The sequence below is a fragment of the Acinetobacter sp. I-MWF genome, from assembly GCF_025433935.1.
GTDB lineage: Bacteria > Pseudomonadota > Gammaproteobacteria > Pseudomonadales > Moraxellaceae > Acinetobacter > Acinetobacter guillouiae.
Map to the genome: position 1 here is coordinate 3,339,331 of NZ_JAMBAR010000001.1, position 115,343 is coordinate 3,454,673.

At 39.9% G+C, this 115,343-nt stretch carries 92 protein-coding genes (1 of these 92 running past the window's edge); 36 read left to right on the forward strand and 56 right to left on the reverse strand.

The window, feature by feature from the left end:
* Positions 1–281 precede the first annotated feature (281 nt).
* Positions 282–836: a hypothetical protein gene (locus M2R48_RS15385; RefSeq protein ID WP_315972845.1), complete on the reverse strand. Its 555-nt coding sequence runs from the start codon at positions 834–836 to the stop codon at positions 282–284.
* 204 nt (positions 837–1,040) lie between these two features.
* Here M2R48_RS15385 and M2R48_RS15390 point away from each other — a divergent pair, with 204 nt between their 5' ends.
* Positions 1,041–1,511 (forward strand): hypothetical protein, encoded by a 471-nt coding sequence (locus M2R48_RS15390; RefSeq protein ID WP_262086643.1) that lies wholly within the window; start codon positions 1,041–1,043, stop codon positions 1,509–1,511.
* A gap of 184 nt (positions 1,512–1,695) precedes the next feature.
* On the opposite strand, the gene M2R48_RS15395 is transcribed toward M2R48_RS15390, so the two are convergent.
* The 4 genes from M2R48_RS15395 to M2R48_RS15410 all read right to left on the reverse strand — a co-directional run bounded on the left by M2R48_RS15395 (position 1,696) and on the right by M2R48_RS15410 (position 3,812).
* Positions 1,696–2,103, reverse strand: coding sequence for a PIN domain-containing protein (locus M2R48_RS15395; protein WP_262086644.1), 408 nt, complete (start codon positions 2,101–2,103; stop codon positions 1,696–1,698).
* The gene (locus M2R48_RS15400) at positions 2,100–2,351 is read right to left on the reverse strand and encodes a DUF6364 family protein (protein ID WP_262086645.1); all 252 of its coding nucleotides are present in this window, start codon (positions 2,349–2,351) and stop codon (positions 2,100–2,102) included. Before M2R48_RS15400 ends, M2R48_RS15395 begins: the two co-directional genes overlap by 4 nt.
* Positions 2,352–2,504: 153 nt before the next feature.
* On the reverse strand, positions 2,505–2,999 hold the full coding sequence (locus tag M2R48_RS15405; protein WP_262086646.1) for a DinB family protein: 495 nt from the start codon (positions 2,997–2,999) through the stop codon (positions 2,505–2,507).
* Between the two features lie 291 nt (positions 3,000–3,290).
* Complete coding sequence (locus M2R48_RS15410; RefSeq protein WP_105713556.1) at positions 3,291–3,812, reverse strand: hypothetical protein; 522 nt, start codon at positions 3,810–3,812, stop codon at positions 3,291–3,293.
* Positions 3,813–4,194: 382 nt separating this feature from the next.
* Here M2R48_RS15410 and M2R48_RS15415 point away from each other — a divergent pair, with 382 nt between their 5' ends.
* Positions 4,195–5,181: a putative solute-binding protein gene (locus tag M2R48_RS15415; protein WP_262087507.1), complete on the forward strand. Its 987-nt coding sequence runs from the start codon at positions 4,195–4,197 to the stop codon at positions 5,179–5,181.
* 54 nt (positions 5,182–5,235) lie between these two features.
* Here the strand turns inward: M2R48_RS15415 and M2R48_RS15420 are convergent, their stop codons facing one another.
* The 3 genes from M2R48_RS15420 to M2R48_RS15430 all read right to left on the reverse strand — a co-directional run bounded on the left by M2R48_RS15420 (position 5,236) and on the right by M2R48_RS15430 (position 9,741).
* The gene (locus tag M2R48_RS15420; protein WP_262086647.1) at positions 5,236–6,267 is read right to left on the reverse strand and encodes a hypothetical protein; all 1,032 of its coding nucleotides are present in this window, start codon (positions 6,265–6,267) and stop codon (positions 5,236–5,238) included.
* Positions 6,268–6,535: 268 nt separating this feature from the next.
* On the reverse strand, positions 6,536–8,608 hold the full coding sequence (locus tag M2R48_RS15425; protein ID WP_262086648.1) for a M13 family metallopeptidase: 2,073 nt from the start codon (positions 8,606–8,608) through the stop codon (positions 6,536–6,538).
* A 248-nt stretch (positions 8,609–8,856) separates the two neighbouring features.
* Complete coding sequence (locus M2R48_RS15430) at positions 8,857–9,741, reverse strand: LysR family transcriptional regulator (protein ID WP_096734847.1); 885 nt, start codon at positions 9,739–9,741, stop codon at positions 8,857–8,859.
* Positions 9,742–9,905: 164 nt separating this feature from the next.
* Here M2R48_RS15430 and M2R48_RS15435 point away from each other — a divergent pair, with 164 nt between their 5' ends.
* Positions 9,906–10,487: a chromate transporter gene (locus tag M2R48_RS15435; RefSeq protein ID WP_004717445.1), complete on the forward strand. Its 582-nt coding sequence runs from the start codon at positions 9,906–9,908 to the stop codon at positions 10,485–10,487.
* Positions 10,488–10,492: 5 nt separating this feature from the next.
* The gene (locus M2R48_RS15440) at positions 10,493–11,011 is read left to right on the forward strand and encodes a chromate transporter (RefSeq protein ID WP_004823357.1); all 519 of its coding nucleotides are present in this window, start codon (positions 10,493–10,495) and stop codon (positions 11,009–11,011) included.
* Between the two features lie 159 nt (positions 11,012–11,170).
* On the opposite strand, the gene M2R48_RS15445 is transcribed toward M2R48_RS15440, so the two are convergent.
* Positions 11,171–11,644: a hypothetical protein gene (locus M2R48_RS15445; RefSeq protein ID WP_262086649.1), complete on the reverse strand. Its 474-nt coding sequence runs from the start codon at positions 11,642–11,644 to the stop codon at positions 11,171–11,173.
* 149 nt (positions 11,645–11,793) lie between these two features.
* On the opposite strand from M2R48_RS15445, the gene M2R48_RS15450 reads away from it, so the two are divergent.
* From M2R48_RS15450 to M2R48_RS15460, 3 genes are all read left to right on the forward strand, one after another.
* On the forward strand, positions 11,794–12,372 hold the full coding sequence (locus M2R48_RS15450) for a DJ-1/PfpI family protein (RefSeq protein WP_105713549.1): 579 nt from the start codon (positions 11,794–11,796) through the stop codon (positions 12,370–12,372).
* A gap of 196 nt (positions 12,373–12,568) precedes the next feature.
* Positions 12,569–12,757, forward strand: coding sequence for a hypothetical protein (locus tag M2R48_RS15455; RefSeq protein WP_262086650.1), 189 nt, complete (start codon positions 12,569–12,571; stop codon positions 12,755–12,757).
* Between the two features lie 281 nt (positions 12,758–13,038).
* Entirely contained in the window at positions 13,039–15,273 is a 2,235-nt protein-coding gene (locus M2R48_RS15460; RefSeq protein WP_262087508.1) for a TonB-dependent siderophore receptor, read from the forward strand.
* Between the two features lie 97 nt (positions 15,274–15,370).
* Here M2R48_RS15460 and zigA read toward each other — a convergent pair whose 3' ends face one another.
* Together zigA and M2R48_RS15470 are read right to left on the reverse strand one after the other, a co-directional pair.
* Positions 15,371–16,597 (reverse strand): zinc metallochaperone GTPase ZigA, encoded by a 1,227-nt coding sequence (gene zigA, locus M2R48_RS15465; protein ID WP_262086651.1) that lies wholly within the window; start codon positions 16,595–16,597, stop codon positions 15,371–15,373.
* A gap of 305 nt (positions 16,598–16,902) precedes the next feature.
* Positions 16,903–17,661, reverse strand: coding sequence for a D-Ala-D-Ala carboxypeptidase family metallohydrolase (locus tag M2R48_RS15470; RefSeq protein WP_171500316.1), 759 nt, complete (start codon positions 17,659–17,661; stop codon positions 16,903–16,905).
* A gap of 111 nt (positions 17,662–17,772) precedes the next feature.
* Here M2R48_RS15470 and folE2 point away from each other — a divergent pair, with 111 nt between their 5' ends.
* The 4 genes from folE2 to M2R48_RS15490 all read left to right on the forward strand — a co-directional run bounded on the left by folE2 (position 17,773) and on the right by M2R48_RS15490 (position 21,298).
* Positions 17,773–18,675, forward strand: a complete 903-nt coding sequence (folE2, locus tag M2R48_RS15475; RefSeq protein WP_262086652.1) for a GTP cyclohydrolase FolE2 — start codon at positions 17,773–17,775, stop codon at positions 18,673–18,675.
* Positions 18,676–18,726: 51 nt separating this feature from the next.
* Entirely contained in the window at positions 18,727–19,287 is a 561-nt protein-coding gene (locus M2R48_RS15480) for a hypothetical protein (protein WP_004823366.1), read from the forward strand.
* A complete protein-coding gene (locus M2R48_RS15485; protein ID WP_262086653.1) occupies positions 19,277–20,632 on the forward strand; it encodes a dihydroorotase in 1,356 nt (451 codons plus the stop codon). The genes M2R48_RS15480 and M2R48_RS15485 overlap by 11 nt, the downstream gene beginning before the upstream one ends.
* 252 nt (positions 20,633–20,884) lie before the next feature.
* On the forward strand, positions 20,885–21,298 hold the full coding sequence (locus M2R48_RS15490; protein WP_244013640.1) for a MerR family transcriptional regulator: 414 nt from the start codon (positions 20,885–20,887) through the stop codon (positions 21,296–21,298).
* A gap of 248 nt (positions 21,299–21,546) precedes the next feature.
* Here M2R48_RS15490 and M2R48_RS15495 read toward each other — a convergent pair whose 3' ends face one another.
* The 5 genes from M2R48_RS15495 to M2R48_RS15515 all read right to left on the reverse strand — a co-directional run bounded on the left by M2R48_RS15495 (position 21,547) and on the right by M2R48_RS15515 (position 30,640).
* Positions 21,547–22,785 (reverse strand): NADH:flavin oxidoreductase/NADH oxidase family protein, encoded by a 1,239-nt coding sequence (locus M2R48_RS15495; RefSeq protein WP_262086654.1) that lies wholly within the window; start codon positions 22,783–22,785, stop codon positions 21,547–21,549.
* A gap of 211 nt (positions 22,786–22,996) precedes the next feature.
* Positions 22,997–23,827: an alpha/beta fold hydrolase gene (locus M2R48_RS15500; protein WP_262086655.1), complete on the reverse strand. Its 831-nt coding sequence runs from the start codon at positions 23,825–23,827 to the stop codon at positions 22,997–22,999.
* 399 nt (positions 23,828–24,226) lie between these two features.
* A complete protein-coding gene (locus M2R48_RS15505) occupies positions 24,227–25,420 on the reverse strand; it encodes an LLM class flavin-dependent oxidoreductase (RefSeq protein WP_151956364.1) in 1,194 nt (397 codons plus the stop codon).
* 17 nt (positions 25,421–25,437) lie between these two features.
* On the reverse strand, positions 25,438–27,765 hold the full coding sequence (locus M2R48_RS15510) for a TonB-dependent receptor (protein ID WP_410004165.1): 2,328 nt from the start codon (positions 27,763–27,765) through the stop codon (positions 25,438–25,440).
* Positions 27,766–28,027: 262 nt separating this feature from the next.
* A complete protein-coding gene (locus tag M2R48_RS15515; RefSeq protein ID WP_262086656.1) occupies positions 28,028–30,640 on the reverse strand; it encodes a TonB-dependent receptor in 2,613 nt (870 codons plus the stop codon).
* Positions 30,641–30,923: 283 nt separating this feature from the next.
* On the opposite strand from M2R48_RS15515, the gene M2R48_RS15520 reads away from it, so the two are divergent.
* On the forward strand, positions 30,924–32,513 hold the full coding sequence (locus M2R48_RS15520; protein ID WP_151956366.1) for an ABC transporter substrate-binding protein: 1,590 nt from the start codon (positions 30,924–30,926) through the stop codon (positions 32,511–32,513).
* Positions 32,514–32,837: 324 nt separating this feature from the next.
* Here M2R48_RS15520 and M2R48_RS15525 read toward each other — a convergent pair whose 3' ends face one another.
* The 4 genes from M2R48_RS15525 to M2R48_RS15540 all read right to left on the reverse strand — a co-directional run bounded on the left by M2R48_RS15525 (position 32,838) and on the right by M2R48_RS15540 (position 36,162).
* Positions 32,838–33,242 (reverse strand): ExbD/TolR family protein, encoded by a 405-nt coding sequence (locus tag M2R48_RS15525; RefSeq protein WP_004717481.1) that lies wholly within the window; start codon positions 33,240–33,242, stop codon positions 32,838–32,840.
* The gene (locus M2R48_RS15530; RefSeq protein WP_244013656.1) at positions 33,242–33,982 is read right to left on the reverse strand and encodes a MotA/TolQ/ExbB proton channel family protein; all 741 of its coding nucleotides are present in this window, start codon (positions 33,980–33,982) and stop codon (positions 33,242–33,244) included. The genes M2R48_RS15525 and M2R48_RS15530 overlap by 1 nt, the downstream gene beginning before the upstream one ends.
* A 27-nt stretch (positions 33,983–34,009) precedes the next feature.
* Positions 34,010–34,837, reverse strand: a complete 828-nt coding sequence (locus tag M2R48_RS15535; protein WP_262086657.1) for an energy transducer TonB — start codon at positions 34,835–34,837, stop codon at positions 34,010–34,012.
* Positions 34,838–35,028: 191 nt separating this feature from the next.
* Positions 35,029–36,162 (reverse strand): LLM class flavin-dependent oxidoreductase, encoded by a 1,134-nt coding sequence (locus M2R48_RS15540; RefSeq protein WP_151956368.1) that lies wholly within the window; start codon positions 36,160–36,162, stop codon positions 35,029–35,031.
* A 315-nt stretch (positions 36,163–36,477) separates the two neighbouring features.
* Between M2R48_RS15540 and M2R48_RS15545 the strand changes: the two genes are divergently transcribed.
* The 7 genes from M2R48_RS15545 (at position 36,478) to tatC (ending at position 41,444) form a co-directional block, all read left to right on the forward strand.
* A complete protein-coding gene (locus M2R48_RS15545; protein ID WP_056518007.1) occupies positions 36,478–37,551 on the forward strand; it encodes an ABC transporter substrate-binding protein in 1,074 nt (357 codons plus the stop codon).
* Positions 37,552–37,554: 3 nt separating this feature from the next.
* Positions 37,555–38,394 carry an ABC transporter permease gene (locus M2R48_RS15550; RefSeq protein WP_004717490.1) on the forward strand — a complete coding sequence of 280 codons (840 nt, stop codon included), beginning with the start codon at positions 37,555–37,557 and terminating at the stop codon, positions 38,392–38,394.
* Positions 38,394–39,182, forward strand: a complete 789-nt coding sequence (locus tag M2R48_RS15555) for an ABC transporter permease (protein ID WP_262086658.1) — start codon at positions 38,394–38,396, stop codon at positions 39,180–39,182. The genes M2R48_RS15550 and M2R48_RS15555 overlap by 1 nt, the downstream gene beginning before the upstream one ends.
* 30 nt (positions 39,183–39,212) lie before the next feature.
* Positions 39,213–39,968 carry an ABC transporter ATP-binding protein gene (locus M2R48_RS15560; RefSeq protein ID WP_262086659.1) on the forward strand — a complete coding sequence of 252 codons (756 nt, stop codon included), beginning with the start codon at positions 39,213–39,215 and terminating at the stop codon, positions 39,966–39,968.
* Between the two features lie 96 nt (positions 39,969–40,064).
* The gene (locus M2R48_RS15565) at positions 40,065–40,280 is read left to right on the forward strand and encodes a Sec-independent protein translocase subunit TatA (RefSeq protein ID WP_004823388.1); all 216 of its coding nucleotides are present in this window, start codon (positions 40,065–40,067) and stop codon (positions 40,278–40,280) included.
* A 13-nt stretch (positions 40,281–40,293) separates the two neighbouring features.
* Entirely contained in the window at positions 40,294–40,710 is a 417-nt protein-coding gene (gene tatB, locus M2R48_RS15570; RefSeq protein WP_262086660.1) for a Sec-independent protein translocase protein TatB, read from the forward strand.
* Positions 40,707–41,444, forward strand: coding sequence for a twin-arginine translocase subunit TatC (gene tatC, locus M2R48_RS15575; protein WP_262086661.1), 738 nt, complete (start codon positions 40,707–40,709; stop codon positions 41,442–41,444). The genes tatB and tatC overlap by 4 nt, the downstream gene beginning before the upstream one ends.
* Before the next feature lie 42 nt (positions 41,445–41,486).
* Here tatC and M2R48_RS15580 read toward each other — a convergent pair whose 3' ends face one another.
* A complete protein-coding gene (locus M2R48_RS15580; protein ID WP_004717502.1) occupies positions 41,487–42,557 on the reverse strand; it encodes a sigma-54 interaction domain-containing protein in 1,071 nt (356 codons plus the stop codon).
* A gap of 317 nt (positions 42,558–42,874) precedes the next feature.
* On the opposite strand from M2R48_RS15580, the gene M2R48_RS15585 reads away from it, so the two are divergent.
* Positions 42,875–43,966 carry an LLM class flavin-dependent oxidoreductase gene (locus M2R48_RS15585; RefSeq protein WP_004717504.1) on the forward strand — a complete coding sequence of 364 codons (1,092 nt, stop codon included), beginning with the start codon at positions 42,875–42,877 and terminating at the stop codon, positions 43,964–43,966.
* 158 nt (positions 43,967–44,124) lie between these two features.
* On the opposite strand, the gene M2R48_RS15590 is transcribed toward M2R48_RS15585, so the two are convergent.
* From M2R48_RS15590 to M2R48_RS15610, 4 genes are all read right to left on the reverse strand, one after another.
* Positions 44,125–45,336, reverse strand: a complete 1,212-nt coding sequence (locus tag M2R48_RS15590) for a lipase family protein (RefSeq protein ID WP_262087511.1) — start codon at positions 45,334–45,336, stop codon at positions 44,125–44,127.
* A gap of 104 nt (positions 45,337–45,440) precedes the next feature.
* Positions 45,441–47,933, reverse strand: a complete 2,493-nt coding sequence (locus M2R48_RS15595) for a TonB-dependent receptor plug domain-containing protein (RefSeq protein ID WP_262086662.1) — start codon at positions 47,931–47,933, stop codon at positions 45,441–45,443.
* Between the two features lie 165 nt (positions 47,934–48,098).
* Positions 48,099–49,931 carry an ABC transporter ATP-binding protein gene (locus tag M2R48_RS15605; RefSeq protein WP_262086663.1) on the reverse strand — a complete coding sequence of 611 codons (1,833 nt, stop codon included), beginning with the start codon at positions 49,929–49,931 and terminating at the stop codon, positions 48,099–48,101.
* Entirely contained in the window at positions 49,928–51,751 is a 1,824-nt protein-coding gene (locus M2R48_RS15610; protein WP_262086664.1) for an ABC transporter ATP-binding protein, read from the reverse strand. Before M2R48_RS15610 ends, M2R48_RS15605 begins: the two co-directional genes overlap by 4 nt.
* 286 nt (positions 51,752–52,037) lie before the next feature.
* Here M2R48_RS15610 and M2R48_RS15615 point away from each other — a divergent pair, with 286 nt between their 5' ends.
* Positions 52,038–53,093, forward strand: a complete 1,056-nt coding sequence (locus M2R48_RS15615; protein WP_262086665.1) for an ABC transporter substrate-binding protein — start codon at positions 52,038–52,040, stop codon at positions 53,091–53,093.
* A gap of 201 nt (positions 53,094–53,294) precedes the next feature.
* On the opposite strand, the gene M2R48_RS15620 is transcribed toward M2R48_RS15615, so the two are convergent.
* From M2R48_RS15620 to M2R48_RS15690, 15 genes are all read right to left on the reverse strand, one after another.
* The gene (locus tag M2R48_RS15620) at positions 53,295–54,563 is read right to left on the reverse strand and encodes an acyl-CoA dehydrogenase family protein (protein WP_262086666.1); all 1,269 of its coding nucleotides are present in this window, start codon (positions 54,561–54,563) and stop codon (positions 53,295–53,297) included.
* Positions 54,564–54,589: 26 nt separating this feature from the next.
* Entirely contained in the window at positions 54,590–56,407 is a 1,818-nt protein-coding gene (locus M2R48_RS15625) for an ABC transporter ATP-binding protein (RefSeq protein WP_262086667.1), read from the reverse strand.
* A gap of 2 nt (positions 56,408–56,409) precedes the next feature.
* On the reverse strand, positions 56,410–57,258 hold the full coding sequence (locus M2R48_RS15630) for an ABC transporter permease (protein WP_262086668.1): 849 nt from the start codon (positions 57,256–57,258) through the stop codon (positions 56,410–56,412).
* On the reverse strand, positions 57,255–58,406 hold the full coding sequence (locus M2R48_RS15635) for an ABC transporter permease (RefSeq protein WP_262087513.1): 1,152 nt from the start codon (positions 58,404–58,406) through the stop codon (positions 57,255–57,257). The genes M2R48_RS15630 and M2R48_RS15635 overlap by 4 nt, the downstream gene beginning before the upstream one ends.
* A gap of 2 nt (positions 58,407–58,408) precedes the next feature.
* A complete protein-coding gene (locus M2R48_RS15640; RefSeq protein WP_262086669.1) occupies positions 58,409–59,986 on the reverse strand; it encodes an ABC transporter substrate-binding protein in 1,578 nt (525 codons plus the stop codon).
* Positions 59,987–59,998: 12 nt separating this feature from the next.
* On the reverse strand, positions 59,999–61,192 hold the full coding sequence (locus M2R48_RS15645; RefSeq protein WP_004823401.1) for an LLM class flavin-dependent oxidoreductase: 1,194 nt from the start codon (positions 61,190–61,192) through the stop codon (positions 59,999–60,001).
* Positions 61,193–61,225: 33 nt separating this feature from the next.
* Positions 61,226–61,936 (reverse strand): class II aldolase/adducin family protein, encoded by a 711-nt coding sequence (locus M2R48_RS15650; RefSeq protein WP_262086670.1) that lies wholly within the window; start codon positions 61,934–61,936, stop codon positions 61,226–61,228.
* A gap of 15 nt (positions 61,937–61,951) precedes the next feature.
* Positions 61,952–63,010 carry an ABC transporter substrate-binding protein gene (locus tag M2R48_RS15655; RefSeq protein WP_154130563.1) on the reverse strand — a complete coding sequence of 353 codons (1,059 nt, stop codon included), beginning with the start codon at positions 63,008–63,010 and terminating at the stop codon, positions 61,952–61,954.
* A 294-nt stretch (positions 63,011–63,304) separates the two neighbouring features.
* On the reverse strand, positions 63,305–65,533 hold the full coding sequence (locus tag M2R48_RS15660) for a TonB-dependent receptor (protein WP_262086671.1): 2,229 nt from the start codon (positions 65,531–65,533) through the stop codon (positions 63,305–63,307).
* A gap of 143 nt (positions 65,534–65,676) precedes the next feature.
* The gene (locus M2R48_RS15665) at positions 65,677–66,651 is read right to left on the reverse strand and encodes a siderophore ABC transporter substrate-binding protein (protein WP_262086672.1); all 975 of its coding nucleotides are present in this window, start codon (positions 66,649–66,651) and stop codon (positions 65,677–65,679) included.
* 6 nt (positions 66,652–66,657) lie between these two features.
* The gene (locus M2R48_RS15670) at positions 66,658–67,428 is read right to left on the reverse strand and encodes an ABC transporter ATP-binding protein (RefSeq protein ID WP_262086673.1); all 771 of its coding nucleotides are present in this window, start codon (positions 67,426–67,428) and stop codon (positions 66,658–66,660) included.
* Positions 67,425–68,351, reverse strand: coding sequence for an iron chelate uptake ABC transporter family permease subunit (locus M2R48_RS15675; protein WP_262087514.1), 927 nt, complete (start codon positions 68,349–68,351; stop codon positions 67,425–67,427). Before M2R48_RS15675 ends, M2R48_RS15670 begins: the two co-directional genes overlap by 4 nt.
* A gap of 17 nt (positions 68,352–68,368) precedes the next feature.
* Positions 68,369–69,313, reverse strand: coding sequence for an ABC transporter permease (locus M2R48_RS15680; protein ID WP_004717542.1), 945 nt, complete (start codon positions 69,311–69,313; stop codon positions 68,369–68,371).
* A complete protein-coding gene (locus M2R48_RS15685; protein ID WP_262086674.1) occupies positions 69,313–71,082 on the reverse strand; it encodes an ABC transporter ATP-binding protein in 1,770 nt (589 codons plus the stop codon). Before M2R48_RS15685 ends, M2R48_RS15680 begins: the two co-directional genes overlap by 1 nt.
* Complete coding sequence (locus M2R48_RS15690; protein WP_262086675.1) at positions 71,076–72,881, reverse strand: ABC transporter ATP-binding protein; 1,806 nt, start codon at positions 72,879–72,881, stop codon at positions 71,076–71,078. Before M2R48_RS15690 ends, M2R48_RS15685 begins: the two co-directional genes overlap by 7 nt.
* Before the next feature lie 213 nt (positions 72,882–73,094).
* Between M2R48_RS15690 and M2R48_RS15695 the strand changes: the two genes are divergently transcribed.
* Positions 73,095–73,715: a TetR/AcrR family transcriptional regulator gene (locus M2R48_RS15695; RefSeq protein WP_004823413.1), complete on the forward strand. Its 621-nt coding sequence runs from the start codon at positions 73,095–73,097 to the stop codon at positions 73,713–73,715.
* A gap of 167 nt (positions 73,716–73,882) precedes the next feature.
* Here the strand turns inward: M2R48_RS15695 and M2R48_RS15700 are convergent, their stop codons facing one another.
* The 3 genes from M2R48_RS15700 to M2R48_RS15710 form a co-directional block, all read right to left on the reverse strand.
* Complete coding sequence (locus tag M2R48_RS15700) at positions 73,883–75,331, reverse strand: NAD-dependent succinate-semialdehyde dehydrogenase (protein WP_239045124.1); 1,449 nt, start codon at positions 75,329–75,331, stop codon at positions 73,883–73,885.
* A gap of 31 nt (positions 75,332–75,362) precedes the next feature.
* Positions 75,363–76,625, reverse strand: a complete 1,263-nt coding sequence (gabT, locus tag M2R48_RS15705) for a 4-aminobutyrate--2-oxoglutarate transaminase (protein ID WP_239045123.1) — start codon at positions 76,623–76,625, stop codon at positions 75,363–75,365.
* A gap of 279 nt (positions 76,626–76,904) precedes the next feature.
* Entirely contained in the window at positions 76,905–78,230 is a 1,326-nt protein-coding gene (locus M2R48_RS15710; RefSeq protein WP_262086676.1) for a hypothetical protein, read from the reverse strand.
* Positions 78,231–78,532: 302 nt separating this feature from the next.
* Between M2R48_RS15710 and M2R48_RS15715 the strand changes: the two genes are divergently transcribed.
* Together M2R48_RS15715 and M2R48_RS15720 are read left to right on the forward strand one after the other, a co-directional pair.
* Positions 78,533–80,038: a PLP-dependent aminotransferase family protein gene (locus M2R48_RS15715; protein ID WP_262086677.1), complete on the forward strand. Its 1,506-nt coding sequence runs from the start codon at positions 78,533–78,535 to the stop codon at positions 80,036–80,038.
* A 416-nt stretch (positions 80,039–80,454) separates the two neighbouring features.
* Positions 80,455–81,912, forward strand: a complete 1,458-nt coding sequence (locus M2R48_RS15720; RefSeq protein WP_262086678.1) for an amino acid permease — start codon at positions 80,455–80,457, stop codon at positions 81,910–81,912.
* 120 nt (positions 81,913–82,032) lie between these two features.
* Here the strand turns inward: M2R48_RS15720 and M2R48_RS15725 are convergent, their stop codons facing one another.
* Genes M2R48_RS15725 through M2R48_RS15750 form a run of 6 tightly spaced genes read right to left on the reverse strand, consistent with a single transcriptional unit; the run spans position 82,033 to position 88,856 of the window.
* A complete protein-coding gene (locus M2R48_RS15725; RefSeq protein WP_262086679.1) occupies positions 82,033–83,091 on the reverse strand; it encodes a 2,3-butanediol dehydrogenase in 1,059 nt (352 codons plus the stop codon).
* Between the two features lie 22 nt (positions 83,092–83,113).
* On the reverse strand, positions 83,114–83,899 hold the full coding sequence (locus tag M2R48_RS15730) for an acetoin reductase (protein WP_262086680.1): 786 nt from the start codon (positions 83,897–83,899) through the stop codon (positions 83,114–83,116).
* A gap of 11 nt (positions 83,900–83,910) precedes the next feature.
* The gene (lpdA, locus tag M2R48_RS15735) at positions 83,911–85,311 is read right to left on the reverse strand and encodes a dihydrolipoyl dehydrogenase (protein WP_262086681.1); all 1,401 of its coding nucleotides are present in this window, start codon (positions 85,309–85,311) and stop codon (positions 83,911–83,913) included.
* A 10-nt stretch (positions 85,312–85,321) separates the two neighbouring features.
* Positions 85,322–86,857, reverse strand: coding sequence for a 2-oxo acid dehydrogenase subunit E2 (locus M2R48_RS15740; protein WP_262086682.1), 1,536 nt, complete (start codon positions 86,855–86,857; stop codon positions 85,322–85,324).
* Between the two features lies 1 nt (position 86,858).
* On the reverse strand, positions 86,859–87,878 hold the full coding sequence (locus M2R48_RS15745; protein WP_004717558.1) for an alpha-ketoacid dehydrogenase subunit beta: 1,020 nt from the start codon (positions 87,876–87,878) through the stop codon (positions 86,859–86,861).
* A 15-nt stretch (positions 87,879–87,893) separates the two neighbouring features.
* On the reverse strand, positions 87,894–88,856 hold the full coding sequence (locus tag M2R48_RS15750) for a thiamine pyrophosphate-dependent dehydrogenase E1 component subunit alpha (protein WP_004823426.1): 963 nt from the start codon (positions 88,854–88,856) through the stop codon (positions 87,894–87,896).
* 363 nt (positions 88,857–89,219) lie between these two features.
* Between M2R48_RS15750 and lipA the strand changes: the two genes are divergently transcribed.
* From lipA to M2R48_RS15770, 4 genes are all read left to right on the forward strand, one after another.
* Positions 89,220–90,212, forward strand: coding sequence for a lipoyl synthase (gene lipA, locus M2R48_RS15755; RefSeq protein WP_056513092.1), 993 nt, complete (start codon positions 89,220–89,222; stop codon positions 90,210–90,212).
* A 577-nt stretch (positions 90,213–90,789) separates the two neighbouring features.
* Positions 90,790–91,887: a helix-turn-helix domain-containing protein gene (locus M2R48_RS15760; RefSeq protein ID WP_004717563.1), complete on the forward strand. Its 1,098-nt coding sequence runs from the start codon at positions 90,790–90,792 to the stop codon at positions 91,885–91,887.
* An 894-nt stretch (positions 91,888–92,781) separates the two neighbouring features.
* Positions 92,782–93,699 (forward strand): siderophore-interacting protein, encoded by a 918-nt coding sequence (locus M2R48_RS15765; RefSeq protein WP_315972846.1) that lies wholly within the window; start codon positions 92,782–92,784, stop codon positions 93,697–93,699.
* A 518-nt stretch (positions 93,700–94,217) separates the two neighbouring features.
* Positions 94,218–96,386, forward strand: coding sequence for a TonB-dependent siderophore receptor (locus M2R48_RS15770; RefSeq protein ID WP_262086683.1), 2,169 nt, complete (start codon positions 94,218–94,220; stop codon positions 96,384–96,386).
* 322 nt (positions 96,387–96,708) lie between these two features.
* Here the strand turns inward: M2R48_RS15770 and M2R48_RS15775 are convergent, their stop codons facing one another.
* Positions 96,709–98,301 (reverse strand): BCCT family transporter, encoded by a 1,593-nt coding sequence (locus tag M2R48_RS15775; protein ID WP_262086684.1) that lies wholly within the window; start codon positions 98,299–98,301, stop codon positions 96,709–96,711.
* Positions 98,302–98,564: 263 nt separating this feature from the next.
* Between M2R48_RS15775 and betI the strand changes: the two genes are divergently transcribed.
* The 6 genes from betI (at position 98,565) to M2R48_RS15805 (ending at position 105,916) form a co-directional block, all read left to right on the forward strand.
* Positions 98,565–99,188 carry a transcriptional regulator BetI gene (betI, locus tag M2R48_RS15780; protein ID WP_004717575.1) on the forward strand — a complete coding sequence of 208 codons (624 nt, stop codon included), beginning with the start codon at positions 98,565–98,567 and terminating at the stop codon, positions 99,186–99,188.
* Complete coding sequence (gene betB / locus M2R48_RS15785; RefSeq protein WP_004717577.1) at positions 99,181–100,653, forward strand: betaine-aldehyde dehydrogenase; 1,473 nt, start codon at positions 99,181–99,183, stop codon at positions 100,651–100,653. Before betI ends, betB begins: the two co-directional genes overlap by 8 nt.
* A gap of 90 nt (positions 100,654–100,743) precedes the next feature.
* Positions 100,744–102,438 carry a choline dehydrogenase gene (betA, locus tag M2R48_RS15790; protein ID WP_004717579.1) on the forward strand — a complete coding sequence of 565 codons (1,695 nt, stop codon included), beginning with the start codon at positions 100,744–100,746 and terminating at the stop codon, positions 102,436–102,438.
* A 67-nt stretch (positions 102,439–102,505) separates the two neighbouring features.
* A complete protein-coding gene (locus M2R48_RS15795) occupies positions 102,506–103,300 on the forward strand; it encodes a TorF family putative porin (protein ID WP_262086685.1) in 795 nt (264 codons plus the stop codon).
* 627 nt (positions 103,301–103,927) lie between these two features.
* Positions 103,928–104,515 carry a TetR/AcrR family transcriptional regulator gene (locus tag M2R48_RS15800; protein ID WP_004823436.1) on the forward strand — a complete coding sequence of 196 codons (588 nt, stop codon included), beginning with the start codon at positions 103,928–103,930 and terminating at the stop codon, positions 104,513–104,515.
* A gap of 192 nt (positions 104,516–104,707) precedes the next feature.
* Positions 104,708–105,916, forward strand: a complete 1,209-nt coding sequence (locus tag M2R48_RS15805; protein WP_262086686.1) for an MFS transporter — start codon at positions 104,708–104,710, stop codon at positions 105,914–105,916.
* Positions 105,917–106,014: 98 nt separating this feature from the next.
* Here the strand turns inward: M2R48_RS15805 and M2R48_RS15810 are convergent, their stop codons facing one another.
* The 4 genes from M2R48_RS15810 to M2R48_RS15825 all read right to left on the reverse strand — a co-directional run bounded on the left by M2R48_RS15810 (position 106,015) and on the right by M2R48_RS15825 (position 110,251).
* Positions 106,015–106,926, reverse strand: coding sequence for an alpha/beta fold hydrolase (locus M2R48_RS15810; protein ID WP_262086687.1), 912 nt, complete (start codon positions 106,924–106,926; stop codon positions 106,015–106,017).
* The gene (locus tag M2R48_RS15815; protein ID WP_262086688.1) at positions 106,923–107,858 is read right to left on the reverse strand and encodes a metal-dependent hydrolase; all 936 of its coding nucleotides are present in this window, start codon (positions 107,856–107,858) and stop codon (positions 106,923–106,925) included. Before M2R48_RS15815 ends, M2R48_RS15810 begins: the two co-directional genes overlap by 4 nt.
* A gap of 16 nt (positions 107,859–107,874) precedes the next feature.
* Positions 107,875–108,741 (reverse strand): metal-dependent hydrolase, encoded by an 867-nt coding sequence (locus M2R48_RS15820; RefSeq protein ID WP_262086689.1) that lies wholly within the window; start codon positions 108,739–108,741, stop codon positions 107,875–107,877.
* Between the two features lie 361 nt (positions 108,742–109,102).
* Positions 109,103–110,251: a DUF1624 domain-containing protein gene (locus M2R48_RS15825; protein ID WP_262086690.1), complete on the reverse strand. Its 1,149-nt coding sequence runs from the start codon at positions 110,249–110,251 to the stop codon at positions 109,103–109,105.
* A 199-nt stretch (positions 110,252–110,450) separates the two neighbouring features.
* On the opposite strand from M2R48_RS15825, the gene M2R48_RS15830 reads away from it, so the two are divergent.
* On the forward strand, positions 110,451–110,825 hold the full coding sequence (locus tag M2R48_RS15830; protein ID WP_167321156.1) for a hypothetical protein: 375 nt from the start codon (positions 110,451–110,453) through the stop codon (positions 110,823–110,825).
* Positions 110,826–111,064: 239 nt separating this feature from the next.
* Here M2R48_RS15830 and M2R48_RS15835 read toward each other — a convergent pair whose 3' ends face one another.
* A complete protein-coding gene (locus M2R48_RS15835; RefSeq protein ID WP_262087517.1) occupies positions 111,065–113,392 on the reverse strand; it encodes a TonB-dependent receptor in 2,328 nt (775 codons plus the stop codon).
* 146 nt (positions 113,393–113,538) lie between these two features.
* Positions 113,539–115,017, reverse strand: coding sequence for a PLP-dependent aminotransferase family protein (locus tag M2R48_RS15840; protein WP_262086691.1), 1,479 nt, complete (start codon positions 115,015–115,017; stop codon positions 113,539–113,541).
* A gap of 108 nt (positions 115,018–115,125) precedes the next feature.
* On the opposite strand from M2R48_RS15840, the gene M2R48_RS15845 reads away from it, so the two are divergent.
* On the forward strand, positions 115,126–115,343 hold the 5' portion of the coding sequence (locus M2R48_RS15845; protein ID WP_262086692.1) for a GNAT family N-acetyltransferase. The gene runs 238 nt beyond the window's last position; the window shows 218 of its 456 coding nt (coding positions 1–218); its start codon is at positions 115,126–115,128; its stop codon lies off the right edge, out of view.

The following is a 115,343-nucleotide window of genomic DNA, read 5'->3' on the forward strand; positions in this document are numbered from 1 at the left end:
AGCAAGTGGATTCATATTAAGTTTTACAAGACGTCCGTAGCGTTTAACTAATCGGTTATCTAAGTGTGGAATGTTAAATTGGAGAGCATGCTCTCCAATTTAACTTAAATAGATTTAATTGTGTAGATACCTATGCCCAGAGGGAGAGGGAGTGTCATTGCGAATTTTATAATGGTTTAAATTGCATCATGAATAATCCCTCTTGTTTAAAGGATAAGATGCGCTGTTTCATAAGGATTAGGGATTAAAATAATTTTTTCAAAATTATCAAAACAAGAATCTCACAACCCCTTAAGCTGAGCGTCACACCCTGCCCATTCATTCACATTATTCAAATATCGAAGTGGTTTTAACTCAACTCTGTCCCCATTTGGCATGATTTCATTAATTTCCAAAGAGCACTTTATACCGCCAGAATTATCTAATAGCTCATAATTCTTATTTGTCGCAAACTTATAAACAGCATTAACACTGCAACCACGCATTTCTGAACCTGTGTGATAGCTCTTATATGCACTCAACGCTAAAAAACGTTCTGAAGGGATCTTAAACTCAGCAAACTGAATGTCTTTAGGAGGAAAAGACATATTTAACAGTTTAGTTTTATAACGAATTTGTCCACCCAATATATTGATATTTTCAACTTCTGGCGACATCAAAAATTTAGGTTGCATCGAGGTCATACATCCATTTGGATACATCCTTACGCTAAAGTTTTCACCTTGTTGAATACGAAGATGGCTTGTCAAATTTTCAGTTGAATCTTGATATAATTTGTGTCCAACTATTTTTTTCGATTGATTGACAACACCAGCACTACATCCGGCTAAGTTCAATACTAAACACCCAATAACTATATTTTTCATATCTTAAATAAAGCGAATAAAATTAACGTAGATATTAACAAATATAAGATGCTAGACCATAACTATAGAGCCATCTCTAAATTAAATATTTTAAATTTCATATCTTTAATTTACACTTTTCATTCAACTACAAAATCTTGTTTGTATAACGTAATGGTAAAAGAACTTTAAAACATGAAAAATCAACTTATTTTACTAGTAACCACAATCTTTTTAACTTCTATGAGCTATGCCAAATCAAAGCCTGATATTCCCTCTAAAGATTCAAATTTAATTTTTAAAGCAGCAGGTTTTGCAAAAACAAAGCATGGTTGGGAAGGAAAATGCGAAACAGGTGAAATTACTGTATATCGGGATTTAAATAAAGATGGGCTAAATGATGCTGTTATTTCAGACTACAGCAGCATGTGCTACGGCAATACAGGCGTGGGATACCACCTTATTGCACAACAAAAAAATGGGAAATGGAAAACTATTTTTGAAAACGCGGGTATACCGACCTTTCTAAAAAGCACAGGCAAAGATGGTTGGCCTGATATTGAAAATGGAGGTCCAGGTTTATGTTTTGCGGTGTATCGTTGGGATGGTAAAAGTTATGAGCTAAATCGCTATGAGTATCAGGGTAAAGCCTGCTCATTAAACTAAACCAACCTTGCTTTAAGCCAAAGCATTAAAAGAATATTGATTGATCATGCTGATTGAGTTTAAAAAGGAAAATCCGTTTTAGAGCGGGTTTTCTTTGTTTAAAGAATTTATATGTTGAGTTTTTAAAATTTGGCATACATTTAAATCTATTATTTTTCTCATTTTTTTATCTGACAAAATACCCTCAGCCGATAAAAGCACCCGGTAAAACAACACTTATTTCAGCAAATTTATAATCCTGAATATTTCTCGTCACGATTTTGCTACAACCAAAACTCAACGCAGAAAAATATTGAATTGCATCTTCAAAATCAGAAAACTTAGACACCAGCGCTTGAGAAATCCCAACATGATCAACAGGGATAATCACCAAGAATTTTAAAAGTTGTTGAATAAAAAGACGCGCTTTCTCATCACCACCCAACTTACGCAAAATATAATAAATATTGGCAACACTGTTCGAAGAAATGCACCCTGTAAAATATCCTTTCTCACACAACGCTACAACAGTTTGACTTGCTTCAACAAAAGACTGACGGGCTAAAGCCACATCCAAAATTACATCAGAATCAATAAATATTCGCTCGCTCATTTATGTTTTTCCATACGAGCTTCAGAAAGCAATGCTTTATAATCCTGCCCTTGGTCTTGAATGGCAAACATCCCAGTCAAACTTCCAGTAATAGGCGCTTGAACATCACTCGAAATTTCAGTGTGTGCTGAAATACGATCTAAATAAGCTTCAACCAAACTCGAAACACTCTGCTCATGTTCCTGAGCAAAAAGTTTCGCCCGTTCAATTACTTTTTTATTTATAGATAAAGTCAATTTCGCTTGCATAAGATTTCACCTCATACGTATCATTTAATTAATTATACGTATTGGTTAATTTTTAACAATTAAATTTTAACCAAATTAGACAACGATTGATTTCACAATACCTAACTTATTTCTAATATCAGAAAACAAAAATCATCTGCTATTTATAAACTATCAAAGCACTCTACGCTCAGGTTCATTTTGATGAATAAAGACCGTATATGTATCAGCAGGATGAACCACCTGCGCATGATGCAAAGCATGCGCGATATTGCCTCTATGGTATGTTCCATGATTGATAACATGAAAGAGGATCTCTTCTATTGATAGGCTACCCGTTTTTTTATCTATAAATTGAAAATGAATAATTTCTGCAAGTTGATCCAATTGAATATTTTGTACAAATTCAATAAACCATAAATATGATTCAGCAATTCGATGTTTAAGTTCATCTAAGGCGGGTAAAAATTCTGTATTGGTTTGGGTGTGCACCGTTTTTTTGTTTTCTAGCCGAGATCTAAATAACTCTTCGACAATGATCATATGATTAAATTGTTGCTTGGCAAAATTATAATCTTCTAAATATTGCACTTGATCAATTTGATCTATGGCTTTAAATAAACGCTGATCTGACCATTGTTTATATAAAAAGAGTTTTTCAAAATTCATTAAATTGACCTAAAGCTTTCTTTGAATCAAATCATCAAGATAACATGCAATCACTGAAAAAACCCGATCTTTTAAATACCCTCAATCACCAATTTTTTACAGACCAAAACTCAATCTAATTTTAACAATGTCACTTTAAACAAGCTTTCTTGATGCATTCATTCCACTCCCCCAACCCTTTCAATAGTAAGAGGAGCTTCGTTGAAATTTCTATAATGACTTCTATTGAGTCATGAAGATTCCCACTCCTTTAAACAGATAAGAAGTCTTGCTCCGTAAAGGTTAAGTGATTTATGGGCGAATCACACCCAACTTATTCCAAATATCAGGGGTTAAAAAAGTCATCACCAATTTATTTAAGTCTACATATCGCAATACACCCTGTAACTGTTTTTTCACTTCAGGGTTTTTAATAATATCTTCACCTGTCGTACGACCTAATTCTTGGAAACTGTCACCTACTGCTTGCACACCTTCAGCTGCAATCACTGCTTTGGTCTGTGCGGAACACTGCTCTACAATCACCCGTTGCAAAACCTGAGCAAACTTTTGATCGAGTTGTGTTCTTTGTGCATCACTGACATTACTCAATGCTTTTAGATCAGGGTGTGTAGATAGTGCAGCAAAGGTCCACTGTAATACTGTAGTTTTATCTGTTGCTGTGGTTGCTTTTACCAAACAATCGCTAAGTTGATCAACGGTTGGCCCTGCGACAGCAAATTGTGCTGTCCCCATTAATGCCGTCGCCATAAACACAGAACGACCCATATGGGAAAATTTAGAATGCATTGAGGAGAAAATTTGGCGTGACATAAACAAAGTCCAATTCGAAATTAAATCCTTTGTATCACAAGCGCTACCTATTCGCCTGTTATGACTCTGTAAACAACCATTAATGAAAATAATCTCATTCGCTATGCAAAACTGGATTCAATATTATGTTGTATTTAAAATAGATAGCTTTGATACATTAAAACTAAAATACTTACTTAATCTGTCATCTAGCTTAAACTAATAAAGATCTAAAAAGACCAATATCACATGAATCAAATCTCAATCAATAACCCACACTCAAAAACCAACATTTGTTGGATTTATTGACACAAAAAACAATCCTCATGGACATTAGTTCATCAATAGCACATACGTTTTAATAAGATATGCCATAACTGTTTATAGGGAAATATATATGAAAATGGTTCAAGCTCTCACAATAACTACTTTATTCGCACTTTCGATGCCTGCTTTAGCAAAGCAAGTTGTATGTGTTTTTGATCCGGTTGGTAAAGCAGGTGATGCATATGCCCTAGCTAAAGATTACGCACTTGAAGCAAAAAATTGGGGTGCTGATATAGATTTAAGAGCCGTTACTGACGAAAGGCTCGCTGCAGAAGACTTAAAAGTGGGTAAATGTGATGGTGCCATTATCAGTGGTTTACGTGGTCGCCAATTTAATAAATATATTGGCTCCTTAGACGCGATCGGCGCATTAACGGATATGAAAACAGCCATTTCAGCCTATAAATTATTATCTTTACCCCGAGCAGCGGAAAAGATGATCAATGGCCCTTATGAAATTGCAGGATTAGGTACAATTGGCCCAGCATATCTATTTGTAAATGATAAAAATATCAATACATTAGCCAAAGCTGCTGGTAAAAAAATTGGGGTGTTCCGTTATGACGAAGCGCAACCAAAATTGGTTCAACAAGTAGGTGCACAAGCTGTTTCTGTTGATGTCACCAGTGCAGGCGCTAAATTTAATAATCATGAAATTGATATTCTTCCTGCACCTGTTGTTGCATTTAAACCCTTTGAGCTCTATAAGGGCTTAGGAGAAAAAGGCGGCATCGTAAAATTTCCACTGACTCAAATTTCGGCCAATTTTATTATTCGCAAAGACAAATTCCCTCAAGGCTTTGGACAAAAATCTCGAACTTGGGTTGCGAGTCAATTGGGCAGAACATTTAACATCGTAGCCAAATATGAAAAAGAAATTCCTGCAAAATATTGGATGAATATCCCTGCCAATGAACAACTGAACTATATCAAAATGATGCGTGAATCTCGTATTGCACTGACTAAATCAGGTATTTATGATCCACAAATGATGAATTTCCTCAAAAAAGTTCGCTGTAAAGAAAATCCGAGTAGTTTTGAATGTTCATTGAATGATGAATAACGCTTTTCATTTATTCGGGTGTTTCACTCCGTTGAAGTGAAACACCTTATTCCATTATTTAATCTGCTTTAGCATATGTTTGGCAACTGCATGATTTTGATTACTCGCCAAATTCTGCAAAATTCGTTTGGCTCGATCTTGCGGATTAGAAAAGCGCTGACTATAACTTGGCACATTGTTTAAACATCTTGCTACCAATACACCTGATTCAGCATAGACATTAATTCCACTTGTTCCATGCAAGCGCCCATAATTATAAGCACGTTCAGCATTGTTACAGGCATTGATCTGATTTTGCCCACGCCCTAACTCTTTGCGTGCAGAAATATATAATTGCATCTGTTGTGACTGCGGTGTCGTTATTGTTTTTTCAGGCTGAGGCTTTTCTTTCACTTCTTCTGCAACTGCGGCGACTGGCTTTTTTTCTTCCATGACTTTAACAGGGGGAGTTTTTACTACATTGTTAATAGCAACATTTTTTGAATTATTCGTTTTTATATCAGTGCTTTTTGCATCACTGCTTTTTGAATGACTATTTTTAGATTTCTTTTCTTGGACAACTGCCGCCATATTGCTTTTGTTGTTATAGAATTTATTAAGCTCATCCAAAGATAAAACTTTGGTTTGCAAATTTACAACTCGAGTTCCAGTTTGATCAAGTTTACGTTCAGATAAAGGTTCGATGGATACATACCATTGCTGACCATTACTTTCAGTACATTGGTATGCACCGATCCCCTGTTTAACACTGCTATAAGTATTTAATAATTTTTTTGCCCAAATATCTTTAACCGAACTCATTGTGCTTTTTTGCACTTGAGTAAAATGACCACCTTTAGCGCTACAATAACGGCTTAAGTAACTTTTCGGTGTTAAAGACTGCACCTGCTGATCGCTTTGTTTTGATCCCCAATCATAAACATATTCTTTAAATGGGCTATTATTTTCATTAATATTGTGCTTATCAATGAGTTCTTGAGCAGAAGCATATTGTTTAAAAGCGTCTGATGTTGATGTATTCATGGTTGTACAACCCTGCAATACAAAAGCGCCCCCACCCAACAATAAGAATGTTTTTAAATTCACCTGATATTTCTCAATTATATTTATGCATAAAAATATCTTAAAATACTCAAAACAACAAACTTATTATATTGAATTTATTGACTATTTATCGAAATAAAGTGATAAGAAAATCACAGAAAAAATGATTAGAGATAATCAATTAAGTTAAAACTTAAAAAGCTCTATCTAGACATCTATTCCACTGCCATTTATTTATACAACATGTGAAAAAAATATAAAAAAGCCTGCCAAGTCTTGATACAGCTTGGTAGGCTTTTAGGTCAGATTATTACCAAATGGTCACGCGTTTATTGGTAGGCAAATACATTTTATCGCCCTGCTGAATATGAAAAGCATCATAAAATGGCGCTTGATTTAGCAAGGTGGCATTGCCACGAACTTTATCAGGTGAATGCGGATCTCTTTTTAAGAATTCAACTTGCATTGCATCAGTAATTTTAGAACGCCATGCTTGTGCCCAACCAATATAAAAGCGTTGTTCACCTGTTAAATTATCCAACACTGGTGCAGCCTTGCCATTTAAAGACAGTTGATAAGCTTTATAAGCAATCGCCAATCCAGAGTTATCAGCAATATTTTCGCCTAAAGTTAACTCACCATTGACATGATAGCCTTTGATTGGCTCATAAGCGTTGTATTGAGCAACCAATGTATTGGTTTTTTCTTTAAATTTTCGATGGTCTTCTGCCGTCCACCAATTTTTCATATTGCCCAATTCATCAAACTGGCTGCCTTGGTCATCAAAGCCATGACTGATCTCATGACCGATAATTGCCCCAATCGCACCATAGTTCACCGCGTCATCGGCATCCATATCAAAGAAAGGAGGTTGTAAAATTGCTGCTGGAAAGACAATTTCATTTAAAGAAGCGTTGTAATACGCATTGATGGTTTGCGGTGTCATACCCCATTCATCACGATCAACAGGCTTGCCCAATTTATTCAAGGCATATTGATGTTCAAATTCGCGTGAACGGATCACATTTCCAATCAAGTCATTATTTTTGATTTCTAAAGCAGAATAATCACGCCATTTGTTTGGATAACCAATTTTCACCGCAAAACTTGCTAACTTTTTCTGCGCCTGAACTTTCGTGGTTGGGCTCATCCAATCCAGTTTGTCTATGCTTTGAGAATAAGCTTTCATTAAGTTTTGCACCAAGACTTCCATGCGTTGTTTTTTCTCAGCAGAAAAATACTTTTTCACATAAATCTGGCCCAAACTTTCACCTAAAGTTCCCTCAACCAATTGCACGCCACGCTTCCAACGTGGTTTCTGTTCCTTGATTTCTCTGAGCTGTTTGCTATAAAAATCAAAGCTGTTATCGACAAAAGCTTGACTAAGCAATGATGAAAAATCACTAACTAAATGAAATTTAAAATAAGCTTTCCAAACCTCTAGTGAGGTATTGTCAACAATTGGGCTTAACCCTTTGAAGTAACTTGGTTGAATAACTTGTATGGTTTTAATCTTATCGGACAATTCTTGTTTTTCTAGATAAGTTTGCCAATCAATTTTTGGACTAAGTTTGGCTAAGTCTTGTGTTTTATAAATATTATAGAGCTTTGTTACATCACGGTTTTGAACATTACTCCATTGTATCTTGGCGATTTGCGTTTCTAATTTTAAAATCCCTTGCGCATGCTGTGCTGCTTGCTTGTCTCCAGCTAGGCTTAAAGTTTTTTCAATATACTTTAAATATTGCGAACGGATTTTCTTAAATTTGGCATCATTTTTTAAATAATAATCACGATCAGGTAACCCTAAACCACTTTGCCCAAGCATTGCCACCATTTCAGTTGAGTTTTTCATGTCTTGGTCAATACCCACATCAAAAGGGCTGGTTACACCAATACGTGAAAAATGTGCGGCCAATTGCGCAATATCTTTTTTACTTTTCAATGCATCAACATTGGTAATTTCCGCTTGAATCGGCTGAATACCCAATGCTTCAATACTTTTTTCATCCATAAAATTGGCATATAGACTTGCCACTTTTTGCTCTGAACTTCCTTCCACCAATTGTTGTTTTGAAAGCTCATCGACAATATCATGCAATTGTTTTAATGATTCTTCATGCAAAATATCAAAAGTTCCCCAACGTGATTTATCTGCAGGAATTTCGGTATTTTTCAACCATCCTCCATTTACATGTTGATAAAAATCATCATTCCCTTTTACATTTTGATCAAAATATTGATGATCAATCCCCGATTTTTTTTGATCTTTCACAATAGCTGAAGTGGTTTGAGTGATTTGCCCTGTTGTTTCAGCCCATACTGGTGCCGATGACAACATGATTGCAGATGCTAAAACACTTTTTACAAATCCAAGTTTCAAAGCGATATCCTCAATTCTATTTCTAAGGTTTGAATTTAAAACAATAATAGTAATCTTGAGCTCAGGCTTTATGTGTAGCAAAAATGCAATGATTCACTGATTTTATTTTCAAGATAGAATTTCAAAGCATAAATTATTCCAAAATAGCTCAATCTAAACCTAGATCTTTAGTCCCAGTGAGCAACACCAACATCCAAAATATATAAATCCACTTATTTAGCTAGAGCTTTAGCAAGTCAACCTATAAATTAAGCGAGCAAATTTAAAATATGTTTTAAACGGATATTTTCAGCATCCTGCTTATACACTGCATAAATTGGTGCAATACACGGCGTATCCGCTTTAAGCGCTTTGTAAATAATTTGCTTGTTCCAAAAATCTCGAATGGCCTCTGGAACTATCGACAAACCAATCCCTGCTGCAATCAAATTTAAACTCGACGTTAAACGTGGGGCTTCTTGAACAATCTTTGGACTAAATCCAGCCTGATAACAGCTAGCCAAAATATTATCAAACAAGTCTTGTCCTGCTAAACGGCGATACAGTACAAAATCATAAGGTTCTAAATCAAGTAATTGGATGGCATCAGGATGTTCGGCTAAGGGATGATTATTGGGCAGTGCCACAATTAAAGGCTCATCAAGTACATGCAAACTGGTGAGTCCCAAACCAATCGGTGCAGGCTTACGCAAAAAAACGATGTCATTCTTTTCATTGATAATCGAATCAATCAATGAGCTACTGCCATCTTCTTCCAAATGAATAGACACCGCTGAAAATACTTCACGAAAATTACGCAGTAAAGCAGGTAAAAAGGAATGTAAGCCGACTGAGTTGGTAAAACCAATATTGATTTGCCCTTCCAAACCTTTAGAAATATTTTGCACGCGTTTGGGAATAGCCTGTGCATGCGCAAGTATGGTGAGTGCCTCTTGGTATAAGGCCTTACCCGCTTCAGTTGCTTCTACGCCACGCGGTAAACGCTTCAATAAATCTGTGTCTAATTCATCTTCTAAGTTTTTGATAATTCGTGTTAAAGGCGGTTGCTGCATATTCAGACGTACCGCTGCCCGAGAAATATTACTTTCCTCAACCACAGCGACAAATGCATTAAGCTTATGAATATCAATCATCTTTTCGCCTCAATATCGATCTTTTCATTTTTTTCGTGCTAATTCACGTTTAAAGCATACTTTTTAGGTATGAATAACAGCAAAAATAGCATTTTTCTTTATAACTCAACAAGCAGATAATCATATTCAAGCCAAGTACATCACAGCAAATTGAAGAGGTCTAAATGAATACTGAAGCAATCCCAATGGAACAATCCATGACCACACCCAATTGCAAAGCATTATTTTTAGGTTTTATGAAACTTGGCCTCATGGGATTTGGTGGGGTACTCCCTCTCGCACATCGTTTAATTGTAGAAGATCAGAAATGGTTAACATCTGAAAAATTTACCGACTTGTTGGGTGTCTGCCAAATCTTACCCGGTGGAAATATTGTAAATATGGCAGTGGCAATTGGTTATGACTTTGCTGGAGTAAAAGGTGCGATTAGTGCGGTATTTGGTCTTATGCTGGCCCCGACCATTATTGTTATCTCTTTGTACCAGCTATATAGCAGCTTTCAAGATATCCCAATGGTGCAGCACATGATTCAAGGTTTAGCTGCCGCTGCTGCGGGTCTACTGTTTGCTACAGGTTTTAAGATGTTAAAACCAATTATGAAAAGTAAGCTGACCTATTTCACCATTATCTTGACCATTATTTTTATGCTGTTGATTAAATTACCCTTGGCACTGACGCTGTTGATTTTAATCACCGTGAATATGGCAGTTTTAGCATTTAATCAAACTAAAGTGACTCAGGAGTAAATAAGATGTATGTTCTCATTGCACTGACTTTAGTGTTTACTCAACTGTCTTTATTAGCCTTTGGTGGAGGGAATGCGATCTTACCTGAAATGCAACATCAGGTGGTTGTGATTCACCAATGGATGACTGCTGAGCAATTCAGCTCTATGTTTGCAATGGCACAAGCTGCACCAGGCCCAAACATGATGATTGTTCCCTTGGTGGGATGGCATGTCGCAGGGCCAATGGGACTGATCGTGACGTCTTTTGCAAAGTTTGGTCCTTCTTCAATCATCACCATTTACGCACTTAAATTTTGGAATAATTTTAAAAGTCATCCACTTCGGGCGAAATTTGAAAAGGCGTTAAAACCTATTACAGTCGGTTTGGTTTTAGTCAGTGCTTGGATTATTGCCCAAGCCTCTGCTCAAAATATTTTACTGATCGCAATCGTCGCCATCACCATTTGTCTAAGTCTGTTTAAGAATGTTCACCCAGTTTGGTTAATGGTGATTGGTGCTGGTACAGGTGCTTTAATTCTGTAGATATTGATCAAGACCACCTACGCAGGTTCATTCATAAAAATTCAGTCAAGACATCTCCCTCCCTCTAAGCCGTGTATCACACAAAGCAAAGAGGGAGAAAATTTATAATGCATAAGAGATTTAAATCGCGACTGCTCTATATAGCTTGATTTATCTATTTTACTGCTGGTTTTCTAAATCACGTTCTCGGCAAGAAAGCTCATAATATTCTGCTGTTGGTAATGCTTTCAGTTTAAAACCATAATAATTACTGGCATCTGCCTCTACTTTGCTTAATGAACACTGGTTGGTTTTGGCAAATTGAGTCAAGAGTTTCATATCACTCTTTTTAGCTAAAACCGCTCCCCAGCCCTCGCTGACACAACATCCAGCATACTGTGTCATATATTCGTCTGATAGCAGTGCAACCGTTTGTCCCATAAATTGAAGCGGTTTTTTTAATTTATATACATCATTATAGTCATTTCTTGAAATATCCGGTTTTTTATTGATTAGCCCCTGCTTTTGCATCTTTTTAAAGCTTGGAAACTGTGCAGATGCCTCGCCCATTCCTCTATACACTGTTTCTTCTACCGCAGCATGGCTACTCATGGTAGCCGCCGCAATCACTAAACCCAATAGATACTTTTTCATATTTTTCTCATTCATCACTGAATACAATTTTTATTACAGTTAAGTCTGTTAAATTAAGACTAAAGCCGTATAAATTCAACTTAAAACTGCAACTAGAGCATGCTATTTTACATGAAATAAATCATAAAATTTAAACAAAAGGTGTAAAAATGTCTAAACAAATTCTAATGTTAGTGGGTGATTATGTTGAAGATTATGAAACCATGGTTCCTTTTCAGTTCCTCACTGGATTGGGCTATAGCGTTCATGCAGTTTGCCCTGATAAAAAAGCTGGCGATACAATAGCAACAGCGATTCATGATTTTGAAGGTGAGCAAACCTATAGTGAAAAGCGTGGTCACAACTTTGCAATTAACTATGACTTTAACCAAGTCAACAGCGACAACTACGTAGGATTAGTGATTCCGGGTGGCCGTGCACCTGAATATTTACGTATGAATGATCGAGTGATCGAAATTGTTCGCGAGTTTGATGCGATTAAAAAACCAATTGCCGCTGTTTGCCATGGTGCGCAACTGCTTGCTGCAGCCGATGTATTAAAAGGACGCTTATGTTCCGCTTACCCAGCATGTGCCGCAGAAGTTAAACTCGCAGGTGGGCAATATGCAGATATTGCAGTCACTGAAGCAGTCACAGATGGACACCTAGTAACAGCGCCTGCATGGCCAGCGCATCCAGCTTGGTTAGCCCAATTTGTTAAAGCGCTTGGTGCAACGATTACTTTATAAAATTTAAAACTGTCTAAGCTAAGTTTTCCGCTGAGAGAAAACTTAGCCTTATACAACAATGAAGTTTTATAAATGTTTAGGCTACATAAAGCCCCATCAATGTTGCGTTTTTTAACGCTGTATCTCAGCAAAGCGCTTTGCGCTGTGCAATAATTATTTATAGAATTTTATGTTCAAACAATAGGTTAGTATAAAAGTGGAAATCATTGAATTACTCCAACCCGTTACCTTAAATAAAGATAATTTAGAACCAATTACTATTAAAACAGGGACTTTATTAAAGGTACTGATGGTGAATCCATCCTCATATCTTGTTGGTGATGAATCAGGTGTTTCGTTTCTGGTTAATTTCTCAGAAGAAAACCGACAATGGAAAAAGATATAAGCTTTCAATTCGGAATCAGGACAAGGCTCAGTCAATAATTAATCATTGTGATAAATAAAATATAAGCTTCTAATTTTACAGATTATTAGTGTAAATTTATACTCAAATAAAACACCCATATTTCACAACTTAAACTTAAAAATCATATATTTAAATTAAAAAATACAGCTCTATCTTGTATTTACATATCCAATAAAAAGTTTAAAAATTATGTTTTATTTGTATCTTTTTGTATGTTAATTGATAATAATAATGATTCTTATTTACTAATTTCTATTCTTATGGACAATCTACGTAAACAAACGGCATTAAACATTGCAATAAAATCAATTCTTATTTGCAGTGCTATTTCCCATAGTGCTTTTGCACAAGAGCAAAAAAGTAATGACGCGAATACTTCAGTACTCCCAACCATTACAGTTAAAGCAGATGCTCAGGATGAAAAAACTGAGGGAAGCGGGAGTTTTAAAGCAAAATCCTCAAGAAGCTCATCAAAATTAAAATTATCTTTAAAAGAAACACCACAATCTGTAAGCGTCGTCACCCGTGAACAAATTGAACAACGCGGGCTGACCATTCTGGATGATGTTCTTGCCGCAACACCAGGCGTTACTGCCACTAAAAATGACAGTGAACGTTCTAACTACTATTCCCGTGGTTTTCAAATTACCAATAGGCAAATTGATGGTATGCCTGTAGGAGACAATGCTCCCCGCTTTGATAGTTTTTTCTTTGACCGAGTTGAAGTGATCAAAGGTGCTTCTGGCTTAACTGGTTCAACAGGCAGCCCTTCTGCAACCATCAATATGGTGCGTAAGCGTCCTGAAAAAGAGTTTAAGGGCAATGTCAGCTCAACTTATGGCTCATGGGACAATACCCGTGTAGAAGCAGATGTATCCATTCCACTGACTCAAGATGGCAGTATTCGAAGTCGATTCATGGCAGCGTATACCGATAAAGAGTCCTATATGGATCGTTATAAGCTCAAGTCAACAGCCGCAATGGGGATTATCAGTGCAGATTTAACCCCAACAACAACAGCCTCAGTCGGATTTCAATATCAAGACAACGATCCTAAAGGCTCAACGTGGGGAACAGTGCCATATTTCAATGCTGATGGAAGCAAAGCAAATTTTCCGCGAAACTTTAGTTTATCTGCGGACTGGAGTTCAATTGCCAATACCGATAAAACCGTTTTTGCTGATATTGAACATACTTTTGCCAATGACTGGCTGGTTAAAGCAGCGATTGCCCACAGCACCTCGGATAATAGTTGGATGGTGGCTTATGGTGGTAGTGGCTTTCCAGACCCAAACACGGGGAAAGGCTTAAGTCTATGGAGTATGGTCAGCCCTTATGCTGAAAATAAAAAACTCAATATTGATTTGTATGCAACAGGACCATTTCAATTGTTAAATCGCCAACATGATTTAATTATTGGCTATAGTGGTTTTAAAGGTGAAAGTACTGAATTAGATGTGACTCCAAGTATTAATTATCCAGCAGTCATACCAGATTATCGTAATTGGACAGGTAATATTCCAAAGCCCACTTATGAAAAGAATGGGGCTGGAAAGAAAACAACAACTGAACTATATGGTTTATATTCGACTTTGCGGTTAAATTTGGCAGATCCACTTAAACTTATTTTAGGTGCACGTTATAGCTCATATGATTATAAAGTCGATGAGTGGAATCGCAATACTCTCCCTACAAAACCAAGTAGTTTTGACCAACTGATTCCTTATGCAGGGATTTTGTATGACATCAATGACACTTATACCGCTTATACCAGCTATACCAATGTATTTAACCCTTCATCCAAACAAGATCGTTACGGTGACTATTTAGATCCTGAAATGGGAAGCACCACTGAGCTAGGAATTAAAGCGGATCTATTAGATGGTAAGTTATTGACCAGTGCTGCTTTATTTTGGTCAAGTGTTAAAGATCTTGCCGTTGTAGATGCAGAATATCCCGATGACGTACAAAACGGCACTATTCCCAAAGTCAATGGTATGGAAACCGCTTATATGTCATCAGGCAAAGGACTTAAAGTCAATGGTATTGAGTTAGAAGCCATTGGAAAGCTACAGGAAAATTGGAATCTTAGCTTCGGCTATACCTATGTAAATAGCGTGAGTTCTGCAATTTCTAATGCTTTAACAATTACTCCACAAAATCAGTTAAAGTTATTTAGTAGTTATACCCTTCCAGCTAATCTTTGGACAGGTTCAGAAAAACTAACTTTCGGTGGTGGATTGAATTGGCAAAGTGAAATTTCACAAAAATGGGGGCGAGCTCCTGCAAATGCCTATAACGATGGTGTAGTCACACAAAAGGCCTATGTATTGGCCAATGCTTTTGCCAGTTATAAGTTAAGTGATGAACTGACTGCAAGTGTGAATATCAATAACTTATTTGATGAAAAATACTATTTAAATGTAGGTTTCTATAATGGTGTTTATTGGGGGGAACCACGTAATGTGACTTTCACCTTAAGAGCTAAATTTTAATAAAATATAAAGCCAAGCATGAGCGTATAATTAAAAGCGCTCATGCTTGCAAGTATTCTCAGCAATGCTTTGGCTGAATTGAACGAATCATAATGAATTAATGGCTAATGATAGAATCAGTCCACCCACTAAAAGGATTTTCAAACTCTTGCCATTTTTCTGCTCCTAGCGCCATTTCATCATCGTTTAATAAACAAGCATCAAATTGACGAATAAGTTCAGATTGATCCATCTGCATCCCAATCAATACGATTTCTTGTCGTGCATCACCTGTTTGAGCATCCCAGCTTTGTTGAATTGCATCTCGACTTTGTTGATCTGTAGGCCAATGTTCGTCTGGCACTGCTGCCCACCAATATCCAGCAACACCATGGCGTGCCATCGCCCCTGCTTGAGACCAAGATCCAGCAAACTCGGGATTTGAGGCTAACCAAAAAAAGCCTTTGGAACGGATTACGCCTTTCCATTCGGAGTTGATAAAATCAAAAAACCGTTGTGGGTGAAAAGGTCTGCGCGCTCGATAAACAAAATTATTGATTCCATATTGCTCTGTTTCAGGCGTATGCTCACCTCTTAATTCCTTTAACCAACCCGGAGCTTGTGCCGCTTCGTTAAAATCAAATAGCTTGGTATTTAACACCCGATCAAGATTCACCTTGCCAAACGCAGAAACTTCAATTTTTGCTCTTGGGTTTAAAGACTGCAAAATTCCAAATAATTTTTCCTGCTCGTCTTGATCAATCAAATCTGTTTTATTCAATACAATCACGTCACAAAACTCAATTTGATCAATCAGTAGATCAACAACATTTCGCTCATCTTGTTCACCTAATGATTCACCGCGCGCTTGTAAGCTATCCAGCGAACTATAATCTTTTAAAAAGTTATAAGCATCGACCACAGTCACCATTGTATCTAAGCGGGCAAACTCATTGAGAGAAATCCCATTTTCATCTTCAAAGGTAAACGTTTCTGCAACAGGGAGTGGTTCAGAGATCCCTGTAGATTCAATCACCAATTGATCAAAACGCTGATCCTGTGCTAAACGACGCACTTCAACCAGTAGGTCTTCTCTTAAGGTACAGCAGATACAACCATTACTCATTTCAACTAACTTTTCATCCGTTCTTGAAAGCTCAGCACCACCCTCTCGAACTAAAGCGGCATCAATATTGACCTCCGACATATCATTCACAATCACTGCAATTTTTCGGCCTTCACGATTGTTTAAGATATGATTGAGTAAGGTGGTTTTTCCAGCCCCTAGGAATCCAGAAAGCACGGTGACGGGAAGTTTTTGCGGAGTGGCTAAAAGAGTATTCATTGGCATTCTCACTTTATATTTTTGTGTTTTCATATCGAGATCGACATAAAAATACTGACTGAATAACTCCAAACAGATCGCTTTAGAGTTAAATTTTAGCTGTGCTTGCACATACATTTTCAACACTGCAATTTGATGATTCGGTTTGAATCATTCGGTGATGATTACAGCGTTTATCCAGTTGCTATAAATCTAAGCTGAGGATTGAAAAACATCAGGATTTAGATTGTTTAATAGTGGATAAACATGTGTCGTTTGAATTTCTCGTATTAAAAGTTGTCTGATGTCACGGATGAAATTTAACTTCATGGCGATTCACTCACTTTTTTATTGTTTCCAATTAAAGCGTTATTGATACATGGTGATGAGCTATAGCGATGGTCTGCACCCCAAGTACGAAAACCTGCACTATCTATATGAATCTGTCCTGATGCATAGACGCCTAAGCCCATGTGAAGTTCCTCACCAGAATCCAGCCAAAATTGACATAATTTTGCTTTGCGCTCTTGAATCATCAGCTGTTGGTTTAAGTCCGGATTTTCATCACCAATACGAAAATCTAATGCGGCATTAAAAATATGTTTGGAGGAAGCAGCGCCTTTTGCACACTGATTAAGCTTGAAATTTCGATAGACAGAAGTCACGCTAAACTGGGTTAAAATTTTTTCATCCACAAGACGATTTAAAATTTTTAATGTTGGCACAATATTGCCCCACAGCTCTTGTGGCGGAACTTCAAATTCAGATGCATCACATTGTTGCCAATCTCTGGCTGTTTGTAAAAATTCAAAAGTAGGAATATAAGCAGAAATACCTTGTTGCTTTAAAAAGCGCTGATAAGCCTGAACGCTTTCAGCATTTTTCGGTTCACTAAGCCATTTTAAATAGGCAGGCGGCAGATTTTTTTCTTGTTTTAAAATACCTTGCTGCTGAGGAAAGTCTGCTTTTAATGGCACTTGTGGCGACGTTTGCTGAACTGTACGCATAGCATGAATTGTATTTGAGTTGTTTTGACTACATGCAGAAAGGCAGAGTATGAATCCGATCAAATATTTTTTGTTCATCTCAATTTGCAATGATCTCATAGCGTAAATTTAACTCAGATGAGTAGTGTTGATTTAATATCGTTATGTTATAACATAACAATATGTATTTCAACTTAAGCTATTCCCCCTATGAATCTTGTTCTTCCAGATGTTTCGGCTGAATCCTCACTCACAAGAAACTATTACTACCCACTCGATTGGGTCGGTATGGAAAAAATCGCGCTTCCGCTTTATCTCGAAAATAGCCTTTGCCAAAGCCAAGTAAATGCTTATGTCAGTTTGGATGATGTGTTTGCCAAAGGTATTCATATGTCGCGCTTGTATACCCGACTTTTGAAATTGAGCACGATCAAAAATTTAGCGCTACTTGATATTAAAAACGCTTTATTGGATTTCTTAGCCAGCCATAAAGATTTATCAGCACATGCCAAAATCGAAATTCATAGTGAGCTTTATATCGAGCGCCCAGCCTTAGTCAGCCAATTGTCTGGCTGGAAAAGCTATCCTTTTGTGTTGTCCTGTCAGCTTTTAAAAGATGATTTTTATGCTGAATTAAAAATCGAAATTCCCTATTCATCTACTTGTCCTTGTTCCGCAGCACTTGCCAGAAACATCATCCAACAAAGATTTGCATCCGCATTGGAAAATCATGAGATTCAGTTAGACCCACAAGAAATCCTCAGTTGGCTAAATAGCACAGACGCAATTGCAGCAACGCCTCACAGTCAAAGAAGTTTTGCTCAGTTAAATTTCAAATTAGATCAAAACATTCAATATATCCCACTGATTTTATTTATTAATCAGGCTGAGCAAGCCTTGATGACACCCGTACAAACGGCGGTAAAACGTATCGATGAACAAGCCTTTGCTATTGCAAATGGTCAAAACCTGATGTTTTGTGAAGATGCATTAAGACGCTTGTATGCCACATTTATCCATCATCCCAGCATTCTGGGCTTTAACTTTAAAGTGATTCATGCGGAAAGTTTACATGCTCATGACGCAGTTGCTCAGGGCGCTTGGCAATGGTAATGCCTTATCTCAACCACCCTCATTGTTTAACTTATTTAAAATGGTCTAGTCATGCTTAGAAAAAACCCATCTGGTGATCTCCCTGTTATCGATCAATCAGCCTATGTTGACCAAACAGCGATTATTTGTGGAAAAGTCATTGTCCATGCCAATGTATTTATTGGGCCTTATGCTGTGATCAGAGCAGATGAAATCAATGACGCAGGTGATATGGAACCCATCATTATTGGTGCAAATTCCAATATTCAAGATGGAGTGGTGATTCATTCCAAAGCGGGGGCAGCAGTGATCATTGGTGAAAATTCTTCAATCGCGCATCGCTCTATTATTCATGGTCCCTGTGAAATTGGACATCATGTTTTTGTTGGCTTTAACAGTGTGTTATTTAATTGCAAAGTGGGTCATCACAGCGCGATTCGTCACAATGCAGTGGTTGATGGTCGTGATTTACCTGATCATTTTTATGTACCTGCAATGAGTTATATCAATCCCAAAACCGATTTAAAGCAATTTCCACCCATTGATATTTCAATCAGTGAGTTTTCAGAAAGCGTTGTCAGCACCAATATCAAACTGGTTCAAGGCTATAAGGCATTGCACAATGAGTTTTAAAAATCCGCCCAATCTTATTATTCGTAATGCCAATATTGTCAATGAAGGCAAGCAGTATTATTCCGATGTACTGATTCGACATGGACGGATTGAAAAGATTCATCCCAATATTACAGGGGCTTATCATGCGAAAAATATAGACGCTGAAGGTTCGTGGTTAATTCCTGGCATGATTGATGACCAAGTTCATTTTAGAGATCCCGGCGCAGCGCATAAAGGCAATATTGCTTCGGAATCAATGGCAGCAACAATTGGTGGAATCACCAGCTATATGGATATGCCAAACACCAATCCAGCCACCTTAACCCTAGACGCTTTGACCCAGAAAAAGCAGATTGCAAAACAACATAGTCGGGCCAATTATGCTTTCCATTTTGGAGTCAGTGCGCATAATTTAGATATTATTGAACAACTTGATCCTAAATCAATCAGTGGTGTTAAAGTTTTTATGGGTGCTTCTACGGGTGATATGCTCGTCGATGACCCTAAAGTTTTGGAACGTTTATTTGCAAATGTTCCAACGGTTTTATTGACCCATTGCGAGTTTACCCCTGCCATTAAAGCGGAAGAAAATTTCTATTTTCAAAAATATGGGGAAAATATTCCAGCAGAAATTCATGCGCAGATTAGAAATAAACATGTCTGCTTTGATAGCTCAAAATTAGCTGTATCTTTGGCCGAGAAATATGCCACACAGTTGCATGTTTTACATATCACCACCGCGAAAGAACTGTGTTTGTTTAAAAATCTGCCTTTAAATCGAAAACATATCACAGCAGAAGTGTGTATCCATCATCTCAGTTTTGATGATGCTGATTATGCTACTTTGGGCCACTTAATTAAATGTAATCCCGCGATTAAAACCCAGCAAGATAAAGATGCTTTGATTAATGCCCTTGCGAATAGTAATCGCTTGGATATTATTGGTACTGACCACGCCCCACATACTTGGGATGAAAAACACCAGTCATATTTTTATGCCCCTTCTGGTCTGCCTTTAGTACAACATGCGTTACCTGCACTGATGGAGCTGGTTGCAGCAGGTAAACTGAGTATTGAAACACTGGTTCAAAAAACTGCACATCAAGTGGCAGACTTATTTAGGATCAAAGACCGTGGTTTTATTCGAGAAGGTTACTGGGCTGATTTAGTGATCCTTCGAGAAAATCAACAGCACATTGCAGTGAAAGATCAAAAAAACTATATGAAATGCAATTGGACACCATTTATGCATAAAATATTTGCTTATGAGGTCAGCACCACAATTGTTTCTGGGCAACTTGCTTGGCATCAACAACAGCTGTTTTTGAATTGTCAGGGACAACAACTTGAAATTAATCGTTAAAATTGCACGTAACAAATAAATGGCATGAATTTATTGCAAACTATTGATATTTAAATGGATCATTATTTAATTTCAATATAGCTCATCACAACAAATGTTTAATGATTTTGATTCAATGGGAGAATTTCCACCGAAAGGACTCACAATATTCGTTTAAACCTGATTGACCTCAGCTTTAACGTTATTTTTCATCTTGCTTTTACCCGACCATAAGTCTAAAGTTAACTTTAATGTCAAGTGGAAGTCAGTAAAATGAACATTAGCGAGTTATCCAAACAAAGTGGTTTGAGTACCCCAACGATTCGTTATTATGAACAAATTAAACTACTTCCCAAGGCAAAACGTAAATCTAATGGTTATCGTGAATATAGCGACAATGACCTCAAACAATTATTTTTAATTCAGCAAGCGCAACAAGTTGGATTTTCATTGGCTGAAATCAAAGCTTTCCTGCCTTCAAATGTAGGCAAGTGGGATCATAATATTCTGATTGGGCGACTTGAAAGTAAAATCAAAGATATTGAAGATCTAGAACAAAAGTTGTTGATCAGTAAGCAAAACTTACGCAGCATGATCACTGCAATCAATAGTAAGCCTGATGAAATCACCTGTGAAGAAAACGCCAACCGTTTACTGAATCTTTATTATGCCAATGATAAAATTTAAACATCTTTAGCTTATCGCTTAATCCTAAAAGCGATTGAGCTTAAATCTTACTTTAAGCTCATGATTGTGCATAAGTCATTGATAAATTATCTATGATGTTCAAACCTTGGAGTCTACAAAAAGATTGATCAGTATTCTCATCATTACTTTAATGGGTGATCATACCTAAGCATCAAGTAAAGCGTCTTCGAGCCGCAGTACAGTCTGTCGGATCACATCAAATCCAACATCTGAACAACGCACTGTACTTAAGCTGAATGTGAATACTCACGCATACGTTTTTTATACTGACGTGTGCGGCATGTCGTTTCTGTCTGTTGTACTATCAAGGCCCATAAAGGTGAAACCTTAGGATTGGGTGTTTTCCCATGACTAAGCTTCTGTAACTGGAATTTGACTGTTGCCATATTGGCAAGTGAAGCTAAGGTTTTATTTTCCCAGTGAATTGGTTTCAATTCAGGTGCGATATTCTGACCTTGTTTCCATGCATTGGGTAAGTTAGGGTCGATTGCTAAGGCTGTTGCAATCCCCACCATATCGATCCCACTGTCAATGACTTGTTCTGCAACGGGTTTGCGACGAATACCACCAGTCACCATAATCGGCATATGGGCAACCTTGCCAATCTCTTGAGCAAATTCTAAGAAATAAGCTTCACGCGCCAAAGTCCGTCCATCTCTGGCTTGGCCTTGCATAGCTGGTGCTTCATAACTGCCACCTGACAATTCAACCAAATCAACTGACAGATCATTTAACATTTTAACTACTTGCTGCGCATCCTCAGCACTAAAACCACCACGTTGGAAATCGGCAGAATTCAGTTTAACAGCAACTGTAAATGTTGATGACACCACTGCACGTACTGCTTTGACAATCTCAATCAAAATACGTGCACGATTTTCCAATGAACCGCCCCATTGATCTTGACGTTGGTTGCTTAAAGGTGAAAGGAACTGACTGAGTAGATAGCCATGAGCTGCATGAATTTCTACACCGGTAAATCCAGCCTTTTCACCCAAACGTGCGGTATTGGCAAAACGTTGAATCACTTCGTCAATCATGGCTTGAGTCATTTCAATTGGAGTATTAAAACGATCTGACATTTTACCTAAATCTAAAGCCACAGCAGAAGGTGCCCACGTTGGCTGACCTAAATTTGACTGCATTTGGCGACCCGGATGGTTGATCTGCAACCATGCTTGCGCGCCTTGAGAACGTGCGATTTTCGCCCAACGTTTGAAGTGCGCTAAATGCTGTTCATCTTCCAAGACCACCCCACCCGGTCCTGTCATCGCACGACGATCCACCATCACATTACCTGTAATGATTAAACCAACACCACCATCTGCCCATGCTTGATACAAACGCATGAGCTCTTCTGATGGTGCATGATTGAGATCTGCCATATTCTCTTCCATCGCAGCTTTTGCAATACGATTTGGAATCTGAGTACCATTGGGTAAAACTAATTTTTCAAAGACGTTCATTTTTATAGCCTCATAGAGTATGGACTTACTTTAAGATTAAAGCTCACTTTAATGTCAATCCTTTTTTCACATTTAATTTTTATTATTTTAAGAACTATTTTTATTCAAAGACTTACATCATAATAAGAGAATAACGACCTGATACTTTAATAAAAAAATAGAGGCCGCAAGGCCTCTACTTTTATTCTGCTTTAGATCAAACGACAACTGTTCACTCGCGAATAAAAGCCAATAAATCTGGATTAATTACATCGGCATTGACGGTTAACATACCGTGTGAATAACCTTTATAGGTTTTTAATCGGCCATTTTGAACCAGTTTGGCAGAAAGTACCCCTGAGTTTTCATAAGGTACAATTTGATCATCATCCCCATGCATGACTAAAACTGGCACTGAGATTTTTTTCAAATCTTCGGTAAAGTCAGTCTGTGAAAATGCAACAATTCCATCATAATGCGCTTTTGCTCCACCCATCATGCCCTGTCGCCACCAATTCAATACCACAGGTTCTGAAGGTTGAGCATCTGGTCGGTTAAAGCCATAGAATGGCCCCGCAGGTAGATCATGATAAAACTGAGCACGATTTTTAAAAAGCTGATTCTGTAAGTCATCAAAGACTTCTTTGGCTAAGCCTTGCGGATTTTTTTCAGTTTTCAGCATAATTGGAGGTACAGCACTGACCAAGACGGCCTTGGATACATTTTCCTCACCATGACGTGCAATGTAGTGAACAACCTCACCACCACCAGTGGAGTGACCAATATGTACTGCGTTTTTAATGCCCAAGTGTTTGACCACTTCTACAACATCATCGGCATAGTGGTCCATATCATGACCATCCCAGACCTGACTTGAACGTCCATGTCCGCGACGATCATGTGCAACCACACGAAAACCTTCATTTAAAAAGAACAATAACTGAGAATCCCAGTCATCCGAGCTTAATGGCCATCCATGATGAAAAAATAATACTGGGGCATCTTTCGGTCCCCAATCTTTATAAAAAATATCAACACCATCTTTTGTCGTAACATATGCCATGTTAATTTCTCCTGTGTATGATTTACACTTTGAATAACTTATTACTGTTCTCATTTATGTCAGTAAATTACAATGTTTGATACGATTCGTATGGATCGTCATTCTATACTAAGGTTAAAGTTAACTTTAAGGTCAATGCTTTTGGTGATTTTCTGATAGCAGAAATGTAAATCTATAAAAAATAAAAATACGCAAATATCAGGATTTATTATTGAAAGAAAACAGCTTTATTTTTTATATAGGATTGTTGAGGCTTTATGTCGTTACATGATTTAAACCATTACAAGTTTTCTGTTTAAGGCTTCAACGACAACCCACAGTATTTTTATTAAGATAAAAATGGATATAAAAAGCCAAGACTGGTTTAAAAATCTTGGCTTTAACCAGTTACAATGGGAATTAGGCAATACGATATTTTGCCTCTTCAGAAATACGCTGTAATGCCTGACGCTGTTTTTTAAAATAAGGTAAAACATGTTCGCCAAGGCGATAGGCTTCTTCTAAATGTGGATAGCCCGCCAAGAAAAACAGATCAATTCCAATACTGTTATATTCTTGAATCCGCTCGATAATCTGCGAATAACTTCCCACTAAAGCAACACCTGGTGGAATACCAATATAGCCAAAGCCTGACCAAACATTGGGATGAATAAAGAAATCATCGACGTTTTTACTGCCTGCTTTTTCACTATATTCTTTTTCAAAACTCAATACACGTGCCGATCTCAAACCTGCATGTGCAGCAGACGCATGTAAGCGTTGTTTTTCAGCAGCTTCATCCAAATAACGTTGTGCCTCTGCCAACGCTTCTTGTTCACTACGGCGTGCAATCGTATCAATGGATAAGCCGAATTTAATATTATCCCGCCCATATCTCGCAGCACGTTTGCGCACATCAGCAATCAATTCAGCAATTTCACTGGGTTTTTCAGCACGCATTAAATAATAATCAGCATGCTTCGCACCGAACTCACGAGCAGCTTCAGACGATCCTGCCGTACAAATGATCGGTAGTTCAGCTTTATTCAGAGGGTATTTTAAACCACCGCCTTCAGCAGAATAATATTTGCCCTGGTAATGGAATGATTCATTATACCAATACCCTTTCACCACATCTAAAAATTCAGTCGCACGGATATAACGGTCATCGTGCGGAGTAACATCCCCAACTTGGCGCTGAATAACCTCAGAGCCGCCGTTGATAATATTCCAGACCAAACGATTCCCTGTAGCACGCTGATACGTTGCTGCACTTTGTACTGCATTATAAGGACTAAAATGATAAGGCTGGAATGCAGTCACAAAGTTTAAACGCTTGGTTTCTCTTGCCAATAAGGAACACACTGTCCACGGTTCTTCACCTGTAGGTGCATTCACCATCAGCGCACCTGCAAAACCATTGATTTCAGCCGCACGAGCCACTTGGCTAAGATAGTCGATATAGGTAAAGTCATCACCAACTTGGTAATTCGATGTTGCACCAGTATTTTCTACACCTGCGACACGTGACCAATCACCACGATTGCGTGGATCACCTGCTAAGTACTCTGCTTCACCATGCAGTGGTAGACGGGTAAAAAATTCAATTCCCATGATGTTCTCCGTATAACTTAGAATTTAGCAGTCAAAGAAACACCAACTTGACGTGGGTTTCCATAAGTTAAAACATATTGTCCAGCGGGACCATTTGGACGGCCATGTACTTGATATTCTTCATTCAATAGATTTTTAACGTAAGCATTGACTTGGTATTTGTTATTTGCGCTATGGTAGCCAACATTGGCATTCCATAAGGTATATGCTTTTTGGCTTAAGATTGGATCTAACGAATAGTCTTGACGGTTTACGAGGAAAAACTCACGGTCACGGTAGCTGGCATCTGTACCTACAACAACACGAGCACCATCATTGAGATTAAAGGTATATTCTCCACCCAGACCGACGGTGTATTTTGGCGAACGGACTAGACTGTTGCCTGTATTATCTGCATTAACTACATTGGTTACCGGGTTTTTATCGACGAAATCGGTATATTCGCTGTCAAGATAAGCACCAGCAAAACGTAAACGTAGATTTTCAGTCACTGAATAATCTAATTCTAATTCAGCACCTTTAACTTCAGCTTTTGGTCCATTGGCGAGAACCGAGGTCACCCCACCACCTTGTCCCTCTGTTGCAACCAGTAAATTGGTTTGAATATCTTTATAGTCATAATAAAAAATATTAGCATTTGCGATTAAATCTCCGTCCAATAACGTAGATTTTAAACCGAGTTCATAACTATTTAAGTATTCAGGATTCACGTCGGCAAGTTGGGTTAAACTGCTGGATAAACCAGTGTTAAATCCACCTGAGCGGAAACCGCGTGCGAATCTAAAATAAGTATTTAAATTAGGATTAATTTCATATTCTGGGGTGATGTCATAGGTCAACTCATTCCAAGTTTTATTGCGACTTGTTGACCCATTTGCATTTGGGGTTGGGTTATAAACAGCATTGCTATAACCATCTTTTTTCCACCAACTGCCTTTTGTATAGTCTCCCGTTGTGATCTGAGTCAGATTGAGATCAATATCTTTTTCTTCACTGGTCCAACGTAAACCACCTGTCACTTTAAATTTATCTGTAAATTTATAGGTACTGTTACCAAAAAGTGCAAAGCTTTGAGTGGCTTGGTTATAGGTTATATCTCTAAATGCTGGCGTAGATGCAGTTTGAGAAGCAGCGCCATTTGGCAATGTTTTATTGACACGTGCACTGACTCCAGTGGAATCTAAATCCTCATTAAAATAATGAAATCCTGCGATCCAGCTTAAGCGTTTTTCAGCATCAGAAGCGATACGGAACTCTTGGCTATATTGACGCCATTCATTATCACTATAGCTTCGTGCGACATCATAAGGGGTGTAATCACCATCTGAAATCGACTTTTGTGTGGTCTTATCAAAGGCAGTAATCGAAGTAAAGCTATATCCGCTCCCCAAATCTCCAGTTAAGGTTAATGACGCACCATCATGCTGAATCTTATTGTTTTCATCTAAATCTAAATTGGTGTCTCGTCCTTTAGGTCTTTCATAAATACCCCAGTATTTACCCACACTTAAGGAACCATTACTGCCTAAACCATTATAAGTTTGGCTGTGTAGATTGACCAAGGCATCCCATTCATCATTGATTTTGCCTAGCACTTGGAAACGAAAAGATTTTTTATCCACGTTGCCATAATCTTCACCATTGGCAATATTCTTTGCATATCCGTCACGGTCTTCAGAGTAAAAAGCCCCGCGCACCGCAACATTTTCCGAAATTTTGCCGTTTGCAGTACCTTCAAATGTTCGCAGGTTATGATCCCCTAAACCAATGGTTGCATATCCATTGGGTTTATCTGAAAAATTAGGCTTTTTAGAAATATAATTGACTGCACCCGCAGTGGTGTTTTTCCCATAGAGCGTACCTTGTGGACCACGTAAAACTTCTATACGCTCTAAATCAAACAAGTCACCTGCACCTGCAACTGGCGCATTTAAATAAACCCCATCTGCATACACGCCAACAGGAAATACTGTCGATGCAGCCACATCTCCCGTACCTAGACCACGAATATACCAACGTGGACGACTATCCCCATCTGGGTTTTCAGCTGCAGCATTTGGTGTATAGGTTAAAACATCCCCAATAAAAGTAGAGCCTTTCGCAGCCAAGTCCTTACCCGAAACAGCAGTAATTGCAGTTGGAACTTTTTGAATATTTTGCGCCCGATATTGTGCAGTGACGATCACATCACTTAATTTTTTGACATCTTTGGCTTTTTCAACCTGTGCTTGTTGTGCTGGTGTAGTCTCGATCTCTTCATTTGCAATAGCCAGTGTTGAAACACTCGCCGTTACGCCCCACATAGCAGTTAAAATACTCTGCCTAATTTTTGTAACCTTAAACATGCTGACTCCATTTAAATAAATCTATTCTTGTTATTGGCAACTTTTGTGCCATTCCATTTATTTAAATATTTTCAAAGTGTTATATAAAAAATTATAAAAAAAATATTTATTTTTGCTGATAGATAGACATTTTTAATTGTCGTATTGTTGTTATTTCAACATTTTGCTGTTTTTTATTTTTAATGATATCTACTAAGAATAAATTTATAAAAAGCCATACAAAAGTATGGCTAATGTAATCAAAAATAAAAATCTGTTTAATTTAGAATTTATAGCTAAATTGTCCTTGTACCGTCAATGGACGCATTGGCTGTAAAAACTCGCTATTTGCACCAGCTAAACCATTTACGAAATTACGCTCATTGGTCAAATTAAGAATATTTAAGCCCACTGTCCACTGCGGTTGACGATAATAAAGTCCCAAATCTAAATTATAATTATTGGGTACCTTTACGGTCTGACTTAAATTGGTATACCAGTTACTTGTCCACCAGCCCGATAAGTTTAGCCCAAAACCTGACTGGTGCTGATAGTCCACATAAGCACTTGCAGAATATTTAGGAATGCCTGCTGCATCATAACGTCCAGCTTTGCGTTGGTTTAAAGCATTGCTATCGCCCCATACCGTCGCATTGTCTGCATGGAAACCAAAAGGTGAAAAACCAGCCGGAATAATGGAAGAATATTCAGCATTGAGATAGGTTAAGTTTGCCCCGATCGCGATATTTTTTTGTAGCTGCCAACGTAATGATGATTCAAGGCCTTTGATTTCAAAACGCGCCATATTGCCATTGGTATCAGGTGATAAATCGCGCTTCTGTTCAAAACCACTGAGCGTTAACAGAAGTTGATCAGTGATCGGCTCGTATTTCACTCCCACTTCTTTTAATTCACTTTGGCTGTCAAAAGCCAAAGGATTTAGCTGATTTCCAGCGCCCCAAATTAAAAATGGACCAAATACACCCGTATTCAAAGCTGTACTTTTATCATAAGTAAAATATAGGGTACTTTTTTCAGTAGGTTTAATAAAGGTACTGGCTTGATAGCTGAGCAAACTATATTTATTGGAATCTGAGCGGACATCTGTAGGGACTAAAACCAGTGGATTCTCTAATTTTGCTTTTATAGAACTGTGGTTAATTCCCAGATTAATCCCAAAAACATCATTAAAGGTAAAATTTTGCTGTGTAAATACGCTGTAAGTGTCCCAAAAGCCTGTTCCTGTATAAACTGCACCACCTCCATTGGGAGGAAAACCGCCTTTTTCAGCATATAAGCCATGACCCACAGGGTACATTCGAGGTAGATTTAAATAGCCAAAATACTGCGAATACTGTGGAACACCAGCCTGCCCAATCCAGCTTCCAGTCGAACCGCCATGATTGACCAACCCCAATAAATCCCCCGGGTTTTTCTGTGATGGATCATTGGTTAAATCATAAGGATTGATATTAAAACTATTGTTTGCTGCGAGAGAACTAAATTTCTCATGCCGATAAGCGCCACCTGTACTGCTTTTATTGTTGATTTTGACACCCAATAGCTCAAAGTCATGATCGCCTAAAAACTCTAAGCGGTTATCCAATAACTCATGGTCCAAATCGGTAAAGAAACTCCCAACAGAATCACCCAAATCACGACTCTTTTGATATAGCGTACTATTGGCCACAGACCAATTTTCATTGATATCTTTGACCAGTTTAAATTGTGTACTAAAGCGCTTTGCACTGTTTTTATCTTCGCTCCGACCAGAAACATCATCATCTAATTTGACTAAGCCATTGCCTGCGATTGATGGATCATAGACCCAGCCTCGAATTGTACCCGCTTGATCAGCAGTAGAACTTGGCAAAGGAGAAGTCTGTACTGGACCTACAGCAATATATTGATTTTTGTCATTCTTCTGCCGAGTTTGCCAACCAATCACTTTAGAGTGAGCTGCACCAGACTCAAAGACTGGAGACCAAAAGTTTGAACCGTTTTGAATAATCGGGGTCGCTCTGCCTTTATAGTAAAGTCCTTGATCAACGGATTGTTGTGTCGCTCTGTTCCAACCATGCGTCACATTAAAATCTGAATAATCGTCATAACTGATATTCCAGTCAACCCGTAGACTGTCATCTGGACGCCAAGCCAAAGCACCATAAAATGCATTAAAATTATTTTTTACATTGTCATAATAGTCATCTGTTCGTTGTGCTGTTGCACTGACACGAAATGCCAATTCTTTAGAAATAGGTGCAGTATGATCAATACTGACTGAGAAATTAGGCTCCGCACCTTGCCCTGCATAAATTGAACCCACTGATCCCGAAATCGTGGTTTCTGCTTTATTAAAATTCGGTTTTTTGGTGAGATAATTAATATATCCCCCTGAACCTGAGGTTGGTGCAAAAATTACCCCCGTTGGTCCTGCAACAATATCAGCAGCTTCATAGGCATTTAAATTGGTCGGATGTCGGGTACTGTATATTCGTTGGCTATCTTGAAAAACTTCGGAATTTTGCCCACGTATCTGTGGCGCGAAATTGGCATTTTGCCCACCTCCTCTGGTGATACTTGGAGCATACTTAACCAAATCATCTGCACTACGAATAACATCTTCACGAAACTGTTGTTCTGATACTTGTGAAACGACACGTGGGGTATCTAATACAGAACTATCCGTCCCATAAATCGAAGTGACTTTACGCTTGGGGAGAATGGTGGTTTTTTTATTTGCTCCTGTCACCACAACATCAGCTAAGGTAATTACATCACCATCAGAATCCTTGGCTTGCTCTGAGGTTTCTTCAGCAAAAATAGCACATGGAAAAATTGCCCCAAATAGCCCTAGCACAATCACCAGTGGCTTTAATTGAAAGTTCTGTTTCATATCACACTCAGTAAAATAAATTTACACTGCGTTACGCAAAGCCTATGCCAATCTTTAAATAGGCAAAGTTCAAATATAAAACATTGATTTTTATTACTTTTAAATAACCTTCATTGATATACAACTTTTATTCATGTTTATTTTTTCAACAGAAATGCTGAAAAAGCAACAGTGACAAAAAACACAACGCTTATAATTAATTGATAAATATTAGAAAAATATAAAAAAGAATTGGCATTCATTGTGCAATCTCCTCTGGATATGTTCTAACTGAGTATTTTTAATGACACATGAAACCTTGTTACTCTCACGTCGAAAATTTTTAACCCAGAGTCTTACTGCGCTCGGTGGCGTTTCTTTAATCAGTGGTTTATCTGCTTGTGGACAATCTCCACAACCTAGCGCTGACTCCCAAAGTTCACTTTCCAGTACCCCTAAGCATGGTGGAACAATTCGATTAGGGCTGATTGGTGGACAACAATCAGGTAGCCTTGACCCTCACCTTTCAGCATCAGGAAGTGGGATTACCCGTGGCTTTGCGATTTATAATAAGCTCTGGGAATGGGACGAAAACATGCTTCCTCGTCTTGCTTTGGCTGAATTTGCAGAACCTAATCATAATGCCAGCGAATGGACCATACGACTGCGTAAAGGTTTAGAGTTTCATCATGGTAAAACCGTCAGCGCAGATGATGTCATTTTTTCATTGCAACGATTAACAGATCCAAAGCTTGCCTCACCTTTTCGAAATCTTGTGCAATGGATTGATCGTGATCGTATCCAAAAATTAGATCAATATACAGTACGCATTCCTTTTATTAGTTCAATTGCTGGCTTTGTGGCGCTGCCTGAAACTTGGGTCAATTTTGGCGGTATTGTCCCCACTGATTTTGATCCCATTCATAACCCTGTGGGCGCAGGTCCTTATAAAGTCAAAGAATTTATCCCCGGTCAACGGTCAGTCTTTACTCGGTTTGAAAACTATTTTAAAGCAGATCGGCCTTATGCAGATCGTTTTGAAGTCATTGACTTTAAAGATCAAGTTTCTCGACTAAATGCATTATTGGCAGGACAAATTGATCTTGCAAATGCGATTTCACCTGAATACATTAAAATTTTAGAGCAAGCAAAACATATTCAAACGGTTCGTTCTCAAACCAATACCCACAATAGTTTTGACTTTAATACTCAACAGGCACCATTTAATGATCCCAAAGTCCGCCAAGCATTTCGTTTAATCGCCGATCGTCAAGAGCTGATACAACGGGGTTTAAACGGTCAGGGACGCATCGCCAATGATCTATATTCTCCACAGGATCCAGCATTTCTAAATTTGCCACAACGTCAACAAGACATTACGGAAGCCAAGAATTTATTGGCTCAAGCGGGCTTTAAAGATGGCTTAAGCGTTGAACTGATTACCCCCGTTGGCAACGCCCAACCTGCCCTGATATTTGCAGAACAAGCAAAGAAAGCCAATGTCAGTATTCGGGTCAAACAAGTTGATTTAGCTACCTTTAATGGACCTGATCGGAGTAAATGGCAATTCTCCAGTAATGCAACCAACGTGGGTACACCGTATTTATCCACTGCTGTAGTGAATGATGCGCCAATTTCAACAACCAATCGTGTCAACTTTAAAGACCCAGAATATAGTGAGCTGTTTTATAAAGCACTGGCTGAACCCGATTTAGCCAAGCGTAAAGTGTATTTGGCTCAGGCACAAAAAATTCAACATGAACGCGGTGGAATGCTGATTTGGGGTTTTAGCCATAGCATAGATGCTGCATCGAAACAGATCGGAGGATTAGCGGCAGAACACACTATTTTCCCAACGTGGCGTTTTGAGAAATTATGGAACAATCAAGCCTAAAATAAAATTTACAGAGCCTTAAAACCATCAAGCGGCTACTGTAGTCAGCGATCTTCTGACTTTTCAAGGACGAAAAGTCAATTCAGTATAGGGCTCTGATGGTACATCCCGTCTATTGCTGCCCAACACAACGACCTTAATGTTGCTGATCAAAATTGTGAATAACACATTCATTTTGTACACATTCAGTTTATAAAAATCAGGCTTATATAAATCATGCTTATACAAAGTAATAAAATTTGAACGCTGTTTTAATTTTAACTACTCATATTTTTAGGCACTAAAAAAGCTGCCGTAGCAGCTATTTCATTCAGCATCCAAAGACTACTTGGGTACGGTAATCACGGATAATTTTTCTACCCCTACTCGCTCAATACTGGCAAGTAATTTTGCAACTGTCCCATAAGGAATGGTCTCATCGGCATTTAAATTCAAAGCCAATTTAGGGTTACTGTTTTTACGTGACTGGATCTCTTTTTCAAAACTTGCCAAAGTTACTTTATCCTTGTCAAGGAAGATTTCTCCTTGCGGATTAACACTAATGACAACCGCTTTATTCTGATCCGTTGACTGCGTCGGTGCAGCCTTGGGTAAATTTACTTTCACGGTATTGGTTAACAGGGGTGCTGTAACGATAAACACGATGAGTAAAACCAGCATCACATCAACCAATGGCGTAATGTTAATTTCACTCACCACATCATCTTCTTGGGAGGTTGAAACGGCCATTATGCAAACACTCCTTTTTCTTTGACTTCTTTAGTGGATGCATCATGATTGACTACAGTATTTCCAGTGGTATTTTTTGGCTTAGCGACAGGTAACTGAAAGCCCGCTTTTTGATTTAAACTGACAAAATCAGTAGCAAAATCATCTAGGTCTGCACCGATGGTTTTAACTTTACGTATGAAATAGTTGTAAGCCAACACAGCGGGTACCGCCACAGCAATACCAATACCTGTAGCAATCAAGGCCTCACCAATTGGACCAGCAACCACATCCATACTTGCATTACCTGAATGTGCAATGGCCTGTAAAGCATGAATAATCCCAAACACGGTTCCAAATAGTCCAATGAACGGTGCGTTATTACCAATCGAAGCCAATAATGCAGAACCTTTTTCCAATTGACGACGTTCAGTTAAAATTTGCTTACGTAAATGACGCTCTAATAAATCCTGACGACTCCAACTGTTTTGCAAATCTTGATGAGTCTTTTCATCTGCCTCAATCAAGGTTTGAAAACCTGCATTTGCAACACGGGCTGTAGGGCCTTCACCTTGTTGTGATTGAGTCACTGCCTCAGGCAAATTTTTGGCTTTCCAAAATGCTTCAACAAAGACCTTACTTTGCTTGCTGGCTTTTTGTGTCTGTACCACTTTAACCACGATCAACACCCATGTGACGATGGAGAAAGCAACCAATAACCAAATTGTGCCGTCATGGATCAATGAATTTATGTCTGTCATGTAGATATCCTCTTAATTTAAAATAGTTTATTTCGGTAATTGATAATGAATTGGAACATCAACCCAACCTTCAACAGGTGTTTTACCTTTTAAGGCCGGTGAAAATTTCCATTGCTTTACTGTTCTTACAGCCGCACTGTCTAAAAGTTTTTTGCCGCTACTTTGTTTGACCGTTACGCTATCTGGGCTACCGTTTGGCAATACTTTGACCCTTAAAATCACCGAGCCTTCCCAACCACGTTCTAAGGCCTGTTCTGGGTACTCTGCTGCGGGGTTGCTTAGATAACCTGCATAACCCTTGGCTTCTGTCACAGGTAAATTGTCATCAACAGGCTTCACTGGTTCTGCTGTTTTTGGAGCAGGTTCAGTGCTCAGTTTTTTGCTTACAACAGGTTCCTCAGTTTTTTGAACTGTGTCTTGCGCAATGGGTTTTACAATCGGTTTGGCTTGCTCCACAGTTTTTTGAACAGGTTTCGGCTGTTCGATAGGTTTCGCAATCGGTTTTGGTTTTTCGACCACAGGCGGAATTTTGGTTTTTTGCGTCACTGGTGGAATTTTAGGTTCAATGACTTTAGGTGGTTCCACTGGTTTGACAATTTCAATCACCACGGGTTCTGGCTTTGCAATGTCCAAAGCTGGTGTCGGTAATTGTTTTGCGATATACCAAATACCCAAATGTGCTACAGCAACCGCAATGATCGCGATCCACAATTTATTCAATTTTGCTGGAGGTGATTGACTCACATCCAAATGATGTCGTGTAAATGGGTCTGATATGCCAGTTGCAGTTGAAGCAGATGCATATTGCCCAAATAGCAACGCCCGCTGATGGGGATTAAATATTCGTTCACTCATGGCAATTTAAACTAAAAAATAAAATACTGTATTGAAAATTGCACAAGTCATGCCAACAATATAAGCCACTAATTTTTATAAATTTAATTAAAAACACTCTTCGATTTGTCAGCAAAGCTGTTGGTTTTAAGACAGTTCTATGCTGTTGAAACAACAAGATCCCTCTGATATCTCAAAGGGATCTAAACTTATTATTTTAATTTATATCCAACCAAGGGTAAGACTTCTTCAGCAACCCGATATGCTTCTTCCAAATGTGGGTTACTGGCGAGAATAAAATGCCCAACACCAATGTCGATATATTCTTGTAAGCGCTGTGCCACTTGTTCATAGCTCCCCACTAAAATACAGTTTGGCCCACCCCTTACATTTGACATACCAGCCCAAACATTTGGACTGACAAATAAGTCTTCAAAACGATTGCCTTGTGCTAAGGCCTGCTGACGTTTTGCACCAACCGACTCAGTATCTTTACGTTCAAATGCATTGCCATCAACAGCGATGGTTTCATACATCTGTTTAAGTTCTTGAAACGCTTGTTCCTGTGTGGGGCGTGCCAAAATATCAATACGCATACCAAACTTTACCTTATGGTCTGGGGTATTTTGTGCAAGGAAGGATCGCGCCTGTTCAATCACTTTTTTCTGCTGTTCAACAGGTTCCCCCCAGGTTAAGTGGATATCGGCATGCCGACCTGCAACTTGCAGTGCCGCTGGACTTGCTCCCGCTAACCACAAACGAGGAACGTCATATTGATTCATTGGATATTTCAAACCACCTTGTTCAACATGGAAAAACTTTCCATCATAGTCAAAAGGTGCCTGATGCGAATACCCTTTTACAAACTCTAAAAATTCATTGGTTCGCGCATAGCGCTGATCATGTTCAATAAAATCACCATAGGCGCGTTGCTGTGCCCCACCGCCACCTGAGATCACGTTCCATTCAACCCGTCCCTGACTGAGACGCTGCAAACTTGCTGCCATTTGGCTTGCGTATGCAGGATGGATAAACCAAGGTTGAATCGCAATCAATAATCGGAGTCTTTTGGTTTCTCTTGCCAATGCCGATGCCAGCACCCACGGTTCTTCAGTATGTGGAAAAGCAGGAATCAATGCGCCGTGAAAACCCACGATATCTGCGGCTTTTGCTACCTGTTGTACATAATCATAGTAGGCAAACAATTCATCTTGATGTTGAGGTGCCACACGTTGAGGGGATTGTACTGCTGGGCTCAGCTGGTTCCATTCACCTCGTGTATGTAACTGATGTGCTCGACGACCATCCCCATGCACAGGGATTCTCCACAAAAATTCAACAGACATAATACTTCTCAATAATTTAAAGGTTTTACACGCTATCGTGAGTGATACAACTCATGAGCAGAAACCATGCCGTTTTTTATTCAATATTGAATTCATCTATATTGTTGTTTTATCTAAATATTATAAAAACCCAGCTAAACATGGTGTTGAAATTTCAACACTTATCCATCCAATACTGTCGGTTTCACAACATAACCTGTTTGATCCATTCAAATAACACCAATCATAAAAACATAACAAACTGATTTATATAAAATAATTATTTTGGCTTGGTTCTTGCTCTATCCCCTTATATTTCTAGATTTTTATGATGATATGCGTATTTTTTCTGGTCTTTTTTTAAGTTTTAGTCTTTTAGGATTGGTTGCTTGTGGCGTACACAAAACCGAAGATCCAAACCAAAGTAAAACCAGTCAACAACAGCTTCGTATTGCGGTTGTGGCCAATGGAACTTCTGGCGGTCTGGACTTTATTGGTGTACCACAACTTATTGCACAGGACCCCATTTTTCTAAAAGCATTAAAGCAGAAAAATATTGAATTAAAGTGGGAACCTGTAACCACTGCGGCTGTGGCCACCTTAGTCAATGAAAGCTTTATCAACAATAAAATTGATTTTGCTTTTTATGGCAATCTTCCTGCGGTAGTACTCAATGCCACTGGTGTTAGAACACAAATTGTCGTCCCTGGCGGAGTCGGTAATAATGTTTATTTGGTGGTTCCAGCGGATTCACCCATCAAAACCATTGAGGACCTCAAAGGTAAAAAGATTGCCTTACATCGTGGTCGTCCTTGGGAAATTAATTTTGCTCAATTGATACAGAGCAAAGGTTTAAAGCTTAAAGATTTTCAAATCATCAATCTCAATCCACAGGCGGGAGCTGCTGCTTTATCCGCTAAAAGCGTCGATGCATTTTTTACCTTAAGTGATGCGCTCACTTTACAAGATCGCCATCTTGGCAAAATTATTTGGTCATCGCAAAGTCTACCCGCTGACTGGAAAATGCGTGCTGAACTATGGGGACGCAAGACTTATCTGGATCAACATCCAGACACAACCCAACTACTTGCTGATGCGACAGTACGGGCAATGCAGTGGATTTCACAGCATCAAGATGAATTCCAACAAAGCCAAACCAAATTTGGTCAGCCTCTAAGTGTGATTCAACGCGAAAGTCAAAATACCAGCAGTAACTGGCAACAAGATTGGTCACCTGAGTACCAAGTGGATTTTCTTAAACAGCATTATGCAAAAGTCATCGACCATGCTGTAAAAAACCAATTGATTCAAACGCCAATCAAAGCTGAAGAGTTGCTCAATGCTCAGTTTACCAGTCAAGCCATTCAAAATTTACAAACACTTGATATTCAACATAAGCAAGGAAACTAGGTCATGAAAATCCTCGTAAATCCGCTTATCGAAAAAAAAATCGTGGCGATCAAAGCACCATTATGGAGGCGATTGTCTTCTGAGCAGGTCTATCGCTTGCTCTCATTCCTTTCACCCATCTTGGCGTTACTGGTTTGGCAATTGATTAGCTATTTACAGATTTTTCCAACCCAAATTTTAGTGCCACCTATAACGGTATGGCAGACATTTCTTGCCTTGTTGCAAAGTGGTGAACTACAACTGCATTTAAAAGATAGCCTTTCTCGACTGCTGATGGGTTTTTCAATTGCGGCCACCTGTGCGATTTTGTTTGGCATTGCCTATGCATCTCTCACCTCTTTCCGAAATTACACTTATATTTTGTTCAATATCCTTTATCAAATTCCAATCTTTGTGCTTATTCCTATTTTTATTTTGGTTTTTGGAATTGGTGAACTATTTAAAATTTTACTGATTATTAAAGCCTGTTTTTTTCCAATCGCACTCACAACAGCTGATGCTGTTAGAAATATTCCTAAAAAATATATTGAATTGGGCCAGATCTACAAACTAAAAACTCCAGCATGGTTGAGATACATCATCATCCCTTGCATCCTCCCACCATTAATCGGTGGACTGCGGATTGCTCTAGGTCGTGCTTGGTTGATTTTGGTGGCCGTTGAATTACTTGCTGCAGGCACTGGCATTGGTCAAATGATGGAGCTCGGACGACAAATGTTACGTTTAGACGTTGTCATGGTCGGAGTTTTTATTACAGGAATCATTGGTTTTGCTTTAGATAAAACTTTACGTCAGCTCGAACAATATCTTGTATCACCTGCATTGAGTTCAAGGGGGAAATAATGTCACAGCATCCACTGAACTTAAAAAGTGCTTTTGCGCAACCACTGATCTTGATCAAAGGTCTGCTGCTACCGCTCCTTTTACTGGCTTTATGGCAATACAATTCAAGTTTAGGCGCCAGTCATGCCTATGCATTTGTGCCTTTACAGAAGGTGTATTTTGCTTTTATTCAGCTGCTTGAAACAGGTGAATTATGGTTAAACACATGGGGAAGTCTTAAAAAAGCTGGACTGGGGTTTTTACTTGGCTCGACAACAGGGCTACTACTCGGTGCCTTACTTGCCTATTCAAAAATTTTAAATGCCTTGCTTTCACCATTATTTAATAGCATTCGCCAAGTACCCTTACTTGGTTTAACCCCATTGATTGCACTGTGGTTTGGCAATGGTGAGCAGGCAAAAATCTTTATTATTGCGCTTGCTTCTTTTTTCCCGATGGTGATTAACAGCTTTCAAGGGCTAAGTCATTATGACCAGAAATACAGTGAAGTCGCTCGTATTTACAAATTATCTTTTTGGCAGGAATTTAAAAAAATCCGTTTCCCTCAAGCTCTCCCATATATTTTAACGGGGTTGAATTTAGCGGTGCCTTTTACATGGATTACCACAACTGCCAGTGAGCTGTTATTCAATGCTGGTGCAGGCTTAGGCAATTTAATGATGAAAGCTGAAATCAATGCCGAAATGGATATTTTGTTGGTGTGTGCAATCACGGTCACCCTCAGCGGTATTGGCATGACGCTTTGCATTCACTTGATTTCTAAACGACTACTGCAATGGCGTGTTTAACTGAATCACCCATCTCATCAGGATATTGATATGAGCTTTTCCTTACTCTCGATTAAAAAACTCAATAAATCATTTTATCGAGATCAACAAACTTTCACAGTATTAGATGGTATTCATCTCGATATTCAGCAAGGAGAATTTATTTCTATTGTCGGAAGCAGTGGCTGTGGTAAATCGACCTTGTTGCGCTTAATTGCAGGATTAGATAAAGACTATCAAGGTGAGATTTTACTGAATCAAACACCAATACAAGGGACAGATTTAAAACGAGGTTTAATTTTTCAGGAGCACCGTCTATTGCCTTGGCTCAGTGTTTCCGAAAATATTCATTTAGCGCTCGAAGAAACCGACTTAAGCCGTGCCGAAAAAAATGCCCGTGTGGCAGAACATCTTACAATGGTGGGTTTAAAAGGTTTTGAAAATGCTTATCCACATGAGCTATCGGGTGGTATGGCGCAGCGGATAGCGATTGCACGAGGCTTGGTTAATCAGCCTGATATTTTACTTTTAGATGAACCCTTTGGTGCTTTAGATGCAATTACACGTAGCCATCTGCAAACTGAATTACAACGTATTTGGCAAGATCAAAAGATCACCATGATTCTAGTTACACATGATATAGAAGAAGCGGTTTATCTGGGTGATCGTGTGATCGTAATGTCTGCTCGACCAGGAAAAATTAAACAAATCATTCAAGTTCCTTTGACCCATCCAAGACATAAAGACAGCGAATTATTATTTAACTATCGTAATCAAGCACTCAATATGCTGGACCATAGCGCATAATGAAATCGAATATTCATCGATATAAATATTATTTAGAAAATATATTCAAGCATGATATTTATATCAACACGTTTTAAATTATTAAGGAAATATGAAATGGGTTTATCAATTTGGCATATATTATTATTTGCCGTGATCGTTATTTTATTATTTGGTACATCAAAACTTAAAAACTTAGGTAAGGATTTAGGTGGTGCAATTAAAGATTTTAAAGACTCGGTTCATTCTGATGATCAAAAACTGTCTGAAACAAATCAGCCTAAAGAAATCCATCATCTCGATTTAAATAAAGAAAAAAACACTAACCGGTGAGTACTAAATCATTATGTTCAATATCAGTTTTGGTGAACTCTTGGCTTTTGCTGTTATTGCACTGATTATATTGGGACCTGAAAAGCTCCCTCAAACATTAAGGATGGGATTACTTAAATATAGAGCCCTTAAAAATAATCTTAACAAAATCCAGCTAGAGTTAGAAAATGAACTGGAATTGCTTGAACTAAAAAGGATCATGCAAGAAGAGCTGCTCAAAATAAAACAAAACGAAGAGCTGCTCAAACAGCAGCTTGCACAAATGCAACACGAAATCCAAAGTGTACATAGCGCTGTTGCTATAGCACATCAAGCGCCCCCTTATCCCACACATGATTATGTTTATCAAATCTCTGCGCGTGAATTAAAAGTACCCTTTTTAATTTACACAACATCATCCAATATCTTGCGTGAGGATCAAGCTGCATGACCGAACAAATACTCAGTGAAACACTCACTGAAATGAAATATAGCGAACATTTAAAAGAGCTTAGAAAGCGTTTGATCTATAGCATTGCTACAGTCTTAACTATTTTTTTACTATTATTGCCCCTTGCACAACACAATTATCATTTTTTGGCTCAACCCTTAATATCCCGATTGCCTAAAAATTCAACCATGATAGCTACAGATGTGATGAGTACATTTTTAGCGCCCTTTAAACTCAATATTTATTTTGCAATTTTATTGGCGATTCCCTTTATTCTTTATCAATTCTGGCGCTTTATTGCACCTGCTCTATATCAAAGTGAAAGAAAATTTGGCATGGCGCTTGTGCTCTCCAGCATCAGTTTATTTTATCTTGGCATCTTATTTGCCTATTATTTGATTCTGCCTTTGGCGTTAAACTTCTTTGTCTTAGCTTCACCAGATAATGTTTTACCGATGACTGATATCAACAGTTATCTTGATTTCTGTCTCAAGCTTTTTCTGGCTTTTGGTATCGCCTTTCAAATCCCTGTACTCACCTACATTCTTATTTTTATTGGTATTCTTTCTATTCAACAATTGGAACATTACCGTAAACACATCATTGTTTTGTTTTTCTTTATCGCAATGTTTATTACACCTCCTGATATTTTTAGCATGCTTGCACTGGCAGTACCAATGTGGCTTTTGTTTGAACTTGGTTTATGGATCACAAAAATGACCAGCCCAAAATAAAACATCCATGGGTAAAATGGATGTTTCTATTGCACAGCCCAATTAAACAATTTCATTTTTATTTGGTAATAAATTATATCTTGATAACAAATTACGTAAAACATTGCGCGACAGTCCTAACATTTTTGCAGTCTTAACCTGATTATTCCAGCAACTTGAAAAAGCGGTATTGACGATTTTATCTTCAATGATGTGCCATGCTTCACCATCATATTCTTGAAATAAACGCTTGAGTACATCCTCAAACTCTTGAATCAAATCATTATCTGGTAAAACGCTTGAGCCACCCTCCTCTGAAAACCTTAAATGTTCAATATCAATGGTTTTGCCACCACTGATGAGCAGTGCATAATGGATATTATTTTCAAGCTCACGGATATTTCCCGGCCAACTATAGTTGAGCAGCGCATTTCTGGCGCGATCACTGATGTTGGGTTTCGGCGTAATCATCTTTTGCGAATAGGAGTTTAAGAAAAAATCCACCAAAGGCAAAATGTCACCCTTACGCTCTCGCAATGGTAAAATATTTAGCACAACCACATTTAGGCGATAGTATAAATCTAAACGGAATTTATTTTCCGCGACAGCTTTACGCAAATCAACATGTGTACCAGACAAGATGCGTACATTAATCGGGATCGGTTTACGTCCACCGACCCGAACAACTTCCTTTTCTTGCAATACACGTAACAGTTTTACTTGCAAAGACAACGGCAACTCACCCACTTCATCCAAGAACAAAGTTCCGCCGTCGGCTGTTTCAAAAATACCAGGGCGTGTCTTATGCGCACCCGTAAATGCGCCTGCTTCATAACCAAACAATTCAGATTCTGCAAGTGTTTCAACTAAAGCACCACAATTGACAGCAAGAAACGGCTTATTTTGGCGATCACTTTTCAAATGAATTTCACGTGCGATTAATTCTTTACCTGTACCTGATTCACCTTGGATGATCACACTGGCAGAACTTGGTGCAATGGTTTCAACTTGGCTTAATAGCTTACGAGAGTTTTGATCAGAAAATATAATCGCTTTTGCTCTTATTGGCTTAATTGGCACACCATTATCAGGCAAGGTAATTACTTTATAATCATTATCCAAATAGGATTTCATAATTAACCCTTTAAATAGCTGAGGAGGATATTAAAATAGAATAGTACAATTCTATTACAAAGCTGATAAATAATAATTACAGATATTTAATCCTAAATTTATATATTGAATGATTTAATAGGCGTTTTTGCTTATGCATTTATAATCAATATATTTCTATTTTTATGCAATGTTGCTTTTTAAACAATATGTCTATCAATTGATCATATATAAACAGCTTACAATAATATTTTTGAAAAAATTATATATTTTATCTCCCCTCACTATTTGGCATCTATTTTGCTCTTTTATTTAAAATTTACAGCATAGGTTAAATGATGAGCATAGAGTTTGTGGGTATGGTTTTTCCAAATCAATGGTCTGAAACCAAAGGAACCCGAATTGGTCATAAAATTGATCTCGAATATTTACGTTATCATGCTCGTGCACATGAATATGCAGGCTTTGATAAAGTTTTAATCGCCAATGGACCAAGTAGCCCTGATAGTACCCAAATCGCAGCTTATCTGGCACAACAGACTGAACGACTTGGATTTATGATTGCACATCGCCCTGCGCTGATGACGCCTAATCTGGCTGCACGTTCCTTTGCCACACTGGACCATACCACTGGCGGAGGACGCATTCGTTTACATGCCATTACGGGAATTACCGCTGAACCGCAAGAAGGTGATTATATTGTTGATAAAATTCAACGTTATGAACGCACGGGGGAATATCTAGATATCATCCAAAAGCTTTGGAAAAGTGAGCAACCGATTCACTATGAAGGCAAATACTTTAAACTGGAAAATGCTTTCTGCCCTTTAAAACCGGTCAATGGAACTTCTATTCCGATTTCATTCGGTGGTTCTTCGGATATTGCCTACGATATCGCAGTGCGTCATGCAGATCTTTATTCGCTTTGGGGTGAGCCCTTAGCGGGCGTGAAAGAGCAGATAAATAAACTTAAAAAGGCAGCAGAAGCTGCCAATAAACCCCAGCCTCAGGTCAGTTTATCAGTACGTCTTATTATTGGGCCAACAGAACAACTCGCATGGCAACGAGCACAACAAATTTTAGCTGATATTCAGCAAAATCCAACGTTCCAAAATAATGGCTCACTTTCGGGACATAAAATTAAAGGCGTAGGTTCACAACGGTTACTGGCAGCAGCACAACAAGGTGATCGCCATGACCGAGCCTTATGGATGCCAACTGCAAGCGCAGTTGGGGCCTATGGTGATACCACCGCCCTTGTCGGAACGCCTGATACGATTATTGCCGCATTACTTGATTATGTAGATCTGGGCGTCACCACCTTTTTAAATCGTGGTTATGATCCAATTTACGATACTGTGGACTATGGTCGTTATATTATTCCTGCGGTACGAGCTGAGGCGGCCAAGCGAAACAAACAGATTGCCTAAGTCCTCAAGCTAAATAAAAACCGCTCATTTAATCGGATTGAATGAGCGGTTTTTATTGCTTGCTAATTTAAGGTCTTGTCATAACCATGAGCATCATTATGAGGGCTTGTCATAACCATGAGCATCATTATGAGGGATGGTTATTTTCTTCTGATTTTCTATTGTAAATCTGGTTTGCAAATGGACTGAATCTTCTCCCCTGCAATCACCTTTTTGGCAAATGGAATAGAATCTTGTAGGGAAGCATTCACTGTCTCACTATGTCCCAATCCATGATACAAATGCCCTTCAACGACTATACCTGCCTTACATGCATCCGCCACCAACTTCATTTGATTACGTGCATCTGGTGTACGATCATTTGCCCCAGTGCCAATAAATAATGGATGATTGATTTTTAAGGTCGGGTAATAGCCATAATCATTGGATTGTTTTTCCTGTAATTTTTTATAGATCGATGGTGGATTCACCTTATAGGCTTGCGCAGGTGAAAGTCCTGCTGTTTGAATATCTCCCATAAAACTGGTCAAACAGGCATTTCTTGCTTGTTCCACCAAAGGTACTGCTTCAGCGGTAAAAATATCTTCAGTTTTGATTTCAGGAAATAAGCTTTGCGTCACTAGAAAACTATAAATACCATATGCTAAGGATGGACTGACTTCATAAGGATTTAACTTTAACTGATTCTTTTCAGCTGTTGCCTCGGGGTCCTGATAAATCACCCCTGTGCCAATAGATCCTTTAATATTTAACTCTGGTGCATAGGTTGCTGAATAAGCTGAAGCTGAAACAGCCCCTGCCCCACCTTGAGATTGCCCCACAATAACAAAACGATTTGCTAGAGGTAATTTCGTTTTAAGCGCAGCTCGACCGCTGTCTAAAATACTATAAGCAAGCATTGGATTATTGATCAGCAAGTGCGGGCCAGCCACACCAAGTCCTTCATAGTCAGTTGCTACTACAGCGAATCCTTCTTTTAACCATCGGTTTAAATATTGTACATCTCGATAAGATCGTCCATTCCAAGAAGGTGCGCAGGCATCTGCTAGACCAACCGTACCATGTGCCCATAACACAACAGGCCAACCTTCTTTCGGTGGCGTACCTTTAGGAAGATGTACTGTCCCAGAAACCACAATGGGGGTCTTACTATCCCTTCCACTTGTTGAACTATATAAAATACGAATGGCCGTACTATCATTGTCCAAACGGATATAAGGGTTGCTGATGTCCTCTGTCTTTAACAGTTTTCCAGCTTGTTCTGGAATCGCAGCTTTCCATGTATAAAATGCTGAAACACGTCCATCCCCATAACGATCTTCAGGCTGTGGGGCTTGCTGGGCATTTGCCATTCCAGCAGACGTTAGTATGCTTGCGACAAAAACGGATTTAACCACATTAGATATAAAAGTATTTTGCATTTTCATGACCTTGAAACCTATTTAAAAACTGTTTTAAAAATTTATTTTTTAATTTAAAAGTCGTAACTTACACGGCCATATAAATACGTTCCAAAGGCACCTTCTGGCGCATTAAAACTGTATTTGACGATGTTCCCTACAGATGAGTCTTTGGCTTTGTCTGGGTAACTGTTAAATAAATTATTTGCGCCCAGATTGAATTTTAGCCCTTTTACCCACGCATCTGCTTTGTAGCCAAAGTCCAAATCAGCAATCCATTGCGGATCAAAGGTCTGATCCAATGAAGTATTGGTATTATTTAAGGTGGTCCATTTATCATAACGACGGACTGCGGCATTGATACTCCACGCTTGATTTGACCAAAGTGCACCCAATGCTAATTTGGTTTTTGGCGCTGTAGATTCAATTAGGCTTTGGGTATTTCGACCAGCAATACTAGAGACTGGAATTCGCTCACCTTTTGCAGTGATTGAGTCTCGGCTGTCAGTGATTTTATTTTTATGATAAGCCAAGCCTAAATTCAGCTTTAACTTGCCATATTGTTCAAGATCAAGATCATGTTTTAACGCGAACTCCAAACCACGCGTTTGCGTATCTAATAAATTATTAAAAAACGCCACATTGGCAATATTTGCATACGGCGTATTTGCAAAAGCATTATTGATCACGCTGCCAGTAATATTGTCAGAAAGTAAAATACGATTTCGAATATCGATTTGATAAAGGTCTAAAGTTGCAGAGGTATTGATAAATGGTTTGAGTACCAAACCTAAAGAATAATTGGTGGATTTCTCAGGCTTAAGTGAAGTTCCACCAATCAGTAAAGCCGCTTCACTTCCCGCAACTAAAGTCCTTTGCTGTACATCTTGCCAACCTGTCGGAGTTTGCACCGTTTGTACACTATAAGCGGAGTATCCTTGCTGGGCTAATGACGGTGCGCGATAACCTGTATTGACAGATCCACGAAGGGTCAACTGCGGAGAGATATCATATTTGGCAAAGAGTTTGCCGTTGGTTGTCGAGCCAAAGTCTGAATATTTTTCTGTTCGAATGGCAGCACCAACATTTAAATCTTTTACAATATCGGCTTCGAGATCCAAATAAATGCCGTACACATCTCGACTAATTTTGCGTTGGTCTTGATCTGTAATACCCGCGTATATACCTGGGATACCCGTACCTAAAGCCGTACTTGGATTAAAATAGGGTCCACGGGTATAGGCAATCGGGTCGCCTGCATTTTGTTTATATTGTTCCCAACGGTATAGCGCTCCCGTCGAAACAGTCAATGGACTGGCTAAACCATCAATTGCAAAATCACGACTATAGTCCAGTCCTGTATTGAGTTGGGCAAAAATGTTTTCCCCTAAATCATAATGAGAGGGTGAATCTGCACCATAACTTGGGTTAATACCATTGCCTTGTTCAGTGCTGACTTTGTTTTGTCCATAAGTGGCATACAGGTCATATTTCCCTAAAGTCTGGTTGCCTTGTTTAACCCCAAACGTGGTCGCAAAATCATCCACACTGACTAAACTCAAAGGTGAGCGTCCATCAGGATAACGTTGCTTAAAATAACTGGATTGATTCAGTACTGTTTTGGTGGTTGGAGGTTCATAAAAATTTTCCCCGATGGTCTTACGATGCCCATAACTACTAAAACCATACAAGGCAATTTCATCAGTTAAAGGTAAATCTAAATTCGCAGTGATATTGATTTGGTCTTTTTGTTCAGGAGAACCAAATTTCCAAGTTCTAAATGGTGTGTTCTGCTCGGTATATTGGGCTTGGGTTGAACCATCATAAAATGTTCGCGTATCTGGTGCAGTATTACTTGCAGCTTCACGCTTTCCTAAATCTACGGCAACAGTTAAAGCACCATCATTGGGTAATTCAAAGCCTTTCCAAAGATTGATTTTATGCTGTTCACCATCCCCTTGTGTATAGCCTCCAGTTTGATAACTCACGCCACCACCATGATCACGTGATTTCAATATAATGTTAACCACGCCCGCGATCGCGTCAGAACCATATTGAGCTGCGGCACCATCTCGTAAAATCTCTATACGTTCAATGGCACTAATCGGGATTAGGCTTAAATCTGTTACCGCAGCACCTCTCCCCCCAGCATACGCTTGTCGAGTGAAGTAAGCCGCTGTATGGCGACGTTTACCATTGATCAAAATTAAGGTTTGATCTGCAGATAAACCTCGCAATGCAATACTCGGCGGCACCGATGCACCGAAACCACCCGCAGGTGATGTTGGTAAACTCACTGACGGCGATAAGCGTGTTAATGCAGCGGCAAGATCACCTGCCCCTGTTTCTTGTAGTTCTTTGGCTGTCACAATGTCTACTGGAGCAGGAGCCTCTAAAGCACTATTGATAGCTCGCCGAGAACCCGTTACAACAACTGATTGCAATGTCACGACATCCTCTTTTTCTGATACAGGCCTTTGTTCATTTGCCAAAGTGATTGAGGCGGTAAGTGTACTGAACGCAAAAACAGAAGAATGAAGAATGAATTGAGAAAAATATGTACGCATATAAGCTTCCTTAACGATCTGCACCGATATAGCAAAGCCAATGCCAAAATTTTTATTATTGAATATCAAAAACTTGTCATTAAAAATAAAAAATCATTGTTTATATTTAAACAATGATTCGAAAAAATGTTTATAAAACCACAGATTTGCTAGTGGCGCATAAGCTTATACAAGTTGATTGTGTAAATAAGATTGATACAACTGATAGTAAGATTGTTGCTGTTGAATCAGTTGTTCATGAGAACCTTGTTCCACTACAGCCCCATTCTCAATCACCACAATTTTGTCTGCTTCTTGAATGGTACTTAAGCGATGTGCGATCACAATACAGGTTCTATTTTTACATAAGCGTCGAAGGGCATATTGGATTTTCTGTTCCGTATAAATATCAATCGCAGAGGTCGCTTCATCTAAAATTAAAATTTTAGGATCAGCCAAATATGCACGTGCGAGACAAACAAGTTGGCGTTGCCCATGACTTAAATTTTTTCCGAGTGTTCCAACTTCAGTAAAATAACCATGAGGAAGCTGTCCTAGAATATCATCTGCACCAAGTTCTTCAATCGCCTGAATCAGTTGTTGATCTGTAGCTTCGGGTTGAATTAAACGTAAATTGTCTAAAATTGTGCCGCTAAACAAGACATTGTCCTGTAAAACAATACTGACATTTTGTCTTAAACTGTCCAGATGGATATCCTGTATCGGATAACGGTCTAAGAAAATCCCACCCTGCTGAGGCTCATAAAACCGTGTCAGTAACTGAACGATCGTGCTTTTACCATGACCTGTCGGCCCCACGATCGCAACCACCGTTCCAGCGTCGATCTCTAAATCAAAATTTTGTAAAACAGCTTTGGTGGTATAAGCAAAATCTACAGACTGAAAACGAATATGCCCGTTAAGTTGCCCTAATTTCAAAGCATGCTGTGAATCTTGAATGCTAGATTGGGTATCTAAAAGTAGAAATATCCGTTGTGCACACGCTGCACCATTGGCATAACGCTCAAATAAATCGGTCAATTCCTGTAAAGGTGCCAAGAATAAAAACACGTAAAAAATACTTTCGGCAAACTGTCCAATACTGATGACACCTTCACTATAAGCATAACTTCCAATCACAATAAAAACCGCGGTTGCCACTGTCGAAAGCAATCCAGTAAATGGGGCAAACCAGCTGGTCCGCTTACTTCCATAAATAATAGAATCATTAAAATCTTTTAAGAGCTGCTGATAGCGCTGTTGATTGGTTTCACTATAATTTAATTGCTGAATAATTTTGGCGCCATTTACCGTTTCAACCAAATGTGCAGTAAATCGACTGCGTTCTTCGGCAACCCGTCCCCAATGCCGTTGTGATGACTTTTTAAATATTGCAGTCATTGTCAATAAAATCGGCAAAGTAGCAAATAAACACCAGAAAAATGGGGGATAGATATGCCACAAAAGCACAGATGCTAATCCACAACGTAAAATCGCAGAAAGTAGTTCAGGTGGTCCTTGTATCAATACTGGTTCTAAAGTATCGACATCACGATCCGCTCGTGAAATAATTCGGCCCGCTTTAGTTCGATCAAAATAACCAATATTTAAAGCTTGAATATGTTGAAATAATGAACGTCTTAGATCATTAATAACGCTTAAGGCCGCTTTTCCAGACAAGTATTTTGATACACCTGCTAATCCAAAACGACACACCCAGCTGAATGCCAAAATAGCAATTGCCATAAAAAGTACAGGCTGAGACAACACCAGTTTCCCAGCCACTTGCTGAAATCCAGAATCTAAAATGTACTTGACTGCCCATGGGCGTACAAAGATGCTCAGCACTTGTAAGATCTCTACTGAGATCATGGCTAGAATTAAATAACGAATCGGATAAAGCAAAGGAATGAGTTTTTTTAACATTCCGCGATGTAGCGCGGTTTTTGCTAAGTTTTCTTCGATCTGCAGATCAGAGATTTTCGTCAGCGGTCGGAAATTTTTAACCGTGGTATTCATGCTTGAATCTCCTGTTGCGCCTTCTGAAATCCCATCAACTCCCGATAAAATTCGCAATGCTGGAGCAATTCTGTGTGGCTCCCTTGAGCAAGAATTTGTCCCTGATCTAATACGATAATGAGATCTGATAAAGAAATCGTGGTCTGTTTATTTGAATTGATCAGAATGGTTCTTTTGAGCTGATTTTTATTGTCAGCCAAGCCTGATAAACGCTGTAACACCTGTTTTTCTGTAGTGGAATCTAAAGCACTGGTTGAATCATCAAGCGCCAAGATTGGCGAGTTTTTTAAAATTGACCGTGCCAGTGCAATCCGTTGTTTTTGCCCTCCAGATAAGGTGACTCCCTTGTCCCCTATTCGTGTCTCCAGACCAGCATCGAGTCGCTGTAACAGTTCAGATGCTGAAGCCAAATGCAATGCGTCTCGCATCTCCTGTTCAGTCGCATCCTGTTTGGCTATTTTTAAGTTATCCGCCAAAGTTCCTGAGAAAAAGAAATTATCTTGCGGAATAATCTGAACCATATGACGTAAGTTAACCAAACTAAGATCTTTAAGATTGAGCCAACCGCGTTGATCTGAACCAATCCAGACCTGCCCTGCGGTTGGATCGATAAAACGATTGAGCAAGTTCATCAGTGTGGTTTTACCCGCTCCAGTTTTCCCCACAATGGTGACGATTTCACCTGCTCGGAATTCAACATTACACTGTTTTAAAATATACTTTTCTGTGCTTCGATCCTGAAAACTGACATTTTCCAGTCGAATATTTAAACCTTCATCCCCATCAGCATCCCCTTGTAGTGGCAAAGCATGTGCAGCATCTACAATTGCCGATTTCTCATCTAGCATTTGCCATATTCGAGTTGCCGATGAACGTGCATCTGCAAAAATATGTAAGACCTGTCCAATACTTTCAATACGAAACACCAATAAATTTGCCATAAGTACAGCAGCCACAAATTGCCCAATCTGTAATTGATTTTGTCCAATTAAGTAACCACCAAACCCAATCACCCATAAGTAGGAACAGGCAATAATCATTTGAGGAATCGGTAAGCGTTGTGCACTGGTGCGAATGGTTTGAATGGAATGACGAATAAAGCTATCAACCGCAGCATTAAAACGTTGTAAGAGCTTTTCCTCAAGTTGAAAGGCTTTGACCACTCGAATGCCATTGACGCTTTCAGCCAAAGTATCACTGACTTTTTCATAGGCATAGGCAACTTGATGATCCAGCACCACCAACTGATTGGTCAGTTTAAACAGCACAGCTAGGCCTAGAAAAATAAAAATAAGCGGGACGATCCCCAACCAAGGATGATACCAACACAACAATCCGACTGTTGCGGCGACCACTAGACTGGATTCAAACACTTGTCGCCAAAAATTAATTAAAGCTTCTTTTAATTTATCTGAATCTCGGGTGGTTCTTGATAAAACTTCACCTAATCCGTGTTTCCAGTGCCATGAAACATCTAAATGCTGGACCTGGCTAAAGATTCTTTCTCTTAAAATACTTAACAATTGCTGTCCAATCGTCAAGGCACTTAAACCCGCTAAATATTGAATAATGGCACGAAGTAAAGCGATACTCGTCAGTAGAATAAACCAAAACCACGGATTTAACGGATCTGTAAAAGCATGCTGAAATAAACTTTCAGGTTGGCTGTGTTTTAGCGTATCAATCGCATGTCCGATTGAATATTGCTGTAGTGCTAAGCCAAAATTAGCAAGGACAAATAATGTTGCCGTCAATACAAAGCGAAATGGCATAAAACGATATAAGGCCAAACTTCGCAGCAGTGGATAATTTTTAAACATAAAAATAAAACAACAACTAAAGATCTATAGCTCACTGCGAGATCTATGCCAAATTTTTCAAAGGCACAAATATTTTAATCCACTGTTTTATATTGTTTTTTTAAAAAAAGTGTTTGATGAGATGTTTGATTTAAAACATCCGCACTTGTTATCTGTTGTTATTGCAACAATATTTGATATATCAACATCATAAAAATAGATATTAAAAATATATTTTAAATATCAATAAGTTAAACAATGGCATCAATATTGCTTTAAAGCATTCAAATCACAACAGGATGTCACAATGACAACACTTCAAACGCAACCATTAAATACACTTTGGTATACACGCTGTCCAGTTCCTACAGGGCTCGGAATCTCGATTCAAAAAGGCTGGCTAAAAGAAAAATTTATTGAGCAACAAATTGAAATTAAATCAATTCGTGAATCGAACTCAAAAGAGGTTCGTAACTCACATTTTAACCATACCCTTGCCAATTCAGTTCGGCATGGTGGCAGTATTCCTGCAATTTGGGCATATGCTTCTGGACAAAAAACCAAAGTCATCGGTTTATCTTGGGCAGATGAAGTCCAATTACTGCTGACTCGATATGATTCCCAAATTAAGACGGTTGAGGATCTAAAAGGTAAACGCTTTGGGCTCCCACTGAATCAAGATGCCATCATCGATTTCTCTCGTGCTCAAGCCATTCGCGGTTTAGAAAATGCATTAAAAACAGTAAATCTTAAGGTCAGTGATCTGGAACTGGTGGATTGTCTGCGTGCTGATATATTAGTGGCGCAACAGCAAAATCATACCGAAGAAAATGATGCGAGTTTCTTTAGCAATCGTAATAAACTGAGCGCAAGTGCAGAGATTGTGGCTTTAATCAAAGGGGATGTCGATGCCATCTTTTTAAAAGGCGCACATGCAGCACAAATTGCCCATGATTTTGCCCTGCATACCATTATTGATATTGGTTCACATCCCGACCCTATCCTACGTTCAAATAATGGTACCCCTCGAACACTAACTGTGGATGAAGATTTTCTATCGCAATATCCACGACAAGCTCAATCCATTGTCGATGCGGTTTTACAAGCTGAACAATGGGCGCATGTGCATGCAGATGAAACTCACCGCTATCTGGCTAAAGAATGTAATAGCAGTGAACAATGGGTCCATGCAGCTTATGGCGCAGATGCACATCTCAAGCTGAATACCAATTTTGATGAAACATCGATTATTGCCTTACAAGACCTCAGTGACTTTCTCTATCGCTGGAAGTTTATTCCAGCTCAAATCAATGTTCGTGAATGGCTAGCACAAGACATTGCTATTCATGCACAAGTGGCTTAACAATACGAAAAAATAAAAGGTTGTCGTGATGACAACCTTTTATTTTTCAGCTTTCAAATTTAAGGCATCGCCTATACAAAAGCTTCTGACTATTCTCAACGCATAAAGCGCTGCTTCTCACCGAAAAAAATATGCGATTAAGTACTGCCTCAAACAGTTGTGGATGAGGTTTCCGAGTCGCATATTTTTGTCGAACTCAAATTATGACTTAAATTTGGTCACATTTTCAGCCTGTTTCTTTAAAAGTACAGAATTATACTCACCAGGTGGAATATTATTTAAATAATAATTTCCAACATGATATAAACGCCAACGAATCGGATCATGTGTGGTATGTGTACGAGCATTACGCCAGAAACGATCTAAATTCCATTTTGACAAAGTAGAGCTTGCTCCAAGTAAGCCAAAGATTTCACTGGAAATTTTCAAAGATGCATGGTCTGACTGACTCCGTGTGGCAGCCACAGATAAAATCAATTCAGTTTGTAAGGCTTCATCTTCCAGATTGGTTAAATGCTGCTCAAAAATCGCTGCTGAGCGATCTAAAAGTGCTTCTGCTGAACGGACCAAAACTGCAAACTCACCAATTTGCTTAATGATATGCGGTTCCTGTGTCGGGGAGTCAACGCCACTTTCCACCCAAGGACGAGCATTCTGTTGCAAATAATCAATCCCCCCTTCAAGTGCACCTTTAGCAATACCTGTATCCATAGCTGCATGCAAAATCTGAGGCCAAGTTAAACCTGTGCGTAGCACTGTCCCTAAACCACCAGTATTGCGCTTGGCAACATAGCGTTCATCGACAACAACATCTTTAAAATTGACTGTGCCACTGACACTATTGTTTTGCCCCATTGCATCCCAATCATCGAGCAGCTCTACCCCATGCGTATCACGATGAATCAAGATCGAAACAGGTCCATCATCACTGCCTGCAAATAAAGAGATCCACTCGGCCAATAAAGAGCCTGTGGAATAAAATTTACTGCCATTTAAGATTAACTGCCCTTGTGAATTTCTTTCTACACGGGTCTTATGCTGAAATTTATCTTTTCCGCCCACTTCTGCGAGTGCATTGCCTAAACGTTTACCACTCAATACATCACGCAATAATTGATCGCGAATATCATCCTCATAACCCGTTAAAATTCCTCGAAACATGGTGAAATGAATTTGTAGAAGTTGCCCCACACCACCATCTGCAGATGAAATGATCTTTACCACATTGACCAATGTGGTAATACTCGCGCCTAAACCACCAAATTGTTGAGGAACAATAATCGCTGTCAGACCTGCTTCCGAAATTAAGCGGGCCTGTTCATAAGGAACACTTTTGTTATATTGAGGATCTAGAGCAAATTCAGTCAGTTGTTTTGCTACTGCCTTGGCAATATCCAATGCTTCTTGTTCACTTTGAATATGTCTTATACTGCCCAATTCTAAAAAATTGTGTTGCTGAATATCGTTCATTTTAACTCCGGAAAATCTCTTGTTTTTTATGCACAGATACGCTGTGCTGTAGTCTTAAATAAGCTGGGTGCATGTGTGAGCAAAGTTTTGGTATACGCATGTTGCGGATGACTCAGTACTTGATCGGTTTCACCGTATTCCACCAGATGGCCATTTTTTAAAACGGCAACTCGATCAGCAATTGCTCTAACTACCCCAAGGTTATGGGTCACAAAAAGTAAAGTTACGCCTTGCTTTTGCAGTTGTTGCAACAGTTTTAAAATAGATGCTTGTACTGACACATCTAAAGCAGAAGTAATTTCGTCGCAAATCAAAACATCAGGCTGGCATAACAGCGCTCGTGCAATCGCTACACGTTGCCGTTCTCCGCCAGATAAATCTCTTGGGTAGAGTTCTTGAATCTGTGAAGAAAGCGAGACTTGTTGAAGTACCTGAACGACCTTTTGTTGAGTTTCTTGCTGAGATGTAGCAAAAAAGTGTTGAACCACTTTAGTGAGTGTCTGTCCTATGGTATGTGCTGGATTCAAGGCTTTATATGGATTTTGAAAGATATATTGCAGTTTATGTCGTTGTGTTAACTGACGTTTTTGTCCCTGCAAGGACAATACTTCATCTGCTAAAATCACCTGACCTTCTGCATTTTCATTCAGTCCTGCAATCACTCTAGACAGTGTAGTTTTACCTGAACCAGACTCCCCGACTAAGGCCAAACATTCTCCACGCTGTATTTGAAAAGAAACATCGAAAAGTGCTTGTTGCTGGCCATACCAAGCATTGATATGTTCTACTTTAAGCAGTGCCTGTTGATCTGTTTTTACTTCCATCAGATGCGAATCAAGCTCTTGAAAATTGATCACGCTCACTTCATCCCAATGATGACAAGCAACAAAATGTGGATCAAATGCTTGAGATAACAGGGTTAATTTCGGTTGCTGTTGATGACATATTTCGCTAGCGAAAGTACATCTTGCGGCAAAGGCACATCCTGTTGGACGGTCATTCGGTGCGGGTGCATGTCCTTCGATGGGGGATAAATATTTACGAATCGACACATCGGGGATGGCATTGAGTAAACCTTGAGTATAAGGATGTTTTGGCGTTTCAAATAACTGGCTTAATGCAGCATCTTCTGCAATCTGGCCTGAATACAGGACGATTACGCGATCTGCAATATCTTTCACCACAGTCAAATCATGTGATACATAAATTGCTGCGACATTATATTCCCGACATAATTTACGAATAATATTCAGCACTAAAGTTTGGGTCGTAACATCCAATGCTGTTGTCGGTTCATCCAAGACAATTAAGCGAGGCTGTAACAAAAATGCCAATGCTAATAAAATCCGTTGTTGTTGCCCGCCGGAAAGCTGATGAGGATAGCGTTTTAAAAACACATCATCCTGAGGCAATCCCACTTCATCTAAAATTTTAGCAACTTTATGATTTCTTTCACTACTGGATAAGCGTGATTGATGAACTTCTAATAACTCAAGTAGATGCTGTCCAATTGTTAATGCTGGATTTAGTGCCGTTCCCGGATCTTGGGCAACGTGACTGATTTTATAACCTCGAATTTGACGCAAGGCGTGATCGTCAAGACTGAGGATATCTTGTCCATCCAGCGCAATTGTGCCTTGAATAATTTTGGCACCATGTCGTGCATAGCCCAATAACGCACTCGACAATGTGGTTTTACCTGAACCACTTTCTCCCACCAACCCAAGGACTTCGCCCTCGTTTAAATGAAAAGAAATATTCGAAACCACATGATTGCCTGTGTTGACCAATGCCACCGTTAAGTCTTTTACCTGTAGTACCGTATTCTTTAAAATCTCTGTCATGGTTACTTTTCCTCAATCCGCGCCGCGGCACGCCCTACACCTTCAGCCAACACATTGGTTCCCAGCGCAAACAAAGCAATTAAAATCACTGGTGCAAATACTGCCCACGGTTGAACCAATAACCCAGCACGATTTTCATTAATCATCAGGCCCCAATCGGCTGCAGGAGGTGCGATACCATAACCAAGAAAAGCCAGACCAGATAACATGCCAACAGCCCACGTCAACATTACCCCAAGATGAATTAATAAGGGTGTCAGCATATTGGGTAGGATTTCACGGAATAAAATATAGCTTTTCGAATAACCTAAAATTTTTGCGGCCTCTACATACTCTTGCTCAACCAAATTTAGCGCAACACTTCGTGCAAGACGTACTACCCCAGGAATAAAAGCAATCGAAACAGTGAGCACAATCAGCCATGGCTCACGCCCTAACATCGAAACGATTAATAACACTAAAATCAGATCAGGAAATGCCATAAAAACATCGGTAAGCCAAGTCACAAACTGGTCAACTTTATCTCGTGCAAAAGCAGCCAATATGCCTAAACTGGAACCAATCATTAAAGCCACCAGACTGGCAGCGAGGGTCATCCAAATAATTGAAGCACCTCCAGCTAATACACGAGACCAAACATCATGCCCAATATAGTCATAGCCAAGAAAAGCCTGTGCTTCAGGCGCACCATAGGTCATGCCCACTAAGGCCGTTGGTTCAAAAGGAACCAGCACTGGGCCAATAAGCGCAAATATCAAAACTAAGCTTGTCACCACAAAGCCAAAACGGACTTGTCGCTCAGAAATCAAGGCTTTAAAAAACTTACGTTGATACCAATGAAGTGTACTCATTTCCCCTCTCCTGAATTGATATTCTTCAAGGCATTACGGCGATCGACAGGCTTTACCGTAATCGGTCGGCCAGATTTCCATAAACGTAATGCCTGACGTAAACCAGGTGAGCGGGCTTTATGTTTTTTTGCAGTGCGTATTTTCGGTGTGAGTAAAGTGGTCATTAAGTCTGCAATTAAATTGACCACCACCACACAGATGGTCAGCAATAACACAATCGCTTGAATGGTAGGAATATCCCGCATTTCAATTGCTGCATTCAATGCATTGCCAATTCCGGGATAACTAAATACAACCTCGATAATTAAAGCCCCACTGAGTAAAACCCGTATGGTCAATGCCGTGCCTTGTACTACGGGCACTAAAGCATTAGGTAAAACATGCTTCCAGATAATGCGATGCTCTGGAATACCGCGTAATCGTGCTGAAGTGACATAATCAGACTCTAAGGCATCGATCATTGAGCCTCGCACAAGACGCATGAGATAAGGAATAAGCGATAAAGCTAACGTTAAAATGGGTAAAATTAAAAACTCTAACTGGCTAAACGGAGACTGCCCAGGAATCAGCAATGATGCAGCGGGTAATACATGCAAGATCGAAGTTGAAAACAACATCATCAGCCAAATGGCAATGACAAATCCGGGCACTGCTTTAAAAATAATCGAGCTAGATACAATGATTCGGTCTAGTTTGCTATCACGACGTAGCGATAACCAAACCCCAAGTAAAACTGAAATCGGTACAGTGATTGCCACCACCAAGCTACTCAAAGCAAGCGTATTACCAAAATAGTTTTGAATAATCTGTAACACAGGTACATTGGAATCAATTGAGCGTCCAAAATTACCTTGTAATAATTGAGTCAGCCAATTCCAGTATTGCACCAATATCGGTTGAGTCAGCCCCAATTGTTCACGCAGTATTTGAACCGTAGCTTCTGGTGCTTCTGGCCCTAAAATGACCCGCGCAGGGTCAGATGGAAGTGCTTGAGTCGCGATAAATACAATTAAACTAATCACAAAAATCACCAAAACTCCTGACACGATACGGGTCAAAAACCAAGGTAACCATGCAGGAAATTCAAACGACTTGGCGATAGCTGAATGTTGAATCGAGGTTTCAATTTTGCTGGCTTGAGTCGTCATCATCACTCCCCTTTACGCCAAAACTCATCAGTTCGCCATGCTGCAAAACCGGTTCGATCAGGTGTTACACCACCAATCTGATGAGAATGTGCATCTAAAACATTGTTAAAACCCCAAATCAGTAAGCCACCTTGTTCATGCTGAATTTGCTGTGCCTCATGCACCAGAACTTTGCGTTTTTCCAGATCAGGCTGTTGCAATGCGTGATGCACCAGCTCAGTAAAACGGGCTTGATTAAAACGGGTTTTGTTATTGGCTGCACCGGGTCCATCAATCTGCAATACCGTCAATAAAAATGGACGAGAAACATTTGAACCTGTACTCAATGCCCAATCTTGTTTGACTGCATCTGCAAATGTTGCAGCTTCAACTTGTTTAACGTTTACAATCACACCAGCTTGCGCTGCATGTTGCGCAAACACCAAGGCGGCATTGCTATCAGGTCCCGTATATAAATCAACTTTTAAGTTTTGATCAAAACCAGCGGCTTTTAATAGTGTTTTAGCTTTGGCTAAATCTTGCTTACGTTGTGGAATTTCATGGTTATAAACAGGATCACTAAATGAATACAGATCGTTGGCAATTCGCCCTTGTCCCGCCAATGCCCGTTTCACTAAATCATCCCGATTGGCAATCAAACGAAATGCTTGTCTGACACGAGGATCATTAAACGGTGCTTTAGTGGTATTCATGTCAAAGGATTGCCAAGCATCTGTTTCAGATGAAACAACACTCAGCCGTTTATTGGCTTGAATCAAAGATAAATGCTCGGCACTAATACCCGATGCAATATCAATTTGCCCTGATTGCAAAGCAGCAAGACGCCCGGTTTGGTCTTTAAAATCTATAATTTCAATGGCATCTGCATAAGGCTGATTGTCTTTCCAATAATTTTCAAAACGTACGAAACGGGAACGTTGACCTGGGGTAAAACTTTCCAGTTTAAACGGGCCTGCCCCGACGACATTCTTGATTGGGTCATAATCTGTTGGAACAATACCACCCCAACTCATCCATGCTTCAGGTAAGGCTACTAAGCCTTTGCCTTGAGCAAATGGAATTTCAACGGTGTAATCATCACGCTTTTTAATCGCATCGCGCTGTAGTGAATACAAATAAGCCGCAAAGGGAGACGCCAGTTTAGGATCGGTCAAACGACGTAAAGAGAAAATGACATCATCGGCTGTAATGGTTTTACCATGATGAAATTCAAGCCCTTTCTTTAACCGAATCGTCCATTTAGTCCCATCCTCATTAGGTTCTGCAAATTCAGCAAGCGCCAATTTAGGTTGAATATCTCGCCCCCACTCCCATAATTTGGCATATAACGGCCAACCTCTAAAGGCACTCGACATTCCAATCGGCTTATGGGCATCTAAATTTCCAGCTTGATTACCATTAATCACCCCAATTTTGATCACTCCACCTTTTTGCGGTGTGGCATGCTGGCTTGTATGTGCAGCAGCTTCATTTGCTGCTGAGGAATCGGAACGAGAACACCCGATCAGGCTTGCTGCTGCAATCGTACCTAGACCTAAACCAGTATTTTTAATTAATGCTCTACGCGTAATTTTACTCATAGGATTCTCCTTTTAAACCACAGTTTCTTGATTCAACAGAGAATCTACAGAGGAGCGTTTTTTTAACTTCGGTAACTCAAAACCATGATCGAGCTCAAGTAAAGGAAACAACAAGTCTGCAACACGGTAAACTTCAGTGATTAAAGGAAAACCCGACAAAATAAATGCAGATGTACCGTAGCTTTCATATTCTTGGATACGTTGAGCAATATTTTCAGCGCTTCCGACCAATGCGGTCCCCGCAGCGGGATTTAAGATATCAAAGCCAAACAGTGATGGCCCTGTCCAAATATTTGGATAAATTTCAAAATCTTTAGCTTGAGGTAATATCCCCTGACGTAAGCGTTCTAAATTTTTTTGAACAATCGGGTTATTACTTTGATAGCTTTCAAAAGTTTCATTGGGTGGAAGCTGACGTTTTACTGCTTCAATCGCATAATTCACATCAATTTTATCGAGTAGAGACTGCGCGTATTGCCACGCTTCTTCTTCGGTTTCACGAACGATAATTTGTAAGCGAGTTCCATACTGCAAAGTTCGCCCAACTTTAGCGGCTTCTTTTGCAACTTTACTGAATTTTTCTCCCAGTAGCGGCGGTGTGTTGGCAAAGCTTAAATACACATCCAGCAATTCCACTGAATGTTGTACCCCTTTCGCTGATGTGCCAGCGCCCCACAGTGGTACGCCTTGTTTTTGGGTTGCCCCATGCCATTTTGACATCGGTGAAGCACCCTCTTGGCGTGGAGCCACTTGAATAAACTCACCCTGAAAACCAGATTTATCGCCTAAATAATTCTGTTGAAATGTGCTCCAATATTCTTTACTAAAGTCATAGCGTTCATCATGTGAATAATGAATACCCAATGCGGCAAGTCCCTGATCATTGCCATTGACCACATTAAACAACAAACGTCCCTGAGAAAATGCATCAAAAGTTTGTGCATATTTGGCTAAAACTGCGGGTTGAACTTCACCTGGATGCTGCGCAACCAAAAACTTCAGGCGTTCAGTAAAAGGAATTAAACTCGCAGCAACCGCCAGTGTTTCATACTCACTTGTACCCATGAGCGAACCGTAAAACCCCAGACGATCTGCGGTAATTGCAATTTGTTGCAAATGTTCATAATCGGTATCCCAGCGTCCCGACTCCAACCAAGGATAGGGACCATCAGGCGAGGTGAGATACCATAAAAGTTTTACAGCCATAATATTCTCTATATTTGTTTTTAAATCATGTTTCTAATGGAGTGGAAGTAATCCCAGTGATTTTGCTTTTTCAGTCAATCCGCTCATTTTCCACTGTTGCTGTAACACCCCTTGCCCATATGCACGACTTCCTCCAACCAGTTCTGCTAACAGTTGAATTTGAGCACCTTCTTCAAGCAATAAAATAAATTCAGCAGTTTCCTGTAGACCTTGACGCCCCCAAACTGTGGCACCGCCATTGGCTTCCAAAATAGCCCGATGCTCAATATCAATCTTGAGTTGATCTAAAATGAAATCGACTTCTGCCTGACGGCGATCGATATAAATCGGTAATTCATTAAATAAATGAAAACGCTGAACAGGCACATATCGAATCGGTAGGGTTCGGTGTGTTTGGGCCCAAGCACCTAAATTCGGTGCATGTACATGAGAGATTGTGGTGACATCTGCATGTTCACGAAACAGTTTGTTATAACGGCCACCAGCACCTTTTCGCCCCAATAAAACTTCACCATCAAGTTTCTCTACCAGTACTTTGCTTTTTTTATCTCGTGACCAAGGACCTGCATAGTTAAAGGTCACCAAGGTATTCTCAGGGGCGCGTTCAACAAAATTGACTGTGCCATTGGCAGTGATTGTGCCCGTCTCACGGAACACCTCAAATGCAAATTCAGCTTTTTCACGGTTACGTTCAATAAAATCATTGAGTTCAGGTGAAAGTGGCGATTGAATCAGTGTAGTCATGATAAATATCCTGTTTTAACGTTGTTTATTTTGGCGACGCTTTAAAACTTCGAGTAATGGGCGATGATCGACCCATGTATTAAGGTCGACGTCTTTTTCAAGGAAGCCATGTAACCAAAGAAAATCTTTTTGTTGTTTTAAAAGCTCAAGGCGTTCTTCACTTAATGAAGGGTGTAAAGATTTATGAAAATTATTACGATACGCTGTAGCCACACTTTCAGCACCCGCAATGGTTTCATCTTGTAGAATAACCAGCACTTCATCTAAATGATCTTCTGCCCAGTCTGCGGTATCAAAAAGCTCTTCCAGAAAATCCACGACGACATCAAAGTGATGTTCCAATAAATCTTCATGTACCGTGATAGGACGAGGTGTCCCGTTGTTCACACGTGAAGTCACATCTGCAAATTGATCTAAATCGATACCGACTTTTAAACCACGTTTGGTGGCAGCCTCAACAGCCGATGCCCCTTTGACATACACGGCATCCACCTCACCTGTAATCAAGGCATCAAGGCCTGACCAATAGGCACTGGCATCACGATCTTGTTTCGATTCAGCTCGCTCAGGAACTTCAATAAAATCAACATCACGAAAACTTAAATTTGCAAGTTGTAAAGCCCCTCGAATACCTTGTAATGACATGGCTCTAAAAATACTGCCTGCACGTTTATCGGCATATTCAGGTAAAGCCACTTTGGCATTTTTTAAGTCTTCAGGTTGACGAATTGCTGAATCAGGTCGAACAATAATCACTTGCCATTCATCAATCCAAGTTAATCCAATCAGACGACTTGGGGCACCTTCTGAACGTGCAGCCAAAGCAGGTACATTGCCACCCTCACGGAATAAAGCCGGAAGCTGATGATCAAAATGATGCACAGACAAGCCTTTACGTGCATCTTGCAATACCGCAACATCAATACCATGTCGCTCAAATTTTTCGACCAAGGTGCCACGTTTTAATGAGATTCCTGTTGCAGTGGGTACTGGACATCGTGTGACCCAAATTTCAGATAAAGTACTTTTTACAAATTCTTTAGAATTTTCTTTTTTATCGACGACAAGTGACATAGGTATTCCTTAAGATACTTCCAATTTCATATCACTTGTATTGAGCAGCTTTTATGCCAATATTTATTTTTATAATTTTCAATGTTTTATGTAAAATCCAATTTTAATAAATGTTTAGATTTCATCACTTGTTTTAGATTTAGTGTTGTTTTATCAACAGCACTTTAAGCAAGCCTGCCCTGAGACAAAAACCCCATCCGCTTTATTTTTGATTGAACAGATTTATGTGATTTAAAGCGCCTCATTGAATCAACATACAGCACCATATAAAAATATAGTGCTGTATCGCTTAAATTAAAAATCGATAGAAGCCGACAGCATATAAGTTCGAGGTGCGCCCAAGGCTAAACTGGACAATTGTGGCATGCCCCAATAGGCCTTATTGGTCACGTTATTGATACTCGCAGCTAAGCTCAGTGGAAAACTTGAAACATTGGTCTTATATCTCGCCCCAACATCAAATAGTGTTCGTCCAGAAGCATGTAGTGTATTTTCCTGATTGATATATTGCTTTGAAACTGCTGTGGCATTTCCAGTCAAGGTTAAACCCTGCAACATCGAAATATCCCACTCCATGCCTAATTTCGCCTGTTGCTTGGCAACCCCAGTCGCAGTATTGCCTTGGTTTTTACCACCTGCAGTTTTGGTTAATTCAGGATCAATATAGGCAACACCACCGATTACACGAAGATTCGCAATAGGTGCTCCAAAGAAGCTCCATTCAATTCCTCTATTGCGCTGCTCGCCATCAGCAGTAAAAACATTGCTGATGGGATCGGTATAGCTACTTGGTTTTTCAATTTCAAACAGACTCAAAGTATTTGAGAATTTACCCAAGTCTACTTTAACCCCAAGCTCTTTTTGTTTTGTTTTAAAAGGTGCAAAAACTTCGCCCGCATTTGCTGCAGTATACGGTGCAGTTGAGCCTTGGCTTAAGCCTTCAATATAGTTTGCATATAAGGAAATATGCTCTGTGGCTTTAAACAATATCGCAGCCCCAGGTGTGGTAGCACTTTCATCATAACGTGATGTCCGACTGCCTGTAACAATATTAAAAGCTTCACTCAGCACATTCTGTTGTCGTACACCCAAGGTCAATTGGACTTGATCTTGAGCAAAAGATAAGGTGTCCGCAATCCCATAACTGTTTAAACGAGATGCTGTTTTAGAAATATGTGGCGCATTAAAGTGAACTGGATTTCCCCAAACTGGATGATAAAGATTGGTGATCCATTCAGCCCCAGCCACGTTTCTTACCCCATAGTCATTTTGATCATGTTGGTAATACGTTGCATTGACAACCCATTGGTGACCAATAGATCCTGTATCAAATTTTCCTTTTATGCCCAGATCAGCTGATTTCTTTTCAAGATCAAAAGCCAACTGACCAATCTTGGTTTCGAGCCTGCCTTGACTGTCGAGCACGGTCGCTGACATGGCACCATTATATTTATAATCGGTTTTACTTTGTCCATAAGCGGCATATGCCATAACTCGATCACTCAAGTCATATTCGCCACGAAGCATAGCGCCCTTATCTTTGGTTTCAACAAAAGACCAGTCTGGATTTAATAGTGTGTCTGGTTTTGGTGGTTTAGGAATCGCAACCCCTGAGAGTAAATTAATCCCACGGTTGACACCATCTACTCGATCTTCAGCTGTATAGAGGTCTGCTGAAATATGTGCACGTTCACCACGCCAATCCAGACCTAAAGAAACTAAGGCTGTTTTTTTATCTTGGTCCTTAATAGCCCCTGTTCCATCACGATATACTGTATTTAAACGTACACCAAAATCTTTATTTTGACCGAAACGTCTGCCGATATCGAGATGACCACCAAACTGTGAATCAGACATATAGGTCGCGGTAAAACGTTGCAATGGATCATCGCCTGCACGCTTGCTGACTAAATTGACCATGCCTCCCACAGATCCTGCTGGCGGCATCCCATTGAGTAATGCTGTAGGTCCTTTGAGGACCTCGATTCGTTCAAACATTTCAGGAGAGCTTCGATAAAAAGGTGTGATGCCAAACATGCCGTTCATTGACATATCACTTGTACTCGAAGCAAAGCCACGAATATAGTAGTTTTCACTCCATCCGCCACTGGCACCATTGGTAAATACCGAAGGGTCGGTTTTAGCAATGACATCTGTAATATCTTTTGCCTGTTGATTTTCAATATATTGGTCTGTATAGCCAATGCTATTAAATGGCGTTTCTAAAAAGCCTTTCTCACCTAAAAAACCCAACTTATTCTGCGAAGAAATCTGCCCCGCTAAAACACTGTTTTTTTCATTCACAGCTTGTACATGGATGGTGGGTAAATTTTGCAATACCTCGCGATCTGATGATGGCAGATCAGGTGTTTGCGCATGAATTGTTGAGATCGGAATCACCAAAGTTAATCCGAAACCCAACAACAGTTGAGCAGAAATCAAGTTTTTCAGTTTAAATTGCGGGCTTAAATCTCGGCACTGTGGTTTCAAAGCGTGCTGAAAAAGTGGTCGACCATATTTCATATACAAATTTCCTTTCATTTTTTAAGCACAAGTTTCCCTATCACACTTTTTTTATTGAAAAGTATGCTGTAGTCACTTGTTCACGGTATGAGTGTTTTGGCTAGAGCTTATCTGGCTATAAATTTATCGTGTAAAGACCTAATTCATAGCTGATACCCCTTGATGACATCATCAATTAAAATATGCATGGAGGTTGGGCTTGCCGCAGTGATGTACCAAGCATCTGCATCAACAAAAACTACTTTGCCATTTTTCCATGCTTTGGTTTGGCGTAATAAAGGATTACTCATCCGCTCAGCATCAATCGTCGGACGATGTTCCATGACGGCTGTACGATCGACGATATACAAAATATCGGGATCAGCCTGTTTGATAAATTCACTAGAAATCGGTTGACCATGCAAACTTGTATCTACCACTGTACTGGCTGGTTTTACTCCAAATGCATTAAATACAAAGCCATAACGTGACTGAACCCCAAAGTTGCTAAAGGCACCATTGTTATGTAAGACCACCAAAGCTTTTTCAGGACGATTTGCAGTTATTTTTCGTACTTCTGCTAATTTGGCATCCAATGCATCTACTTTTTGCGTTGCCAATTGCTGTTGATTAAAGATCTGGCCTAAAGTGATCAAATGCGCTTTAATCGCCTCAATGTGATGCTGCTGACTGTTATTGAAATTGATGTCATAGTGCACAGTCGGAGCAATTTCACTCAACGCTTGATACTGATTTGCTTGCAGTGGCGTCATTAAGATGATGTCTGGTTTGAGTGTGTAAATCCGTTCCATATTGGGTTGAACAATCGCACCTAGATCTTGAACCTTTTGATCATCTTTATACTTTTGCAAAAAATGTGGTACATAATCTTTAGGCATACCCGCAATAGGAATACTCAGTTGATCAAGAAAATCAGCTTCATTCATATCCAATACCGCAGCACGTTGAGGATGATAGGCAATGCTGGTGGTTCCTAGTTCATGTTTAACCATGATCGGGGTTGCTAATTTTTGAGCGCCTTGGTTCGCATCAGCAGCAGGTTTTTTGTCACATCCCGATAAGCTGATTACGGCTATCATGCTCAGCGCCAGTGTCCAGTCGTTATTTTTCCATTTCATGTGTATTCAAGCTCCTGTTGAGTTGAAGTAGTTGCACATACAGCCTTGTTCACTGTAGGTAATTTCAAAATCAAGTTCATACAAATCATCTAATTGTTGCGCAGTAATCACCTGTTTGACTGGACCACTAAAACGCAGTTTGCCGTTCTTCAAGGCAACAATATGGTCAGAATAATTCGCTGCAAAATTGATGTCATGAATCACCAGAATCACGGTACGCCCCTGTTCATCACATAACCGACGTAAAGCATGCATGATCTGAACAGCATGTTTCATATCAAGATTATTTAAAGGCTCGTCCAATAAAAGTACTTCAGTCTGCTGAGCAATGGTCATCGCCAGAAAAGCCATCTGCCGTTGACCACCACTCAGTTCATCGATATAGGCTTTACGTAATGCTTCTAAATTTAGAAATTGAATTGCCTCATCAATCACCTGATGATCGTTTGCAGTCAAAGCACCACCGCTATAAGGGAAACGTCCAAATGACACCAGTTCTTCTACGCTCATACGTAAGTTAAAGCTTGGAGACTGTCGTAAGGTTGCAACATATTTGGCATATTCAGCTGTTCGGATCTGGGTTATATCTTTCTGTTGAAATAAAATTTGACCTTGATCAGGGCTCGATAAATTCGCCAGCATCATCAATAATGTTGATTTACCCGCCCCATTTGGACCAATGAGTGAAGTCACCTGCTTTTCAGGAAATTCAATATTGACATCCGAAAGCACATTTTTTCCCCCATAGGATTTATGGATATTACGCACCCTAATCATGAAACACCTCTGGCACGAACTGTCAGTACAAGAAAGTACACACCACATACCAAATTGACTAAAATACTGACTGTCGTTTTATAATTAAAAACATGCTCAACTAAAATCTGAGCGAGAATAAATATGGCGATCGCAACAACACAGCCGATAACTAAGGTAAATTTATGTTGATGCGTTCCAGCGAGTGCATAAGCAATATTGGCAATAAATACCCCCATAAATGCGGTAGGGCCAATCAAGCTGGTTGAAATTGCAACCAAGACGGCAATCAAGGCAAGATAAAATTTGACGTATTGATGATGATCAATCCCCAATGAAATTGCCTGTTCACGACCGAGCACCATCACATCCAAAACAGCATATTTTTTTCTCAGTAACCCAAGAACCATAACGACCGTCACCACTGCATAAATTAATGTTTCAGGTTGAGAACGATTAAATGATGCATAACTGAGCCCTTGAAATACTGAAAACTCACCGGGGCTTATTTTGAGCTGGATAAACTGAGTGACGGTACCAATCACCATGGTGAGTACTAAGCCAAATAACAGCAGTTGAAAGACATCATTGCGCACTCGGGTCAACAACCAACGGTGCATTGCCCACGAATAAAACAGCATCAGCATGATTGAAACAAAGAAATTTCCATTTAAACCCAACCATGACAATCCAGAAGTGCCAAGAAAAAACAGCAACATGACCTGCCATAACAAATAGACGGCTTCATAGCCCATGATGGATGGGGTTAAAATACGATTGCCGACGATGGTCTGAAAGATAATCGAAGAAAATGCAACACATATTCCGCCAAGCACGATGGTGGCGAGCCGAACCAGCCGTTGCGGAATGACATAATCAAAATCAAATCCTGCATTTAGAAAGACAAACAATACCGCCAGTACCATTACGCCGAATACCAGCATCGATAGCTTCAACTTTGTCACGATCGAAGCCCCCTCAGAATCAACATCAGGAATAAAACCCCACCGACACCACCTGCAGTTAAACCAATCGGCACTTCAAAGGGATAAAGTACAGAACGTCCGATAAGGTCACAGACCAGCAGTAAAGAAGCACCTGCCAAAGCCACAATAGGTAAGGTTTTTGCCAAGTTTTCGCCATACATCAAGGCAACCAGATTGGGAACCACCAATCCTACAAAAGGAATAGCGCCAACGGTAATCACCGTTGCTGCAACAGTGATTGCAACCAGCAACAAGCCAATTGCAGCCATCCTTGCATAGCCTAGCCCCAGACTTGAGGCCATTTCCTCGCCCATCCCCAGTACCGTAAAGCGATGAGCAAAAATATAGCTCAGTACCACGATGGGCAAAATGATATAAATCATTTCATAGTGGCCTTGAATGACTCTTGAAAAGTCCCCCATCAGCCAGCCTTGCATGCTCTGCAAAATATTATTGCGATAAGCATAGAACTCTGCCAATGCACTCAATATGCCGCCATACATCAAACCAATCACAGGCACTAAAACGGTATTCCTAAATTGGATACGGCGAATGATGGCGATATAAATCAGACTGGCAAGGAAACAAAAAAGCATCGCAAACAGCATTTTACTGAGTACACTTGCGGCTGGAATAAGGGTTAATGACACTAAAATTCCAAGCTTGGCGGCATCCAAACTCCCAGTTGTACCCGGTTCAACAAAACGATTTCGGACAATATGCTGTAAGATCACACCACACACTGACAAGCCCACACCCGTTAATACAATCGTGATCAAACGTGGAATCCGACTTGCACTAAGGGTGAGCCATGCATCACTCGATGCAGAAAATAAATCTGACCATGCGATTTGCTGAGCACCCAGCAGTAAGGATGCGATGCACAACATACCAAACAGCAACAATAAAACGACAGGCATTAGGCATGCTCTCCGACCTGTACATTTTTGCCTAGTCGCCATCCTTTAACCGCCTGCCCCTGCGCTAAATAACGGGCATAATGTCCATGCAACAAGCGTAATTGTGCGGGTGTTCCCTGCTCAATCACTCGGCCTTTTTCCAATACCGCGATGTGATCTGCAGCAGCAATTGTCGAGAGTTGATGTGCGATCACCAATATTGTTTTTTGACCCCGTAAGCGATTCAGCAATTCACAAATAATCGCCTGATTTTCTGCATCTAAAGCAGCAGTTGCTTCATCCACCAAAAGAATAGGTGCGTCTTTAATCAATGCGCGTGCAATGGTAATCCGTTGTCGTTCACCGCCTGATAGTCGTACACCACCCTCTCCCACCATGCTTTCAAGACCATCAGGAAGGCGCGCCAGCATTTCTGTGATGCCCGCTTGCTGGACTGCCTGCATCACCTGTTCATCGGTTGCATTGGCTTTACCCATACGAATATTCTGAGCAATCGAGCCCGAAAACAAATAGTTGTCTTGAAAGATTTGACTGATCTGTGTAGTCAGTTGTTCATAGCGTAATTGCTTGACATCCACCCCACCTAACAGCACTTTCCCTTGATTGACATCAAAAAAACGAGCCACGAGCTTGGCTAAAGTGGTTTTTCCAGAACCAGAAGCACCTATCAGCGCCATCATACTGCCTGAGGGGATATATAAATCCACACCCTTTAAGACATCAGGCTCATCCTCTGCATAACGGAATTGAACATTTTTAAATTCAATCGATGCATCATTCGGGCTTTTAGAAATTTCAACTTGTGCTAATGCTTTGGCGTTAAAAATCTGTTGTATGGCTTCAAGTTGACTGCCTGCACTACGCAATACTTCGCTATAGCTTGCAACCTCAAGCAAGGTGTCAATAAATCGACAAACTAAGAGCAGTGAAACGGTAATGTTGACAATGTCTGCCAATAAGAGCTGATTTACGCTGTGGATGTTCAGCCAAAACACCGTAACAATCAAAAATACCGCAAACACAATTTGAATGGCCCAGCTATTCAATACCGCCGATAAGGACGACATTAAAATAAGCTTTAAACCGAAATGTCGTTGCTGGTCTACGGCTTGATGAATAAATCGGGTGCTACGACCTTCACCATTAAAAGCACGTAAAACGGATTGAGCTTGCGCGAACTCCACCATACGTTGGCTTGTTTCAGCAAAACTCTGTTGGTATCGCTCATCTGTAAAACGGGCAATTTTACTGGTCAATCTAAATATCAGCACAATCAGCGGAAGCGCAACCAATGCAATCAAGCCGAACACACCATGTATACATAACAATGCGATGACAATGACCAAAGGCGTGATCACACTGCTAATCACAGGGGTAAAAACGTGCGCTGGTAATTGCGCAACCGACATCATGCCTTGAGTGACAAGATGATTGAATTGAGTGGTATTTTGTTGGATAAACCAACCGACAGGTAGACTTGCGGCATGATGCCCCAAACGCAGACGGGCATTTTCTAAAACAGCAATACCAACAGCAATTCCCATTTGCTCCACTACACGGCGAAGACACCAACACAGAATGATTGCAAAAAATAATAAGATCAGCCAAAGCGCCATTTGATCAAGATTACCGAGCATCAATTGAGACAAAATCAACGCCAACATGATCAGGCTCAGGCCACAAAACACAGCATATACAACTGCCATCGCCAGATAACGGTGAAGAATAGTGACATCATCACCCAGCAATTGAGAAAAGGTTTTTAGCATGATGCTTCTCCCATTTGCGTGTGAACATGCTTTTCGGTATAGGACCATAATTGGTGATATAAACCTTGCTGAGCGAACAACGCTTCATGGGTCCCCTGTTCAACAATTTTTCCTTGATCAAGGACAAGAATTTGGTCAGCATTCATAATGGTATCTAAACGATGTGCAATAACTAAAAGGGTTCGACCTTGGGCAAATTTTGAAAGAGCATCCTGAATTGCAATTTTATTTTCAATATCAGCGGCAGCTGTGGCCTCATCCAGCACCAATATCGGTGGGTCCAGTAAAATTGCTCTGGCAATACTAATCCTTTGTCTTTCACCCCCTGACAACTGGGCATCTTTCCCCACAATAGATTGATAGCCTTGTGGCAACGCCATAATTCGATCATGAATATTTGCCGCCTTTGCTGCGTGTTCTATTTCTTGTTGGCTAGCATTTAGACGTCCGAGTGCAATATTGTCACGTACACTGGCATGAATGAGACGGGTATCCTGCAAAACAAATCCGATCTGTTGATAAAGTGTGGTGGTTTGAATATCGCGTAGATCTACGCCACCAAGGATGATCTTTCCTGCAACAGGATCAAAAAAGCGTAGCAACAGCTGAGCAATGGTTGACTTCCCTGCACCCGATGGACCGACAATTGCAGTGATGGTTCCAGACTTAAGTGAAAAATTCAGATCCGATAGCACTTGATGCTGCGCTGTATAGCCATAGCTGACTTGATGAAAATCAATACTGCTGTCTTTAATCTGTAATTGTGGATTCCCTTTAGCCATTGGCAATACTGGTGTATCCAATAATGCCAAAATTCGCTGCGCGGCAGCCTGACTGGCCTGTAGATCATGTAATAAGGTATGCAACAATAAAACAGGGGCACAGATGGTTGGTGTAATCAACATAAAAGGCAGTAAATTTATGGGTTTAAGCCAACCCAAAGAAATCAATAGTGTTCCACTCAGCAGTACAACACCTAATATGGTGATCGGTGAAATCATCGCATGGGCATGCGCCATAGATTTGACTAAGGGACGAGTAAATATTCGAAAAGCATCTGCAAAGGAATGAACGGCCTGCTGATAGCCCTGTGAAGCCTGACCAGTTTTGCCAAAGGTTTTGACGACGGGTATCGCATGAATAAATTCAACAGCGGCACTATTGATCTGACCCAGCTGAGTGGCAAATTGCTGAATATTATTTTCACTAGCACGCATGGCCTTACGTAAAAATATGACAAAGCCTAAAAATGGCAACAATGCTAAAATTGCCATGCGCCAATCCATCATCAATAGAAAAATTACAGCAACACTAATTGTGCCGAATGCACGTCCAACAGCGGGATAAAAATGTGCAGTTAAACTATGCAACAGACCAATGTCATCCTGCATGATTTGTTTAACTTCTCCCGAACTTCTGCCTGTAAACCAACCCAGAGGAACTTGAGTCAGATGCTGGGTTATATTGCTTTGCAATTGCCCAGTAATTTCATGATCAGCCAAATGCGCGATTAACTCACTGACAGTCAACAAAAACATGCCGAGCAACAAACACCCGATACTGAGTAACATCATCCATAGGATTTTATCATCACCCTGTTGTGCTCCACCAAGTGTAGTTACTTCGGTAAATATAGTACTGATCACCCATGTAATCGCAATCAAAGGCACCAAGGTGAGCATTGAACCAACCGCTGCTGTGACCGAAGCCAGAATTAACTTGAGCCGAATTGGATGCAATATAAAATTCAATGGATTTGAATACTGAGCCTGAACTTCTTTTACATGACTTGCACACATAACAGTAAAAATCCTGTGTCTGATCGTTCATATCCATCTGCTTTTGGTCAGTTGATTCTGACTAAAACTCCGCTAGATATGCCATCAAACAATAATGAGAATTAATATCAATAGATTTAGTTGCATTGTAGTAAACTAATTAAGCAAAGTAAACGATTTGACCCTCATCCATTCACATGGCAACATTAAAAAATTAATTTTTACGGAATAAATATGTCTTCTCTGAGCAAACCGTCTTCTCGCGGTCGCCCACGTACCATCACCCATGAACGCATCATGAATGCTGGGATTGAGATCGGTTTATTGAACCTTACATTTGTTGGCGTTGCAGCTGCACTTGGGGTCAGTCATATGGCGTTATACAAACATATTGCCAGTTTAGAAGATCTTAAATATTTGATTGCAGAAGAAATTTTTATTCGTTGGGAAATACCGCAGCCTTTAGAAAAAAATCCGATTCCATTAAAACAATACCTGTTTGAATTTATGCATTCAATTCGGGAACTGGTGAAGTCCAACCCTGGTTTTACCCCCTATTTAATTCGTCGCATGGCATCTACACCTTCAATGATTGCCAAAATTGAAAAACATCATCATCAAGTTGCGGCGGCTTATTCTCTTTCTGAAAAGCAGGCGGGCTGGTTAAATGCAACCATTGCATTTCACTGTATCGCGGTTGCAGATACGATTTATTCTGTAGCGGGTAAAGAACCGATTAAAGACACCCAACGTGCCGCTGAAGAAGCAGAAATGGAGGCGGAATTTATCCAGAGTATGGAAGCATTAATCATTGGGGCACTAACCATGATCAATCAAAGAGATGATTTAAAATAACCAGATATAAGACTTTATAGATTCAGGCTGTCTTTAACAGCTGATTCGCTAAGATCATTGTGCAATGGCTAAGCTACAAATTAAATTTTCCCTAAATTAAAAAAATCAGTCTTGAATGGACAAAACTGATTTTTAAAAAAGTATAAAGCATGATGAAAAGAACGTATTTATGCAGATAAATCCACACATAGATATTTCATTTCGAGATATTCATCAATACCAAATTTAGAACCTTCACGTCCCAGACCTGATTGTTTGATTCCACCAAATGGCGCAACTTCATTTGAAATAGCACCAGTATTAATACCAACCATGCCATATTCCAATGCTTCACCTACACGCCATTGACGTGCTGAACTCTGTGTAAACACATAAGTCGCCAGTCCAAACTCAGTATCATTTGCCATTGCCACAGCTTGTTCTTCATTGCTGAAACGGAATAATGCAGCCAAAGGACCAAAGGTTTCTTGCTTTGCAACGTGCATGTCTTGAGTCACCTCAGTTAACACCGTCGGCTCAAAGAAAGTTCCGCCTAAACTTGAACGTTTTCCGCCAATTTTAATCTGTGCCCCTTTGCTGATTGCATCTGCAATATGTGATTGCACTTTAGCAACAGCATCTTCATCAATTAAAGGGCCTTGAGTTGAGCCTTCTTGACGACCATCGCCAACTTGTAAGTTCGCCACAGCAGCCGTCAATTTTTCAGCCAATGCATCGTAAATACCATCTTGTACATAGATACGATTCGCGCAAACACAGGTCTGACCACTATTGCGGAATTTACTCAGCATAATGCCTTGTACGGCTTGTTCCAGATTGGCATCATCAAAAACCAGTACTGGTGCGTTGCCACCAAGCTCCAGTGATAATTTTTTGATTGTTGGCGCACACTGTTGCATTAAAATACGGCCCACTTGAGTTGAACCCGTAAAACTCAACTTTTTAACAGTATCACTTTCACACAGTGTTTTACCAACTTCAATTGCATCACCACTGATATGAAGCAATACATCTTGTGGCAAACCCGCTTGCACTGCCAAGACTTCTAAAGCATACGCCGTTAATGGCGTTTGCTCCGCAGGCTTAACCAGCATCGAACAACCCGCAGCAATGGCAGGCGCAGCTTTACGGGTAATCATCGCCGCAGGGAAATTCCATGGCGTAATCGCAGCTGTTACCCCAATCGCTTGCTTAATAACCAGCAAACGCTGATTTGGCTGTGTTGGGGTCAGTACCTCACCATCAATACGACGCGCCTGTTCGGCAAACCAGCGAATAAATGATGCCGCATAAGTAATTTCACCACGTGCTTCCAACAAAGGCTTACCTTGCTCTGCGGTCAAAATTTGTGCGAGTTGCTCCTGATTTTGCAAAATCAAGTTGTACCATGCCCACAACACATCCGCACGCTGCAAGGCTGTTTTTGCTTTCCACATTCTTTGTGCAGCTTGTGAACGGATAATTGCTTGTTCGACCGCCTGACGATCATATGCTTTCACCCATGCTAATGGCACATGAGTTGCAGCATCACTCACTTCGATGTAACCACCATTTAACGGTTGTTCAAAGTGAATATCTGCATGCTGTAATAAATATTTCAAATGATCTTGAAGCATTTCAATCTCCCATTTCTTATGATGCAACCAGTTATGCTGCAACCAGCGTTGCAAACCCTTGTTTTAAAATAGCGAGACCATCTTTGAATTGCGCTGTTGGAATTGTTAATGGGTATAAGAAACGAATGACATTACCATTGCGGCCACAAGTTAAAATCAGTAAGCCATTTTCCATTGCATGCGTCTGTATAGCTTTTGCTTGTTCAGCTGTTTCTAGTTCAATTGCAACCATTGAACCCAAAGCGCGAATATCGGTAACAATGCTGGTGGTGGCCTTAATTGTATTTAATACTGAAACCAACTCTGCACCCAATACATTGGCGCGATCACATAGATTTTCACTTTCAATAACATCAATAACTGCATGTGCTGCAGCAACCGCAATTGGACTGCCCGCATAAGTACCGCCTAACCCGCCAGGATTCGGTGCATCCATCACATCAGCACGACCAACTACACCTGAGATAGGGAAACCACCACCTAAGCTTTTTGCCATAGTGATGAGGTCAGCTTTAGTTTCATAGTAATTCATAGCAAATAATTTGCCTGTGCGTGCAAAACCAGACTGAACCTCATCTGCGATCAGCAAAATACCATGCAAGTCACATAGTGCACGTAAACGCGTTAAGAATTCCGCTGGGGCCACATTGAAGCCACCTTCCCCTTGCACAGGTTCAAGTACAATTGCAGCCACATCATGTGCAGCAATATCTTCAGCAAAAATATCTTCAATGCTTTGAATTGCGTCATCAATCGTAATGCCTTTCGACGCCACTGGATAACGCGCATGGAAAACGCCTCCAGGCATCACACCGAAATCACGTTTATAAGGTGCTGTTTTACCTGTCATTGCCATGGTCATAAATGAGCGACCATGGAATCCATTTCCAAAAGTTACAATACCGTGGCGACGTGTATATGAACGGGCAATTTTTACTGCATTTTCTACAGCTTCTGCGCCCGTAGAAAAGAATGAAGTTTTTGCAGGACCATCTATCGGGGCGCGTTGATTAATACGCTCGGCAAGAGATACATAGCTTTCGTAAGGTACAACTTGATATGCTGTATGGGTAAATTTTGTTAATTGTTCAGTAACAGCAGCAATAATTTTAGGATGACGATGACCTGTGTTGAGTACCGCAATTCCACCAGCAAAATCGATAAATTGATTGCCTTCAAGATCCCAAATTGTCGCATTTTCTGCTTTCTCCGCATACCATTGACACATGACACCAACTCCTCGAGGTGTTGCCTGCTGTTTACGCGTATTCAAAGCAGAATGTTTACTGTCCATTTTATATCCTCAATCTTGATTCATACATGATAAAATTTCAGCATCCATATCACCCAATTGATGATATGCAAATGACATGTTGATTTGTCTTATTGTGCGCTTTTATGGATATGAAACGAGAGCCACTTTAATTAAGTGCGAGAGAGCCAATGTATACAGTTGCTCTATTTTTTTAAAATTTAAAATTCAATAAATACTGATAAATCTTAGCCTTAAAATTAGCTGATAAAAAAATGGCACCTTTTAAAAGGGTGCCATTGCTTGAGTTATCCGAAAAAACTAAAAACTATAAATAAACAGTAAATTAAGGAGTTTGCTCTGCCCTGATGCATCGCCCTTTGCTAGAGAATTGGCATCACCACCAATAAATACATCATTTTTCCCCACGATATATTCTGCTGCTAACGAAAATTGCTTCATGCTCATATATGCACCGAGGATTTGTCGGGTTGATGTGGCAAAACCTGACTTATTTTTATCAAACACGGTATAGCTATAATAAGGGGTAATATCATAATCTCTATAAAAATCATTGATATGATAATCAATATTCGCTACATAGTAGTTGCTTTTGTTGGCAACAAAATATTTAGATTCAAATGAACCAACCGTTGTATAATCTGTAGCGTTTAATGACTTGGTATCACTACGATTCTGCCCAGCGGTCAAGGTTAAATTCGCCTTTTGGTAATTTAAGCGACCAAAAACATTCCATGCATGACGATGACCCGTTTGCCCATTACTATTATTTTCCAAATCCGAATACCAATACGATCCCCCTACATTGAATTGAACAGGATAATCATCGAAGTGAATTTTCTGATTAATCCGTGCAACCCACATATTTTTTTCTTCGATATTCTCTGTCGTTGTATCTTCAGGCTCAACATAATTGGCAGCATAACGCGCTGAATCTCCACCGCCCCCTGCAAAACTTCCGCCATCACGAGCAAAATAAGCCAAGTCCAAAACAGTATTGGTGCTGAGTTGCTGCTGCCAATTGATCCCTAAATTATGCACATCTTCTAAACCGGCATTGTCCAATAAACTCCCATACCAACTATTGGTCCAGAAACGACCTATACCAAAAGGCATATCCTGCAGTCCAAGCCTAATCCTGCTCGTATCACTTAACTTATAACCAAAATTGGCATTGACCAAAGTTGAGAAATCACACAAGGTATCATTTTGATAGCAGCGATATTCCACGCCACCAAACAAGGTCTTGGCATCATATTTTAAGTCGAGTTTCGCAGCATTAAACTTTAATTTATGGTCACTGTCCGAATAATCTTTATCTTGGTAATTCGCACGTACCCACCCTGACACCGTTAGTTTCCCCAATGCCGTATCAGCATTTCCCCAAGAAAGATCCTCAGCATAAATAGCCGTAGATACCGTCATTACGCTGAGCAGCGTAACAAGCAAAATCAATTTTACTGGAATATCAGGCCTTAGACTCCACTTGTGGCAGTTCAGCATAGCTTCCCTTTCGCTAAGTTCATCTTCGCTAAGTGCATCAAAATATGCAGATGACTGAAGATCATTATTCCAAGCAATTGCCCCTTGTTGCGTATGTGTAAGATCGTTCACTATCCTGTTCATTATATGATCCTTTTTCTGTATGTAGACGCATTTCCTCGCGACTGCAAAAACTAAAACTGATGTAGTGTTGTTGATATTTACGATTCCATATATTTCAGCAGCGCGATCTAATCTAAAAATAAGCTTGTTTTTTTTGCTTGGGCTTTTAGTCAGATCTGTGTATATTTTTTTCTGCCATTTACTGGTTCGTGTTTTTAGCCAGAGATGAAGTAAAATTTTACAATCATGGTCTGACTAGATCATTTTGCACGTGTTGACATTGTGCCCACGAGAGCCATTTTCAATTTGTAGGAGAGAGCCAATTGCGTAGCTTGCTTGGAGATTATTTACTACAACGATTGCAGCAAGATATCGATGGAACCTTGCAGTTACGGCTATTTCGCTGCTTACGCAATGCCATAATTGATGGTGTGTTAGCACCTAAAACTCGTTTACCAGCATCGCGTGACTTGGCAAAAGAAATTAAAGTTTCTCGCAATACCGTGTTAAGCGCGTATGAACAATTACAAGCACAAGGTTATGTAAATGCCCGTACTGGGCAAGGGACTTGGGTCGCAGACGAATTACCTGAATCTTTTTTAGTCAAAGCAGAAAATCCCCATCAACCCATTCAAGAAAAAAAATCTCAGCAAAGTTACAGCTTATCTCAACGTGGTTCTTACTTAATCGGCTATTCTGCTGCATCACCCTACCAGTGGGGAGCATTTGTACCAGGCGAACCTGATGTAACGGAATTTCCGCATCATATTTTTAGCCGAATTCAGACCCGTTTAAGCCGTGAACCAGAAATTAATCAATTAATTTATAGCAATGCTGGTGGCAGTTTGGAGCTACGTCAGGAACTCGCAGAATACCTCAAAATTGCACGTTCAGTTCAATGCGATGCAGACCAAATCATCATTACTGAAGGTACCCACCAAGCTATTGATTTAGTTTCGCGAACCTTGACTGATATCGGTGATGAAGTTTGGATCGAAGACCCGGCTTATTGGGGAGCCCGCAATATTCTACGCATTAATGGGGTTAATTTACGTTCACTGCCAGTTGACCAAGATGGGATTATTCCAGACCTTCATCCTCAATGCCCACCTAAGCTGATCTTTGTTACGCCTTCTCACCAGTATCCATTGGGTTCACATCTAAGTCTTGAACGCAGAAAACAATTGATCGCGCTTGCACGTCAACATCAATGCTGGATTGTCGAAGATGATTATGACAGTGAGTTCAGATTTTCAGGACAACCCTACCCCTCTTTACAAGGCTTAGAACCAGATTCACCCGTCATCTACATGGGAACATTCAGTAAAACCATTTATCCAGCGCTACGTATTGGTTATTTGGTCGTGCCCAAAAAATTGTTTTCACCATTACGCATTGTCTCAGCAGAACTCTATCGAGGTGGACATCTAATCGATCAAAAAGTATTGGCTGAGTTTATTCGTGAGGGGCATTATGGCGCACATATTCGACGTATGCGTTTACTTTATAGCAAACGCCATGCATTTTTAATTGATTTAATTTACCGTCATTTGGGACAAGATTTCCTACACGAATACAATACAGCAGCAGGTTTACACCTAATTTTAAAATTACCAAGTCACAGTGATGATGTTTTGATTGCCTCGAACGCGCTTGATCAAGGGGTAAAAGTCAGAGCACTGTCACAATACTATACAAAACAATATTCTACTCAACAGAAAGGTCTATTGCTCGGTTTCGCCTGTGTTAATGAACAAGCCATTTTTGTCGCTTTCGGTATTTTACTGAAATGCTTACGTGACGCTGGTATTCCAACATTCAATCATTAAAAAATCAGAGATCCTTTAAAATTTAATTTTGAAGTTTAACTTCATTTTTACCCGCTTTAAACCCTCAACACAACCATAAAATATTGCTCATTTTATTGAGCAACTTCATTTTTCTGTACATTTTTTTTCCTTGCCCTTTTCACATTTTTAAAATAATTGGCTCCTTTGAATAGATAAAAAGTGGCTCTCGTCACCTGATAACAAAAAAGCCAAATTAATCGAATACATAAAAAGTATGTAAACAGTTTAGTCGCCAAAGGGTAATCCTTCCCCCTGTTTACAAAATATACGATTGAGCAAAGTTAACCTCATCTTCATTCAGTGCTTAATCATTTAGCTGCATTTCAAAGGATAGATCATTAAAAAATAGCATAGCGCTCAACTGCAATTATATGCTTGATATTAAGGGAAATAATATGACTGCAAATCAATCTGCTTCCAAGCTAGATTCGTCACAAGGCTTAAAAAATGGACTTAAATCCCGCCATCTCACTATGATTTCGATTGCTGGTGTTATTGGCGGTGCATTATTTGTTGGCTCGGGAAATGTAATCTACGATGCAGGACCAGCTGCAATCCTTGCCTACACTTTCGGCGGATTATTGGTTCTACTGATCATGCGTATGCTGGGTGAAATGGCTGTACTGAATCCTGACAGTGGTTCATTTTCAACTTATGCAGACCGTGCCATTGGTCGTTGGGCTGGATTTTCGATTGGCTGGCTGTATTGGTCCTTTTGGACTTTACTGATGGGATGGGAAGCCTTTGTTGCAGGCAAAATTCTCAATAACTGGTTTCCATTTATTCCCATTTGGGGCTATATGCTCCTTGTTATTGTAAGTTTAGTTTGGATTAATTTACGCGATGTAAAAAACTATGGCGAATTTGAGTTTTGGTTTGCCCTAATCAAAGTCATTGCCATTATTCTATTCTTGGTGATCGGAAGTTTAGCCATCTTGCATATATGGCCTTGGGGTGATGCCGCTATGGTCGGTGGTGTTACATATTTAACAGCTGAAGGGTTTATGCCGAATGGCTTTTCTTCAGTCATTACTGCCTTGCTCGGTGTAATGTTTGCCTACATGGGCGCAGAAATTGTGACTGTTGCAGCCGCTGAAACCAAAAATCCAGCCAAAGAAATCCGCAAAGCATCCAATTCAATCGTATGGCGGATCATTTTATTTTATGTCGGCTCAATGTTGATTACTGTTTGCTTAATTCCACATAACAACCCTTTATTAAAAGATCCAACTTGGGGGACATACAGTGTAACCCTAACAGCACTGGGTATTCCTGAAGCACGTCATATTGTCAATTTTGTGGTGTTAACATCAGTATGTAGTTGCTTTAACTCGGCGCTTTACACCTGCTCTCGCATGGTATATTCACTTTCTAAACGAGGAGATGCACCGAAGAGCTTTGCATTGACCAATCGTAATAACAGCCCATGGATTGGCGTCATTTTTTCGAGTCTGTTTTCATTCGTTGCCGTTTATTTTACCGCGACTGAAAGTATGAATATTTATGATGTACTCATGCTGACAACAGGTACAGTATCCCTCTATGTATATCTCGCAATTGCGTTTTCACAATTAAAGTTACGTAAAAAACTCGAAGCCGAAGGTGAACATATTCCATTTAAAATGTGGTTATTTCCTTGGCTGACCTATCTGGTGATTGTCTTTATTATTGGTGCATTAATTACAATGGTTATTGAAGGAACTTATTTTAAAGAAGTTGCATATACCAGTGTACTGGCCTTACTTATCGTAGGTCTTGGGATTTGTGCACAAAAGTTTAATTGGGGTGCTCATCAAGCATCAGAGAATAAGGCTTCACAAAGCAACGTTAAGCTCAGTGACAATAACTCTTAATACAACAGCAGAAATCAGCTTAAATCGATCTGTGAACAACATTCATATTTGTTCACAGATCATTTTCATTGTTTGCTTGCTGACTCAATATTGGCATTGAATAAAGGCGCATTCGATCTACTAAGGATGCACAATAATCTTGACCGCAGATTCGTTGTTATGAATCAAGGTTTCAAAGCCTTGTGAAACCAAATCATCTAAAGCAATTCTTTGGGTAATAAAAGGTTCTAAATTAATTTTACCTTGCTCAACCAAGCGAATGGTTTCTTGATGGTCATTGACATAGGCAATCGTGCCGCGAATATCCAGCTCTTTCATCACCACACTATGCACATTAATCCTTGCAGGATGACTCCAGATTGAAACGATCACCACCACTCCCGTCGGTTTCATGGCTGCCACCAGTGTATCCATGACCTTATTGACACTACTGCATTCAAAAGCCACATCCACTCCACGGTCTTGGGTGATTTTCATTACTTCAGCCACAACATCCACTTGAGACGGATCTAGCACATAGTCGGCAACACCTGCTTCTAAGGCTTTTTCTTTACGTTTTGCACTGAGCTCGGTAATGATGACAGTTAAGCCTTTGGCCTTTAAAATTGCAGACAATAACAATCCAATCGGGCCCGCCCCACCAACCAAGGCAATATCACCTGACTGTGCTCCACTTCTTACAAATGCATGATGTCCGACAGATAAAGGTTCAATCAATGCGGCTTGATCCAAGGGAATTTGGTCAGAAATGGGATGTACCCAACGGCGTTGTACCGCAATTTTTTCAGATAGCCCACCACCGCGACCACCTAGACCAATAAAATTCATATTTTTTGACAAGTGATAATTGTCATGTGGTCCAGTCGGAACATCATCTGCAATGATATAAGGCTCAACCACAACATGTTGCCCCACCTGAATATCATCCACGCCATCCCCGACAGCGTACACCACACCTGAAAACTCATGCCCCATGGTCACAGGTGCAGCTTCACCTGAAATCGGGTGCGGATGACCACACGGAGGAATAAAAATTGGACCATCGATAAATTCATGTAAATCTGTGCCACAAATACCACACCATGCGACTTGGATTCCAACGGTTCCTGGTTGTACCTGTGGTTCTGGAACATCCTCAATACGGATATCCCCTTTATCATAAAAACGAGCTGCTTTCATTGATGCATTCCTCATTCAAGTATTAACGATAAACCATTCCGCCATCGGTCAAAATTGACTGCCCAGTAATATAGCCAGCATCCTCACTGGCTAGAAAAGCAACCAATGCGGCAACATCATTAGGGGTTTCGGCACGTCCTAAAGCAATTCCATCCACATATTTCTGATAAGTTTCCCCAACGGGTGCACCAGTGATATCAGCAAAACGTTGATCTATCTCTACCCACATATCTGTACCGACTACACCGGGACAGTAACTATTTACCGTGATACCAGCACTGGCATATTCTTTTGCTGCGGTTTGAGTTAAGGCACGAACGGCAAATTTAGTGGCTGAATAGACACCAAGCAAGGCAAAACCTTCATGCCCAGCAATCGAACATGCATTGATGATTTTGCCAGCATGTTGGCGCTGTTTAAATTTATCGGCAGCGGCCTGAATCCCCCACAGCACACCGCCTACATTGATATTCATAATCCGATTAAATTCATCTGGACTCACCTCCGCCAAGGCTTGAACTTGGGCAATCCCTGCATTATTAATAATGATATCAAAGCCATTTAATGTCGATTCTGCATGATCAATCGCACTGCTGATTTGTACAGGATCAGCAACATCTGCAATAAATGTGGTGGCTTTTACCCCAAATGCTTGAATCTCTTGCTGAACAGCAATTAACTTTTCTTGGTGAAGATCAACCAAGGCAATATGCACGCCCTCTTGTGCCAAGCGTAAAGCAATACCGCGTCCTATGCCCTGTGCGGCGCCAGTAATTAATGCGACTTTATTGTTTAGACCTCTAGGCATGTTGCGACTCCTTAAATATGGATTGCACGTTGCATTGCCGATAAAACCGACTCATGCATCGCCTCAGATAACGTAGGATGTGGGAAAATCACCTGTGCTAGGCTTTCATCAGTGGCTTCTAAATATTTAGCGATGGCAAAGCCCTGAATATGTTCAGTGACCTCATGCCCCACCATGTGTGCTCCCAACAATTCCCCTGTTTCTTGATTAAAAATGGTTTTTACAAATCCTGTGGTCTCGCCCAAAGCCAAAGCTTTACCATTGGCTTGTAAAGGGAACTTACCCACATTGATTGTAAAACCTGCTGCTTTGGCTTTTTGCTCGCTTAGCCCAATACTTGCCACCTGCGGATGGGTAAAAATACACCCTGGAATTTGGCTACGATCTAAAGCATGTACATGTGCCAGCCCTGCAATTTTCTCCACGCATAAAATTGCTTCATGACTGGCTTTATGTGCCAAGCATGGTGCACCTGCGACATCACCAATGGCATACACTCCAACCACATTGGTCTTACACCATGGATCAACTTTGATAAAACTATGCTCAAACTCAATACCCAATCTTTCTAAACCCAGATTTTGAGTATTGGGTTGCACACCGATTGCGGAAAGGACTTTTTCAACAGTGATGATTTGTACACCTGTTGCGGTTTCAACATGACAATGCACCTGGTCCTTGACGATTTCGATGTTTTGTACAGCCGCTTCAGTTAAAACCGTCATGCCATGCTGTTCAAATTGCTTTTGCACATATTTGGCAACTTCAAGGTCTTCACTGGGTAGGATCTGTTTGGCAATATCAACCAAGGTGACTTGGCAGCCTAAGTCCTGATATAAACTGGCAAACTCACTGCCAATGGCCCCTGAACCAATCACCAGAAGTGATTTCGGCAATTGTTCTGGGACTAAAGCCTCTTTATAACTCCAGACATGCTGTCCATCGACAGGAACATGCGCTAAATTGGCGGCTCTGGCACCCGTTGCCACGATAATATGCGGTGCAGAAATCTGTTGTTTTTGACCCTTTGTATCAGTCAGTTCTAAGCGTTCTTTCTCGATAAATTGAGCGCTTGCATTAAAAACAGTAACTTGATTCTTTTTTAGTAATTGCCCAATCCCTTGTACCAACTGTTCTGACACCTGACGGCTATGACGTACCAGTTGTTGGATATCAAAATCAATCGCACCCAAAGAAAAACCAAACTGTTGTGAATGTTTAAATTGCTGTGCAAGTGCCGCGCCACTCAATAAAGCTTTGGTTGGAATACAGCCCCAATTTAGGCAAATGCCACCCAAATGCTGTTCTTCAACAATGGCTGTTTTTAAGCCCAGTTGGGCTGCACGAATCGCAGCCACATAGCCCCCTGGACCAGCGCCTATCACAATAAGATCAAATTGTGTGTCTGACATGCTCATGCTCCTACACCAAAATCAATGCAGGATTTTCAACAAACTGCTTAAATGCTGCCAAGAACTGTGCGCCTAACGCACCATCAATCACCCGATGATCACACGACAAAGTCGCGGTCACCATCTGTCGAATCACGATGCTCTCATTTTCAACAATTGCCCGTTTTTCTGCTGCACCTAAAGCTAAAATCGCACCTTGAGGTGGGTTAATAATCGCGTCAAACTGTTGAACACCGAGCATACCTAAATTCGAAATACTGAAACTGCCGCCCTGAAATTCATCAGGGGCCAATTTGCCGGTTTTGGCACGTGTTGCAAGATCACGCATATCATTGGAAATTTGTGCCAAAGACTTGGTATTGGCAGCTTTAATGATTGGAGTGATAAGGCCATTCTCAATCGCTACGGCAACAGAGATATCTGCCTGATCAAACTGCAAAATCTGCTGATTCTCTTCATCAAACTGAACATTGACCTGTGGCACTTTGATCAATGCAGCTGCTGCCGCTTTAATCAGCATGTCATTGATTGACAATTTCACTTGCGGCACAGTGGCATTAATCTGCTGACGTAACCCCTGAATAGCATCCACATTTAAATTTACGGTTAAACGGAAGTGTGGTGCATTGCGTTTTGCTGTCTGTAAGCGTGAAGCAATGGCTTTACGCATACCATTCATCGCAACGGTGGTCACCTTGGCAGTTTCAGTCAACGTTACATCAGCGCTATTTGAGGCAGGTGCAGGGTTTTCACGCTGATAAACTGCTTCAACATCTTCCTTACAAATACGTCCTCTGGAGCCTGAGGCACGGCAGTCATGTAAATTTATGCCCCATTGTTTGGCTAAACGACGTGCAACTGGTGTTGCCAACACTTGGCTATCATCTGCTTTAGATTTCGCCACTTTACCACTCGGTTGCTGTCGAATATCGGGCCATGATCCACCCGCAGCTTGAACTGCGGTTTGAATGTCTTGCACACTGATACGACCTCCACGCCCTGAGCCTGAAACCAGCGCCAAATTCACTTGATGCTTTTCAGCCAATTTCAAGGCATGCGGTGTTGCAAAAACATCCTCAACAGGTTGGTAACCTTGTAATGCCGCAGGAATTACATAGCCATTTTGGGCAACAGCTTTTGATACCTGCTCAGTACGATTCTGTTTAGGCACAGCTTGCGTCTTGGTTTCAGGCTGAGTCGCTGTCAGCTTTTCACCAACCTCTTCAACAGCTTTGCTTTCATTGACAATAGGTGCACCAGCCAAAGATTGAGCAAAGGCATCAATTTCAGCATCAGAAACTTGCGCATCTGCACAAATTGCAATGATCCCGCCAACCACTAAAGTATCGCCATTATTGGCAATGATTTTACGCAAGGTACTATCAAACGGTGCTTCAAGGACATTGACGATTTTTGTGGTTTCAATTTCACAAATTTCTTGTCCTTTACTAAACTGCTCGCCTGCTTGAATCAACCATTGGGCAATGGTGCCCTCTTCCATCGACAAACCCCATTTTGGGATTTCTAAAGTTTTAATTTCGCTCATCCTAAGCCTCCAACGTTTTACGTACAGCCTGTTCGATACGTTCTACACTTGGTAGCCATTGTTTTTCTAATACGGGTGAAAATGGCACAGGTGAATGCGGTGGTGTCACCAGTTCAATGGGTGCTTTGAGATAATGAAAGCCTTTTTGTGCAATCAATGCAGCCACATCATGCCCAAAACCACAACGGGCAGCAGACTCATCAACAATCACCACACGCCCTGTTGACGCGACAGATTCTAAAATGCCTTCTTCATCCAATGGAGAAATCGTTCGTGGATCGACAACTTCGACAGAAATTCCCTCCTTGGCAAGCTTATCCGCGACTTCATTGGCACGATGCACCATTAAACTTAAGGCAATAATCGTGACATCGGTTCCTTCACGGGTGTAATTTGCTACACCAAAAGGGATGGTATATGGTTCATCTGGAACTTCACCTTTGATGTCATAAAGCAATTTATGTTCACAAAAAACCACGGGATCATCATCACGGATGGCTTGGATCAATAAGCCTTTTACATCATACGCACTAGATGGCACCACGACTTTTAAACCGGGTACAGCAGCAAAAACGTTATACGGGGATTGTGAATGTTGTGCGGCAGCAGAAAAGCCTGCGCCGATCATGCCTCGAACCACCAAAGGCGCTTTGGCTTTTCCACCAAACATATAACGAAATTTGGCCGCTTGGTTATACAACATGTCATGACATACGCCATAGAAGTCCATAAACATCAGGTCAGCCACAGGTCGTAAACCTGTTGCAGCAGCCCCTGCTGCCATTCCAATAATTGCAGATTCAGTAATCGGGGTATCGATCACACGCTCAGAGCCAAACTCTGTCCATAGCCCTTTGGTGACACCAAGTACGCCCCCAAAGCCTTCGAGTTTATTGTCATCCGTATTTTTACCGCCATGCCCGCCACGGACATCTTCACCGACAACAATCACGCTTGGGTCACGGCGCATTTCTGATTCAATCGCTTCTTTAATCGCGTTTCGATAACTTTTATTTGGCATTGCTTTACTATTCCTTTAGTAAGAGACATAAACGTCGGTAAGAAGTTGAGAAAGTTCTGGATAATTGGCAGCACGTGCTTTTGCGACAGCAGCATCGACATTGGCTTTTGATTCAACATCAATTGCATCCAGTGTGGTTTCAGCAATCTTACCTTTGACTTTTTCACGGAAAATTTTCAACGGATCTTTATGCTCTTTGACATAATCGAGCTCTTCTTTTGAACGAATCAGTCCTGGGTCACCTTCAAAGTGTCCATAAAAACGATTGGTAATGGTTTCAATCACACTTGGGCCTTCGCCACGACGTGCACGTTCAATAGCTTTTTGGGCGACCTCATACACAGCAAAGAAATCTGTCCCATCTACTTTTTCAGCAGGCATACCAAAAGCCGCAGCACGACCTGCAATGTCCTTGCTTCCGACTGCATAATCATGCGCAGTACCTTCACCAAAACCATTATTTTCAAAAACAAAAATCACTGGGAGTTTTAAAACCACAGCCATATTCATAGCTTCAAAGGTCAAACCTTGGTTAGAACCACCATCCCCAGTAAATGACAGACCAATTCCACCCGTCTTTAAGGTTTTTGCGGTTAACGCAGCTCCAATTGCCAAAGGCGGCCCGCCACCGACAATACCGTTGGCTCCCAACATACCTTTGTCTAAATCAGCAATGTGCATTGAACCGCCTTTGCCGCGGCACAAACCATCATCTTTACCAAAAATTTCCAACATCATGCCGTGAATATCACATCCTTTGGCAATGCAGTGACCGTGACCACGATGGGTTGAGGTAATAAAATCTTTGTCGGTCAAATTTTCACAAATTCCAACGGCTACCGCTTCTTCACCACTGTAAAGATGGATAAATCCGGGAATATCACCTGTATTATTTTCATCGTGAAGTCGATCCTCAAACTCACGAATATCTCGCATCCGTCTGTATGCTGCTAGCAATTGCTCTTCCGTTAATTGCATATACTTATTCCTTCATGCTCACAGTTAAAAGTAAAAACCATATATTTAAAAATAAACACTGGTATTTAAAACCCGTATATTTATATAAAATTATTTAATTCAAAATTAATATTAGACTAAAAAAATATTTCTTTAAAAAAACACAATAAAAATATTAAAAACAGCACTTTATAAAGCAAAAAATATTTGTAAATTTTTATAATTTTCAAAAACTTAAAAAATCAAACCTTTAGCCAACCTTTATTTTATAATATTAATATTTTGCACTCTTTTATTATATTGATAAATATTTTAAATATATTTGACATCATAGATAAAAATGTCATTTTATATTAAATTATTTTATTTAATGGACTATTTAAAATGGATTTAAAAGTTTCAGTCACCACGGGACAAAAACTACGTGGTGCAGATAAATTGGCACGTATTCCAGTAAAAATTATCAGTACAGAACAGATCCCACAAAAGCCTGAATGGATTCGCGCCAAGATCAGCCAGCCTGAAGAAGTGCAACGTATTAAAAATTTATTACGTCAGCAAAAACTACATACCGTATGTGAAGAAGCCGCGTGCCCCAATTTGCCACAATGCTTTGGTGGTGGAACAGCGACCTTTATGATTATGGGAGATATTTGTACCCGTCGATGCCCATTTTGTGATGTGGCCCATGGACGTCCAAATATTTTAGATGCTGATGAACCGAAACATTTAGCAGAAACCGTTAAAAATCTAAATTTAAACTATGTGGTGATTACCTCAGTAGACCGTGATGATCTTATTGACGGTGGAGCACAACACTTTGCTGCATGTATTCGAGAAATCCGTAAAAGTAGCCCAGATACGCTAATTGAGATTTTAGTCCCTGATTTTCGGGGCAGATTAGAAGTTGCCCTCAACATTCTGAGCGAAACCCCGCCAGATGTATTTAATCATAATATTGAAACGGTCCCTCGTTTGTACCGTGCAATGCGTCCAGGTTCAGATTATCAACATTCCTTGGAACTGTTAAAACGGTTTAAGCATTTACGTCCAGACATCGCAACGAAATGTGGCTTGATGGTGGGATTGGGTGAAGTCGAAGCAGAAGTTATTGTGTTGCTGAATGACCTCAGTGACTATCAGGTGGACTATGTCACCATTGGTCAATACTTACAGCCGTCTAAATCTCATGCCCCAATACATCGTTTTGTTTCATTGAAAGAGTTTGAACATTATCAAGCACATGGTGAGTTATTAGGGTTTAAAAATATATGGAGTGCGCCAATGGTTCGTTCCAGCTATTTTGCTGATCGTCAATACAAGGGCGAGCCTGTACCCAAGCCGTTTACACGTGAAAACATTGTCACAGAAATTTAGGATGATTCAGTGTTAAAGTGAATATGGACGCCTAAACATTAAACAATGAGTACTAAAAAATGAGTACTAAAAAGATCACACTGTCTTTTTATTGGTAACTTTATTTAACATTTGTGAGCAGAAAACTCATTTCAAAGCGAAACATTAGCTTCTAAAGTGAAATAAATGAGGGTCTGTTAACAATTCGTCTATGTTTGCGACTAGGTGTGTTTTTTAGGCGATACTAGGCGAGAAATACGAAATTTAGTCATTCTAAATGAGTAGTTCGTAACGACGTAGCGGCAAAAAACACGCTAGTCCCGAAGGGTTGTGGCTAAAATTATCTCAGCCTTCGTTATGAAACTTGAAAATAGTCTCGCTATTCTCTTCGTTTCCTGCCTTGCCTGCTCAATTTTAACCTACAACGCAAGCCATTTATGAAATGTCAACAGACCCTAATAAAGATGATTATTTTCGGAACACTATTTGTTTGAATATAGCTTAAAATCTGGTGTGATCATCAACTAAAATCACCAGACACAACGACAAAGAATACAAGGTATTAATGGCATAACCATTCATCATAAAGGAATATGATATGAAGCTATTGAATCAATTACAGCCACAAGCGCTTCGTTTACAGACCACACATTTTGTCAATATCGAATCCGTCACTGCTGCGCCACTTCTCGCTTTACCTACCGAACTAGAACCGTCACTGTTTCGTCGTTCTCTTCAACATAATTATGCGGATTTACTAAAAATTGCAGATGATTCTGAAATGGCAATTGGAATCACAGATCATCATGGCACATTACTTTGGACATGGAGCAGCCGTGCTATGCTCTCCTCTGCTGAGCAAGTGCATTTTGTCGAAGGTGGACATTGGTCAACACAGGCTGTCGGTACAAATGCGATTGGTTTGGCTTTAAATAATCATCTCTCTAGCTGTGTTTATTCACATGAAAATCAGATGAACAGTGTACAGGATTGGGTTTGTTATGCCGCGCCGATTGTTGACCCTGTATCTGGACAATTTCATGGTGTGATTAATTTATCGACCAAGTACAAGAAGCATACTTCACTGGGTGTATTGGCTGTAGAGCGCTGCGCAGAGTTGGTTCAACGTGCGATTCAATTTGAACAAAAAAACATGCTTTACCTCAAAGTTTTTGGTACACCTAAAGTTCAATTTAACCAACAGCTTTTAACTTTGACCCATCGACAAATTGAAATTCTATGCATTCTTGTGTTACACCCAGAGGGTATTAACCTAGATGAACTGCACTATGCGTTATACGGTGATCGGGACATTAGTGAAAAAACCTTAAAAGCAGAAATGTCACAATTACGCACCTTGCTCCCTAACTGTATTTTATCGCGCCCTTATAAGTTAGTTTGTGAGATTCAAACCGACTTTACCAGAGCTGAGCAATCCCTCAATGCAGGTTTTCTCGCCAGTACATTTTCACTCTACAAAGGAAGTTTTTTGGCCAAATCAGAAAGCCCTTTCTTGACCACATGGCGTGATTGTTTCGATGCGCGTTTAAGTCATCTGATTTATCAAATTCAGGATATTGACCCACTTTTAAAAATTATTAGTCGTCTTCCTGAACGTAATGATGCAATACAACGGGTATTGGAATTATTGCCTGAACAAAGTCAGCATCGCGCGTATTTTTTAAAATTACTTTAGGCTCAATGAACTTAGATATTTTATTGCACAACTTGTAGTACAGTGCCGTTTTGCTCCGATGTTTAAGGCTATAAAGTTGAGTAAAGTAGAATACATCTCCTCAAGCGAGCTATGTTTTTGCTTGAAGTTGTTTTGCTAAAAATCGCTTTGTATAAAAAATGATAAATGAATCGATTTAAGATTAATTTTTAAGGCCAACGACAGAAAATGCACGGCAAATATAGTCAACCTGTCAAAAAAAATCAGACACAATAATATAATTTCTCTTAATTAATATTTTTAATTAAATCAAACATATGATGAAATAATATTGTTTAATTATATAAAAGCTTACACTGTCACATCTTACATTCAAAGTTTAAATCCCTTTGCGTAGGCGATGCCTCACTTTTCAGAGATGAAAAGTGACAAAAATCTTCTATTGGGCGAGGGGTACGTCCTGTACCCCCGCCCAACGGCGACATCCATGTCGCCTCACGGTAGGATCACCAGCTATGATTCAAAAGTATAAAAATGAATTGATAACCAACAATTTTTAAAAGTTAATACAAAAACATAAGCTTCATTTATGCTCAATGACTTGATGTAAATCACTTGTATGAAATAATTAGGTGATTTAACTATATAGAAAATTATAAGATTAAAATTAATATATTTTTCACTCAATTAAAATAAACCTTGAGCCTGATCAACACTACAACGCTTCACAATCTTACCTCTCTCGGCAAAAAATCAATCTCTAAAATTAAAATACAAATAATTTAAACATAAATACTCTTTAAATGATAATGATTATATTTTACATTTAACACCATGCAGATCTTCTCGATCCGCTCAGCACTGAAAGAAAGGCAATTGTGGTTTATTGCTCAATAAATATAGGTAGACTTAATAATGAATAGCCAACAACAAACGACATCAAATCAAAAAACAACTTTAGATCAAAAAATAGTGCCAGACAAAAAAACAGTATCAGACCCAAAAGCGATACTGAAACAAGATGATCATATGCGGAATCTGGAAGTCATTGAGATGACGATAACAGCGATTTCTCATCCTTTTCCGTCAATTGTACGTATTCAGGGGGAAATCAATACAACACAACCAGACTTATGGACAACACCCAACCTTGCCATTCGTTTAGAAGTACTTCAACAAGCAAACGGCTTACCCATATCACGTGTATATACCGTGCGTTGCTTTGATCCAAGTACCCGCCAAATTGAAATTGACTTTGTTCTACATGCTGACCCAAGTCCAGCAATGCTTTGGCTAGATTCAGCAAAAATTGGCACTAAAATTCAACTTACGGGTCCAAGACCGCACTTTCTCCCCAATTTTACCCCAGCCAAACGCATGGTGATGTTTGCTGACGAAACCGCCATTCCTGCCGTTTATTCAATTTTACAGCATTGGCAAACGGGGATTCAGGGAGAGATTTATATTGAAAGTTGTGAAGCCAATATTATTGATGATTTGCCAAAACATCATGGAGTAAATATTCATTTACTCCATCGGGAAAAACCACAGCAAGCGGGTAAATTGGGCATGCTACTTAAAGTTGCCGAGCAGTTTAAAGATCGTGAAGATATAAGCGTTTGGGCAGCCTGTGAACGTAATGAAGCAAGAGCGATACGTAAGCTGTTTACCCAACACAGTCATTTGAGTAAAGATGATATTCGTGTAGCGGGCTATTGGAATGTCGGCATGTCCAGCTCAACATTAGATCTGAGCCGAGTCGCATATTATCAAAAACATCTAGAACAAGGTAAAACGTTAGAAACATTTGATGATCTAGATATGCCTGTTTAACTGAAACCATTGCCCGATTTAAATCACCCCATCTCACTTTTCTTAAGACGGTTATTTAGGGGAGTATTTGAAATGGAAATCTCAATTCTTGATATCGATGTTTTGGCTTTATTATGGCCTAACTCAATGATGATTGAACACAATTGACAGCAGCCGACTCGGATCTCGCGATCCGAGTCTTTTTTATTATTCATTGCTCAGGCTGTGTTGCATAGCTATACATCATGGTCTGCTTAAAGATCCAAAGCGAATCCACTACAACATTTTTTCATGATGACTAATTATAACTACCGCGAAAACATGGTGATGTAATTGCTGAAAATAAGATTACCAAGGTTGTTTTTCTCTAGCCAAGTGCAAAACTTAAAACCAATCTACCCACCTTAACAGATGAGCCAATGTTATCTCAAAATGACAGGGATAAATTAGTGTGATCCTTTTTTAAATCTCAAACGACATTATAAGCGTACTCCTCACATCTTATAAGGCCGCTTTCGATGTCATCAACAAGAATGCAAATGACAGACAAAAAATACCTGTCAAAAATGATTCAAATGATCATGTTAGGTCTCACTTCTGTAGCTGCTACTACCCTTTTACATGCTGCTGAAGAGACGACTCAAAATAATGCAGAACCTCTCGCATTGCCAACACTCAAGTTTACAGCAAACCAATTGGGTGAAATTACAGAAAACAGTGGTGTCTATACTCCGGGTTCAATTGCCACAGCAACGCGTTTGGTTTTAAAACCCAAAGAAACCCCACAAACGATTAGTGTGATTACTCGCCAAGAAATGGATGATTTTAATCTCAACTCTATCGATGATGTTATGCGGCATACCCCGGGTGTTAGTGTGGTAACCTATGACAGTGAACGGACAGAATATTATTCCCGTGGTTTTGCAATACAAAACTTCCAGTATGATGGGATCCCGATGCATCGTGATTCGGCCTACTCAGCAGGAAATACCCTGAGTGATATGGGGATTTATGATCGTATCGAAGTTTTAAAAGGAGCAACGGGGCTTTTAACTGGGGTGGGTGATCCTGGTGCAACCATTAATCTCATTCGTAAAAAACCAACCAAAGATTTCCAAGGAAATGTTTCTCTTGGTCTAGGCTCATGGAATAACTACCGCGGCCAAATTGATTTAAGTGGTCCACTTAACGAAACGGGCAGTATTCGTGCGCGTGGAGTTGCTGCGTATCAAGACAAAGAATCTCAATTAGATCGCTATGAACGCAAAACCCCTGTGTTCTACGGCATATTAGAAGCAGATTTAAGCGACAATACCCTACTGACTGTAGGCGCAGATTATCAAGACAATAAACCTAAGGGATCAACATGGGGCGGTATCCCGATTTATAATTCGGCGGGCCAATTCAATAAAATGCCGCGTGGCTTTAACAATGGTGCAAATTGGAGTAATTGGGAGCAATATACCCGAACCATTTTCTCAACCTTAGAGCATAAGTTTGATAATGATTGGGTCGCAAAAATCCAGTTAAATCATCAAATCAATGGCTATGATGCACAATTAGGCGCAGCGGCTGGTGGTCATCCAAATCCATCGACTGGCACTGGTGTTTCAATGTGGGCTGGAAACTATAAAGGCGAAACCAAAAGTGATGCTGCAGACATCTATGCAACAGGTCCATTTCAACTTTTTGGCCGTGAACACGAGCTGGTTGTCGGTGCAAGCATTTCTGAAAGCACTTGGAAAAATAATGGTTATGGTACACCAACTGATTATAAAACCAGTGTAGATCAATATTATCAATGGAACGGGAATGTTGCAGAGCCTGATTGGCAAAAAGGTAATCATTGGTCAAACAATGAAACCACCAAGCAGAATGGATTTTATCTCACCTCACGTTTGAATTTACATGATGATTTAAAAGTCATTTTGGGTGGACGTATTGCAAACTATAAGTCAGAAGAGACGAAAGAGTCAGGTATCTTTATACCTTATGTTGGCGCAGTTTATGATTTAAATGACCAATACTCAGTTTATGCAAGCTACAGCACCATATTTAAACCTCAATCTGCACAAGATCCAAACGGTAAAACACTTGATCCGCTTGAGGGAGAAAACTACGAAGCTGGAATCAAAGGTGAATTTTTTGATGGTCGCTTAAATGCAAGTTTGGCATATTATCAACTCAAACAAGACAATTTTGCCAAAGAGATTCCAAACGTCCTTACACCATCTGGTGGTGTCGCATCTGAAGCGCTACAAGGTGTCAAAACCAAAGGGGCTGAACTCGAAGTTACTGGTGAAATTCGCCCGGGTTGGAATTTACATGCTGGCTTTAATCATAAAATCTCTAAACAAGATGGGATAAAACAGAGCACTTTGACCCCTGAAAATGAATTTAGCCTTTATACCAGTTATAAGCTCAATCAATGGGTGGAGGGTTTAACTATTGGTGGTGGTGCACGTTGGCAAGATAAGACTTGGGGCGATGTCACCAATCCACTGTATAAAGATCCTGTTAAACATGTGGTGTCTGATTATTGGCTATTTGATGCAATGGCAAACTATGAAGTCAATGATCAACTATCTGTTTCTTTTAATGTAAACAATCTTTTAGATGAAAAATATTATACGATTTTTAGCTGGTATAGCACGTATACATGGGGCGAAGGCCGTAACTATAATTTAGGACTTAAATATAAGTTTTAATCAGGTTTAACTGACTTCCTCTAGGCAATAAGCAAACTCCATACTGCCTAGAGGAATTTCTTCTATTTAACAGGCGCAATCAACTTTTGCTATTGCGCCAAAATCACTGATCTCATTTCATCCTGCGCTAGCATCGACATACTTTTTATTCAATCATTATGCCGATCTACAGATTTTATTATTTATTTTGATCATGTTTTAAGCATTGAACTTTTAAACTCAAACCCTATCTTTATCAATGCCTTTTCACTGTCGAGTACAGGAAAAGGCATATCTAAATCAAGTGCAAAGGAAAATCATAAAACTATAGTATTTCTGACTTTTATTTGACGGGTTCAGAAGAATCAGTCGTTTTATTGACAGTTTGTGGAGGTTGCGGGCTGGCTAAGTCCTGATTAATTGCTTTGGTTAAACCAAACATATACAGCAAAATAATCACTGAGAATGGTAAACCACATAGCACCACGGCACTTTGCATCGAATGGAAACTACCTGCTAACAGTAAACCAATACTGACAATGGTAATTACTACAGACCAGAAAATTCGCAACCAAATCGGTGAATCACTTTCATTGCTTCCGCCTTTTGTAGACAGATTTGCAATCATCAGCGTACCCGAACCCACTGGGGTCAAGAACAGTACAAAACAAATCACCACAACAATCCCAGCCACATAAGGATTAAAAGGTAAATATTCGAGCAATTTAAACAAAGACAAAGCTGGATCGGTAAGAACCATATCGCCCAAAACTTTTTGTTTTTGATTCAAAATTAAATCAATTGCAGTATTTCCGAAAATGGAAATCCAAGCCAAAGTAAAGCCTAAAGGGATCAGACACACACCCAAGACCACTTCACGAATGGTGCGCCCTTTTGAAATACGCGCAATAAACATCCCAACGAAAGGTGCCCAAGCAATCCACCAAGCCCAATAAAACACCGTCCAAGAACCGAGCCAACCTTTCGCTTGTGGATTGTATAAATACACATCAAAACTTTTCGCGACAAAATGGTTGAGATAGTCACCCACGTTCTGTACCAAACCATTCAGTAAATGATTAGTTGGTCCTGTTAAGAACACAAATAACAATAACGCATAGAGTAAACGTAAGTTAATCCGTGAAAGCCAAGCCAGTCCTTTTTCAATCCCCACCACCGTGGTGATGGTCGCAACAGACATCATCACTAATACCACTGCAATTAGGGTAACATTGTTGTCTGGAATGGCTGGGACTAAATAACTAATGCCCGAAACCAACACCAGTGCACCAATGCCTAGATTGGTGACCAAAGAAATCACCGTGGCTAAAATCCCAAAGCCATCCACAAAATCGCCGATCAAACCATAGATCCGATCGCCAAAAATTGGATAAAGCGCAGAACGTAAAGCCAGAGGTAAATCTAAGCGAAAGGCAAAATAGCCCAAGGTGACACCCAATAAGGCATAGAGTACCCAACCATGTATGCCCCAATGTAAAAAGCTATACATCATGGCATCTCTGGCAGCTTGGATTGTGCCGCCCTCGCCTTCAGGTGGCCTTAAGAAATGATCGACAGGTTCAGCAACACCGTAATACAGTAAGGCAATACCGATACCTGCTGAAAACAGCATAGACACCCAAGCCAAGTAACCAAACTCAGGTTTATCGCCATCTTTTCCAAGTGGAAGTTGTCCAGCACGTGAAAAAGCCAACCATCCGACAAAACCCAGACATGCCACAATCACCAGCATGTAATACCAACCAAAGAGTTGATTGGCCTGCTCTTGCACATAGGTTAGCCAAAACTGACTTCTTTCTGGAAATAAAACAAACAATAGGCCAAAAATACCGATACTGATTGCAGAACTTCCAAACACAAATAAATTTAATCGAATCCGTTCGGATGAATATCCTTTATGGCTATTTGACACCATGCTATTGCTCCTTGCAATCGGTGTATTTTCTTAAAAAATAATAGGATATGTACTATTTTTACTGAACATCCTGATGGATCAGAATGTTGATGTATACACTTACACTTCTTATTACTCATCAAAAAATTATTGATTTTTGCAGATTATACTTTTTATTGATTGAACGTTCAATCAATAAAAAGTATTATAAAAAAATGCTAAGATGTTCTACATTGAGTAATGTTAAATAAAAAGTGCCTTTTCAGCACTTTAAGTGGATATACATGACAAAACGTAGAGTCAAACCAGAGCATGTGCGACGTGAAGAAATTATTAACGCCGCATTTGATGTGATTTATGAAGTGGGCTTATCCAATATGACCATTGCACAAATCGCAAAGAAAGCCGAGCTATCCACAGGTATTGTGAGTCACTATTTTGGTGATAAACAGGGATTAATAAATACCTGCATGCAAGAAATGCTGAATGTTTTACGTCGCAAAACCGACCAAAATAAAACTGAAGCAGACGAGCATCCAGAAAGCCAACTTAAAGCGATTATTGATTCTAACTTTGATATTAGTCAGGTCAATAAACAAGCCATGCGCATCTGGTTAGACTTTTGGTCTGCAAGCATGCACCTACCCGAACTTGGGCGCTTGCAACAAATTAATGATCAACGCCTGTATTCAAACTTGAAGTTTCACTTTCTCAAGTTATTGGACAAAGAACAGGCAAGCATTGCCGCTCGTGGTTTAGCGGCATTGATTGACGGATTATGGTTACGTGGCAGTTTAAGCAGTCATGATGAATTTGACAGCCAGCTGGCACGTTCCATTGCTTACGATTATGTAAAAACGCAATTGCAATTTGCGAAAAAACCTTTGCAGGAGAGACAGAATGAGTGATTCACAAGTTCATCAATTGTACATCCATGGTCGCTATGTAGCAGCGACCAGTGGTAAGACCTTTACCAGTATTAACCCTGCCAACGGTGAAGTGATCGCAACCCTTCAACAAGCATCACAACAAGACATAGAAGCGGCTGTTCAAAGCGCTCAACAAGGTCAAAAAATTTGGGCCGCAATGACAGCGATGGAGCGTTCTCGTATTTTACGTCGCGCTGTCGACATCTTACGTGAGCGTAATGATGAACTCGCTCGCTTAGAAACCCTCGATACAGGTAAAGCCTATAGCGAAACATCGACCGTTGATATTGTCACAGGTGCCGATGTACTCGAATATTACGCAGGTCTCGCGACTGCAATTCAGGGAGAGCAAGTTCCGCTTCGTGAATCAAGCTTTTTCTATACCCGTCGTGAACCACTTGGTGTTGTCGCGGGAATCGGTGCTTGGAACTATCCAATTCAAATCGCATTATGGAAATCTGCCCCTGCGCTAGCTGCTGGGAATGCCATGATCTTTAAACCAAGTGAAACCACACCACTAAGCGTATTTAAACTTGCTGAAATCTATACTGAAGCTGGACTACCAGATGGCGTATTTAACGTAGTACAAGGTGCAGGCCGTGAGATTGGACAATGGTTAACTGAACATCCAATTATTGAAAAAATTTCTTTCACTGGTGGTGTTGAAACAGGCAAGAAAGTTATGGCAAGTGCCGCAGGTTCTACACTCAAAGAAGTGACCATGGAACTCGGCGGTAAATCCCCTTTAATTATTTGTGATGATGCTGACCTCAATCGTGCAGCAGACATTGCGGTGATGGCAAACTTCTTTAGTTCAGGTCAAGTCTGTACCAATGGTACACGTGTCTTTGTTCCAAAAGCCCTGTTGGCAGATTTTGAAGCCGCTATTGTAGAACGGGTAAAACGAATCCGTATCGGCGATCCAATGGCGGAGCAAACCAACTTTGGTCCACTCACCAGCTTCCCGCATATGGAAAAAGTCTTGTCTTTCATTGAGTCAGGCAAACAACAAGGTGCCAAACTACTGATTGGCGGTGGCCGTGCGACAGAAGCTGAATTGGCGCAAGGTGCTTATGTGTTACCGACAGTTTTCAGTGACTGCCAAGATGATATGCGCATTGTTGAAGAAGAAATCTTTGGCCCTGTCATGAGCATTCTCAGTTATGAAACTGAAGAAGAAGTCATTCGTCGTGCCAATGACACCACTTTTGGTTTAGCAGCAGGTGTTGTGACACAGGACATCACCAAAGCACATCGCATTATTCATCAAATCGAAGCTGGTATTTGCTGGATCAACACATGGGGCGAATCCCCTGCTGAAATGCCAGTGGGTGGCTATAAGCAATCAGGTGTCGGCCGTGAAAATGGTTTAACCACACTTGGGCATTACACCCGTATCAAATCAGTTCAAGTTGAGTTAGGTGAGTATCAAAGCATTTTTTAATGCACTCACACTTTCTCCGTATATCAATCCTATGTGCCATGTCATCACCTGATTGCATTGGCACTTTTAAAAAATACAAAAAGGATAATTATGACTACTCAAGCATATGACTACATTATCATCGGCGCAGGATCTGCCGGAAATGTGCTCGCAACACGTTTAACTGAAGACAAAGACGTTACTGTTTTACTCTTGGAAGCAGGTGGCCCAGACTACCGTTTAGATTTCCGTACTCAAATGCCAGCAGCATTGGCCTACCCACTACAAGGACGCCGTTACAACTGGGCATATCTCACTGACCCTGAACCACATATGAATAATCGCCGTATGGAATGCGGCCGCGGTAAAGGTTTAGGTGGTTCCTCATTGATTAACGGGATGTGTTATATCCGTGGTAATGCAATGGACTTAGATAACTGGTCGACGCTCAAAGGGCTAGAAGACTGGAGCTATGCAGACTGCTTACCATATTATAAAAAAGCTGAAACCCGTGATATTGGTGGCAATGACTACCATGGCGCTAATGGCCCTGTATCTGTGGCAACCCCTAAAAATGGCAACAATGTCTTGTTCCATGCCATGGTTGAAGCAGGTGTACAAGCAGGCTATCCACGTACAGATGACTTAAATGGTTATCAACAAGAAGGTTTCGGTCCAATGGATCGTACCGTGACACCAAAAGGCCGTCGCTCTAGTACCGCACGTGGTTATTTAGACATGGCAAAAGGTCGTCCTAATTTAACGATCGTGACGCATGCCACCACCAATAAAATTTTATTTAATCAAAAACAAGCGATTGGTGTGGAATATATCATCGGTGCGGATAAAACCAATCTCACCCAAGCACGTGCAAACCGTGAAGTCTTGCTTTGTGCGGGTGCTATCGCATCACCACAAATTTTGCAACGTTCAGGTGTTGGTGAAAGTAGTTTCCTTAAATCAATGGATATTGATGTTGTACATGATTTACCGGGTGTCGGTGAAAACTTACAAGACCATTTGGAAATGTACTTACAATACAAATGTAAGCAGCCTGTTTCACTCTACCCCGCTTTAAAATGGTTTAACCAGCCTGCAATTGGCGCTGAATGGTTATTTAATGGGACTGGTATTGGCGCAAGCAACCAGTTTGAAGCAGGTGGTTTTATCCGCAGCTCAGATGAATTTGACTGGCCGAATATTCAATATCACTTCTTACCCGTTGCGATTAACTATAACGGCAGTAATGCAGTGAAAGAACATGGCTTCCAAGCGCATGTTGGTTCTATGCGCTCACCAGCTCGTGGTCGAATTAAGCTGAAATCTAAAGATCCATTTGAACATCCAAGTATTCTGTTCAACTATATGTCGACCGAGCAAGACTGGCGTGAGTTCCGTGATGCCATTCGTATCACCCGTGAAATCATGCAACAGCCTGCATTAGATGCATATCGTGGCGATGAAATCAGTCCTGGAAAACAGGTGCAAACTGATGCTGAACTGGATGATTTCGTGCGCAACCATGCTGAAACTGCTTACCATCCTTCATGTAGTTGCAAGATGGGTGAAGACGAAATGGCAGTGGTTGACGGTCAAGGTCGTGTACACGGTCTACAAGGCTTGCGCGTTGTTGATGCTTCGATTATGCCGCTGATCATTACTGGAAATTTAAATGCCACAACGATTATGATCGCGGAAAAAATCGCAGATCAAATTCGTGGCAAAAAATTGCCACGTTCTGAAGCGGGTTATTACAAAGCTGGCACAGCACCTGTGCGCAAAGCGCCTTTACGTCCGATCGTGTAAAAGTATTCATATTTTAGCGACACCTCAGTTTTGACTGAGTGTGTCGCATCTTTCAAGGACGAATAAAATGAGAAAAAAATTATTATTGACCATCCCTTTGAGTTTATTTTTTCAAACCCTACATGCCAATGAATCAGGTACAGAAACGCCGTCTCCGTATAGTGCAAATTTGACAGTGGCCAGCCAATATATCTCACGTGGTTTTCAACAGACCTGGGGTAACCCTGCTGTACAAGGCGGATTTGATTATGCACATCCCAATGGTTTTTATGCAGGAACTTGGGCTTCTACTGTGAGTGATGACTTCATCCGTGATGCCAATGTTGAATGGGATGTCTATACTGGTTATAGCCGTAGTTTCGGTCAGTTAAATCTAGGTACTAAAGTCGCTTATTACTACTATCCTGGGGCAAAAACCACTGCTGAAACAGGTCATACCCGTTTTGATTATGGTGAAATTATTCCAGAAATCAGCTATGGTCCGCTGAGTGTTAAATATGCAATCACTTATACCCAAGATTATTTTGGCAATAATTCTGACACTTTAGCAATTGGTTCCAATAAGCACTCTCGTGGTTCAGGCTATTTAGATGTGAATTGGTTACAGCCCATCGCTCAAGGTTGGTCAGTAAATATGCATTATGGCAATCAACGTATAAAAAACTTTTCTGCCGCAAGCTTTCAAGATGCCAGTGTTGCCATTAACAAAGCGCTGCCTTATGGCTTATCTTCCAGTTTAAGTTATAGCAAAGCATGGGACAAAGACGGATATTATCAAAAATACAGCAATGGCAATCCCAATGCCAAAGTTTCAAATCCAATTGATTCCACCCTCACTTTTTCACTCACTAAAAAGTTTTAAGCTAAAGTTTAAATATTTAGGGTCTGTTATAGATCAACCAAAAACCATGCCCTTCATGAGCGTGGTTTTTTAATGTCTATAGTCACCCCCCTAATTATTCATACAAGTGATTTCTATCAAGTCATTGATCAGAAATGAACTTATGTTTTCGTATGTGCTTTTAGAAACTGTTGGTTATCAATTCATTTTTTTACTTTTGAATTATAGATGGTGATTCTACCGTGAGGCGACATGGATGTCGCCGTTGGGCGGGGGTACAGGACGTACCACTCGCCCAACATGAGCAAAAACAGAGCACTGCTTTGTTTGCAGCGCAAGGTTTGGCAATCCCTACGAAAAGTGAGGCATCGCCTACACAAAGCTATTTAAACTTTGAATGTAAGGTGTGGCATTGCAAGCTTTTTATAATTAAATAATTTATTTTCTCATGCAATTGATTTAATTAAAAATATTCATTAAAAGAAATTATATTCTTGTGTCTGAGCTTTTTTGACAGGTTGACTTATATCTTGGCTTATTTCAATAAAGCAAATTCAAATCCCCCCATACTGTTTGAATTATCATTAGACAGCCATTGATTGTTTGTATAAAGTATTAGGAACGATTGTTCCAATATAAATTAACATTATGCGTACTAAAGAGTTTGATCCTGAAGAAGTTGAAAATGCGGTTATGCAAGTTTTCTGGCGTAAAGGATTTGCAGCGACATCAATTCAAGATTTGGTTGAGGAAACTGGACTCTCACGCAGCAGTTTATATAGTTCCTTTAAAAATAAAGAGCAGCTCTATCAACAGGCCTTATCGCGCTATCAACGCCTGATCAGTAAATCAAATATTGATTTATTATCCAGTGATGGATCAGTCAAAAGTATCATCCAACAATTACTATCTCGTATCATTGAAGATGAATTAAATGATCCACAACATCGGGGTTGCCTAATGGCCAATGCCTGTTTGGAGTTAGCAGGACACGATCAAAAGACCGCAGAATCTGTCACGTACAACTTTGAACGATTACAGCTCGCACTGGAACAGCTCATGATCAGAGGAAAGCAATCTGGTGAAATCACCCTACACAGTTCTCCACAAGCCTTAGCACTTTTTTTCGTGAATACCATTCAAGGCATTCGCGTTTTAAGCAAAGGCTGTAGCGCAGAAAATCGTCAGCAATATCTAGAGAATGTTGCTGAAGTCGCACTGAATACCTTGTATTAATTTTTAGTTTCCCCCCTTAGCCGACTGGGTAGTTTGCAATGCTGAGGGTTTTATTTACCTTAAAATGGAACGATCATTCCAGTATAAATACAACATGGAGTCCACAATGAATATTGATCTTGAAAATTTTGGGATGCCTATATTCCTTAAACGAGATGACCTTTCTGTCAATCATACACAGAGGTATAGCGCATGAATCAGTTCAACAATAGATCAGAGCAAAACCAATCTGCGCCCAGCTTACCGATATGGAAATTATTGGCATTTACAGTTGCAGGTTTTATTACAATTATGACGGAAATCATACCTGCGGGCTTATTGGCATTGATCAGTCATGACTTAGAGGTGTCTGAAGCTTTAGCAGGGCAAATGATTTCAGTTTATGCTCTAGGATCGGTCATTGCGGCGATCCCTGTGGTTGCTGCAACAAGGAGTTGGTCAAGAAAACCTTTATTGTTATTGGCAATCACAGGCTTGTTTGTCTTCAATAGTCTAACTGCGCTATCTTCCAGCTATATCATCATCCTGATTTCACGATTTATTGCAGGAATGTCTGCTGGAATTATCTGGGGTATCTTGGCGGGTTATGCTCGAAGTCTGGTTCCTGCCCATCTGCAAGGCAGAGCGATGGCAATCGTTGGAGTGGGTCAACCCATCGCATTATGTCTGGGTGTGCCTTTAGCTATTGGGTTGGGTAATCTGTTTGGCTGGCGTGGGGTTTTCTGGATGATTTCAGGACTTGCTTTAATCTTGATCATCTGGATAAAAATAAGCCTTCCTCATTTGGCAGGACAACCAGCAAGCAAACAACGATCCATTCTCAACGTCTTGGTACACCCCGGTATAGGTGCAATTTTAGCGGTTATTTTTGTTTGGATTTTGGCACACAACATACTTTATACCTTTATTTCGCCTTATTTGTCTGCTGTACAGCTGAGTGAGCATATTGATCTTATTCTTCTTATTTTTGGTCTTTCTTCAATATTCGGCATTTGGATTACAGGGATTTGGATCGATAGATCATTACGCAGATTAACCCTGATCAGTTTAACAGGCTTTGCCATCGCTGCCCTTTTCATGGGCTTGAGTAGTCATCACATCTGGCTTGTGATGCTAGGTATCGTACTTTGGGGAATGACTTTTGGCGGTGCACCAACCCTACTACAAACTGCGCTGGCAGATGTCGCAGGTGAAAATGTGGATATTGCCCAATCCATGCTGGTGACGGTGTTTAATCTTGCGGTTGCAGGGGGCGGTATTTTAGGTGGCATCCTACTGCAAAATGTAGGCATAGACTCATTCTTTGTTTGTATCATCGCATTATCATTATTGGGGTTATCTATTGTATTTTTAGCGCATGAAAATGGTTTTAAAGCAGGACATCGTTTGGGCAGCCAATAAATTTAAAGCTGTCATTTAACACCATGCTTCGATGACAACATCTATTGGATTGGATCAAACAGCGCCATCATCGTTGATTGGGCTATTTGATCCGTCTCTTAAACGATAGCTATGGCTTTATTGACTAAAAACAGTTGCACAAATTGCTGAATCTTATCCGCCACTGCCTGTGGTTGACTTAAAATCCCCCAATGCCCTGCCGAAACTTCGCTGTAGCGAATATCATCCCCCCACTCTTCCATCCCACGGCTTAAAGCAAGCGGTACAAATGGGTCTTGATTCATCAATAACATTTGCACAGGAATGGTTGTGGTTCGACCTGTCGGCTTGAATAATGCTTTGGTTAAATTTTGACGATATAGACCTAAACCACTGATGGCATTGCGAAGTTGGGTCGGGCTCTTTTCAACTGAGGTTTTTTCTAAATACCCCACCAGTTTTGGCCATACTTTGCCAAGACCTAAACGCCAAGTCAGTTCAGGAAGTACAGGGATTTGTAACATTGCCATATAACTTGATGCTGACACTCGCTTAATCACGTTGAAATAGCCTTGTAAGTTACCTTGGGCCAACTGGCGATGAAACCACCACCCTACATGATCTGTACTTGGCGCCAATGCAGTATAAGACGCAATTTGAGACTTTAAACGGTCAGCCAATACCGCTTCCCAACCTTGTAAAGCGCCCCAATCATGTCCAACCAAATGGACCGATTGATGTGGGCTCACTGCTTTAATCACTTGGGATAAATCTTCGATCAAATATTCAAAAGCATAATCTGCTGTTGTTTGTGGAATATCAGATAATCCTGTACCACGTACATCATAAGCAACCACATTAAAATGAGGGGCTAAATATTGTGCCACCGCGTGCCAGACTTCAGCAGAATCTGGATAACCATGTATCAATACAATAGTATCTTGTTCAACATCTAAGCTGCCCCAATGGTAAGCAGCCAAACAGATATTTTCTGAATGAACATATAGCTTGGTCTTATCAAAATGCTTCATGAAACCACCCGCGGAACAGTTTCAGTTTTTTGCTGATATGCAAGTACCCCTGCTGACTGTGCCAAGTAGGCTTGAGCAAGTTCAGTTGAAGCTTCGTAATAGGGATGATAGTTGGGCTTAAAAAACCGTAAACTGGTCTTAAAAAACCACACTGGTCCTGGTATATAGCCATTTAAATCAGAACGATGCCAAGCTTTCCAAAAAGCGGGTTGCCATAAGCTTTTTTGGTTTTGTGGAATAGCGGGATCATCTTGAGCCAGTTGTACTGTACCTGCTGCCATGAGATAGGTAAAAATAGGAGCGGTCACAGCCATCACCGCAACACGTAATAAATAACTCCCTGAAATATGCTGATAAACATCATAAGCAACTGTACGATGCTCAACTTCCTCAGCACTATGCCAAGTAAACAAGTCACTTACCACTGGATCTCCACCACGTGCCTGCCAATCTGAACGGGTTAATACATATTGACCAATTGCTGCAGTAAAATGTTCAGCCGCGGCCACTAACCCAACTCGCGCATTTAACCAAGGTCGCTGCCAGACTTTAGGTAAGTTAAAACCCAAAGGTTTGTCCGCGAGTAACCGATCAAATAAGCCAACAACTCGTTTATATTGGCTCTCCACATCCACCCCATAACGTAGCAAATATTCTTCGATTGAATCCTTGTGCGCTTGTGAATGAATGGCTTCTTGTCGAATGAAAATTTTGGCATCTTGCTTAAGTTTTTCATCATGAATAAAAGGTAAAGCTTTATTGAACATTCGACAGAAAAAATACTCTCCTCGAACCAAGGTAAAACTAAAATGATTGACACCATGACTTGCCAATGGGTCTTGTGGTATCCAGTGTAAAGGCGAGTGCTCCCATTCAAATTTAACCTGTCGAGGAATCATTGCCCAACTTGCTTTTGATGCTTCAGATCGCATAATTCTTTCCTCAGAGCTATGATGGTAAATGATGAGGCGTTTCAGATAGGCCTATTTTTACTTTGGTTTTTGCCACGATTTCAGACTCATCCGTATCATTGGGATGGAAATTAAAACGGTAGTAATCTATAAATTTAGGAATAAAAACTTTATATTTTTCCACACCATGCTGAGCAAATTTGCGCCATGATTTTAGATTTAATAATTGGCGATCGCGTTTTAACAGCACAACTTGATAAACACTCGACAATGCAGTAATCAAAACCAGACTAAATGTGAAAATCGCCACGCGAGGAATATAAGCAGCTAAGCCCTTTCCATATAAGTATTCATACATGTCATAAGCCACAGCCTTATGTTCGGTTTCTTCAACACTGTGCCATAACCATAAATTACGAATGCTTTCATCCGTCATCAATTCATTGACATCTTTCATCATCTCCACCACCAACACGGCGGTGTAATGTTCCAGACCCACAGTCACCAAGAGATTCCACTTTTTAGGAAAAGTACTTTCAATTGCTTTTAATATGATCCCTGTGACTTTTTCCAAAGATTCCGGATCTAAGCCATATTGTTGTGCACTGACATGAAAAGCATGATGTTCTTTAGAGTGCATGGCTTCTTGTCCAATAAAGGCTCCAATATCACGGTCTAATTGTGGATTATTTTTAATTTTTTTACGTAAGGCTCGCACTGAACGGACAAAGTACGACTCACCTTCTGGAAAAAGTGTTGATAGACCTGTGAAGTAATGAGTAAAGGTTGGTTCGTCATTACACCAATACTTGGGCATATCCTGAAACTCATAATCCATACGACGTACTGGAAATGATGCAGGTGTTTTTTGCTTTGATTTTTCTTTCACCGCTGATATAGACATGGTTCACCTCAAGAATTTATCTCAAAATAACAAGTTCCAAAAAGGAACTAATAAAATCAAAATAATGATCCATGATGATCTTGTCAATCAAGTGAATATGCTTTGGCTCAAGGTTGTCCTTAAATGACAGTATCATTCCTATAAAGACATCTCGATAAAGACAGGCTATAAATATAAGGTGAAAAATAAATTAAAATATTGAAGATGAAATAGCTTTAATACAGCCCAAGTCGTCTTTAGGCTGTTCAGCACTAGGTTAAGCATTCAAAAATATTAAAAAAATAGTGATATCCATCATTATTGGACATCACTATTTTAGCTGCTAGATATGCTTTTAAATTAAAACAATACTTAACTTATCTTATAAGTATTTAAGAATAGCGATATGTTTGTTTTTATGTTTGTAATCAGAAAATTTAACCATTAAAGGATATAAAATTATGCTGAGAATAATCGCAATCCACCACAATGTAGACACCGAATCGACCCCAAAATAATCTCCATGATTTTTCCCCAAAAAGGCAACCACGAGCAAATATAAAGCCTTTAAAACATATAAGTGAACAATATAAAAAAACATTGGTACAGAACCAAATATGATCAAGGGTTTGATCCAAGGTTTTGTTTCGATTTTTTGCAGACAGACCAAAAGAACCAGTCCAATACCAACGTTCCATAAAATGAAAAATAAAGATGGTGGATATTTGGTTAGATTCATAAAACTCATGAATGTTTCAGTCCATGTCGGCATGACCGTCCAAGCATGATCTCCATATATATTGATCGCTCTTAAAAGCAAAAATAAAGCGATGCTGAAAAAACCAAAAATGAGTAATTTTGTATTTCTAGATTGGTTTTGTTGAGATGAAGCAAAAACACTTGAACCAATACAATATCCTAAAGTAATCACACCAATCCAAGGTAAAACAGGATAAGAGGTTCGAATACGAATCAGATTGCCAAACTCAATCCAGCCCCGTTCATGCAAAATGAACCATAAATTCTGTATGAAAGGTACATTTTCAAAAGACACTTGATCAAGCACATTGTGCCCAAAAATAATCACAATGCTGATTATCCATAATAATTTTTGTGGCAATCCAATTAAAGCTGCCAACGCCAGCATACTTAAACCAATCGCCCAAATCACTTGTAGATAAATCACATCAGGTGGGAACTTGCCAGTCCATGCAAAATTGATCACCACCAACTCAAGAAAGATCAGAAATAACCCGCGTTTAATCAAAAACTCACGTGTCATCGCTAGACTATTATTTTTAGCTTGATAGAGATAGGCGGATAAGCCTGTCAAAACAATAAATACTGGAGCGCATAAATGGGCCAATATTCGGCTAAAGAAAAGTGACGTTTCTGTGCCTGGAATCAGCATTGGATCTGGAACTTGATGATGGAGGTAAAAAGTTTCTCTGACATGATCAACCATCATAATCAAAATCACCAAGCCTCGTAATGCATCAATCTCTTGTAAGCGTTGCGAAGGAATAGACATAGAAAAAACAACAAATTAAACGTTATGATATAATATAACAATTAATTTCATTATTTTAAAACCATCTCATTAAAAAACATCAATTTGTACCGTTAATTCACGGCAACACTAAAAAAATTTACCGATTATCACATAGACTTTTTTTAAAATTTAACTGATAATGATTATCAATTTCATTATCTGAAAATTGGTGAACACTTTGGAACAGCCTACTCTAGCGACTGAAGCGATTCGAGCATTTTTTACCTTACAATGCTGCTGGTTAAACAGTGAAGAAATTTATCTTGAACAAGGTTGTCTGCATTGTGGTTCGGCAGCAACTTATTTAATTTATTTTACCCATGCCCCTATTCAAAAATTAATGCTTGATTTTATTCAAAAATATAACTGCCATAACAGTAAAAAATCAGACTTACTCGACTTATTAGACTTTGAACAGAATTATAATGATTTTTTACAAGTCCTTGAAAGTGCAGTAAACAGTTATGCTCGACAATATCAAAACCAAGCTTGTCATTTGGCATTTGAAAGTGTTGAATCTATTTTTGAACGTGAAGCAGCCATCGCATGTTAAACAATTGCTGCTGCAATAAATCAAGCTGTAATGATTAAATCGAATAGACTATTTTTAAAAGCTATTTTTTAAATTAATTTTAGGGTCTGTTGACATCAATTTGTTACTCTCAATGTATCGAAATAAAGGGGCCAACATGTTGCTTGAAGTCTTCTCGACAACAGCAACTTGTTGACCCCGATAATAAATCTTAAGTTAAGACCTAACATATAAAAGCTTAACCAACAAAAGTTAAGCGATTAAATTTTCATACTTATACCCAGCTGTACCCCACGCCCAGGAAGTGGTGCAATGTATTTTAATGGCGAGTTCTGTGGTCGTGCATCTTCATTTAACAAATTAGATCCATTGAGAAAAACATCAAAATTGGCATTTTGTAATTTGAAGTGTTTCTGAATTTGTAGATCCAGCAAGTTATAAGATGGCAATGGAATTTCTTTAGACACATTTTTGCCTAAATACTGAGCTTGATCATAGTAAATATTGGATAAGCGTGCTGACCAATCATTTTTATTCCATTCAAGGTTTAGCCCATAACGGTTCGTTGGCATGTTGGGTAAGTAATTTCCATCATTTGCCAAACTGGTTTTGTTTGGATTAAGGTTTTTATTTTTCACCAAGTCAGCAAAAGCAGAGATCAAAAGATTGCCATACTGATTGAGTTCAAACTGTTGTTTTAAATCAATTTCAAATCCAGTAATTTCAGCATCTGTCTGGGTCCAATATTTAAGTGGCAAGCGATTACGCATTTGTGCCCCTGAATGGGTCAAATACAAATACTTGTCATATTTCATCTTATATACAGTTGCTTCAAAATTAAAATTTTTATAATTGAACAGACCTGTTAACTCAAGATTTTTGGATTTTTCTTCTTTGAGTTTTTGATTGCCTTCTTCTTGTAACATAATTGAATAATGTGGATTGCTGGCATAAAGTTCATTAATTTCAGGCGCTCTATCTGACACTGAATAACGCAACTTTAAACCCAATAGATCATTATATTTTAGGTATGAACCGAAACTGTAGCTTTCAAGATTAAATTTTGTATCGGTGAGTTTTGTATTTGGTGAATTTCTGGATGTCTCAAAATCACTTTTTTGAATTTTATGCTCAACCTTTTCGTTACGATAACCTGCATCGAGTTCTAGCCAATCAAAGTCTAATTTTTCCTTGATAAACATGGCTTGTGTTTGCGTATTGATATTCGGTAAATAACGTAAATTTCCATGCCCTACCACTTTACGATCAATCTGATTAAAGCCAATAAAACCATTCCAAAATTCAACAGGTCTATGCTTCAGTAATAATTCAGCCTGTTGAGTATCAAATTTATAGTTATTGGCCATTTTTGATCCTAAATATTCCCCTGATGTATTGATACTCTTGCTCACATCAAATTGTATTTGTTTCAATAACAACGGGCTAAAATTAAACTCGCTGTCTAAGGCATATATTCGCTGATCTGTTTTTACCCCGACTGGTATGCTGTCACTGGTAGATTGAAAAGATTTATTTTCAAGAGAAAATCCGGGTACCCCATATTCACTTTTTTTTGAATCAGCACTGAGCCCAATACGTCCATTGTCGAGAAAATAAGTGCTTCCAATCGCAAAGTGTTGATTGTCTAAATAGCTATTGCCCAGCTTATTTTTATAGTTGGGTGTGACATCTTTATTAATTTTGTTTTCAGTATATTGCTGGGTATTGGGTACATATTTAGGGTTTACTGGATTGGTATAGGTTTTTCCGCTCCAAACTGAGGTAGGTTTATCTGTATAGAAGGAAAATGAACCATCTGCCCAATCAGGATTTTCCGTCATAAATTGGTCAATATAAGGCTGTGATGCCGTATTATAATTTTTTTGAATGCGTGCTTCTTTTTGGCAAGCATCTGCCAATGCTGTATTTACCCCACCCGTCGCTGGAAATACACCAGTATTACATACGCTCGCTTTACCCTCTCCCGGAATTTTATAAGCTGACATATCTTGGCTAGAAAACAATACATTGGTAGAAAAATTACTTTGGTTATTAAGATTGAGTTTAAAACCTTTGGCATCAAAATCATTCCAGCCCTTTTTCGCTACAAGCTCTAATTGAGAACTTTTATTCGGCATCGCTGTATCGATTAGACCAGAATCAATATTCACACTTCCGCCAATGGCATTACCACCATAACGCACACTGTCTGAAGATTTATTGACAGTTACAGATTGAGTGAATAAAGGATCAAAAGGGATATTAATATTACCACTGATGCTATTCATCCCATAAATAGACTGACCATTTTCCAAAATCTGCACCCGATTTCCACTCAAACTGCGAATCACAGGCGCACCTGAGTTGGGACCAAAAGCACTACTTTGTACTCCAGAAAGATGCTTTAAAGCATCACCTAAAGTTTTATTATCTGCATTTCTATTTTCTACAACGATACTTTGATTGATAAATGGATCATTTTCGGCATTGACTCGAATCACTGGAAGTACAGTCAGCTGTTTGTTTTCAATCGCATATGCAGGAAAGACCGGTAAAGAAATAGCGATTGCTAAAGTATGGTGACGCATCATGGATTCCGGATTGTAATTTATTGTTATGTTATAACATTACATAAACAGTTGTACAACAATTATCATCAATGCTTGTAGAGCTAGACCAGCTAGCGATTTATATAGGAAATGAAGAAATATGAAAGGTGAAACTGAAAGCCGTATTAGGAGTGCTTGATCTGTTGCGCCAGCTTCTGAATATTCATGCTAATCTCATCTGGAGTATGCGCCGCATAGCCAAACAATACTGCTGCTTTTTCATAAGGCTGTTGACAATAGCGAGATAAAGGCTGAACAGCCAGATTAATAGCGAAACACTGATCAATAAAGCTTTGCTCAGTCCATGGGGCTTTTAGCCAACAAATCACATGAATCCCTGAGTCGGTTGGCTGAACAGTCAATACATCTGTAAGAAACTGTTGAATCGCAGCAATTAATGCCTGTTGACGTTCTTGGCAAGCTTTACGCACTTTCCGTACATGGCGTGCATAATGCCCCTCTTTGATAAACAAAGCCAAAGCCGCTTGTTCTAAATAAGCACTCCGCGTATCGGTATAATATTTTGCCAGACTCAATGTTTCTATCAGCGATTCTGGAACCACCATAAATCCAAGTCGAAACTCAGGAAACATCATTTTAGAAAAAGTACCTGAATAGATTACTCTTTGCTGTTGGTCTAAGCCCTGTAAGGCTTGAATTGGATGCGTTCCATATCTAAACTCACTATTATAATCATCTTCAAAAATCCATTTTTGCTGACTTGCTGCCCATTCCAATAGGGCCAATCGTCGACTTAAACTGAGTGTTCCACCTAAAGGGAACTGATGAGAGGGTGCGGTATAGATGAATTTACTTTCGGAATAATGCTGAATAATCTCAGCAATTTTCATCCCTTCGTGATCACTTGATACAGGATGAACTTGAATGCCAAAACTCCGAAAAATATTTAAAGCGGCATCATAGCCGGGCTCATCTAAACAGATCTGATCCAAAGGTTGTAATAATGCATAAGCTGCAAGATGAATCGCTTGTTGGGTACCATTTACAATCAAAATTTGTTGTACATCGCATTTTAGCCCCCGCGTAGAACGAACATAATCACAAATAGCCTGACGTAAAGGCAAATAGCCACGACAATCATGAAACTGCCCCAATTGCTGATGAGACTGCCGCCAAGCACGCCCCAATAATTTCCCCCAAAGCGAATGTGGAAATAAATCGGTACAACCAACGCCGACATGAAATATTTTTTCACCCTGCACAGATACATTTTGTTTCTGCCAAGCAGGTAATAAATTTGCGATATGCGGATTAATATTTAGCTTGTGACAGATGTCAGATGCAGATTCTGTCGCTATCTCTTGTATAGAAATTAATTGGTCAGGAATCAGCTCAGCGACATATGTACCAGAGCTTGGCTTGGTCACAACATAGCCTTCATCCAGTAAACGATCCATTGCAGCCAAGACTGAATTTCTAGAAATCGACATCATTTCCGCCAAGACACGACTAGAGGGCAGTTTGGTTCCAGAAGCCAGACGACCATCCAAAATTGCATCACGTAAAACGCTATATAACCCCTCTTTAATCACCCCTTTAGGCAAGATCAAATGGGGGAAATAAGCCGATGCTGCTGTCGCCATAAGTAAAACTGGTACTGTTAAAAATACTCAAAGTGTATCTTATTTCAATACCACAATCACACTTAAACTCATTTCTCCTCTTTCTTTCCCGATGACTGGAGAATACCTGTGGAAAATTTAGTGGTTCAAATTGTGCCTGTTGCACAACAAGACTATAAACAATGGGTGGAGTATTGGCTGGCTTATCAAGACTTTTACCAAGTGGCTTTATCCAATACTGTTACGCAAACCACTTGGCAACGTTTTTTTGATGATCAAGAACCGATATATTGTGCTGTTGCTAAACAAGCTGAGCATGTTCTCGGCTTTGTACATTACGTGATCCA

Coding starts and splice junctions, on each gene's coding strand:
- lipA (WP_056513092.1), top strand. CDS start 89,220: ATGGATTTAAAAGTTTCAGTCACCACGGGACAAAAACTACGTGGTGCA.
- M2R48_RS15450 (WP_105713549.1), top strand. CDS start 11,794: ATGTCTAAACAAATTCTAATGTTAGTGGGTGATTATGTTGAAGATTAT.
- M2R48_RS15540 (WP_151956368.1), bottom strand. CDS start 36,162: ATGTCTGTTGAATTTTTGTGGAGAATCCCTGTGCATGGGGATGGTCGT.
- M2R48_RS15630 (WP_262086668.1), bottom strand. CDS start 57,258: ATGAGTACACTTCATTGGTATCAACGTAAGTTTTTTAAAGCCTTGATT.
- M2R48_RS15460 (WP_262087508.1), top strand. CDS start 13,039: ATGGACAATCTACGTAAACAAACGGCATTAAACATTGCAATAAAATCA.
- M2R48_RS15395 (WP_262086644.1), bottom strand. CDS start 2,103: ATGAGCGAGCGAATATTTATTGATTCTGATGTAATTTTGGATGTGGCT.
- M2R48_RS15585 (WP_004717504.1), top strand. CDS start 42,875: ATGAGCATAGAGTTTGTGGGTATGGTTTTTCCAAATCAATGGTCTGAA.
- M2R48_RS15770 (WP_262086683.1), top strand. CDS start 94,218: ATGACAGACAAAAAATACCTGTCAAAAATGATTCAAATGATCATGTTA.
- M2R48_RS15815 (WP_262086688.1), bottom strand. CDS start 107,858: ATGCGATCTGAAGCATCAAAAGCAAGTTGGGCAATGATTCCTCGACAG.
- M2R48_RS15400 (WP_262086645.1), bottom strand. CDS start 2,351: ATGCAAGCGAAATTGACTTTATCTATAAATAAAAAAGTAATTGAACGG.
- M2R48_RS15500 (WP_262086655.1), bottom strand. CDS start 23,827: ATGGCATATGTTACGACAAAAGATGGTGTTGATATTTTTTATAAAGAT.
- M2R48_RS15485 (WP_262086653.1), top strand. CDS start 19,277: ATGAGTTTTAAAAATCCGCCCAATCTTATTATTCGTAATGCCAATATT.
- M2R48_RS15665 (WP_262086672.1), bottom strand. CDS start 66,651: ATGAAATGGAAAAATAACGACTGGACACTGGCGCTGAGCATGATAGCC.
- tatC (WP_262086661.1), top strand. CDS start 40,707: ATGACCGAACAAATACTCAGTGAAACACTCACTGAAATGAAATATAGC.
- M2R48_RS15520 (WP_151956366.1), top strand. CDS start 30,924: ATGACACATGAAACCTTGTTACTCTCACGTCGAAAATTTTTAACCCAG.
- M2R48_RS15690 (WP_262086675.1), bottom strand. CDS start 72,881: ATGTGTGCAAGTCATGTAAAAGAAGTTCAGGCTCAGTATTCAAATCCA.
- M2R48_RS15710 (WP_262086676.1), bottom strand. CDS start 78,230: ATGAACAGGATAGTGAACGATCTTACACATACGCAACAAGGGGCAATT.
- zigA (WP_262086651.1), bottom strand. CDS start 16,597: ATGAATACTCTTTTAGCCACTCCGCAAAAACTTCCCGTCACCGTGCTT.
- M2R48_RS15640 (WP_262086669.1), bottom strand. CDS start 59,986: ATGAGTAAAATTACGCGTAGAGCATTAATTAAAAATACTGGTTTAGGT.
- M2R48_RS15775 (WP_262086684.1), bottom strand. CDS start 98,301: ATGGTGTCAAATAGCCATAAAGGATATTCATCCGAACGGATTCGATTA.
- M2R48_RS15525 (WP_004717481.1), bottom strand. CDS start 33,242: ATGGCCGTTTCAACCTCCCAAGAAGATGATGTGGTGAGTGAAATTAAC.
- betB (WP_004717577.1), top strand. CDS start 99,181: ATGAGTGATTCACAAGTTCATCAATTGTACATCCATGGTCGCTATGTA.
- M2R48_RS15675 (WP_262087514.1), bottom strand. CDS start 68,351: ATGCTGGTATTCGGCGTAATGGTACTGGCGGTATTGTTTGTCTTTCTA.
- M2R48_RS15820 (WP_262086689.1), bottom strand. CDS start 108,741: ATGTCTATATCAGCGGTGAAAGAAAAATCAAAGCAAAAAACACCTGCA.
- M2R48_RS15655 (WP_154130563.1), bottom strand. CDS start 63,010: ATGTCACTTGTCGTCGATAAAAAAGAAAATTCTAAAGAATTTGTAAAA.
- M2R48_RS15595 (WP_262086662.1), bottom strand. CDS start 47,933: ATGCGTACATATTTTTCTCAATTCATTCTTCATTCTTCTGTTTTTGCG.
- M2R48_RS15835 (WP_262087517.1), bottom strand. CDS start 113,392: ATGCGTCACCATACTTTAGCAATCGCTATTTCTTTACCGGTCTTTCCT.
- M2R48_RS15410 (WP_105713556.1), bottom strand. CDS start 3,812: ATGTCACGCCAAATTTTCTCCTCAATGCATTCTAAATTTTCCCATATG.
- M2R48_RS15660 (WP_262086671.1), bottom strand. CDS start 65,533: ATGAAATATGGTCGACCACTTTTTCAGCACGCTTTGAAACCACAGTGC.
- M2R48_RS15555 (WP_262086658.1), top strand. CDS start 38,394: ATGTCACAGCATCCACTGAACTTAAAAAGTGCTTTTGCGCAACCACTG.
- tatB (WP_262086660.1), top strand. CDS start 40,294: ATGTTCAATATCAGTTTTGGTGAACTCTTGGCTTTTGCTGTTATTGCA.
- M2R48_RS15430 (WP_096734847.1), bottom strand. CDS start 9,741: ATGATTGATATTCATAAGCTTAATGCATTTGTCGCTGTGGTTGAGGAA.
- M2R48_RS15495 (WP_262086654.1), bottom strand. CDS start 22,785: ATGAACGTCTTTGAAAAATTAGTTTTACCCAATGGTACTCAGATTCCA.
- M2R48_RS15545 (WP_056518007.1), top strand. CDS start 36,478: ATGCGTATTTTTTCTGGTCTTTTTTTAAGTTTTAGTCTTTTAGGATTG.
- M2R48_RS15725 (WP_262086679.1), bottom strand. CDS start 83,091: ATGAAAGCAGCTCGTTTTTATGATAAAGGGGATATCCGTATTGAGGAT.
- M2R48_RS15505 (WP_151956364.1), bottom strand. CDS start 25,420: ATGGGAATTGAATTTTTTACCCGTCTACCACTGCATGGTGAAGCAGAG.
- M2R48_RS15415 (WP_262087507.1), top strand. CDS start 4,195: ATGGTTCAAGCTCTCACAATAACTACTTTATTCGCACTTTCGATGCCT.
- M2R48_RS15740 (WP_262086682.1), bottom strand. CDS start 86,857: ATGAGCGAAATTAAAACTTTAGAAATCCCAAAATGGGGTTTGTCGATG.
- M2R48_RS15680 (WP_004717542.1), bottom strand. CDS start 69,313: ATGCCTGTCGTTTTATTGTTGCTGTTTGGTATGTTGTGCATCGCATCC.
- M2R48_RS15795 (WP_262086685.1), top strand. CDS start 102,506: ATGAGAAAAAAATTATTATTGACCATCCCTTTGAGTTTATTTTTTCAA.
- M2R48_RS15745 (WP_004717558.1), bottom strand. CDS start 87,878: ATGCCAAATAAAAGTTATCGAAACGCGATTAAAGAAGCGATTGAATCA.
- M2R48_RS15550 (WP_004717490.1), top strand. CDS start 37,555: ATGAAAATCCTCGTAAATCCGCTTATCGAAAAAAAAATCGTGGCGATC.
- lpdA (WP_262086681.1), bottom strand. CDS start 85,311: ATGTCAGACACACAATTTGATCTTATTGTGATAGGCGCTGGTCCAGGG.
- M2R48_RS15645 (WP_004823401.1), bottom strand. CDS start 61,192: ATGGCTGTAAAACTTTTATGGTATCTCACCTCGCCTGATGGTCCCTAT.
- M2R48_RS15565 (WP_004823388.1), top strand. CDS start 40,065: ATGGGTTTATCAATTTGGCATATATTATTATTTGCCGTGATCGTTATT.
- M2R48_RS15435 (WP_004717445.1), top strand. CDS start 9,906: ATGAATACTGAAGCAATCCCAATGGAACAATCCATGACCACACCCAAT.
- M2R48_RS15765 (WP_315972846.1), top strand. CDS start 92,782: ATGAATAGCCAACAACAAACGACATCAAATCAAAAAACAACTTTAGAT.
- M2R48_RS15650 (WP_262086670.1), bottom strand. CDS start 61,936: ATGACTACACTGATTCAATCGCCACTTTCACCTGAACTCAATGATTTT.
- M2R48_RS15580 (WP_004717502.1), bottom strand. CDS start 42,557: ATGAAATCCTATTTGGATAATGATTATAAAGTAATTACCTTGCCTGAT.
- betI (WP_004717575.1), top strand. CDS start 98,565: ATGACAAAACGTAGAGTCAAACCAGAGCATGTGCGACGTGAAGAAATT.
- M2R48_RS15825 (WP_262086690.1), bottom strand. CDS start 110,251: ATGTCTATTCCTTCGCAACGCTTACAAGAGATTGATGCATTACGAGGC.
- M2R48_RS15685 (WP_262086674.1), bottom strand. CDS start 71,082: ATGCTAAAAACCTTTTCTCAATTGCTGGGTGATGATGTCACTATTCTT.
- M2R48_RS15700 (WP_239045124.1), bottom strand. CDS start 75,331: ATGCTTCAAGATCATTTGAAATATTTATTACAGCATGCAGATATTCAC.
- M2R48_RS15530 (WP_244013656.1), bottom strand. CDS start 33,982: ATGACAGACATAAATTCATTGATCCATGACGGCACAATTTGGTTATTG.
- M2R48_RS15805 (WP_262086686.1), top strand. CDS start 104,708: ATGAATCAGTTCAACAATAGATCAGAGCAAAACCAATCTGCGCCCAGC.
- folE2 (WP_262086652.1), top strand. CDS start 17,773: ATGAATCTTGTTCTTCCAGATGTTTCGGCTGAATCCTCACTCACAAGA.
- M2R48_RS15670 (WP_262086673.1), bottom strand. CDS start 67,428: ATGATTAGGGTGCGTAATATCCATAAATCCTATGGGGGAAAAAATGTG.
- M2R48_RS15490 (WP_244013640.1), top strand. CDS start 20,885: ATGAACATTAGCGAGTTATCCAAACAAAGTGGTTTGAGTACCCCAACG.
- M2R48_RS15605 (WP_262086663.1), bottom strand. CDS start 49,931: ATGAATACCACGGTTAAAAATTTCCGACCGCTGACGAAAATCTCTGAT.
- M2R48_RS15405 (WP_262086646.1), bottom strand. CDS start 2,999: ATGAATTTTGAAAAACTCTTTTTATATAAACAATGGTCAGATCAGCGT.
- M2R48_RS15445 (WP_262086649.1), bottom strand. CDS start 11,644: ATGAAAAAGTATCTATTGGGTTTAGTGATTGCGGCGGCTACCATGAGT.
- M2R48_RS15470 (WP_171500316.1), bottom strand. CDS start 17,661: ATGAACAAAAAATATTTGATCGGATTCATACTCTGCCTTTCTGCATGT.
- M2R48_RS15535 (WP_262086657.1), bottom strand. CDS start 34,837: ATGAGTGAACGAATATTTAATCCCCATCAGCGGGCGTTGCTATTTGGG.
- M2R48_RS15720 (WP_262086678.1), top strand. CDS start 80,455: ATGACTGCAAATCAATCTGCTTCCAAGCTAGATTCGTCACAAGGCTTA.
- M2R48_RS15695 (WP_004823413.1), top strand. CDS start 73,095: ATGTCTTCTCTGAGCAAACCGTCTTCTCGCGGTCGCCCACGTACCATC.
- M2R48_RS15800 (WP_004823436.1), top strand. CDS start 103,928: ATGCGTACTAAAGAGTTTGATCCTGAAGAAGTTGAAAATGCGGTTATG.
- M2R48_RS15730 (WP_262086680.1), bottom strand. CDS start 83,899: ATGCCTAGAGGTCTAAACAATAAAGTCGCATTAATTACTGGCGCCGCA.
- M2R48_RS15440 (WP_004823357.1), top strand. CDS start 10,493: ATGTATGTTCTCATTGCACTGACTTTAGTGTTTACTCAACTGTCTTTA.
- M2R48_RS15390 (WP_262086643.1), top strand. CDS start 1,041: ATGAAAAATCAACTTATTTTACTAGTAACCACAATCTTTTTAACTTCT.
- M2R48_RS15510 (WP_410004165.1), bottom strand. CDS start 27,765: ATGTTTAAGGTTACAAAAATTAGGCAGAGTATTTTAACTGCTATGTGG.
- M2R48_RS15625 (WP_262086667.1), bottom strand. CDS start 56,407: ATGACAGAGATTTTAAAGAATACGGTACTACAGGTAAAAGACTTAACG.
- M2R48_RS15760 (WP_004717563.1), top strand. CDS start 90,790: ATGAAGCTATTGAATCAATTACAGCCACAAGCGCTTCGTTTACAGACC.
- M2R48_RS15615 (WP_262086665.1), top strand. CDS start 52,038: ATGACAACACTTCAAACGCAACCATTAAATACACTTTGGTATACACGC.
- M2R48_RS15610 (WP_262086664.1), bottom strand. CDS start 51,751: ATGTTTAAAAATTATCCACTGCTGCGAAGTTTGGCCTTATATCGTTTT.
- M2R48_RS15750 (WP_004823426.1), bottom strand. CDS start 88,856: ATGCAATTAACGGAAGAGCAATTGCTAGCAGCATACAGACGGATGCGA.
- M2R48_RS15515 (WP_262086656.1), bottom strand. CDS start 30,640: ATGAAACAGAACTTTCAATTAAAGCCACTGGTGATTGTGCTAGGGCTA.
- M2R48_RS15560 (WP_262086659.1), top strand. CDS start 39,213: ATGAGCTTTTCCTTACTCTCGATTAAAAAACTCAATAAATCATTTTAT.
- M2R48_RS15840 (WP_262086691.1), bottom strand. CDS start 115,017: ATGGCGACAGCAGCATCGGCTTATTTCCCCCATTTGATCTTGCCTAAA.
- gabT (WP_239045123.1), bottom strand. CDS start 76,625: ATGGACAGTAAACATTCTGCTTTGAATACGCGTAAACAGCAGGCAACA.
- M2R48_RS15480 (WP_004823366.1), top strand. CDS start 18,727: ATGCTTAGAAAAAACCCATCTGGTGATCTCCCTGTTATCGATCAATCA.
- betA (WP_004717579.1), top strand. CDS start 100,744: ATGACTACTCAAGCATATGACTACATTATCATCGGCGCAGGATCTGCC.
- M2R48_RS15620 (WP_262086666.1), bottom strand. CDS start 54,563: ATGAACGATATTCAGCAACACAATTTTTTAGAATTGGGCAGTATAAGA.
- M2R48_RS15810 (WP_262086687.1), bottom strand. CDS start 106,926: ATGAAGCATTTTGATAAGACCAAGCTATATGTTCATTCAGAAAATATC.
- M2R48_RS15635 (WP_262087513.1), bottom strand. CDS start 58,406: ATGACGACTCAAGCCAGCAAAATTGAAACCTCGATTCAACATTCAGCT.